The sequence below is a fragment of the Serratia quinivorans genome, from assembly GCF_946227985.1.
In the GTDB taxonomy this organism is placed as follows: domain Bacteria; phylum Pseudomonadota; class Gammaproteobacteria; order Enterobacterales; family Enterobacteriaceae; genus Serratia; species Serratia quinivorans_A.
Genome location: NZ_CAMKGL010000007.1, coordinates 113287 through 222849 on the forward strand (window position 1 = coordinate 113287; position 109563 = coordinate 222849).

Consider the following 109563-nt stretch of genomic DNA (forward strand, 5'->3'; position numbering starts at 1 on the left):
AGGCCTGATTATCGACTCCTACCATTATTGTATTAATGATGAAAACTTCAGACAGAAGAAAAAAACGCAGTTGTAAAAATGGTTAGGCTGAATGCCTTTCACATTGTACAGCCGTGTGTTCTCAACAAAAATTTCTTCATGATCTTTACATAATCCTTAAGCTTTCATCACGTTAGCGGTGGAATGTAAGCAAAGATCATCGGGGATGAAAAGGTCGTGAAAAGCGACTTTCTCATGTGTCGGGTGCGGGGTAGGTTAAAACCCAATCCCGGCAAATGAGGTCAATAACATGAAAAATACCGTCAAAGTACTGGCACTGCCTTTTCTGGCTGGTGTGACGCTGTTCAGCGTCAGTGCACTTTCCGCTCCGGCTCCGGCCGATAAAAATGCCCCACCGCCGCCTGAGCAAGGCTTCCGTCTGCCGCCGTTCCCTGGTGGGCATATGCCTAAACCGGGCTTCTGCCACGGGGGCGAGCTATTTTGCGCGACTTCCGCCAGTGATAATCCGACTGAAACCATCAATAAGCTAACGTCGGTGATCCCGGCCAGTAGTGCCAAACATTATGAGGTGCGTATCTCCGTTGTGGCATTACCGGATAACCCTCCGGCCCCGCCTGCGCCTTAAGCGAGCCTGCTGGTACTGAGGGGGAAAGCGCGTTAGTCTGGTGGCAACCCTCAGGAGGCAGAATGAATCGGCCAGGACTCCCCCCTTATCTGCAGCCCGGTGATCGGGTGTTGTTATTCGATGGCGAATGTAACCTGTGTCACGGGCTGGTGAGATTTTTGATCCGTGCCGATCGTCACGGCAGGATCCTGTTAGCCACGGTGCAATCCGTGGAAGGGCAGGCAATTCTGCGCTGGCTGGCGTTACCCACCGATCGTTTTGACTCCATTGTTTATCTGGAGCGCGGCCAGCATTGGCTGCGTTCGGCGGCGTTTTTTCAGGCACTGCAACAGCTTGGCTGGCCATTTCGCCTGCTGGCATTGGCACGCTTTCTGCCGCAGCGGCTGGCGGATGCGTTTTACGATGCGGTGGCGCGTAACCGCTATCGGCTGTTTGGGCGCAACGACGGCACCACCTTGCCTGGGCTGAGCCTGCCGGAGCGCTATCTGCATCGCCGTGGTGAATAAATCCGCCGAGCTTTACGCTTATTACTCTTTAATCGATTGAAATATGAGCATTCCGTTCCGGCCCTTATAATGGAACCTCCAGCCAGTCGGGAAAGAGTATGGAAATCAGTGAAGAAGAGCACATCCGCCGTTTAAGTCAGGAAAAGAATATGATGGGGAATACGGAGAAGTGGATGCCGGGCTACCTTGCGTCCCATGATATATCATTGGTGATGAGTGATATCACTATGTAAGTTTGCTGAATAGATATGTCACGACCTATTGAATTTTAGGGTTATGAATAACGTTGCTGGTTATTGGTTTTTTATTGATAAATCATATTGCTAGAGGGGGTTTTGTTCGGGGTATACCTATAAAGAAATTCAAATAGTAAAGGGTATTGGACATCGTACAAAACTCATTAAGGATATTGGGATAAGCCTCTGCTAAATTGTTTCTGGTATCGCTGCCAGGAGATGAAGTATGGGATGCCAGCACGCGGTAAAGGAAAGTAAGCGGGAGTGACAACATTTGGGTGAACTCCCGTATATAACCCGTAATCATGTGATTACATACTTTTTAAAAGGAATGGAGCTTAAGGATGAGTAAACGGAATGAAATAATCGACGGTTCACAGGCGGCAACCGCCAGAGGTGGGCTGATCTATACGGAAGTGCTGGGTTGGGTTGATCTTGGTCATGCGAGAGGGGATGACGTCAGAATATTGAAGAACAAAATAGCGCACGGCGAGGCAATGAGAGCTGAACGCTACGATGTTACTTATGCCCAGTCTATGGTTTCCCCAAAACAGATCATTCGAGTAGGCAAGTTCATCACGTGGCGGATCCGGAAGGGCCGCCTGTATCACGAACGTAAAAGCATTGCTTTGGCAATGATGATGGCGTTAGCCAGCCTCTGTTGTTTCCGGACCCTGAACGATTCCCCAACGCTAGGCCACGCTTAGGCCAACTGCCTGACTTTATGAAGACTCTCCAACCCTACAACGATTGGAAGTCCGGAAACGTTGCTATTGCGACCATGGATGGCTCTTTCATACAAAACGGGAAGAGAAGGGATCTGATTGTATGAGAAAGCCATTTAAAATCGCTCTTGCCGTCGTTGTTATCATCATGGCCGCGTTTGCTTACTTATGGCCAACGATACGAATGGAACTGGCTGGCAGCGCGCACTACACCGAACAGGATAAAAAGGAGTATGAATATTATACGCCTGACATTCTGAAGAACATTCCGCGAATATCGGACTGGTATGAATTCGATTTTTATAACGTGGCGGGTCCAGGTTCACTTGTATATTCGGTAACGTTTCACGGTACAACTGAGACCAGCAAGGTTAGCGCTTACCTTACTTCTCTTGACTACATTAAGCAAAACACCTGTTCAGTCGAGGGGGAGTGTTGGCGCGGAAATGATCCGGCAGAAACTGTGACCGTTGGCGTTGTGCCAAAAATCAATGCGGTGATGGTGCAAGTCGATAATTCACCGCAGTTCTAACCCCTTGAAGTCTCTGACTGAAAACTTTTTGCGGAAGCTGTCGTCCTCGCTCGCCAGTCCATTTCTCCAAGAAAAAAGGAGCTGAAGATTAATGCCGATCGTTTAAGGATCAGTTGAACTATCCTGTGGTTGGTGTAAAGGGTTTCAAGGCATGACTGGAGCCCTTTTTATGCATCTTTCAGGCTCTTGGCATTATCAACATGACTTCCCCTGAAAAGATTCAGACGCTGACCGATCTGCTTTCCCCTGACCTCATTCAGCAGGCTTTTTCCCTGACCGATACCCTGACTCTCAGAAAACGTAAACTCCCTCTTGAATCCATGGGTTGGCTGGTCATCGGAATGGCGCTTTATAGCAATCGCCCTCTGTCCCAAATCGTGAATTTAATGGGCATAGTTGATCGGACGGGGCACCCGTTCACCGCCCCCAGTTCCGTTATCCAGCGGCGTAAAACGCTCGCTGAAGACCCGATGAAAGCCCTGTTTAAACTCACCGCAGATTACTGGCATCAGGAAGCACGCCAATCTGGTGCGGTATCAAATGGTAAGAATGGCATTCCATCTGAAAGGGGATTATCTGCCGTATCAGTTGAGCTTCAGCGGGACAATAAATGAGATTTTCAGGTTATTGATAGGATTACCATTATGTTCACCGGAGGCTGTGCCTGGGCATCTGAAGCATTTTTATGAGTTTGTGGAGAGTCTGGTGTTACCAGGGCGAAGGGAACGCAGTGATCCCCGGGAACTGAAATCATTTAAACGAAAATACCCTATAAAAATCAATGCCGGCCACCTTGAGTGACTGGCATTAAGCTGAAGGTCCTTTTTCAGATTGGCGAGCTCAGTTTTTGCCGTGCTCTCTGCCGGAGCGCTATCTGCATCGCCGTGGTGAATAAATCCGCCGAGCTTTACGCTTCTTTACTCTTTAATCGATTGAAATATCAGCATTCCGGCCCCATATAATGGAACGTTCAGCCAATCGGGAGAGAGTATGGGAATCAGTGAAGAAGAGCACATCCGCCGTTTAAGTCAGGAAAAGAATACGATGGGGAATACGGCGAAATGGGTAGCGATTGTCTCTGCCATTTATTTTATCATGATGGTGTTTTACGGCCATCCGATTGGTGTACTGACCCTATCCGGGCTGATTTTTATCGTATCCACCACCACCTGGCTGAAGAAACGTCAGAAGGTGAAGTCCTACCGCCGGGAACTGGCGAAAATCAACGATGAACCCCCGTCTCAGCAGCCCTGATAGTCGCTGCGCGTGATGCTGTATACCAGGCTGGGTGTCTCACCGGGCACGTCATCGAGGGTATCCACCAGACGTAAACCTGCTTTTTCCAGCACGCGGCACGAGGCCAGGTTTTTTTCACGAACAATCGCAGAAATTTCTGCCAGCCGCAGCTGTTCGAAACCATATTCCAACGAGGCTTGCGCCAGTTCCGTAGCCAATCCACGGCCCCAAACCTGTGTGTCAAACCGATAGCCCAAATTCACCGTACGTTGAGCCCCCAGCGGCCGCCAGGAAATCCCGCCAAATCCAATAATCCACTCCGGCCGTTCATGCAGCGCAATCGCCCAGGAACCATAGCCATGCTGCCGCCAGTTCTCGATCCTTTCCGACAGCGCCTGTTGTGCCAACTGCTCACTGGCAACAGGCCCGGCGGGGTTAAAGCGTTGAGTTTCCGGATCGCCAAAAATAGCGTAAAAGCGGGCAACATCGTCGGCTACCGGCGGACGCATCAGTAAACGGGCGCTAACAAAAGGGGGGATAGAAGGTATTTGCGGCATGGCTTCTCGTCACTAGCGGTCATTGGCAAGGGTTAACTGTAGACCAGGATGCGGGAAACAAGAAACATTACCCCCCTCCCCAGGCGGAGAGGGGGCTGCATCAGATAAACGAATCGTCGTCGCTGTAGTCGTCATCAGAGAAGTCGGTGTTATCGTCGTTTTGATAATCCGCGTTCTGGAAGCCGTTGTCCTGATTGAGGAAGCGACTATCGCCACCGTTGAAGGTGTCGAGGTTGTTGGAGGCGTCGAAATTGCTCATCGCGCTGTCATCCACCGGCGCTGCCGGGGTCTCATCGATAATGTTCACAATTTCTTGCGGTTGCGAATGACGGAACATGCCGGTCAGCATATCGGCCAATACCACCCCGCCCGCCACGCCAGCAGCGGTCTGCAACGCCCCACTGAGGAACCCACCGGCACGTGAAGTTGCCGCCTGTTGTGGCTGGCTGTAAGCGGGTTGCTGCTGCTGCGGAGCATAGCCCGGTTGCGGCTGATTGTTCCATGCTGCGTTATTTTGTTGTTGCGCCTGATACTGCTCGCGTGGGCTTGGCGTGCTGCGGTTACCGCCGCCGAACAGCCCGGCCAGAAAACCGCCGCTGCTTGGCTGGCTGGCGTTATTTTGCTGCTGTTGGGCAAGTTGGCCCTCCAGATCTTTCACCCGCTGATCCAACTGTTTGAGCGCTGCTTCCTGAATGATCATCGCCTGCGCCATGTAATAGGGCGCGGAAGGCTGTTCACGGATGTGCTGATTGATTTGCTGCTCTGCCTGGAGATCCCTCTGGCCCGTCTTGGTCTCGGCTTCTTTCAAGCGGCCAAACAGACCATCGATAAGACGTTGTTCTTCGGATTGCATAGGATTACCTCAAGGAGATGAATAACGTTACTGGATGATGGATATCATCGGTAGCTATCACCCTAGCGCGTTTATATGAACCAATAAATAAATGGCAGGTAAACCTGTTTATGAATTTGTTACCAGTTACGGCAGAGGGATCAGCATCACCAGCTTCAACCCGCTATTTTCCGCCGGATTAAACGTCAGTTGCCGATAGCGCAACGCCCCCTGTTGCAAGTGGGTAAACACGCGCTCGCCTCCTTCTCGTGCCAGCACGTCCTGCTGTTTCCACCAGTGGTTAAAAGCCTCACTGTTGTGCGTCATGTTACGCACGAAAGCACGCATTTCTTCGGTGTTCTGATGATGACTGGTTTCGGCCCGAAACTCGGCGACCACGCGGCGCGCACGGTCATCCCAGTCGCTGACCAGGGTTTTGGCCAACGGATGGAAAAACATAAAGTGCAGCAGGTTGGGGGTACCGGCCTGGCCCAGCCAACCGCTGAACAGGCTTTCCGCCTGCGGGTTCCAGGCAACGACATTCCAGGTGATATCCAGCAGGTAGCAGGGCACCGTCACCTGGTGAACGCTTTGCAACACGGCGCTGTTAGCCGTTTCCTGATGTTGCTCCTGTTCGGGATCGGCCACTCGTGCCAGGGTAAACAGGTAGTGACGTTCGGCTGGCCCCAACCGTAGCGCTTTGGCGATGCGGGCCAGCGTATGGGGGGATATGGAAACGTCGCGCCCCTGTTCGATCCAGGTATACCAGGTGGCGCTGATACCGCTGATTTGGGCCAGCTCTTCACGGCGCAGGCCGCTGGTACGACGGCGTGGGGCGCTGGGTAAACCCAACATTTCCGGTGTGATGCGTTCCCGGTGCGCACGCAGGAAAGCCCCCAAGGCTTTAGGGCCGGATAAGGCTTCTGATTGCATAGACTGGTACCTCATGATACTAGGATAACTGCTTATATTGTACCCGTATAATAAGCCGATTATAGTCATTAAAAGCCATCCGGCACAGGCGCAAGCCATACAATAAAGGGAGCATCTATGAGCATCAGCAATAGCCATAAAAATGCGGTCGACCGCCAGTTTGGTGAGCAGGCCAGCGCCTATTTGACCAGCGCAGTGCATGCACAGGGAAAGGATTTACAGCGGCTGGCACGATTGTTGGAACCTCATGCCAACGCCAAATTACTGGATCTGGGTTGTGGCGCGGGTCATGCCAGCTTTACCGCGGCAGCCAACGTGGCGCAGGTGGTGGCCTATGATTTATCGGCGCAGATGCTGGCTGTAGTAAGCCAGGCAGCGCGGGATAAAGGCTTCAACAACATTCAGGTGCAGCAGGGCGTGGCAGAATCGCTGCCGTTTGACGATGCCAGCTTTGATGTGGTGATCAGCCGTTACTCGGCGCACCACTGGCATGACGTCGGCCAGGCGCTGCGCGAAGTTCGGCGGGTATTGAAACCGGGCGGCAAGGCTGTCTTTATGGATGTGGTTGCACCGGGGCATCCACTGTTGGATATCTATCTGCAAACCGTAGAGGTACTGCGTGATACTTCACATGTGCGCAATTACGCACCAGGTGAATGGCTGAGTCTGCTGACAGAGTCTGGATTGTTGGTTCGGGAGGTGACGTCGGATCGGCTTTATCTGGAGTTCAGCAGTTGGGTGGAGCGGATGCGTACGCCAGAGCATTTCGTCACTGCGATTCGCGCGTTGCAACAGGGACTCTCTGAAGATGTGCTGCAGCATTTTGCCGTCAAGCCGGACGGTTCATTCACCAGCGACATCATGATGTTTGAGGTTGTCAGAGGCTAAATAATTCAGGGCAGCCGATATACCTTTCATTTTCCCGATGGCAATCGGAAATTTATGGGATATAGCGGCTGCCCTGACAGACTATTACCGGGCAGAAATTACTTCTTGTCTTCCAGCAGGCAGCGATAAATCAGACCGCCAATAACACCACCCACTAATGGCACCAGCCAGAATACCCAAAGCTGTTGCAATGCCCAGGTTCCCTGGAATATTGCCACGCCGGTACTGCGCGCCGGGTTAACGGAAGTATTGGTTACCGGAATACTGATCAGGTGAATCAGGGTTAACGTCAAACCAATGGCCAACGGAGCAAAGCCCGCAGGCGCACGTTTATCTGTTACACCATGAATAACGATCAGGAAGAATGCGGTCAGTACCAATTCAATTACGATAGCGGACTGCAGAGAATAGCCGCCCGGTGAGTGTTCACCGTAACCGTTGGAAGCAAAGTCGCCGCCGGTAGCGTCAAAACCTGCCTTGCCGCTGGCGATCAAATACAACACCGCTGCTGCTGCGATCCCGCCAATAACCTGAGCAATCACATAGGGGATCACGTCTTTAGCGGCGAAACGGCCGCCGGCAAACAGTCCCACGGTAATTGCCGGGTTAAAGTGCCCGCCAGAAATATGGCCCACGGCATAAGCCATGGTGACCACGGTCAAACCAAAAGCGAGCGCTACACCAAGAAAACCAATACCCAGCTGTGGAAATGCTGCTGCTAATACTGCGCTACCACAACCACCGAACACCAACCAAAATGTGCCAAAAAATTCGGCAAAAAGTCGCTTCGACATAGACTCTATCCTACGGAAAATACTAACGGGCGTTAGCACTAAAAACTATAGAACACCTTTTCCAATTAATGCAGGTTTCTATCAGGATTATTCTTAATGCACCTTGAATAACGGCAGGTATTAAATCCCCGTAAATTAACTTTGTCTATGCGAATGCGGCTATATATGTGGTATTACAGTGCGTTTGCTGATTTTTTTATCGCTGTTATAAGAATTTACCCTAAGCTTAAGCGATATAGGTATTTCTGGCGAAAAATAGCTACGGTTAAATTCGATTTCTCATATGATTTTTCCATTGGGTTTATCAGAGTTAATTGTTAATTCCTATTTGCTATATTTAATTTTGACGACAATTCAGGGTATTAGCTCTGTCTTGTCATCAAACCGTCATGCAGGAGCAATACCTTAGCAAGCTGCCAACGTCATCCCCTTAACTCTGAGCCATAATCATGAAAATAAAATCGGTTTCGCTGTTAATCAGTTCGTTGTTTCCTCTGTTTTCTTATGCTGCCACCGACGTTGAGGTGGCGCGTTATGTGGTCAGCTTCCCCGGCGGCGAGCATGTGAGCTATCAAGGCGCATTCGCCAGGAATTTCCCTCAAGGGTTGCCTGTAGGTATTGGTTCGGGCCTGGTATTCAATGGCCGTGATGGCCAGGATCTGCTGCTGACTACCCTGACCGATCGTGGCCCCAATGCCGACGCACCCGCGGTGGGTGAACAGGAAGCGAAAATTTTTGCCAACCCGGAGTTTGTTCCGTTGTTGATGGATATTCGCGTCGGTGGCGGCAAGGCCGTTGCCGGCAATTCACGCCCGCTGCATGACCAGCAAGGGCCGATCAGTGGCTTGCCGCTGCCGGCGGGTCTGATTGGTTCAACCAACGAAGTGGCGCTGAGCGATACGCTGAAAACCTTGCAGGGCGATCGGCGCGGGCTGGATACCGAAGGTATCACTGCGGACGGCAAGGGCGGTTACTGGTTGTGTGACGAATACGGCCCGTTCCTCATCCATATCGACAGCCAGGGAAAAATCCTCGCCAAATACGGCCCAACGCCGGAGCAGGGCGAGCAGGCAGTGGCCGGTGGGTTGCCAAGTATCATCAAGTGGCGCCAGCCGAATCGCGGCTTTGAGGGCATCACCCGGATGCCGGACGGACGGATTTTAGCAGCAGTACAGAGCACGCTCGACGTTGAAGGTAAAAGCAAGAACAAGGCGCAGTTCACCCGGCTGGTCAGTTTTGATCCCGCCAGCGGTAAAACGGCGATGTACGGTTACCCGATCGATATAGACAGCTATAAAAAGGCTAAAGACGCCAAGGTCGGCGACATTGTGGCGGTTGATGACCAGCATATCCTGTTGGTTGAGCAGGGCAGTGACAAAGATAAGCAGATGATCAACAAGATCTATCTGGTTGATCTCAGCCAGGCAACCGACCTGACGGCTTTTGACGGCAAGGGCAAGGCGTTGGAATTTGACGATGCAAAAGATCTCGCTAAACGTGGCGTGAAGCTGGCCCAGAAGCGAGAAGTGGTGGATCTGCGTAAATTGGGCTGGCGGCAGGAGAAAGTAGAAGGTTTGTCGTTGATCGACGATCGCACATTAGCCGTCATCAACGATAATGACTTTGGCCTGCAGGCCAAGCTGGTGGACGCGCAGCCGAAGGCCAAGAAAATCGGCGATTATCAGTTGGATCAACAGGGCAAGCTGAGCCTGGACGGCAAAATCGTGCCGACCCGTATCGAATTGCAGCCGCTGGAAAAACCGGAGTCGCTCAGCGAACTCTGGGTATTAACGTTGCCGCAATCGCTGAAGTAAACACCTGGACAGGGGGCATGGCCCCCTGTTTCCTTCCTTATATGATAGCGTCGCGGCTAGCCTGCGATGCTCTGCCACGCGAGATGCTCTCCCACACTGCTACTGCCACCATAATCAACGTGGTCAGGCCGTTCACCATCAATAAATCGGTGAGATACGCAATCGGTGCCAGCACCGCCAGCGCGATCAGCCCCAGCAAATGCGACAGCGGGAAACGGCGATACACCAGTCGCTTGTACAGCGCATTGGCGAGCAGATAAATCGCCGGGCCCAGCAGTAGCACCGCTGCCGTTACGTTATTGATGTGACCGTCAGGGTGGGCGATCACCAGTTCATTGGCAACGGCGCAGACGATGATCGCACCCACCAGTACCACATGGACATAATGGAAATAGGCACCCAACTGGCCAGGATTTTCTGCCTGACTGATGGCATGGCTGCCGGCTTTGCTGCTGGTATCGAAATAAACCCACCACATTGCCAGACTGCCGAGAAAGGCCACCAGCGACGCAATCAGCACCGGCGCTGTCCAGGACTCCATTTCGCTGAGGGTGGAGCCGGTGATCAGAATGGTTTCCCCCAGCGCCACGATCACGAACAGTTGGCAGCGTTCTGCCAGGTGATGGCCTTCAATCGTCCACTCGCTGCTGCTGTCGGAGCGGCCAAGCACCGGTAAGCGAAAACCGAACATCGGCGAAACGTATTCACACAGGACCGCCACGGCCCACAGCAGCAGTCGATGGTTGCCCTCCGTCAGGCCGCCGAGGATCCAGAAAATTGCCGAGATGCACATCCAGCCGAGAATGCGGCGGAAGTTTTGTTTTAGCGGATGCTGGGCCGGTAACAGATTCAGAACGACCAGTGATCGGCCAACCTGGATTGCCACGTAAAATAGTGCGAACGTCAGTCCTCGTTCACCAAATGCCTGCGGCAGCGCGGATGAGGCGAACAACCCCAACAGCATGATGGCGAACAGCAGGATGCGAATAGGGCGAGTATCCGGGTTAAACCAGTTAGTGACCCAGGCAGTGTATTGCCATGCCAACCAGACTGCGAACCATAACAACAGGGTTTCCAGCGCACCGGTTAACGTCAGGTGATGGAGCAGGTAGTGGGAAAGTTGGGTAACGGCAAAAACGTAGATCAGATCGAACAACAGTTCCGAGAACGAAACCGAGGCACCGTGGCCATCGCGTACACGTAGTAAGGTTTGTGACATAGAGAGTCCTTCCAAAATGATAACCTTCAGCAATAGCGTAGTTCAGCCGCCTGGCTATGGATGATAAATCTTAAAAACGAGGTTTTTATCTTTCTATGACCAAACAGACTTTTCATTGTCATCCGTCGGGGGTATTGTTGGCCTACCCTCTAGGAACAATCTCCGGCAAGACATATCCGCACGCACCTTCTCCTTATTTTCGTCACAATGATTGATGTTCTTTACATTGCATTACGTCCATTTTCACTGCCTGGCAGATAATTAACTCCACTGATACGACAAAATAAACAAAAACACCTGGAGTTAATCATGAAACTATTAACAGGCATTGCAGCAGTTCTGTTGGCGGCCGCCTCGTTCTCTTCATTTGCAGCGCCGCTGTCATCGGTAAAACAGGTCAACACTGAGCAAGCCAGTGGCCTGCAGAGCCTTGGCGTGGTATCGGTTTCCGGCGTCAGTGGTTCACCGGCTGATGCGGTTCACGCGCTGAAAGAAAAAGCTCAGGCGGATGGGGCCAGCCATCTGCGTATTATTGGGCTGGACACCCCGGGGGATTCCAGCAACTGGCGTGGTAATGCGGAAATATACCGCTAATAATCCGGCAATAAATACAATTCGGCCACTTTAATAGGTGGCCGATAAAATAAACGGTTGTGGATAATAATCTGACCGGTAAGGCCATTCCTGGCTTACCCGATGATCATTACCACAACCGTTTTTTTTGCCTGCAGTCAGTCGCATTTTATTACAACTGTGTCGGTGGTTTTAGGAAACATGTTAATGAATACTTAAGGAATTGAGTTCAGATTGGTGGCTACTCAACCTAAGGAGGCCCCAATGTTAAATGCGACACGGCTGCAACTGAAGAACCACTTTTCCTATCTCCAGCAGTTTATGGCTTCGCCACGCACCATTGGTACTCTGGCGCCTTCTTCTCCCTGGTTGTGCCAGGCGATGCTCAATCAGATTGAATGGACAGGGGCACTGTCGATCGCGGAATTGGGTGCGGCGGATGGCGTATTGACCAAGCGTATACTGGGACGCATGCGGGCCGATGCTTCGCTGGAGGCTTTTGAAATTCAATCAAATTTTGTTCATCAGTTGCGGAAAATCGACGATCGCCGCCTGCAGGTGATGGACCGTTCGGCAGAAAAGATGGCTCGTGATTATGACGTGGTGTTCTCCTGCCTGCCGCTGCTGTCAATTCCGCTTAAAATCAGCATTCGTATTTTACAGCAGGCACAGCAGTGCTTGCGTGCAAACAACGGGACATTGGTGTTGTTTCAGTACAGCCACCTTTCGGAAAAGTTGCTGTCCCGCTACTTCCACTGGAAACGGTTGCGAGTGGTGCGTAACTTCCCGCCGGCGTTGGTGTACGTCTGTACACCACGTTAACTAAAGCCTTTTCTCCATCACCACCACCTGGCCATCATATTGTTGCCGACGTTCGATAGTTTGCCAGCCCCAACCCGTATATAGCGACTCTGATTTATCGGTAATCAGGTGCAATACGGGATGGTTGCGTTGGCGTGCCAGTTGGACGATGGCGGCTTCCAGGCGCTGTGCAATGCCCTGACGGCGATGGTCAGGATGAACAAACACCCCAGCCAGCCAGGGGGAAAGGTCCATCCGGTGATGATCGTCACTCGGCCACAGGCTGGCCATGCCCAGCGGGCGTCCGTCCTCAAGCATCAACAAGGTCGTGTAGTCTTCACTCGGTTGCGCGCACTGGGCAAAGCGTTGACGCGTGCGTTCCAGAGAACCGCCGCGTTGCGAACCCCATTGACCAAAGGCCCATGCGGCACAAACGTCGCTAAACTCTGGACATTCGGTCAGTGGGATAATCTGTTGAGTCATCTCTGTCCCTCCTGAGAGTTATCGGCCAATCTGGCTCACCCGCCATCGGATTGTCGACCGCTTTTTTAACTTAATAAAACCGTATTTATAGCGGTTTTGCACGCATCAGTGACGAAACTGCGTAATTCAGCGGATTTGACGCCTTCTTTGCCTGTTGTGATTGAAAGTGCTAATGAGAGTGATTATCATGCGCGCATATTTTGGCTAATCCGGCTCATTGATGCGCAACTCCCTCCTTTTTCTGCTGCTTTCCCTGCTGCTCGGCTTCTTTGGCGTTCAGGCAAAAATGGTCACTGACATTACGGGTCGTCAGGTTGAGGTGCCGGACAATCCGCAGCGTATCGTGCTGGGCGAGAGCCGCATGCTGTATACCCTGGCGCTGCTCGAGCCGGGAAACCCCGCCCAACGCATCGTTGGCTGGCCGGAAGACATGGCGCGTTTCGATGCGCAAAGCTGGCAACTCTACACGCAGAAATTTCCGCAGATCAAAGCGATTCCCTCTATCAGCAAGGGTAATTTCCGCCAGGTAAATATTGAAAACCTGATCCGCTTAAAGCCGGACTTAGTGATCCTCGCACGCTATGCGCGGGAAGAGGGTGACAGTGATTTATTGCTGAGTGCGTTGAGCAAGGCCGGAATTGCGGTGATCTACGTCGATTTACGGGTTGATCTGCTGCATAACACCGTACCTAGCGTGCGCCTGTTGGGCGAAGTGCTTAACCGCCAAGCGCGCGCAGAGCAGTTCATCAACTTCTATCAACAGCATATGGCGGTGATCCAGCAGCGGCTGGCCGGCTACCAGGGGCCGAAACCCAAGGTGATGTTGCATCTGCACCTTGGGCGGCGCGAAACCTGCTGCACCACGGCGGCCCATGGCAACCTCGGTGATTTACTGGCTTTTGCCGGCGGCGATAATATTGCCAACGCCAGCATCAAAGGCGTCTACGGTGAGCTGAATCCGGAAACCATTCTGACCGCCAATCCCGACATCTATATCGCCACCGGCATGGCCGGGCCGCAGGGCAAGCATTTTTCCGATCTGCGCCTTGGGCCGCGGGTCACCCAGCAGGAAGCCGATGAGAGCTTTAGCCGGGTGATGCAAAAACAGCCAATGCTCGCCAACCTGAAAGCCATAAAAAATCACCAGGCCTGGAGTCTCTGGCACAACTTCTATCTCAGCCCCTATCACGTGGTGGCGGTTGAGATGTTCGCCAAAACCTTCTATCCGGATCTGTTTGCAGACATCAACCCGCAGCAGACCTTTAAGCAGTTATATCAACAATTTTTGCCGTTACCTTTTTCAGGGACCTATTGGAGTCAGTTAAATAATGAATAACACCCAACGTGGCTGGTGGTATGCACTGCCTCTGGCGGCCTGTGCATCGGCACCGGCGATCGGTGCCGACAAAACCACGGAGAAGAGTGAAACCCTGGTGGTGGTCGGGCAAAAACAGACCGATGGCGTGCAAAGCTATCAGCCGTTGACCAGTGTGACCGGCACCCGCACCGAAACCAGCCTGTTGAACGTGCCGCAGGCTATCGACGTTGTGCCGCAGCAGGTGATTAGCGATCAGGCGGTCAGCAGCCTGGATGAAGCGCTGTATAACGTCAGTGGCATCACCCAGGCGAATACGTTGGGGGGGACTCAGGACGCGGTGATGAAACGTGGCTTTGGTGATAACCGCGATGGCTCAATTCTGCGCGACGGCGTGCGTTCGGTGCAGGCGCGCAACTTTACTCCAACCACCGAACGGGTTGAAGTGCTGAAAGGCCCGGCCTCGATGTTGTACGGCATGGGTGAACCGGGCGGGATGATCAATATGATCACCAAAAAGCCGCAGTTGCAGCAGCACACCCATGTGGAAGGCTGGGGCAGCAGCTTCAAGGGCGGTGGCGGCCAGTTGGACGTTACCGGGCCGTTGGGGACTTCAGGTTTCGCCTATCGGATGATTGTCGATCACGACGAGACCGACTACTGGCGCAACTTCGGCCGCGACCGTCAGACGGTGATCGCACCGTCACTGATGTGGTACGGCGAGAGCACCACGGTGCGTGTTGCCTACGAGCATATGGAGTATTTGGTGCCCTTCGATCGCGGTACCATCATCGATTCACGTACCGGCAAACCGGTGAATACGCCGCGCGATCGCCGCTTCGACGAAAGCTATAACGCCACGCGTGGCGATCAGGACAGCGTTACCCTGCAGGTTGATCAAGTGTTGAACGAGAGCTGGAAAAGCTCACTGACCTACGCCTACAGCCGCAACAGCTACAGCGACAACCAGGCACGTGCGCTGGCTTCGGATCCTGAAACTGGCGTTTTGTCGCGCCAGGCCGATTCCACCGCCCATGCCGTCAGCCATGCCAACGCGGTGCAACTGACGCTTAATGGTGACGTCGACTGGGGTAGCATTAATCACCAGATGCTGTTCGGCTTTGATTTTGAAGATAATCGCACCTACCGCGGCGATATGATCCGCGGCAAGAAGAACAGCGATTTCAATATCTACCATCCTGTTTACGGCCAGATGCCCACTTCGAACGCCGTCAGTGCTAAAGACAGCGATCAGCGTGAAAACCTCACCAGCTACGGCTGGTTTATGCAGGACTCCGTCCAGCTGACCGATAAATGGCTGGTGATGGGCGGGCTGCGTTACGACGCCTTTGACGTGTTTGCCGGCAAAGGGCGGCCGTTTGTGACCAATACCGACAGCGCCGACGGCAAACTGGTGCCCCGTGTCGGGATGGTCTACAAGCTGACGCCGTATGTGTCGCTGTACAGCAGCTATACCGAGTCTTTCAAACCAAACTCTTCTATCGCCAGCCAGATTGGTTCGTTACCGCCGGAACAGGGCAAGGCCTGGGAACTGGGCAGCAAGGTTGAATTGCCTAACGGTGTCACCGGTACTTTAGCCTTGTTCGATATTACCAAACGCAACGTGATGGTCAGCGAACTGGTGAATGGCGAAACCGTTACCCGCACCGCCGGGCGCGTGCGCTCGCAGGGGGTGGAGCTGGATGTTGCAGGCAATATTACCGACTCGCTGAGCCTGATCGGTTCTTATGCCTATACCGATGCGCGGGTGGTGGATGATCCTGACAACAAGGGCAAGGAAATGACCAACGTGGCACGCCACACGGCTTCACTGTTCCTGACGCAGGATTTGGGTTCCCCAGGGCTATACAGCGGAGACAACCTGCGCATGGGAGCCGGTGCGCGTTATGTGGGCCGCCGCCCGGGTGATGCTGCCAACAGTTTTAATCTCGATAACTACACCGTCGCGGATGCCTTTGCCGCTTACACCATGCCGGTCAATGGCTACCGGGTGAAATGGCAGTTGAACGTGAAGAATTTGTTCGACAAAACCTATTATCCTTCCAGCGGTGGCAATTTGCGTGTGGCGGTGGGGGAACCACGTGAAGTGGTTCTGCGTGCCAGCGTCGACTTCTAATTTGGCGGGTTGGGAGGCAAGTCCGGCGGTGGGTATCTGCCGCCGGGTAAATCTGGTTAAATAGCCGGCCTGTTGTTAAGGAGAATCCGATGAGCCTGAAAATCCGTTTGGCACAACTGCAGGATATTGCTCAACTTATCGCCGTTGAACGGTCGGCTGCGCAGTTATTTCATCAACAACCGGCATGGGCTTTTATTGCCGAAGGCCCGGTGATGGATGCACCGCAGCATACTGATTTTATTCAGCGGCGGCAGGAATGGCTGGCGGAAAGCACCGCGGGTGAGGTAGCCGGGTTTATCGCGGTGAAGGTGCAACAGCAGGATTGGCATATCGCCGAACTGTCGGTTGCCGCCAACTGGCAACGTCAGGGCATTGGACGTCGGTTGATTGCTGAGATCGCAATACAGGCCAGGTTGCAGGGCGCGCAGCGCCTGACGCTGACCACCTTTATCGATGTGCCCTGGAATGCACCTTATTACCAACGGCTCGGATTCCGGCCGATATCCCCTGAGCGGCTCAGCGCATCATTGAGCTCTCGGTTGGCGCAAGAGGCGGCAGAGGGCTTTGCCGTCGGCAGTCGCTGTGCCATGGAATTTACACTGTCGTAAATATTGAAATACAGGATGATGGCGGTATGATGCAGCAACCACGCCATCGCAGGATCAGCACGCCGGGTTCTGGCGAGCAAATGCACTCAAGTCACCGTATAAGGGACAACCCGTAATGACACAAACCATTTTCATGGTAGGCGCGCGCGGAGCCGGTAAAACCACGGTGGGTAGCGCACTGGCGCTGGCGCTGGGCTATCAATTCATCGATACCGATCTGTTTATGCAGCAGACCACGCAGATGAGCGTGGCGGAAATGGTCGAACAAGAAGGCTGGCTGGGATTTCGTCGCCGTGAAAGCATTGCTCTGCAAACCGTCACTCAACCGTCAACTGTAGTTGCCACTGGTGGTGGTGCGATCCTGGCGGAAGAGAACCGCCGCTTTATGCGTCAGCATGGCAAGGTCATTTACCTGCGTTCACCCGCCGAAGTGTTGGCACAGCGGCTGGAAGAGTACCCGCAAGATACACAGCGCCCTACGCTGACCGGCCGTCCGATTGCCGAAGAAATGCTGGAGGTGCTGGCCGCGCGTGAAGCGCTGTATCAGGAGGCCGCTCACTACGTGATGGACGGCACCGGTGGCCCGCAACAGGTGGTTGAGCAGATCCTCGCGGCCCTGCAGCGGGAAACGGTAAAATAAGGTCTCTCTTGGGGCACCGTCAATTGCGCCTGACGGCTGCCTCGTTTTTCTCTCGAAAATGAGTCTCGCGCTGAACAAAATACAATCCCGGTGTGGTGCCAAAACGCTGACGGAAAGCGGCAATGTAGGCACTGACATTGTCATAACCGCAGTCGCCGGCAATCTGATTGACGGCTTCACCGCGTGATAGCGGCTCCAGCGAACGGATCACCCGGGCTTGCTGGCGCCAGCGGGCGAAAGTCACGCCGGTTTCGCTGATGAAATGCCGGCTCAGGGTGCGGACGCTCAGCCCGGCCCAGGCGGCCCATTCACTCTGGCTGCGTTCGCTGGCCGGCTCATTGAGTAGCGCACGGGCGATTTTCAGCAGTCGTGCGTCCTGTGGCAGAGGCAGTTGCAACGGAGTACTTTCCTGCGCGCACATCTCATCGAGCAATACCTGTAGAAGCCGCCGTTGCGGCGCGTTCAGCCTTTGGCCTGCGAATTGTGCAAGGCGTTCCACCAACGCCAAAATCAACGCGGAAGCCGTGCTCAAATGGGGGTGTTTCGGCAGATCTGCACATAGGGATCCAGGCAGATACAGGCTCCAGCCGGCGACGTTGCCACAGGCCAATGCCTGGTGCGCACAGTTCGCTGGTAGCCAGCCGATACTGCCGGCGGTCATTGCCCATTGTTGCTCCTGAGTTTCCAGCGCAATCATGCCGTGGGTTAATAAATAGAGCTGTCCGCGGGTATGTTGATGCCAGGGCGTTAAGTGCTTTTTTTCATGCCACAGTCGCTCACTTTGCAGGATCATCTTGATTGGCCGATTTACCGTATTGAATGTCCAGTTGCGGTTATTATGCCACCCTTAGTCTCATCTATGATCTCCTCAACGTTTAATTTTGGAGATAAAAAATGAGCCAGCAAACCCCAACCACCCTGGTGCTCGAGGCCCTGCAACGGGTCGTCGCGTCACCACAACACCAGCCGCTGCTGATCGCTGAGTTTTTCAGTGAAGATTACCTCCAGCAGGTGGACGGCAACACGCTGGATTATGCCCATTTTATGCAGCATATGGCGTTACTGAAACAACTCACCCGCAGCATGACGCTGGAAATAGTCGCCGTGGCCGGGCAGGGGGATTGCGTACTGACCCACCACCAGGTTCGGGTGGAAAAGCGTGACGGAGGCCGCAGCCTGGTCAAGGTGTTGGCACATTTCACCGTGCGTGACGGCAAGATCTGCGCCTGCGATGAGCTGACGCAGCTGCTGGAAGGCGAACGCGGCGATCGCGATTTGGGGTCGCGCGTGTCGGTATAAATACCGCTGCTATACTTAACCTTGTGGAATCACACGGGAGATCAGCATGCGCGAAAATGACCGACCTGGCTATCCAAGAACCGCCCGAGTGGTCGCCGTTGACCGGGGCGATCCAAGCTTGCATATGCACCGTTTTGAGGTGCGCACCGATGACATTGAGCCCAATACGCTACTCAGTGAGCATCCTACCGAGCAGGAAGCGCTCGATGCCAAACATCGCTATGAAGATCCTGCGCTGGAAGATTAAATAATATCCCTCTGAAACCGGCATCAGGCCGGTTTCTTTATTCATTCCGCTTACTGCTTTAATTAGCTCACTCGAGAACGATAAATTAGCATGACATGCTGGTTTATACCGCCATGCTCGAATAACCGCGTGGTAATTGGCCTGTTTTATCAGCATTAGCCGTTGCATTTAATTTAGCGAAGCATCATCCGCTGCTATTAATGGGCGGAATAAAAAACAAACTGCTTGACGATAAGTTGTACGAGTTTTAGTTTCTAATTATCAAACAGGAACTGAGTTCCATATAGTGGAACAAGGCGTGCGATGACAACTCTGGAAAATGCTGCTGCGGTATTAAAGTTATTTTCACAACAGCGAATGATGCACGGCCAGGCCGGTATTTCATTCAGTGATGTGGTGAGTCAATTGGCGCTGCCAAAAAGCACGGCCTCTCGCCTGTTACAGACCATGGAAAATGAGGGCATGCTGGAGCGCGATCCTGACAGCAAGCTGTATAAAATCGGTCGTTTGCTGCTATCGGTCTCCAGCCACTATCTGTCGACGCCGTTGGTCGACAGCGTGGCGGCCAGTATGGTGCAGCTCAGTCAACAGACTAACTGCACGGGGTATGTTTCAGTGCTGGAAGCGCAGGAAATTATGGTGATGCGCATGTTCCCCGGTCGCCATTTCCTCCAGGTGGTGACGCCGGCGGGCAGCCGCTCACCGGTGGCGGAAACCTCGGTAGGCCGGGCGATACTGGCGCGTGACAGTGATGAGCAGGTGATAGCGCGTTTTGCCGCAGGCTACCGTGCGGCTTCACCCAACGCTCCGCAAACGCTGAAGGCATTGTTGAGCAAGCTGGCACAGGTTCGGCAGCAGGGCTGGTCTCTGGCACGTAACGAGACGCTGCAGGGCATCAGTTCGCTGGCGACATCGGTGACCAACAAACACCGCAATGAGACGGTCGGTCTGTGTTTGTCTTTTCCTACGCAGGCGGAAGAACAGCCATTTTCACCCGGTGTGCTGGAAGCATTAATGACAGTATCCCGGCAATTGGCGGAAAAACTCGGTGATGATTATTGGCAACAGATCAAATAACACACCGGAACAATCCTCCAGTAACTGATAATTAACGAAAACCAACGCCAGGGAATTTCTTAATTATCTATCTTGGATTTATGGGCAATAAAGACTTAACGGCACTCACAGTTCCAATATTCGGAACTGTGAGTGCCGCCTCATGCCGAAATTAACGTTGCCAGACGCCAGGGAATATTCAGGGAAATTAAAACTATGAAACCAAATAGCAGCATAAATCCTTTGAAAGATATCGGTACTCTGCTGGTGATGGTGCTGCTGTCCATCGTTGGCGCGATTATCGGCGTGCAGCTGATCACCACGCTGGGCGTGACGCCCAATACGTCGATTATTGGCGCGTTGCTCGCCATGCTGTTGGCGCGCATTCCGCTGCAAATGTTCCAGCGCTACCGCTCGGTACATACGCAAAACCTGGCGCAAACGGTGATCTCTTCCGCCACCTTTGGCGCGGCCAACTCGCTGCTGATGCCAATTGCCGTGCCTTATGTGATGGGGCAACCGCAGCTGATCCTGCCGATGTTTTGCGGGGTGGCGGCCGCGATGTTGCTCGACGCCTACCTGCTGTATCGCATGTTTGACACCAAAATCTTTCCCGCGGCCAATGCCTGGCCACCGGGTGTCGCGGCGGCGGAAGCCATTAAGGCCGGTGACCGGGGCGGTAAACAAGCCTGGCTGCTGGTGGTGGGCGTGGCGGTAGGCATCGCCGGTTCGATGCTTAAAATCCCGATGGCGGCGTTCGGCACCGCGTTTATCGGCAATATCTGGGCATTGGGCATGTTTGGTGTCGGCCTGTTGCTGCGAGCCTACGCGGAACCCATGGCAGGCTTTGATATCAATGCACATTTCATTCCTCACGGGGTGATGGTCGGGGCCGGGCTGGTGGCATTGATCCAGGTGGTTCAGGTGATCCGCAGCAAGCGTGCGGATACCGGTGGTTATAGCCAGGCCGACAGTGAAGTGCGCAAGGCGCTGGGGTTGGGCGCGGTGGGCTATATCGTTATTGCCGCGCTGCTGGCGTTGGCCGGCGGGCTGTACAGCGAGATGTCGCTGGGCATGCTGGTGCTGTTTGTGATTTACGCCGCCTTTGCCGCCTTTGTGCATGAACTGATCGTCGGCATCGCCGCGATGCACTCCGGCTGGTTCCCGGCCTTTGCGGTGGCGCTGATTACGTTGATTATCGGCATCCTGATTGGCTTCCCGCCGCTGGCGCTGTGCGTGCTGACCGGGTTTACCGCCGCTACCGGCCCGGCGTTTGCCGATATGGGCTTTGATCTGAAAGCCGGCTTCATTCTGCGCGGCTACGGCAAAGATCTGCAGCAGGAGCTGCTGGGGCGCCGCATTCAGCTATTTGCCGCGCTGATCGCCTTTGTCATCGCCATTCCGGTGGTGTACTTCGCTTATACCAGCTACTTCCTGCAGGACCTGATCCCGCCGGTGGCGCGGGTGTACGCCAAAACCATCGAGGCGGGTGCGCAGCCGGGCATTGCCTACAGCCTGCTTATCTGGGCGGTCCCCGGTGCCATCGTGCAGTTGATTGGCGGGCCCAAGCGTCAACTCGGCGTGCTATTGGCCACCGGTCTGCTAATCAACAACGCGTTGGCAGGTTGGGCAGTGATCGTCGGTATCGCGCTGCGCATCCTGATTATTCGCCGTTGGGGTGACAAGGGGCGCACGCCGATGGAGATCATGGCGGCCGGTTTTATCGCCGGTGACGCGCTGTACAGCTTCTTCAATTCCATTTTTTCCAGCAAAGGGAAATAACCCACCCGGTTAAATTGTGAGGTCAGCCAATTATGAGTTTGCAACAGACGCTGCAGGTTTTTGAATTAATTGATAGTGCTTATGTGAACGGTCAGCAGGTGGTCGATTTATTCACGTCCTATCCCGGCATCCGCGCCAGCACGCTGCGTGCCAGTGGGCCGAAGGGGGCGACCGACTTCGTGCGCATTGAGATCCCCGGCAGCACCGGTAAAAGTCAGGGTGGGGATGCGCCGACGTTGGGCATTATCGGCCGCTTGGGCGGTATTGGTGCGCGGCCAACGCGTATTGGCCTGGTGTCCGACGGCGACGGAGCGATAGCCGCGATTGCCAGTGCGCTGAAGCTGGCGGAAATGCAGCGCAAGGGCGATGTGCTGGCGGGCGATGTGATCATCACCACCCATATTTGTCCTGATGCGCCAACCCGTCCGCACGACCCGGTCGACTTTATGGATTCGCCGATCGACGACGTGACGATGAACGATAATGAAGTGGTGCCGGAGGCCGATGCGATTTTGTCCATCGACACCACCAAGGGCAACCGCATCATCAACCACAAAGGCTATGCGTTGTCACCGACGGTGAAAGAAGGTTACATCCTGCGGGTGGCGGAAGATCTGCTGCGGATTATGGAGATGACCAGCGGCCGCCCGGCGGTGACCTTCCCGATCACCACCCAGGACATTACGCCGTACGGCAATGGGGTACACCATCTGAACAGTATTTTGCAGCCCTCCACCGCAACCTCTGCGCCAGTGGTTGGTGTGGCAATCTGCACCGAGTCAGTAGTACCGGGTTGCGGAACCGGCGCCAGCCATGAAGTGGATATTGCGCTAACCGTCAAGTTTGCGGTTGAAGTGGCAAAAGAGTTTGGCCGCGGTAGCTGTGATTTTTATCAGGCCGATGAATACGCACAGTTGCTGGCGCTGTACGGCAGCCTGAGTCACCTGCAAAAAAGGAAATAACCGAATGAATGCCTCATTTGCCACGCTGACTATCGGTCAGGCACCGCGCAGCGACATTATGCCGTTGCTGTCTGCTTATCTGCCTGCGGAGCAGGTGAGGCATGTCGGGTTGCTGGACGGGCTGAATGCCAGCCAGATTGACGAGCGTTATACACCGCAGGCTGGAGAGAAGGTGTTGGTTTCACGCCTGCTGGACGGCACACAGGTGAGATTGGCGGCCTCGCGGGTCGAAATGGGGTTGCAGCAGAAAATCAATGGGCTGGAAGCGGAGGGCTGTGAGGTGATCCTGCTGTTGTGCACCGGCGAGTTTGGCCAGTTGCATGCACAACAGGCGCTGTTGCTGGAGCCGGACCGCATTATTCCACCGTTGATTTCTGCCATTGTCAGCCAACATCGGGTCGGCATTGTGGTGCCGGTGGCGGAGCAAATCAGCCAGCAGGCGAGCAAATGGCAGTTGCTGGCGACGCCCCCCTGTTTTGCCGTCGCCAGCCCTTATTTGGCGGATGACGCGGTGCTGGAGTTGGCCGCATGCGAGTTACAGCGGCAGGGCGCGCAGGTGGTGGTGCTCGACTGCATTGGTTATCACCGGCAGCATCGTGATTTCCTGCAGGCGCGGCTTGAAATACCGGTGCTGTTGTCCAATGCGCTGGTGGCCAAGCTGGCCGCTGAGCTAATTGACTGATTAAAAAGCCAATAAAATCTTATATGGCGGTCTGTCGGGGGCGGCGCTGCGTGCTTTTGGGCGTGGGCCCAGAACGGCAGGCTGAAGGTCAACCGCTTGGCAGCGTTTTACTCTGCGCCACGATCGCATTTCGCGAGAAAAACCAGTGACAGATCAACCTCAATCCCCCAATATGGATTTCCCATAAAGTTGATTACGCGGGTGACAGTTATGCTGAAAGTGAACGAGTATTTTGCTGGAAAAGTGAAGTCTATCGGTTTTGATAGTAGCAGCATCGGTCTTACCAGCGTCGGTGTTATGGAAGAGGGTGAATACACCTTCAGCACTGCCCAGCCGGAAGAAATGACCGTGATTACCGGAGCGTTGAAAGTGCTGCTGCCGGGCTCGCCTGACTGGCAGGTGTTTACGCCAGGGGAGAAATTCTTCGTACCGGCCCACAGTGAGTTCAACCTGCAAGTGGCCGACGCAACCGCCTATCTGTGCCGTTATTTAAGTAAGTAACCCATAGCCTTCTTACTTGAAGCTGCAGCGTTGTTGGCTGCGTGCGCTCACCCCAGTCACTTACTTGAGTAAGCTCCTGGGGATTCCCGCACTTGCCGCCTAGCTGCAACTCCAATTAATTTGGGTATGCTATCTGTGTTGCAAAGCTACTCATGTGGAACAAAGGCGCAGCGATTTGCGCCTTTGTGTACTTAGCGCTGAGCTTCGCCACCCAGGGCTTCGATGGTGTTTTTGATTAACGCCGCCAGCTCGCTGGTCATCAGGATAAAGTCGGCGTCAAAACGCTGGGCGAAGTCGTCACGATCGATATCGTCGTTCTGCTCGCGCAGCGTATCGGCGAACTTCAAACGCTTCAGCGAACCGTCGTCTGCCAGCACCAGTTGAATGCGCTCCTGCCAGTCCACCGCCAGCTTGGTCACCAACTTGCCGGCTTCGATATGTACCGCAATCTCATCGCTGATCAGGTTCTGTTTCTTGCAACGGATCACGCCGCCGTCTTCCAAAATCGCCTTCAGCTCCGCTTCGTCCTGAATGATAAAGCCGGCCGGCAGTTCGCCGGAACGCACCCACTCGGTCAGCGTCAGTTCGATCGGGCTTTCCATGGTCAAGGGCACTACCGGCAGTGAACCCAGGCTCTTGCGCAGCAGCGCCAGAGTGTCTTCCGCGCGTTTGGCGCTGGCGGCATCAACCATAATCAGGTCGTTAACCGTGTCGATCCACATAAAAGTCTGGTTAAAGCGGCTGAAGGCGCGCGGCAACAGGCTGTGCAGCACTTCGTCTTTCAGCGCGTCTTTCTCGGTTTTCTTCAGCTTACGGTGCTGCTCACCTTCCAGGCGTTCAATTTTGGCCTGCAGCTCTTGTTTGATGACCGGCGACGGCAGGATTTTTTCTTCCTTGCGCGCGCAGATAACGATTTGGCCGTTAACCGCGTGTGTCAGTGACTCGCTGTGGGAACCCATCGGAGAAACCCAGCCGGTTTTCGCCATGTCCTGGCTGCCGCACGGGGTGAAAGCAAAAGCGCTGAGTTGTTTTTCCATTTCATCCGCGTTTAACGCCACTTCGCGGCTCAAACGGTAAACCATCAAATTCTTAAACCACAGCATAATGTTATCCCTGGCTGGGCGTGCGTCTGGCACGCTTATTCATCAAAAGCAGGGCGGCATAATAACGAATCAGGGGCGAAAAATCGCCTCATTCCCTCCGAATTGCGTCAGCGGCCGCGTTTGAGCGGCATGCCCGTTGCAGCGCCAACGCCAGTTGCCGCTGGCTGAAAGGCTTGCGCAGCAGTTCAACGTTGGGCAGTGTGTCTTCGTGGTGGCGGCGTATATCCTGACCGCTGATCAGCAGCGCGGTAATGCGCGGATTAATCTCCCGCGCCAGCCCAATCACCTGCACGCCGTCCAGTTCACCCGGCAGCATCAGATCGCTAATCAATACCCCAATATCCGGCGTCTGGCGCAACAATGCCAACGCCTCATTGCTGTCTGCGCAGTCCAGCGTCAGGTAACCGAGCTGATGCAGGTGTTCGCACAGCGTATGGCGCACGTCATTTTCATCTTCCAGCACCAACACCAGGCTGTCGGTGCCGTCGCTTTCTTCGAGCGGCAGGGGCGGTGCTTGCGTGATTGCCGGTGCCGGGGCGCGCGGCAGTTGCAGACGCACCAGAGTGCCTTTGCCCGGTGCGGTTTCAATCTGCACCCGGCCGCCTGACTGGCGGACAAAGCCGTAAACCATCGACAGCCCCAGCCCGCTGCCGCTGCCCACTGGCTTGGTGGTGAAGAAAGGTTCGAACACCTGCGCTTTCACTTCCTCCGACATGCCGCAGCCGGTGTCGATCACCTCCAGCGCCACCATGTCCTGTTTCTTGCCACCGCTGCGCACCACGCGTTGGTTGTAGATACGGATCTTGACCACGCCGCTGCGGCCTTCCATCGCATCCCGGGCGTTGACCACCAGGTTGATCAGCGCGTTTTCCAACTGATTGGCATCAACCCACGCCGGCCAGCCGGGCCGCTGAGTCTCAATGCTTAGCGACAACGTCGTGGGCAGTGAATGACGCAGCAACTCCTGCAGGTTTTCTACCAGCGTCTGTAGCGTGATGGCCTGCGGATGCAACGCCTGTTTACGCGAAAATGCCAGCAGCCGCTGGGTAAGCTGTGCACCGCGTTCGGCGGCCTTCAGCGCCCGGGCAATACGCTGTTCGGTTTGGGCGTCCTGAGTCTGTTGGGTGGTCAGTTCCAGGCTGCCGATAATCACCGCCAGCAGGTTGTTAAAATCATGCGCCAGGCCGCCGGTGAGCTGACCGACCGCCTTCATTTTCTGGCTGTGCAGCAGCGCCTCTTCCAGCGCTTTGCGCTCGGTGCGTTCCAATACCACGTTAACTACGCCGCGATTGGGCACCGGACTGAAGCGCAGCTCGACGGTGCGGCCGTCGCTCAGGCGCAGTTCCTGCGGCTGCGGCAGTTCACTGGACAGGTTGGCCAGCACCGCTTCCCAGCGCTGACCCGCCGGGGGCGTCACGTGTTGCAGCAGTTCACGGTAGTGTTGGCCCCGGTGCAACTGGTGTTCGTTTAGCCCCAGCAGCAGCGGATATTGCGGGTTCCATACCACCAGTTGGCCGTCGTTATCAAACAGGGCAAAGCCGTCGCGCATTGCCAAAAAGGTAGTTTCCAGCTGGGTGCTTTTCTCTTTCAGCAGGCGAGAAGTTTGCTCCAGCGAGGCGGTATTGCGTGCAAAGACGTTGAATGCCCGCGCCAAATCGCCCAGTTCGTCACGGCGCTGCAGTGCCGGTACGCTGACCTCACGTTCGCCGCGCGCCAGCCGCGTCATGGCACCGGCGATTGCCGTCAGGTTCGATCCCAGATTACGGTAGATATACCACCCGGCGAAGCCGGTAATCACCAGCGCCAGCAGCGCGAACAGGCCGATAAACCAGCTGATGGAGCTGAGCTCGCGATGGGTTTGATGGGTGCGCAGCTCCGACTCGTCCGCCACCTTCTGTACGTAGAGATTGATGTCGTCATTGAGCATCGCCACCAACGCCTTGATATGGTAGGTATAATAGGCCAGGGCCAGATCGCTTTGCTCCAGCTCCAGCGTTTCGGGCAGCAGGCGCTGCTCGCTGTCGCGAAACTGCCGCATTTTCTCGTCGACCAGGGCATCCGGGCTGTGCTGCGGCCAGTAGGCCATCACGCTGTCGAGTTGCTGGGCGGCGGCCTTGGGCGTCGGGGTTTGAATGGCGATTGCCAGCAGCCGGTCGATCTGGCTCAGCAGCGGCAGCGAGGGCGGGTTCAGATTGTTACGCTGGTTGAGGTCGGCAATATGCCGCAGCGTGCTCTGCGCCTGATACAGCCCACTGAGCAGGATATTGCGTTGCAGATGCCGTGCGTGACCGAGATCCAGCATGCGGGTCACGCTGGTTTCCAACGCGTTGCTGCGGCTGATGATGCGTTGAACCAGCTCCGGCTCGCTATGCGCTAGCGGAGCGGCCGCCAGTCGGCCCAGAGAGGCCTGCAGCGCCAGCTGGGTTTGCTTCAGCCGGGCTGACTCGCTCTGATATTCCAGCGCCCCCACCACCTGCGATAGCCGAATGGCGGCGGTCGCCACATTTGAGGTATCCCGGCTCAGCGCCATGCTGCCGTTCATCTCATTTAGCGTTTGCGCCTGAACTTGTTCCTGCAGCTTGCCCGCATGGTTAAAGCCGACGATCGCCACGCCGCTGACCATCAGCGTCACCGCCACCACCAACAGGTTGAACATCAGCAGGCGCCCACGTGCACCGGCAAGGAAAGGCAGTCTGCGCATTGGATCCCCCGTAACTGACTGTCCGCATTATAAATCCTCGTCCCATTAACAATATGACAAAGATGAACGAGCGCTGACATTTTGCATTTATTTATGCGTGGTTTACTGCACTCAATCCGAACCGCAACCCGAGGTATGACGATGAGCGCGACCCCGATTCTGGAAATGCACAACATCGCCAAGAGTTTTGGTCAGTTTTACGCGCTGAAGGGCGTCAACCTGACGGTTTATCGCGGTGAGATCCACGCGTTGATGGGTGAGAACGGCGCGGGTAAAAGCACCTTAATGAAAATATTGGCCGGCGCTTATATCGCCAGCAGCGGGGAAATTTTTATCGATGGGCAGCCGTTTGCCATTAAAGGGCCAAAAGATGCCCTGGCAGCGGGTATCACGCTGATTTACCAGGAAATGAATTTGGCACCGAATCTGACGGTGGCGGAGAACATTTTTCTGGGCAGCGAGATCCAGCGCGGCGGCCTGGTGAAGCGCCAGCAGATGTTGCTGGAAGCACAGAAAGTCATCGATCGTTTGGGCGCGCAGTTCAGCGCCGGCGATCGGGTAATGAAATTAACCATTGCCGAACAGCAGCAGGTGGAAATCGCCCGCGCGTTGCACCGCAACAGCCGCATCCTGGTGATGGACGAACCGACGGCGGCGCTCTCTTCGCGTGAGACGCATCGGCTGTTTGAATTGATCAAACGTCTGCGCGATGAGGGGATGGCGATCATTTACATCAGCCACCGTATGGCGGAGGTCTACGAGCTGTCGGATCGCGTTAGCGTGCTGCGCGACGGCCAGTACGTCGGCAGCCTGATGCGCGACAAACTGTCTGCCAGCGAGTTGGTGCGCATGATGGTGGGCCGCCCACTGAGCGATTTGTTCAACAAGGAACAGGGTATTGCGGTGGGCGAACCGCGCCTGACGCTGCATGGCCTGACCGACGGCAAGAAAGTAAAACCGGTCAGCCTGCAGGTGCGTGCCGGTGAGATCGTCGGCCTTGCCGGGCTGGTGGGCGCCGGCCGTTCCGAGCTGGCGCAGCTGATTTTCGGCGTGCGCAAGTCCAGCGGTGGTACGGTGGAAATTGACGGTAAACCGGTCAATATCCATTCACCGCGTGACGCTATTGCGCTGGGCATTGGTTTTCTCACCGAAAACCGCAAAGAGCAGGGCCTGTTTCTCGATCTGGCAGCGCATGAAAATATCGTTATGGCGACGCTGGAACGTGACGGCCGTTATGGCCTGCTGAATCGGCGTAAGGCGCAGCGTATTTCCAGCGACGCCATCGGCCTGCTGAATATCCGCGTGCCGCATGCTCAGGTACGGGCCGGCGGGCTGTCCGGCGGCAACCAACAAAAGCTGCTGATCTCACGCTGGGTGGCGATCGGCCCGCGCATTCTGATCCTCGATGAACCGACACGCGGCGTTGACGTGGGCGCCAAAAGCGAAATTTACCGCATTATGAGCCAGATGGCGCAGCAGGGAGTGGCGATCCTGATGATCTCCAGTGAACTGCCCGAGGTGGTTGGCATGAGTGACCGGGTTTATGTGATGCACGAAGGCAGTATTGCCGGGGAATTGAGCGGCGCAGAGATCAGCCAGGAGAGCATCATGACGCTGGCCACCGGCGTCGAACCCGTCCTGGAGGCGGCCAGCCATGAATAATTCTATCCCTACGCTCAAGGAGCCTGTCATGACTTCGAACCCGCTGCCACCGGCCGCAAAAAATCCCACGCTGAAACGGGCATTATTGGGCGATATGATGCAAACCGTCGGCATCTTGCCGATCTTGATCCTGATCGTCGCCGTTTTCGGCTTTGTCGCACCCAATTTCTTTACCGACGCCAACCTGCTGAATATTGCCCGGCAGGCGTCGATTAACATTGTGCTGGCGGCGGGTATGACCTTCATCATCCTGACCGGCGGTATCGATCTTTCTGTCGGCTCGATGCTGGGTACCACGGCGGTGGTGGCGATGGCGGTTTCACTGATGCCGGGCCTGTCCGGGCTGTCGATCCCGCTGGCGCTGCTGGCCGGTTTGGGCATGGGGCTGTTTAACGGTTTTCTGGTGGCCTACGCCGGTTTGCCACCCTTTATTGTCACGCTGGGGACCTATACCGCACTGCGCGGCGCGGCTTATCTGCTGGCCGACGGCACCACCATCATCAATTCCGATATCAGTTTTGAATGGATCGGCAACTCTTATCTGGGGCCGATCCCCTGGCTGGTGATTATCGCCTTTGCCGTAATTGCACTGTGCTGGTTCATTCTGCGCCGAACTACGCTGGGGGTTCATATCTACGCCGTGGGCGGCAACATGCAGGCGGCACGCCTGACCGGGATCAAAGTTGGCGCGGTGCTGCTGTTCGTCTACGGCATGAGCGGCTTGCTGTCAGGGCTGGGGGGGATAATGAGTGCCTCACGGCTGTACAGCGCCAACGGCAACCTCGGCATGGGCTATGAGCTGGATGCGATTGCCGCGGTGATCCTCGGCGGCACCAGCTTTGTCGGCGGCATTGGCACCATTACCGGCACGCTGGTGGGGGCGCTGATTATCGCCACCCTGAACAACGGCATGACGCTGATGGGCGTCTCTTATTTCTGGCAGTTGGTGATCAAGGGGGCGGTGATCATCATAGCTGTGCTGATAGATAAGTACCGCACCCGCAATTACCAGCACTAGCTTACCCGTCGTCTTTCAAGCCGCAGCGTTGTTACCTGCACTAGCCCACCCCAGTTACTTAACTTTAGTAAGCGCCTGGGGATGAACTAGCTGGGCGCCTAGCTGCAACTTGAAATTCATAGGGTAAGGTTGAGTGATAAAGAAAGGTTGGCGCCCACCGGGGCAGGTTTTTCGTAGATCGGAAAATAATGAGGAAAACACTATGCGTTTCAAGCCATTGATTACCGCTTTGCTGGTTACTGCCGCGCTCGGCAGTGCCTCGTTGGTGCAGGCAAAAGAGTTGAAATCGATTGGGGTGACGGTGGGCGATTTGGCCAACCCGTTCTTTGTCCAGATCACCAAGGGTGCAGAAATGAAGGCGCGTGAGTTGGCCGGCGATAAGGTCAACGTGACGCTGGTGTCGAGTGGTTACGATCTTGGCCAACAGGTGGCGCAGATCGATAACTTTATCGCCGCCAAGGTCGATATGATCATCCTGAACGCCGCAGATTCCAAGGGTATCGGCCCGGCGGTAAAACGCGCCAAGGATGCCGGTATCGTGGTGGTGGCGGTTGACGTGGCGGCCGAAGGTGCCGATGCCACCATCACCTCGGATAACACCCAGGCCGGTGCCATGGCCTGTAAATACATCAGCGACCGCCTGAAAGAGAAAGGCAACGTGGTGATCATCAACGGGCCACCGGTGTCTGCGGTACAAAACCGGGTCGAAGGCTGCATGACCGAACTGAAGAAACACCCGGAGATCAAGCTGCTGTCCTATAACCAAAACGCCAAGGGCAGCCGTGAAGGTGGGCTGGAGGTCATGACCGCGCTGTTGGCGGCCAATCCGAAGATCGACGGCGTATTTGCAATTAACGATCCTACGGCGATCGGCGCCGATCTGGCCGCCAAACAGGCGCAGCGCAGCGAGTTCTTTATCGTAGGCGTGGATGGATCGCCGGACGGTGAAGAGGCGCTTAAGCGCGGCGGAAAATCGCTGTTTGTCGCGACGCCGGCGCAGGATCCTCAGGTGATGGCGGCCAAGGCGGTCGAGATCGGTTATGACATTCTGCAGGGTAAACCTGCGCCAACCGCTCCGGTGCTGATCCCGGTAACCATGATCGATAAAAACAATATCGGCAGCTACAAAGGCTGGACGGTGAAATAACCTGTTATCAGCGGGGCCTGCCAGATTGGGCCCCTCATTTCGTTATCGCTTCCGGAGGCACCATGAACCGTTCCGCCGTGAACCAAATCCTGCAGCAAACCCAGCACTTTTTTGCCCGTTTCGACGTCCAGCTGCCGCCCTTTGCCCATTTTAGCCCTGCGGTCTGGCAGCAGCTCGAAAGTCAGTCGTGGCAGGAGGTGTTTGACCTGAAACTGGGTTGGGACGTCACGGCGTTCGGCGATGATGATTTCGCCCACAAGGGGCTAACGCTGTTTACCCTGCGCAACGGTTCACCCGGCGGTAAACCTTATGCCAAAGGCTATGCGGAGAAAATCATGCATTGCCGCGAAGCTCAGGTGACGCCGATGCATTTCCACTGGCGTAAGCGGGAAGACATTATCAACCGTGGTGGCGGCAACCTGATTGTAGAACTGCACAACGCAGACCCTCGGGAAGGGCTGGCCGAAACCGCCGTGACCGTAACGCTGGATGGCTGCCGACAGACTCACGCCGCCGGTTCGCGTTTGCGCCTGGCGCCGGGAGAAAGCATCTGTCTCACGCCGGGTATCTATCACAGTTTCTGGGGCGAAGAGGGCTTCGGAGACGTTTTGGTAGGGGAAGTCTCGACGGTAAACGATGACGATAACGACAACCGTTTTCTGCAGCCGCTCAGCCGCTATAGCCAGATTGAAGAGGACCAGCCGCCGCAGTGGTTGCTGTGTCACGAATACTTGCGCTTTATCGCTTAAGGAGAACCAGCATGGCATTGATTTCATTGGCGCAGGGGTTAGCGCAGGCTCGTCAACACGGCTATGCGCTGGGCGCATTCAACGTGCTCGACAGCCACTTCCTGCGTGCGTTGTTCGCTGCGGCGCAGGCGGCGCGATCGCCGTTTATTATCAATATTGCCGAAGTGCACTTTAAGTACGTCTCGCTGGAGTCCCTGGTGGCGGCGATTAAAAGTGAAGTGGCGCAGCACGATATTCCGGTGGTGTTGAATCTGGATCATGGTCTGCATTTCGAGGCGGTGGTGCAGGCGTTGCGGCTGGGATTCAGCTCGGTGATGTTCGACGGTTCCGGCCTGAGCTACGAAGAGAACGTGCGTCAGACGCAGGAGGTGGTACGCATGTGCCATGCGGTCGGCGTATCGGTTGAGGCTGAGCTGGGTGCGGTCGGCGGTGACGAAGGCGGCGCGCTGTACGGCGAGGCCGACAGCAATAAATTTACCGACCCGCAGCGGGCGCGCGAATTTGTCGAATTAACCGGCATTGATGCGCTGGCGGTGGCGATTGGCAATGCGCACGGCAAATATAAAGGTGAGCCGAAGCTCGATTTTGAACGGCTGGCGGCTATCCAGCAGCAGGCGGGGATCCCGCTGGTGCTGCACGGCGGTTCCGGTATCAGCGATGCCGATTTCAAACGCGCGATCGGCCTGGGCATTCACAAAATCAATTTCTATACCGGCATGTCGCAGGCGGCACTGGGGGCGGTTGAACAGCGCATCACGCAGCGCCACGCGATTTACGATGAATTTGCCGAAGTGCTGCTGGCGGTGGAGCAGTCGATCAGCGAAGTGGTGCAACAGCAAATGCATATTTTCGGCAGCGCCGGGCGGTTGTGATGACCCGGCGTGGCATTGTTTCGGCCGGCAACATGCTGGTGGATCACGTGCATCAAATTGCGCACTGGCCGCAGCCGGGCTGGCTGGTTGAGATTGAACACAGCCAGCGCGCTACCGGTGGCGCACCGCTCAATGTGCTGCTGACGCTGGCACGCATGGAGACCGGGTTACCGCTGGCGGCGCTCGGGTTGATTGGCTGCGACGCCGACGGTGACTATATCCTGCAGATGCTGGCGCAGCACCGGGTCGACAGTGGCCTGGTCAGACGTAGCGAAGCGGCGATGACCGCCATGTCGCAGGTGATGACCGAGCCGGGCGGCCAACGGACGTTTTTTCACGCGCCGGGGGCCAACCGGCAGTTGGATCTGGCCGATTTCGATGAACTGCACAGCGAGCATAAAATTTTCCATCTGGGGTATCTGCTACTGCTCGACAGTCTGGATCGCCCGGACGAAGAGTTTGGCACCCGCAGCGCCCGCTTGTTGGCGCAAATGCAGCATCGTGGTTATCAAACTTCATTGGATTTGGTGTCGCGCCAGGGCGATCCACGCTATCGGCCGCTGGTGCTGCCGGCGCTGCGCTGGCTGGATTATCTGGTGATTAACGAGCTGGAGGCCGGTGAGTTTACCGGGCTGGCATTGCGTGCGGCCAATGGTACGGTGCAACCGCAGTTGATGGCCGAGGCCGCAAAACAGCTATTGCTGGCCGGCGTGCGGCGGCGAGTGGTGATCCACTGCCCGGAAGGTGCATATGGACTGGAGCAAGGCGGTGAAGCGCGCTGGCAACCGTCGTGGCAGGTCGGCGAAACGGAGATCGTCGGCAGCGTCGGTGCCGGGGATGCCTTCTGCGCCGGGGTGCTGTATGCCAGCCATGAAAGTTGGCCTTTGGCAGAGACGCTGCAATTGGCGCATGCCTGTGCGCGGTTCAATCTCCTGTGCGCCAACGCGATCGATGGCGCACGCCCCTTGTCGGAACTGCAGGATTATATCAGGCGGCAGCTACCGGCTGGCTGACGTCAGCGGCGAAAACATAGCCCAGCCCGCGAATGGTGCGGATCAACTCGGGCTGATGGGGGTTGATCTCGATCTTGCGTCGCAGACGCATGATCAGCACGTCGATAGTGCGATCGAATACCTCCAGGGTTTCGCTGTGGGTCAGTTCAAGCAGGCGATCGCGGGTCAGTACTTTGCGCGCGTGCTGTACCAGCGCCAGTAACAGGCCGTATTCGCCCTGGGTCAGATCGACCGGTTGTCGCTGCGGGTTGTGTAAGGTGCAGCGAACAGTATCCAGGCACCAGCCGTTGAACTGCCAGCCTTCGGGTTTGTTCCGGCCGGCGGTGGCCGGCTCCAGCGCCAGCGCACCGGTACGGCGTAACACCGCCTTGGCGCGGGCGACCACCACGCGTGGATTAAAGGGTTTGGCAATGTAGTCGTCGGCCCCCATTTCCAGACCGACCACCACGTCGGACTCGGAGCCCAGGCCGGTCAACATCACGACCGGCAGATCCGGGCGCAAACGGTGGATCTGCTGCAACACCAGCAGACCGTTGGTGTCCGGCAGGATCAGATCAAGCAGCACCAGAGCAATATCCGGCTGCTGGTTGAGTAGCGTCAGCGCCTCACTGCCCCGGTGGCAGGCATGCACGGTAAACACGTGCTCATTGAGGACGTCGCAGAGCAGGTCACAAATGGCAGGATCGTCGTCGACGATCAATACGGCAGGTTTCATCGCTGCTCTCCGGATTTTAGGATGCGGAAAATGTTATCAACAAGTTAACTGCAGTGTACCCGATGACTAATTAATAAGCGGTAGCCGGTGTGAGTCTGATGCGGAAATTGCCATCACCGTCACACTCGGCGCTGATTGAGTGATCCCGGCAACTGAATATATTAGGCTGTGGCAACGTTGTTGTGCATTGAGGAGAAAAATCGTGCGCATTGGTATCGACCTGGGTGGCACCAAAATTGAAGTGATCGCGTTGGCCAACGATGGGCAGGAACTGTTCCGCCATCGCATCGCTACGCCGCGTCATGACTATCAGCAAACGCTGGATGCGATCACCGGTCTGGTGAAATTGGCAGAAGAAAATACCGGCCAGCAAGGCTCGGTCGGCGTCGGCATTCCCGGCACGCTGTCGCCCTATACCGGGCTGGTCAAAAACGCCAACTCGGTTTGGCTCAACGGCCAACCGCTGGATAAAGACCTCTCAGCGATGCTGGCCCGTGAAGTGCGTATTGCCAACGATGCCAACTGCCTGGCAGTGTCGGAAGCCACCGATGGCGCTGCGGCCGGCAAGCAAACCGTGTTTGCGGTGATTATTGGTACCGGTTGTGGCGCCGGAGTGGCGATCAACGGCCAGGCGCACTCGGGGGGGAACGGCATCTCTGGCGAGTGGGGCCATAACCCGCTGCCGTGGCTGGATGATGACGAGCTGCGTTTTCGGGCAGAGGTTCCCTGTTACTGCGGTAAGCAGGGGTGTATTGAAACCTTTATCTCCGGTACCGGCTTTGCCACCGACTATGCTCGCCTGAGCGGTAATCCGCTAAAAGGTCATGAAATCATGACGTTGGTGGCACAGGGCGACACTCTGGCAGAGCAGGCCATCAGCCGTTACGAGCTGCGGCTGGCGAAATCGCTGGCGCACGTGATCAATATTTTTGATCCGGACGTCGTAGTGCTGGGCGGGGGGATGAGCAACGTGGATCGTCTGTATCAGCACGTACCGCAGTTGGTGAAATCCTGGGTGTTCGGTGGCGAATGCGAAACCCCGATCCGCAAGGCGGTTCACGGCGACTCCAGCGGGGTGCGCGGCGCGGCCTGGCTGTGGCCGCAACTTTAATTACCGTTGCAAAAAAGCGCGGGCCTGCTCGCGCTTTAATCAATTTTCTGTACAAAAACTGGACTCCCCTCTATGCTTTAGCTAACTTAGCTAAGGAGATCGCGTATGCCTATTCAGGCCAATATGCACGAAGCCAAATCCAACCTGAGCCAACTGGCGGATAAAGCCGCACAGGGAGAGACCGTGATTATAGCGAAAGCAGGGAAGCCTTATGTTCAGCTGATGGCCATCAAGGGGCAAACCCGCAAGCCGGGTGCTGCCAGGGGCCAATTCACCGTACCGGACAATTTTAATGATGGCGATGCAGACATCACCGCGCTGTTTGAGGGCGACGAGTGAAACGTCTGCTGCTGGATACCCATGCGCTGTTGTGGTGGCTGATAGACGATCCCAGCCTGGGGGAGAACGCCAGAAGGCAGATCGCCGATCCCGGCAACGTGGTGTATGTCAGCGCGGCCAGCATTTGGGAGATTTCGATTAAGCGTGCGCTGGGCAAGCTGACGCTGCCGGAGGACATTTTTGAGGTGATTGAGGCCGAAGATTTTCTGTCTTTGCCGATGGCAGCCTTTCACGGTCAGCAGGCGGGCCAGTTGCCGCCGCATCATCAGGATCCTTTTGATCGCATGCTGATCGCTCAGGCGCAGGCCGAAGGGCTGACGTTAGTTTCCGCCGACGCCGCTTTTCCGCAGTATGGCATCCGGGTGTTTGACGCCCGGCGCTAAAGCGGGTTAACCCTGGGGTTCACTAGGCACCGGCTCCCTTTCGCCGGTGCTACTACCCGCTTTCTCAGTCAGAGCAGGGTTATTCCAGCCGGAACTGTGGTTCCAGCCGGCTGATGCCAAGCCCGTTGACCTTTTTCACCTTAATTTGTACCGGGATCCGTTCTTTCATGGCTTCCACGTGGCTGATCACGCCAATGGTTTTCCCGGAGGCGTTCAGGCTGTCGAGCGCATCCAGCGCGGTATCCAAAGTTTCCGCATCCAGCGTGCCAAAGCCTTCGTCGAGGAACAGCGAGTCGATACTGGTCTTGTGGCTGACCAAATCGGACAGCGCCAGTGCCAGCGCCAGGCTCACCAGGAAGCTTTCACCGCCGGACAGGGTGCGGGTATCGCGCAACGCGTCCGCCTGCCAGGTATCCACCACCTGCAGTTCCAGCGCGTCGCTGGTTTTACGTTGCAACAAATAGCGCCCGTGCAGCCGCCCCAACTGGTTATTGGCCAGATACACCAGGTGATCGAGCGTCAGCCCCTGAGCAAACTTACGGAATTTGTCGCCCTCTTTGGAGCCAATGAGCTGATTGAGATAGCTCCAGTCGTCGTACTGGCTCTGACTCTGGCTGATTTGCTCAAACAGCGACTGCTGATTGATGCGGCGGGCAGTATCGCTTTCTAATTGATTGCGTACTTCGCCCTGGCGTAGCTGCAAGGTTTTTAACTGCTGCGCCAGCGTTGCCATACTCTGGTTCAGGGCCTGGGGATCGGCCTGCTCCTCATCCAGCCCTTCGGGACGCTGCTGCAAATGCTGCTTCAGGCTGTCTGTGGCCTGGGCCAGCAGGGCGCTGGCTTCAACCTGGCGTTGTTGCAGCTGTTCTTTGCGCTGTTGCAGCTGTCGGCGCTGGTCGTCATCCAACAGCGCGGCGCTGAAGCCGGCTTCGTCGCTGAATTCACTGGCGGCCAACGCCTGTTGCCACGTTTGCTCCGCCTGTTGCAGCCGCTCGGTCTGTTGCAGTTGTTGCTGTTGTAACCCGGCCAACTGGCCACTTAGCCGATCCCGTTGCTCTTGTGCCTTCTGCCATTGCTCGGCCGCTTGCCGGCTGGCTTGCTCGCAGGCCGTCTGCCGGGCGCGTAACTGTTCACGTACCTGGGTGATTTGCTGTTCACCAAACAGGGCTAGCCGCTGCGAACGTTGCTCGCCAAGGGCCTGTTCGCCATCCTGCCACTGTTGCTGCAGCCGCTGCTGTTGCAACTGGGCCTCTGCGTGGTTTTTCTCCAGCAGGATGTAACGCTCGTCCAGCCGCGCTTTCTCTTGTTGCGCCTGCTGCTGTTGCGTTTGCAGTGCGGCCAATTGGTCTTTGGCCTGCTGCACGGCGTGCGATGCCTGTTCGTGTTGCAGCAGGGCGGCCTGACCCTGACGTTCTTCGTTGTCGCAGGCGTTCAGCCACTGGCTCAGGCGGTCGGCGTCTTGCAGGGTAAAGTCAAATGCCAGCGGTGTACTGAGGGTTTGCCACTGCTGCAGGTGAGTAGCCAGCTGTTGCTCGTCTTGCGTGATGAGCTGTTGTTGGCGCTGTTGCTGTTCTTTCAGGCTTTCGCAACGGGTGCGCAGTTCGGTGCCCTGAGTATACAAAGCTTCGGTTGTGGCGCGCATCTGGGCCAGGCGCAATGCGGTTTCAGAAGGTTTTACCGCCTGATACTGCTCAATGGCCGGGTGGTTGCAGGAGCCGCACAGCGGACAGGGTTCACCGGTTTGCAGGCGGGCGCGCTCGGCTTCCAGGCTGACAATGCGTTGTTCCAGCTCGAGGGCTTTTTCCACGTCTGTCTGGTGGGCTTTTTGCTGCTTATACTGTTGCCGCGTCTCTTCGAGCTGTTTTTCATGTTCGCCGAGTTGCGTCTGGCGGGCGGCAAACTCCCTGCGCTGCTGCGCCAGACGTTCGCTGACCTGGTTAAACAGCGAAGACAGGGTAAATAACTGCTGGCGTACCGGGCGTAGCTCGGTCAGCTCGGTTTGACGCTGGCGCAGTGCCATCAGGGGCGAGTGGGTTTCCAGCGTATTTTGTTGTTGCTGTTGCGCCGTCAGCGCGGCGGTGAGGCCGTTAAGTTTTTCCTGATGCTGCCCGGCCTGTGCGGTCAACTGGGTTCGCTGAACCTCGAGTTGTTCCAGCGCTGTTTTTTGCTGGGCATACTGCTGTGTGGCGCTATCGCACGCCAGTTGCAGCTCGGCCTGCGTTTTCTGTAACTGGGCAATCTGGTTATCGAGCGGGACGACTTGCTCGTCAATCAGCTGCTGTTGCGCCTGCTGGTGTTCAACATGTGTCTGCAGTTGCGCACGGGCTTGATCCACCGCCTGTTGCAACGGCGCCATCTGGGCTAACTGTTGCTCCTGCTGTTGTGTTAATTGGCTTATCTGCTGTTGTAGCGTCTGTTGATCGTTGCGGCAGCGGTTACGTTCGTTAAGCAAGGGCCGCAGTTTTTCTGCCGGTTCGCTGCGCGCCAACAGCTGCAGTTGCGGTTCGGCCGCCGCCTGTTCCTGCTGTGCCGCGTTCAGTTGACGTTGGTATTCCTGTTGTTTTTGTTGTGTTTGTTGCCACTGTTGTAACCAGTTCAGCGCCTGCTGCTGCTGGCGGGCCTGTTCGCCAAGGGTATTTTCCTGGGTTCCCAGCTCAATTAATTGGTTTTCAAGCTGCTGACGCTGTTCGTCATTGAGCAGTTCAATGCCGCTGGCGCGTTGATGCAGCGCATCCAAATCGGTCTTGGCCTGCTTATGCTGTTCGAAAACCCGCTCGGAAAGCTGGCCGTAGATCTCGGTGCCGGTCAGCTCTTCCAGCAGTTCGGCGCGGTCATTGGCATCGGCATTGAGGAAGGCGGCGAACTGCCCCTGGGATAACATCATCGATTTTGTGAAGCGGCCGAAGTCCAGCCCGGTGATCGCGGCGGTCATATCCAGCTTGTCGCGCACCTTGTCCGCCAGAATTTTTCCGTCCTCACGCAATGCCAGCTCGACTTTTGGGGCCTGCAGGTTACCGTCCGGAGCATTTTTGGCACGGCGCTGGCTCCAGAAGGCGCGGTAGCCGACCCCTTTAACTTCAAATTCGACCTCAGCCAGCGATTCGGCGGTGTGGCGCGTCATCAGTTCGTTCTGGCTCGGCGTGACGTTTAGGCGCGGCGTCTGGTGGTACAGCGCCAGACAGATGGCGTCCAGCAGGGTGGTTTTTCCCGCGCCGGTAGGCCCGGTGATGGCGAATAACCCATTACTGGCAAAAGGCTCGGCGGTAAAGTCGATTTTCCATTCACCCTGCAGTGAGTTGAGGTTTTTTAATCTCAGGCTGAGGATTTTCATTAGCTCGGCTCCTGGTCGTTGTGCCGCACGGACTCGACTACCTGCTGGAACATTTGGCCCATTCGTTGCCGACGTTCTTCGGCCATTTCAGGCTCCTGTGCCAGCCGCCGTTCGAACACCTCGTTGACGCTCAGTTCGTTGAGCGTTTCCTTGTCCTGCTGTTCAACGGCCTGGCGCCGCTGTTCTTTGCTGCGGCGCAGCAGCACCACTTCTACCGGCAGTTGATCGGCCAGCAACTGGATACGGCGCTGAATGTCGCTAAGGTAGTCCTGCGTTGCCACTTCAATGTCTAACCACACCGGTAGTTCACCCTGATATTCGCCGAACTGCTGCAATTGTTGCTCGATCTGCGCCAAATCACCCTTGATAAGCTGCATCGGTTGAAAGCTGGGGATCTCCAGCGCAGTGACCTGTTGCAGAGCGCCCGCGCTGAAATCCACCATAAACACGCTTTTGGCTTTGCCCAACTCGTCAAAACTGAGTGGGATTGGCGAGCCGCTGTAGCGAATATGTTCGGATTTGGCGACGTTCTGCGCGCGGTGAATATGTCCCAACGCGATGTAGTCGGCGGGTGGGAAGGCCTGCGCCGGGAAGGCGTCCAGCGTGCCAATGTAGATATCGCGCACCGAATCGGAGGTGGTGACACCCACGGTGGTCAGATGGCCGGTGGCAATAATCGGCAGTGGCAAGCCCAGGGAATCACGACGCGTACAGGCCGCCTGATATAGCCTTTGATAATGGTCGGCGATAGCCTCTTGCAGCGCCTGCTGTTTTTGCACCCCGGACTCGCCGGCGCGGCTGATGAGCAGATCGCGTGGGCGCAGGAAAGGGATGGCGCAAAGTACCGCACCCGGCTGACCGTCGCGCTGATTCAACACCAAAATTTGTTGTTCGGTTTCGCTCTGCGCGTTGGCAATCACGGTGGTATTCAGGCAGGAAAGCAATTCACGCGATTCATTCAAAGTGGCCACGGAGTCATGGTTGCCACCCAGTACCACCAACTGGCAGCCGGTGCGTTGCAGTTCCACCACGAAACGGTTATACAGCTCGCGGGCATAACTTGGCGGCGAGCCGGTATCGAACAGATCCCCGGCGACGATCAGCGCATCCACCTGCTGTTGTTCGATTTGCTCAATCAGCCAGCGCAGAAAAGCCTGATGTTCGGCGGCGCGGCTTTTGGTGAAAAAATACTGGCCAAGATGCCAGTCAGAGGTGTGGATCAGGCGCATGACACTCCCGGGGCGATAGGGTAATGGCTGGGATTATAAAGGGAATATGATGTTTCTGTATTATTAGAAATAATCGCTATGCTTACTGCCTATAACAGCCTTCTTTTTTCATGGCTATTTATTTCATAAATCTGTCACAAAACTGACGCATAATGGCGCCCGCAATCAACTGTGATCGCTAACACATTGGCAGGATTGACGATGGCAAGACGCATACTGGTGGTGGAAGACGAAGCGCCGATCCGTGAGATGGTGTGCTTTGTGTTGGAACAGAATGGTTACCAACCGTTGGAAGCTGAGGATTATGACAGCGCAGTGACGCGCCTGTCTGAGCCGTTCCCTGATTTAGTGTTGCTCGACTGGATGTTACCCGGGGGTTCCGGCATTCAGTTTATTAAACATATGAAGCGTGAAGCGATGACCCGCGATATTCCGGTGATGATGCTGACCGCACGCGGTGAAGAAGAAGACCGTGTCCGTGGGCTGGAAGTCGGCGCGGATGATTACATCACCAAACCTTTCTCGCCGAAAGAGCTGGTGGCGCGCATCAAGGCGGTAATGCGCCGCATTTCACCGATGGCGGTGGAAGAAGTAATTGAAATGCAAGGGCTGAGCCTGGATCCTTCTTCACACCGGGTGATGGCCAACGAGCAGGCGCTGGATATGGGGCCGACCGAGTTCAAATTGCTGCACTTCTTTATGACTCATCCAGAGCGTGTTTATAGCCGCGAACAGTTGCTTAATCACGTCTGGGGCACTAACGTTTATGTGGAAGACCGCACCGTTGACGTGCATATCCGTCGGCTCCGTAAGGCGTTAGAGACCAGTGGTCATGACAAAATGGTTCAAACCGTTCGGGGCACCGGCTACCGATTCTCAACGCGCTACTGATCGCGACGCGCTGGAGAATATGCCGTGCTAGAACGTCTATCCTGGAAGAGGCTGGCCCTGGAGCTGGCCCTTTTCTGCCTGCCTGCCTTACTGCTGGGGCTGATTTTCGGTTATCTGCCCTGGTTGCTGCTGGCCTCCGTGCTGGCGGCGCTGGTATGGAATTTCTACAACCAACTCAAACTTTCCCACTGGCTGTGGGTTGATCGCAGCATGACGCCGCCACCTGGGCGCTGGAGCTGGGAACCGCTGTTTTACGGCCTGTATCAGATGCAGCAGCGTAATCGCCGTCGTCGGCGTGAACTGGCGCTGTTGATCAAACGCTTCCGCAGCGGCGCGGAATCGCTGCCCGATGCGGTGGTGATGACCACCGTCGAAGGCAATATCTTCTGGTGTAACGGTTTGGCGCAGCATCTGCTGGGTTTCCGCTGGCCGGAAGACAATGGTCAGCACATCCTTAACCTGCTGCGTTATCCGGAGTTCAGTCACTATCTGCAACAGCAGGAGTTCACCCGGCCGTTGACGCTGCAGTTGAACAATGAGCACTACGTCGAATTCCGCGTGATGCCTTATTCCGAAGGGCAATTACTGATGGTGGCGCGTGACGTCACCCAAATGCGCCAGCTGGAAGGCGCGCGACGCAACTTCTTCGCCAACGTCAGCCACGAGCTGCGTACCCCGCTCACGGTGTTGCAGGGCTATCTGGAGATGATGAGCGACGAAGAGCTGGATGGCTCGCTGCGCGGCAAAGCGCTGGGCACCATGCAAGAGCAGACCCGGCGTATGGATGGGCTGGTCAAACAGCTGCTGACGCTGTCGCGGATTGAGGCGGCGCCTAACGTCGATATGAACGAACGGGTTGATATCCCGCTGATGTTGCGAGTGTTGCAACGCGAAGCGCAGTCGCTGAGCGGCGGTAACCATGAGATTAGCTTCCGGGTGAACGAACAGCTCAAGGTGTTCGGCAACGACGACCAACTGCGCAGCGCGGTATCAAACCTGGTGTACAACGCCGTCAATCACACGCCAAAGGGCACCAATATTGAGGTAAGCTGGCAACAAACGCCAAACGGTGCGCAGTTCCAGGTTAGTGATAATGGGCCGGGCATCGCCGCCGAGCATATTCCGCGCCTGACCGAACGTTTCTATCGCGTCGACAAGGCCCGTTCACGCCAGACCGGCGGCAGTGGGCTGGGGCTGGCGATCGTCAAGCATGCGCTCAGCCACCATGACGCGCGGCTGGAGATCCTCAGTGAGCAGGGCATTGGCACCCGGTTCATCTTTACCTTGCCTAACCGGTTGATTGTTCCCGCAGCTTTGTCAGAGAATGCGGTGAAAAATTAACGCGCGAGAGACTGGTATGATCCGAATGACCCGAGGGCTGTTGCTTTGCCTGGCGCTGCTGGCGAGCCGTGGCGCGTTAGCGCAGCCGGACGGCATGTTGTCCGGCAACCTGTCGAGCGTCGGTTCCGATACGCTGGCGAATCTGATGGTGCTGTGGGCACAGGACTTCAGCCAGCATTATCCCAACGTTAATTTGCAGATCCAGGCCGCGGGCTCCTCAACTGCGCCAACCGCTTTGGCTGCGGGGGCCGCGCAGCTGGGGCCGATGAGCCGACCAATGAAGGCGGCGGAGGTATCGGCATTCGAACATCGCTATGGCTATGCGCCGCTGGCAGTGCCGGTCGCCGTCGATGCGCTGGTGGTGCTGGTCCATCAGGACAACCCGCTACGCGGTCTTAACTTGCAGCAGCTTGACCGAATTTTCTCCGCTACCCTGCGCTGTGGCGAAAACCAGCCGGTGACGCGCTGGGGTGAACTGGGGTTGAGCGGCGATTGGCAGCAGCGTGCGCTGCAACGCTTTGGGCGTAATTCGGCATCCGGCACTTACGGCTATTTCAAACTGCGTGCGCTGTGTGGCGGTGACTTTATGCCACGGGTCAATGAACTGCCCGGTTCTGCCTCGGTGGTGCAGGCGGTGGCCGGTTCGCTGAACAGTATCGGTTACGCCAGCATTGGTTTTCGCGCCAGCGGCGTGCGGCTGTTGCCGCTGGCGGAGTCCGGCGAGAAATACGTCATTCCCAACGATGTCAATGTGCGCAACGGTAGCTACCCGCTGTCGCGCTATCTGTATATTTACATTAACAAAGCACCCAACCAGCCGTTGGAGCCGCTGACCGCCGCATTTCTCGATCGCGTACTGTCTGACACTGGACAAAACCTGGTGAACCATGACGGCTATTTGCCGCTGCCTTCTGCTACTTTACAGAAAACCCGCCAGGCGTTGGGTCTGCAATAAATTTCCCTCGGGGCGTTGATTCGCCCTCAACATGAATTTTTCTCACTACCGATGAAATTTCTTCTATTGCTGCCCGGCAGTCGGTATGACAGCATGCTCTTTATCTTTTTTAGACGTCTGGATGTCCATAATAACCTGGCGTAATAATTCAAACTGTCAATTACTGAGGTAAAGGTCCGATCTTTTACCTGCTACCGGGAGTCATAATATGTGCGATTGCAACCATGCTTTTCACGCTGACGTTGTCGGCAGTCTGTTGCGCCCCGCAGCGCTGAAAACTGCTCGCCAACAGTTTCAGCAAGGCGAGATTGATGCTACTGAGCTGCGGGCGGTTGAGGATGAGCAGATCCGTCTGGCGGTGGCCAAACAGCAAGAGCTCGGCCTGGCGGTGGTGACTGACGGCGAATTCCGCCGGGCGTGGTGGCACTTTGATTTTCTGGAAGGGCTGGACGGCGTGGAAGGTTATGACGCGGAACAGGGGATCCAGTTCAACGGCGTGCAAACCCGGGCGCGCAGCATCAAGGTGGTCGGTAAGCTGGGGTTTAACCCACAGCATCCGATGCTGGCTGATTTCCGCTTCCTGAAGGCGATCGCCGGTGATACGGTGCCAAAAATGACCATTCCAAGCCCGAGCGTGCTGCACTTTCGCGGCGGGCGCAAGGCCATCGACAGTCAGGTCTACCCGGATCTGAACGCCTATTTCAACGATCTGGCCCAAACCTATCGCGATGCGATCAAGGCATTTTATGATGCCGGTTGCCGCTACCTGCAGCTGGATGACACCGTCTGGGCCTATCTGTGTTCAGACGATCAACGCCGGCAGATCCGCGAGCGCGGAGAGGATCCGGATCGCCTGGCGCGTATTTATGCCGATGTGTTGAATGCGGCGATCGCCGACAAGCCGGACGATCTGACCATTGGGTTGCACGTTTGCCGCGGCAACTTCCGTTCCACCTGGATCTCCGAGGGGGGTTATGAGCCGGTGGCGGAAATCCTGTTCGGTCAGGTGAATATCGACGCTTTCTTCCTGGAGTATGACAATGAACGTTCTGGCGGGTTTGAACCGCTGCGTTTTATCAAGCCGGGTAAACAGCAGGTGGTGCTGGGGCTGATCACCACCAAAAACGGCGAACTGGAGAACCCTGACCAGGTGAAACAACGTCTTGAGGAGGCCGCGCAGTTTGTCGACCACAGCCAACTTTGCCTCAGTACCCAGTGCGGTTTTGCCTCGACCGAAGAGGGCAACAGCCTGAGTGAATCACAGCAGTGGAATAAACTGCAAAGCGTGGTGAATATCGCCCGGCAGGTTTGGTAACGGCGAAAAACGCGTTCAGACCGCGCGAAAACTGGCTGTTTATTGGCGTTTTCGCGCGGTGTTTTGCCATAGTCTTCACGTTTTGTGAATGGGTTGCTCAAAAATGATACAAATCATGTATTGTATATTTATTGATAGCCACTATGATCGACTGGTGTGTAACCATTATCTGGTCTATAACTCTGCTTTTTGTCATGCGCCTTGCCTTTCAACGCTATAAACGTTTAACTTAGCCCTCGTTGTCGGACTAAACCTCCATTTATAACTCCTAAAACACTGCCCATCATCATGAGTGGTCACTTTCGAATAAGGACAAAACGCCGGACGTTATGCGTTTTCTGCTCTTATTGGTCTCGCGATGAAATGGCAAGCCGGCAACCGGGTGGGGCATAACGCCACCACGTATCGGGCACTTTTTTTCATTTGAACAGGCAACACGACATCGTATGAGTCATCGTTTAACGTCAAAAGATATTATCGCATTGGGTTTTATGACCTTTGCCTTATTCGTCGGCGCCGGGAATATCATTTTCCCGCCGATGGTCGGTTTACAGTCCGGTGAGCACGTCTGGACTGCAGCTATCGGCTTCCTGATCACTGCCGTCGGTCTACCGGTGATGACGGTGATCGCGCTGGCTCGTGTCGGTGGCGGCATTGATGCCCTGAGCACGCCAATTGGGCGTCGCGCCGGCCTGCTGCTGGCGACCGTCTGCTATCTGGCCGTCGGCCCGCTATTCGCCACCCCGCGTACCGCGACCGTCTCCTTTGAAGTGGGCATTGCACCGCTGACCGGTGACGGCACCATGCCGCTGTTTATTTACAGCCTGGTGTATTTCGCGCTGGTGATCGGCATCTCTCTGTATCCGGGCCGCTTGCTCGATACCGTCGGCCACGTACTGGCACCGCTGAAAATTGTTGCGCTGGGCGCGCTGGGTATTGCCGCGCTGGCCTGGCCTGCGGGCACGCCAATTCCGGCGACCGAGGTCTATCAGAACGTTCCATTCTCTACCGGCTTTGTTAACGGCTATCTGACCATGGATACGCTGGGCGCGCTGGTCTTCGGCATCGTCATCGTTAACGCCGCGCGTTCCCGTGGTGTGAAGGATGCCAAATTGCTGACGCGTTACACCATTCTGGCGGGCCTGATCGCCGGTGTCGGTTTGACGCTGGTTTACCTGAGCCTGTTCAAGCTGGGTTCCGGCAGTGGTGTGCTGGTACCGGACGCCACCAACGGCGCGGTGATCCTGCATGCTTACGTACAGAACACCTTCGGTGGGTTGGGCAGCTTCTTCCTGGCCGCGCTGATCTTTATCGCCTGTATGGTGACTGCGGTTGGCCTGACCTGCGCCTGTGCCGAGTTCTTTGCCCAATACCTGCCGTTCTCTTACAAGACGCTGGTGTTCATTTTGGGTCTGTTCTCGATGCTGGTTTCCAACCTGGGACTGAGCCATCTGATCCAGATCTCTATCCCGGTACTGACCGCGATTTATCCGCCGTGTATCGTGCTGGTGGTGCTGAGTTTCACTCAGCGCTGGTGGAACAGCGCACCGCGTATCATCGCGCCGGTGATGTTAGTCAGCCTGTTGTTTGGTATCCTTGACGCGGTGAAAGCGTCCACCTTCCAGCATTTCCTGCCGGAGTGGACCAATCACCTGCCATTGGCTGATCAGGGACTGGCATGGTTGCCGCCGTCGCTGCTGATGCTGGTGCTGGTCGCAATTTATGACCGGGTTTGTACGCGCTCTGAAGTGACCGCGCACTCCTAATTCCCCGGCTAAATTTTGGGCCACGGACTTGTCCGTGGCTTTTTTACGTTTAAAAACCACGGGTTATCTTCATGCAACAACAGTCACCCGCCGCTCCTGCGGCCAATAAGCTGAAACGCGGTCTCAGTACGCGTCACATTCGCTTTATGGCGTTGGGCTCGGCTATCGGCACCGGTCTGTTCTACGGTTCGGCGGACGCCATTAAAATGGCCGGCCCGAGCGTTTTGCTGGCCTACCTGATTGGCGGTATTGTCGCCTTTATCATCATGCGCGCGCTGGGCGAGATGTCGGTCAACAACCCGCAGGCCAGCTCGTTTTCACGCTATGCGCAGGATTACCTTGGCCCGATGGCCGGATATATTACCGGCTGGACTTACTGTTTTGAAATCCTGATTGTCGCGATTGCCGACGTGACGGCGTTCGGTATCTATATGGGGATTTGGTTCCCAGAGGTGCCGCACTGGATTTGGGTGCTGAGCGTGGTGCTGGTGATTGGCGCCATCAACCTGATGAGCGTGAAGGTATTCGGTGAGCTGGAGTTTTGGTTCTCGTTCTTCAAAGTGGCTACTATCATCATCATGATTGCTGCCGGTATCGGCATCATCATCTGGGGGATTGGTAACGGCGGGCAGCCGACCGGTATCCATAATCTGTGGTCTAACGGCGGCTTCTTCAGTAACGGGTTTATCGGCATGATCCTGTCGCTGCAGTTGGTGATGTTTGCCTACGGCGGCATCGAAATTATCGGTATTACCGCCGGTGAAGCCAAAGATCCGAAAAGCTCGATTCCCAAGGCCATCAACTCGGTGCCGTGGCGTATTCTGGTGTTCTACGTCGGTACGCTGTTTGTCATCATGTCGATCTACCCGTGGAACCAGGTGGGCACCAATGGCAGCCCATTCGTGCTGACTTTCCAGCACATGGGGATTACCGTGGCGGCAGGTATCCTTAACTTTGTGGTGATCACCGCATCATTGTCTGCGATTAACAGCGACGTGTTTGGCGTTGGCCGCATGTTGCACGGCATGGCTGAGCAGGGCCACGCGCCGAAGATCTTCAGCAAGGTATCCAAACGCGGTATTCCGTGGGTCACGGTGGTGGTGATGATGCTGGCGCTGTTGCTGGCGGTATATCTCAACTACATCATGCCGGAAAACGTGTTCCTGGTGATTGCCTCCCTGGCGACCTTCGCAACCGTGTGGGTGTGGATCATGATCCTGTTCTCACAGATTGCCTTCCGTCGTAGCCTGAGCAAAGAGCAGGTGAAAAACCTGGCCTTCCCGCTGCGCGGCGGTGTATTTACCTCGGTGGTGGCGATCATCTTCCTGGTGTTTATCATCGGCCTGATTGGTTACTTCCCAACGACCCGCGTATCGCTGTATGCCGGTCTGGTATGGGTCGTGGTACTGCTGGCGGGCTACTACTTCAAGCTCAACCACCAGAAGAAACTGGCGGTGCTGGCGCAGCAGCAGGATTGAAAATAAAAACACCGGCCATGTGCCGGTGTTTTTTTAAGGGTGTTCCTCAGGTTCGTCGTCACCGGAGGAGCGCGCTTCGATACGCAGGCTGCTGTCGTTCAGCCGTTCTTCCTTCCCTTCTCCTGCTGCGCGCGCCAGCATCTCGCGGATATCCTGCATATTGCTGCTCAGGGCGCTCAGTGCCGGCTGCAAGGTCCGACTCATATGGCTTTCGTCCAGCGAAGCGCTGTGCAGGCAGCCAATAAACAGCAGCGTTGCCAGCAGGGTAAATAGCCGGTGGCGTAGTGGTTTCAGCAATCCTCTTTTCCTTCAGCGGGCGTTAATCAATGCATTAACGCTGGTTTTATGCCGAAAGAAAAGCGGACTGAGACATCCGTTGCTCCTGGGTTGAGAGTCATTTCCGGCAGAAACAGTTACGTCAGCCTGCGTCAGGAAATGTCTGCCGCCTGCCGCAAAGGGTTTAGCATGCTGCGCATGTCGTTGCCGGTCGGCGTTTGATGTACCCGCAGATCGAACTCGTTAATTACCGCCAAGATATGGTCAAAGATATCCGACTGAATGCTTTCGTATTCCGCCCAGACCGTGGTGTTGGTGAAGGCGTAAATCTCCAGCGGCAAGCCCTCTGGCAGCGGTGCCAACTGGCGTACCATCAGCGTCATATTCTGATGAATGCCGGGGTGGGCGCGTAGATAGGCCACCAGGTAAGCGCGCAGCGTGCCCAGATTAGTCAGGCGGCGGCCGTTGAGCGGTGAACTGAGATCTACGCCAGTCTGCTGATTATGCTGGCTCAATTCCTGCGTTTTATCATTCAGATAACGTTGTAGCAGCGGATTGCGGTTCAGCCGCTGTTGTTCTTCATCCGACAAGAAATGGACGCTGGTGGTATCGATATTGATGCTGCGCTTAATGCGGCGTCCACCGGATTCCGACATTGAACGCCAGTTTTTAAAGGAGTCGGAAATCAGCGCGTAGGTTGGGATGGTGGTGACGGTATTATCCCAGTTACGCACTTTTACCGTGGTCAGGCCGATGTCGGTGACCGCGCCGTCCGCGCCGTACTTCGGCATCTCCAGCCAGTCGCCAATGGTCAGCATATCGTTGGCTGAAAGCTGAATACCGGCCACCAGGCCGAGGATCGGGTCTTTAAACACCAACATCAGCACGGCGGTCATCGCCCCCAGGCCGCTGAGTAGCAGCAATGGCGATTTACCCATCAGCAAGGAGACGATCATGATGCCAATCAGGATGGCGGCTACCAGCTTCAGCCCCTGGAAAATACCGCGCAACGGCAGCTGGTTTGAAATTGGGCTTTGGCGCAGCATCGCCAACAGCGTATCCAGCAGGGAAAACAACGACAGCAGGGCGAAGCCCATGATCCACACCTGGGCGGCGGTGACGATAACCGCCTGCGTCTGACCACCGGCGTGTAACCACAGCACGGCCTGCAGATTAATGATCACCCCCTGCAATAACAACGCCATACGCTGGAACAGCTTGTACTGGGTGATTGCCTGTTGCCATACGCGCTGCGATTGCTGGCCACGGCGCTGGACAGCCTTCAGCACTACGCGGTGCAGCACCAGATGGATCACCACCGAAATCAGGACGATCAGCCCCAGCACCATCAGCAGAGACATCACCCCACTAAATTCCAGCCCGAACTTCTCCAGCCACAGGGTTATCTGTTGTTGCATTGCCGCTCCTTTAAAAAATGTGCAAAAAATATCCAATAGACTCAAAACACGTTAGCCTAATGGCTACGGGCCGTAATGTGCGTCTTTTTACCCTTTTTTACATAGGGTTGCCGTTGACCGACTATCTCCACCCCCCGGCTCCTCCCCGAGTTAACCGGCCAGAGAGGAGGGGGACTGGCACTCAACGTGGCATTGTTCGTGGCATTGAATAACGTCGTCGATTTCGTTTTGTACAGCAGGAGGAAAGTCATGCTTAACGCCTGGCATCAACCGGTCCCGCCCTTCGTGGTGAAGAAGGGGCAGCGCCTGGATATCACGCTGTGGTTACAGGGTGATGATTTGCCCGAACGGGTATTTTTACGAGCCGAACCGGATAATGAAGAATGGCTGCTGATCATGAAAGCTCAGCAGGCGGAGGGTTTGCACCGCTATCAGGCCAGTTTGACGCTCAATGAAGGTGAGCCAACCCGTCGTTACTGTTTCAAACTGGTTTGGGCCGATCGTCAGCAGTGGTTCGGGCCTCGGGGCTGGTCGTTGATACCGCCGGGGCAGTTGACACAGTTTGCGGTCGACGTGCCCGATAGCAGCCCGGCATGGGTGGCGGATCAGATTTTTTATCAAATTTTCCCCGATCGCTTTGCCGGCAGCGGGGGGGAACACGGCATTCAGAGCGGCAGTTATCGTCATCATGCGGCCGGTTGTGATGTGGTGCGCCAGGATTGGCAATATCCGCTGGAAGACCGGCACGCTGCGTCCACTTTCTATGGTGGTGACCTGGACGGCATCAACCAAAAGCTGCCTTATTTACAGAAACTGGGGGTGACGGCGCTGTATTTAAACCCGATTTTCACCGCGCCGAGCGTGCATAAATACGATACCGAAGATTATTACCAGGTCGATCCCTACCTCGGCGGTAACGCCGCCCTGCAACGTTTGCGAGTGAGCACTCACAAGGTAGGGATGAAACTGGTGCTGGACGGGGTGTTTAACCATACCGGTGATTCGCATCCATGGTTTGATCGCCATCAGCAAGGTGAGAACGGCGCTTGCCATCACCCTGATTCTCCCTATCGCAGCTGGTTTAATTTCTACCCCGATGGCCGGGCGCTCGACTGGAAGGGTAACGCCAGCCTGCCGAAGCTCAATTTCGCTGAGCCGCAGGTGGCCGAGGCGATTTATCGTGGTGAGGGTAGCGTGGTACGCCATTGGCTGCGGCCGCCGTACAGCATTGATGGCTGGCGGCTGGACGTGGTGCATATGCTGGGTGAGAACGGGGGGGCTAGCGGTAACTTGCAGCATTTGGCGGGTATTTATCAGGCGGTTAAACAGGAAAGTCCGCAGGCCTATGTACTGGGCGAGCATTTTGGCGACGCGCGTCGTTGGCTGCATGCCGGGGTGGAAGATGCCGCGATGAACTATATGGGCTTTGCCCTGCCGGTTCGGGGGTTCCTCGCCGGGCTGGACGTGGCGCACCACCCGGTGCAGATGGACGCGGCGGACTGTGCCCAGTGGATGGACGACTACCGGGCCGGGTTACCGCACGGCCGCCAGTTGATTCAGTTCAACCAGCTCGACAGCCATGACACTGCACGTTTTCTGACGCTATTACAGGGCAATCAGGCACGGATGCGCATGGCGGCGGTGTGGCTGATGAGCTGGATTGGTGTGCCTTGCCTGTATTATGGCGATGAGATTGGCCTGGATGGCGCTAATGATCCGTTTTGCCGTAAGCCTTTCCCGTGGGACGAGAACCAGTGGGACCAGAACTTGTTAGCCCTGTGCCAGCGTATGGCGGCACTGCGTAAGCAGAGCCTGGCGCTGCGCCGTGGGGGTTGTCAGGTACTGCACGCCGCCGGTGAAACACTGGCGTTTGTGCGCATCTATCAGCAGGAGCAGGTGCTGGTGGCGTTACAGCGTGGCGGGAGCGGCAAAGTGACGTTGCCGCACAGCCCGCTGCTGGCGGCAGGCCAATGGCAACGGTGGGAAGGGCATGGTGAGTTGAATAATGAGCTGAGCGCGATCTCGCTGCAATTAGGCGAGGAGTCCGTGACGCTGTGGCGACGAGTCGGTTAGTTCTGTAAAGGGGCCGGCATACCGGCCCCTTTATGGGTTAGTGGGTGTTCACATCCCCCAGTCAGATCAATAGCCTGCGGCAGAACCGGCCGGGCGACGAACGTCGTTGGCACCGTACAGGTAGCCTTCGCGCACCTTGCCGGAAACGGCGGAGTCGTTACCGGAGTTGGCCGGGCTGACGCCAGCCGCACCTGGCAGACCGACCAGAATCAATTCAGCGGCGCCCCATGGCGTTTGCTCGACCATTTTGTAACCCATGCCGCTGAGGATTTTCAGCGTATCGGCAGAAACTCCGCGCTGTTCGTAATAAACCTCATCCGGTAACCATTGATGATGGATACGCGGTGCATCGACGGCCTCCTGTGGTGCCATACCGTGGTCGATCACGTTCAGCGCAGTCTGCAGTGTGATAGTTATGATGCGCGATCCCCCCGGCGAACCGAGTACCATAAAGATTTTATTGTCCTTGGTCACCAGCGTCGGGCTCATTGACGATAGTGGGCGCTTACCGGGGGCAATGCTGTTGGCAGTGCCTTGCACCAGCCCATAGAGGTTTTTCTCCCCGACCTTGACGGTAAAGTCGTCCATTTCATCGTTGAGGAAGAAGCCGGTGCCTGGCGCAATCACCACCGCGCCAAAGCGACCGTTGACAGTATAGGTGGTGGAAACCGCGTTACCCTGATGATCGACAATCGAATAATGGGTGGTTTCCGGTTTTTCGTGGGGTTCCATACCGGGCTGCACGTTCTCCGACGGCGTGGCCTTGTCCGCGACGATTTTCTTGCGGATTTCCTCGGCATAGCTTTTGCTGACCAATCTGTCGATCGGATTCTTGATGAACTCTGGGTCACCGAGGTAAGTATTACGGTCCATATAGGCGTGGCGCATAGCTTCGGTCATGGTGTGAATGGCTGCCGCCGAGTTAAAGCCCATGCTTTTCAGGTCGTAGCCTTCGACCACGTTAAGAATTTCGCACAATGTGACGCCGCCGGAGCTTGGCGGGGGAGCAGAAACAAATTTATAGCCGCGATAGCTACAGGTAATCGGCGGGGTTTCGGTGACTTTGTAGTTGGCGAAGTCGGCCGCCGTCAGAATACCGCCCCCCTGTTTGGCCGCGGCCTCGACCGCCTGCGGAATTTTGCCTTTATAGAAGGCGTCCGGGCCTTCTTTGGCGATGGCCGCCAGCGTATTGGCCAGGTCGCTCTGCACCAGGCGATCGCCCGGCTGTAGCGGCGTACCGTCGGGACGCAGGAAAATCCGGGCGGATTCCGCATCCTGTTTAAAACGTGCGGTGGTGGTATCGAGAATATCGGTATCGGCACGGGTCAGCACAAAGCCCTCGCGCGCCAGTTTGATTGCCGGGGCCATCACCTGCTCGCGGCTCAATTTGCCGTATTTCTTACGTGCGGTTTCCATGCCCAGCACGGTACCCGGCACGCCTGCGGCCAGATAGCCGTACAGGCTGGCGCCTTTCTTCACGTTGCCGTCGGCATCCAGATACATATTGGCGCTGGCCGCTGCCGGTGCGGTTTCGCGGAAGTTGATAAAGGTATCGGTGCCATCGGCCAGGTGCACCGTCATAAAGCCGCCGCCGCCGATGTTACCGCAGCACGGGTTGACCACCGCCTGCGCATAACCCACGGCTACGGCCGCATCAATCGCATTGCCGCCCAGCTTCAGGATATCCACGCCGACCTGTGAGGCCAGATGTTGCGATGTCACCACCATGCCGTTTTTGGCTTCAACCGCCGGATTGGAGGCGGCATACAGGCTGCTGCTGACCAGCAGCGCCGCCATGGTCAGCGGCTTGCTCCATTTTTGTAAAAACATAGTTTACCCTGTCAGTTTTCTTATTGTGTTTGGCTTGCCCCTCCGGTCGTGCAAAGAGCGGGCCAGCGTTATTGATACTAGCCAGAGTTAAGGGATTGTGCGGAAAATAGCCAGGGAAATGTGAGCGGAAACAAGCAAATGAAGCACACAATGGGGGCGATGTGCCCTAAAAAAGGGCAAAAAAAACCGGCCGCGAGGGCCGGTTGATACAGGTGCAGGCTGAAATTACAGCTTGGAAGCGTTCTCGGACAGGTATTTAGCCACGCCATCCGGAGATGCGCCCATACCTGCTTTGCCTTTTTCCCACTGAGCCGGGCACACTTCGCCGTGTTGCTCGTGGAATTGCAGCGCGTCAACGGTACGGATCATTTCGTCGATGTTACGGCCGATTGGCAGGTCGTTAACAACCTGAGCACGAACCACACCGTCTTTGTCGATCAGGAAAGAACCACGCAGGGCAACGCCTGCTTCTGGGTGCTCGATGCCATAAGCTTTCTGAATTTCACGCTTAATGTCAGCAACCATTGCGTATTTCACTTCCCCGATACCGCCATTCTCGACAGGGGTTTTACGCCATGCGTTGTGGACAAATTCTGAGTCGAATGAAACGCCAACCACTTCAACGCCACGCTTCTGGAATTCTTCATAGCGGTGATCGAAAGCGATCAGCTCAGAAGGACATACGAAGGTGAAGTCCATCGGCCAGAAGAACAGCACGGCTGGTTTGCCGTTCAGGTGCTTCTTGAAGTTGAAGTTTTCTACGATTTCGCCATTGCCGAGTACGGCAGCAGCGGTGAAGTCAGGGGCTTGACGAGTTACCAGGACCATAATTACTCCTGTAATAGGTGTTAAGGGGTTGATGTAAAAGCAAGGGCCAGTATAGGGGCCACGACTTGGTGAAGAAAGGGTAAAAGACCAATCAATGAGATAGCTTTCACCTATCAAAGTCGGTGATTAAATTTAGCAGTCTTTAAAAATAACCTTTTCCCATAAAAGGGCAAGGCTTAAAAAGCAATTTCTTGTAAAGCATCGCATTTTCAACGGCTTTGGCTTGACCTTACAGCTGCTTGTCTTTGGCCTGCTGCATCATCTGTGGGTAAAACTGCCAGAATTGTGTTTCAAGCTGATGATAGTTGCGCTCCACGTCGGCGAAGGAGCCGGCCAGTGCGGCCAGGCGCGGACGACGGCTGGCCATGCCTGCCAGCACCTTACCGATAAACGGCAGTTCGGCGTAGCGCTCCAGCCAGCGTTCCGGCCATAAATAGCCGTTCAGATTCTGAAAGCGTGGCGGCGTCAGCGGCAAATGCGGCAGGATTTGGCTCTGGGCCTGCTGGGTAAAACCCTGCAGGCTGAGGGACGGTTCCAGCTGTTGCCAGTGACGTGCCAGGAAGTGATCCCATACCACGTCGAGCGTAATGGGGGCCACGCGCCGGTGTTCTTCCGAGAAATAGGCGCGGCAGGCTCTTACCTGCGGCAGGCTGTCGGTCAGCACATCGACGCGACGGTGCATCATAATGCCGGCCACCACGGCGGGATCGTACTCGCCTGCAGGGTTGCCGCGCACGAAGTCGGCCAACAGATTACCCAGCAACGAGCTTTCCGCCAGTGAGGCTAAATGGAGATGAGCGAGAAAATTCATTCGGCAACTATAACGCAACTCATGCAAATCCTCCTTATTTCTTGCCGCTGACCGCCCGCAGCTTTAGACTAGGCCGCCTGTTTTTTATGACCAACATACCCGTCGCCTTTCAAGCCGCAGTGTTGTTGGCTGCACTTGCCCACTCCGGTCACTTACTCAAGTAAGCTCCTGGATATGGGCAAGCTGGCCGCCTAACTGCAACTTGAAATTCATAGGGTATATACAATTGAAGAAGTGAATAGCCATGCGCGTCGCCGATTTTTCGTTTGAACTTCCCGAGTCCCTGATTGCCCACTATCCCCAGCCTGAACGCAGCGGTTGCCGTTTGCTGCAGTTGGACGGGCCGAGCGGGGAGCTTAAGCATGGCGTATTCACCGATTTGCTGGATAACCTGGAAGCCGGCGATCTGCTGGTGTTCAACAATACCCGAGTGATCCCGGCACGCATGTTTGGCCGCAAGGTCAGCGGCGGCAAGATTGAAGTCCTGGTCGAGCGCGTGCTGGACGACCATCGGGTGTTGGCACACGTTCGCGCCTCCAAGGCCCCCAAGCCGGGTACCGATTTGCTGCTGGGTGACGACGAAAGCATCGCTGCCACTATGGTTGCGCGCCACGATACGCTGTTCGAACTGCGCTTCAACGACGAGCGGGATGTATTCACTATCCTTAATGCCGTCGGCCATATGCCGCTGCCGCCGTATATCGATCGTCCGGACGAAGACGCCGACCGTGAGCTTTATCAGACGGTCTACAGCGAAAAGCCGGGCGCGGTAGCTGCACCGACCGCCGGGCTGCACTTCGACGAGCCGCTGTTGGCTGCACTGCGCGAGAAAGGCATTGAGATGGCGTTTGTCACCCTGCACGTGGGCGCGGGCACCTTCCAGCCAGTGAGGGTGGAAACCATCGAAGAGCACGTCATGCATGCCGAATACGCAGAGGTGCCGCAGGAGGTGGTTGACGCCGTATTAGCCTGCAAAGCGCGCGGCAAGCGTGTGGTGGCCGTCGGTACCACTTCGGTACGTTCGCTGGAGAGCGCAGCCAACGCCAGCAAAGAGGCATTAATTGCGCCGTTCTTCGACGACACCAGCATCTTTATCTTCCCGGGTTACCACTACCAGGTGGTTGACGCACTGGTGACCAATTTCCACCTGCCAGAGTCGACGCTGATTATGCTGGTTTCTGCCTTTGCCGGTTATAAAAACACCATGCATGCCTATCAGCAGGCGGTGGCCGAGCAGTACCGTTTCTTCAGCTACGGCGATGCGATGTTCATCAGCCGTAACCCGCAGGCGGAGCAAGAGTCCGTCGGCGAATAAATTCCCTGAGTCGCGCATCTGGCGTGGCTCGATGTTAATCACGCCAGACTGTTTCTCTGGCGCTGGAGGCTTTGTGAAGTACGAATTAGACACAACCGATGGCCGCGCTCGTCGTGGCCGCCTGATCTTTGAACGTGGCGTGGTGGAAACCCCAGCCTTTATGCCGGTCGGCACCTACGGCACGGTAAAGGGCATGACGCCGGAAGAAGTGAAAGACACCGGTGCGCAGATCCTGCTGGGTAACACCTTCCACCTGTGGCTGCGCCCAGGGCAGGAGATCATGAAGCTGCATGGCGATCTGCATGATTTCATGCAGTGGCATGGCCCGATCCTCACCGATTCCGGCGGCTTCCAGGTGTTCAGCCTGGGCGCGATGCGCAAAATTAAAGAAGAAGGCGTACATTTCCGTAACCCGATTAACGGCGATAAAGTCTTCCTCAGCCCGGAAAAATCGATGGAAATCCAGTATGACCTGGGTTCCGACATCGTGATGATCTTTGATGAATGTACGCCGTACCCGGCAGACTGGGACTATGCCAAGAGCTCGATGGAAATGTCTCTGCGCTGGGCGCAGCGCAGCCGTCAGCGTTTTGACGAACTGAATAACAAGAACGCCTTATTCGGCATTATTCAGGGCGGTGTTTACGAAGATTTACGTGATGTATCAGTAAAAGGGCTGGTGGATATCGGTTTTGATGGTTACGCTGTGGGCGGTTTGGCAGTCGGTGAGCCAAAAGAGGATATGCATCGCATTCTCGAACATGTTTGCCCGCAAATTCCGGAAGATAAGCCACGTTACCTGATGGGCGTTGGCAAACCGGAAGATCTGGTAGAAGGCGTGCGTCGCGGTATCGATATGTTCGACTGCGTGATGCCAACGCGTAATGCCCGTAACGGCCATCTGTTCGTGACTGACGGTGTGGTAAAAATCCGTAATGCCAAGCACAAGGATGATACTTCTCCGCTGGATAAAGACTGTGATTGCTACACGTGTCGCAATTACAGCCGCGCCTACTTGCATCATCTCGATCGTTGCAACGAAATACTGGGTGCCCGATTGAACACCATTCATAACCTGCGCCACTACCAACGCCTGATGGCGGGTTTACGCGAGGCCATTGAACAGGGTAAATTAGAGCTGTTTGTTGCGGATTTCTACGGTCGGATCGGTAAACCGGTTCCACCTTTAAACGCTTGAATTAATAATTGATAACTTAATGAGGGAATTTCAATGAGCTTTTTCATTTCTGACGCCGTCGCATCCGCAGGAGCTCCGTCTCAGGGAAGCCCGTACTCTCTGATCATTATGCTGGTAGTTTTTGGCCTGATTTTCTATTTCATGATCCTGCGCCCACAGCAGAAACGCGCTAAAGAGCATAAGAAACTGATGGACTCGATCGGCAAGGGTGATGAAGTGCTGACCACCGGTGGCCTGATCGGTCGCGTGACCAAAGTGGCTGACACCGGCATCATCGCTATTGCGCTGAACGACACCACGGAAGTGATGATCAAGCGTGACTTCGTGGCGGCCGTTCTGCCGAAAGGTACCATGAAGGCCCTGTAATTTTGTTTTCCCGAAGGGAATTGCCGTGCTAAACCGTTATCCTTTGTGGAAGTATCTGATGCTGATCGTAGTGATCATCATCGGTCTGCTTTATGCGCTTCCCAACCTCTATGGTGAGGATCCGGCTGTACAGATCACTGGCGCGCGCGGTGTCGCCGCCAGTGAAACTACGCTGGACCAAGTCCGTACCGTATTAGAAAAAGACAAGATCGCGAGCAAGTCGATTGCGCTGGAAAATGGCGCCATCCTGGCTCGCTTTAGCAATCCTGATATTCAGCTGCGCGCCCGTGAAGCCTTGATGGCTGAGCTGGGCGACAAGTTCGTGGTGGCACTGAACCTGGCCCCGGCAACGCCGGCCTGGTTGGCCATGCTGGGCGCCGAACCGATGAAGCTCGGTCTGGACCTGCGTGGCGGTGTGCACTTCCTGATGGAAGTGGACATGGACACTGCGCTGAGCAAGCTGCAGGAACAGACCATGGATACCCTGCGCAGCGAGCTGCGTGAAAAGGGCATTCCTTATGCGTCTATCCGCAAGCTGGACAACAACGGCGTGGAAGTGCGTTTCCGTGACGATGCTGCCCGCGATCAGGCCATCAGCTACCTTGGCCCGCGCCAACGTGACATGGTGTTCTCTGCCAACGGCACCAATACTCTGAAAGCCAACCTGACTGATGCCCGCCTGAGCGAAGCGCGTGAGTATGCGGTGCAGCAGAACATCACTATCCTGCGTAACCGTGTTAACCAGCTCGGCGTTGCCGAACCGCTGGTTCAACGTCAGGGTTCTGACCGCATCGTGGTCGAACTGCCGGGTATTCAGGACACCGCTCGCGCCAAAGAGATCCTGGGTGCGACTGCGACACTGGAATTCCGTCTGGTTAACACCAACGCGGATGCCACTGCGGCAGCCAACGGCCGCGTGCCGGGTGACTCCGAGGTAAAAGACACCCGCGAAGGCCAGCCGGTTGTGCTGTACAAGCGCGTGATCCTGACCGGTGACCACATCACCGATTCCACCTCCAGCACTGACGAATACAACCAGCCGCAGGTTAATATCTCGCTGGACAGTGCCGGCGGCACCGCTATGTCCAACTTCACCAAGGACAATATCGGCAAGCCGATGGCGACCCTGTTTGTGGAGTACAAGGACAGCGGCAAGAAAGACGCTAACGGCCGTGCAGTCTTGGTGAAACAGGAAGAAGTGATCAACGTAGCGAACATTCAGTCGCGTCTGGGCAACAGCTTCCGTATTACCGGTATCGGCAACCCGAACGAAGCACGCCAGCTTTCGCTGTTGCTGCGTGCCGGTGCGCTGATTGCGCCTATCCAGATCGTTGAAGAGCGTACAATCGGTCCGACCCTGGGACAACAGAACATCACCCAGGGTCTGGAAGCCTGCTTGTGGGGCCTGGTGGCATCCATCGTGTTTATGGTGGTTTGGTACCGTAAGTTCGGCATGATAGCTACCACGGCGCTGGTCGCCAACCTGGTGCTGATTGTTGGTGTAATGTCCCTGTTGCCGGGGGCGACGCTGACCATGCCGGGTATTGCCGGTATCGTGCTGACGCTGGCGGTGGCGGTCGACGCCAACGTACTGATCAATGAACGTATCAAGGAAGAGCTGAAGAACGGACGTTCCGTTCAGCAGGCGATCCATGAGGGCTATAAAGGCGCGTTCTCCAGTATCGTTGATGCCAACATCACCACCCTGATCACCGCGATTATTCTGTACGCAGTGGGCACCGGTTCGATTAAAGGCTTTGCGATTACCACCGCAATCGGTGTGGCGACGTCCATGTTCACCGCGATTGTCGGTACCCGTGCCATCGTCAACCTGCTTTACGGCGGCAAACGCATTAACAAGCTGTCTATCTGAGGAGTGCGTTGTGGCACAGGATTATACTGTTGAACAACTCAACTACGGCCGTAAAGTCTATGACTTTATGCGCTGGGATTACGTGGCCTTCGGCATCTCGCTGGTGCTGCTGATCGCGTCAATCGCCATTATGTCGGTGCGTGGTTTTAACTGGGGTCTGGATTTCACCGGCGGTACCGTCATTGAAATCAGCCTAGAACAACCGGCCAACCTCGATCTGATGCGCGATACGCTGGAAAAAGCCGGGTTCCAGGACCCGGTTATTCAGAACTTTGGCAGCAGCCGTGACGTGATGGTGCGTATGCCACCGGCGATCGGCACCGCAGGCCAGGAACTGGGTAACAAAGTCATCAGCGTGATTAACGACTCGGTCGATAAAAACGCCACGGTGAAGAGGATTGAGTTCGTCGGCCCGAGTGTGGGCACCGAACTGGCGCAAAACGGCGGCATGGCGCTGCTGGTAGCGCTGATCTGTATTCTGATTTACGTCGGTTTCCGCTTCGAATGGCGCCTGGCGCTGGGGGCGGTTATTGCGTTGGCGCACGACGTGGTCATCACTCTGGGCGTGCTGTCGTTGTTCCGTATCGAGATTGACCTGACCATCGTCGCATCATTGATGTCGGTTATCGGTTACTCGTTGAACGACAGCATCGTGGTTTCCGACCGTATTCGTGAGAACTTCCGCAAGATCCGCCGCGGGACGCCTTACGAAATCATGAACGTGTCGTTGACCCAGACGCTGAGCCGTACCTTGATGACTTCCGGTACCACCCTGATGGTGGTTCTGATGCTGTACATCTTCGGCGGCGCGATGCTGCACGGCTTCTCTCTGGCTATGCTGATTGGTGTGTCTATCGGTACCATATCTTCTATCTACGTGGCGTCCGCGCTGGCGTTGAAACTGGGTATGAAACGCGAACACATGCTGCAGCAGAAAGTGGAAAAAGAGGGCGCAGATCAGCCTTCGATTATGCCGTGATTCACGGTATTTTCAGCGAAGTGAAAAAGAGCGCCGGTTGGCGCTCTTTTTTTTGCCTGGTGGCTCAATGTTGCTGGAGCACCGCCGGTTGGGTGGTTGGGACAACGCTATGCAGTCGTATAAAACCCAGTTGGTCGGGTGTTAGGCCACTGAAACGTAACTCAAAAGTATGCTCTGTTTTAGGCAGCAGTGAGTCTTGACTGGCAATAGGTTGCGAAAGTGAATCAGCCGTCAGGGGTTTTCCGGTGACGGGATCCAACTGGCCCCATTGCACCACCGCGTTGAACGCCGGCAGCGACGCCTGCGAAAGCGTGCGGACGTGCAATAAGGCTTGGGTGCCGTTGGCCTCGGTTTTTACGTGGCTGAGTGACACGCTCAACTCGCCGAGGCTGCTGTGCAGACGGGCGCCGTTATTGGCCGCCGGCAGCAGATAGACGCCGCTGGTGGAGTTCTTGTTCAACTGGTTTTGCTGTTCCAGCGCCGTGGCCTGGTTAGTCAGGGTGGTTAATTGCTGATTTAGCTCAACCACCTGATTATGCAGCTTGGGCACTTCGCGAGTTTGCGCGCAGCCTGCCAACAGCACCAGTGTGCTGAGCAGGAAAATCTTGGGGTAACGGGTTGTCATCGCGGGGATTTCCTATTCAACTTCTTCCTGTTATCAGCTTAGTCCGCCTGGTGGGGAAAGTCATGTTGATTGCCCTTCCGGGGCGTGATTCAGAGGGGAGCGCTGCAACAAATAGCCGACGGCCTTTGTTGTAACCGTACTTCGGGGTAAACTGTTCTTAACTATGAAAACGTTTATCAGGACGTGTTATGCATTGCCCTTTCTGCGCCGCCGTTGATACCAAAGTCATTGATTCCCGCCTGGTGGGTGATGGTTCGCAGGTGCGCCGTCGCCGCCAATGTTTGGTTTGTAATGAACGCTTCACCACCTTTGAAGTGGCTGAGCTGGTGATGCCACGGGTAATCAAAAGCGATGAGGTGCGTGAGCCATTCAACGAAGACAAGCTGCGTCGCGGCATGCTGAAGGCGCTGGAAAAACGCCCGGTCAGCTCTGACGACGTGGAGAACGCGATCAACCACATCAAATCCCAGCTGCGCGCCACTGGCGAGCGTGAAGTCCCGACCAAACTGGTCGGTAACCTGGTGATGGACGCGCTGAAAAAGTTGGATAAAGTGGCCTATATTCGCTTTGCCTCGGTTTACCGCAGTTTTGAAGATATCCGCGAATTCGGCGAAGAGATCGCCCGTCTGCAGGACTAAAGGGGCTTTGATGCATAACGACGAGTTTTATATGGCTCGCGCCTTTGAGCTGGCGCGACTGGGGCGTTTTACTACTGCCCCGAATCCCAATGTCGGCTGCGTTATCGTGCGCGACGGTGAAATCGTCGGTGAGGGTTACCATCTGCGCGCCGGTGAACCGCATGCGGAAGTCCATGCGCTGCGCATGGCGGGCGAAAAGGCGCGTGGTGCCACCGCTTATGTCACGCTGGAACCCTGTAGCCACCATGGCCGTACGCCGCCCTGTGCCGATGCGCTGGTCGCTGCCGGCGTAGCTCGTGTAGTTGCGGCGATGCAGGATCCTAACCCCGAGGTCGCAGGTCGCGGGCTGTACAAACTGCAGCAGGCGGGGTTGGATGTACGGCATGGTTTGATGTTGGCGGAGGCCGAAGCGGTGAATCTGGGCTTCCTCAAGCGGATGCGCACCGGCTTCCCTTATGTGCAACTGAAGCTGGGGGCCTCGCTCGATGGCCGCACCGCGATGGCTTCCGGCGAAAGCCAATGGATCACCTCACCGCAGGCGCGCCAGGATGTTCAGCGTCTGCGGGCGCAAAGCGCCGCTATTCTCAGCACCAGTGCCACCGTGTTGGCTGACGATCCGTCACTGACGGTGCGCTGGGATGAGCTGGACGCCGAGACTCAAAGCATTTACCCGCGTGACAACCTGCGTCAACCGTTACGCATTATTCTGGATAGCCAAAATCGCGTCACCCCACAGCATCGGGTGGTACAACAGCCGGGGCAGACCTGGCTGGCGCGTCTGCAGCCGGATGGGCAAATTTGGCCGCAGGATGTCGAGCAACTGACCTTCCCGGCGCACGGCGGTGGCGTTGATCTGGTGGTGATGATGATGCAACTGGCGAAACGCCAGGTGAATTCCATCTGGGTCGAGGCCGGCGCGCAGTTGGCCGGTGCCTTGTTGCAGGCCGGGCTGGTCGATGAGCTCATTTTGTACATCGCGCCAAAACTGTTGGGTGATAATGGCCGCGGTTTGTGCCATTTGCCAGGTCTTGAACACCTGACCGATGCACCAGAATTCGTCTTTAGCGAAGTGCGGCAAATCGGCCCTGATTTGCGGCTGCGGCTGAAAGCAAAATACTGATTTTAAAACCTGCGTGCCGGGTCGGCTGTCGTTTTACAAAACCGCCCGCGCAGGCAGATAAAGAATGTGATAGAATCCGCCCCCCTGCGGGGTATTGAACCCATTTTTAAGGAAAGCCCATGAAAGTTATCGAAGGTGTTGTTGCTACTCCAAATGCCCGTGTGGCGATTGCAATTGCACGTTTTAACAATTTCATCAATGACAGCCTGCTGCAAGGTGCTATCGACGCACTCAAGCGCATTGGCCAGGTTGCTGACGACAACATCACCGTTGTCTGGGTCCCGGGCGCTTACGAGTTGCCGCTGACTGCACGCGTGCTGGCTAACACCGGCAAATACGATGCAGTGATCGCACTGGGCACCGTTATCCGTGGGGGCACCGCGCACTTCGAATATGTCGCGGGCGAAGCCAGCTCCGGCCTGGGCAGTGTTTCTCTGAACACTGAAATCCCGGTTGCCTTTGGCGTGCTGACGACCGAAAGCATCGAACAGGCTATCGAGCGTGCTGGCACCAAAGCGGGCAACAAAGGCGCTGAAGCGGCTCTGACCGCACTTGAAATGATTAATGTTATCAAAGCTATTAAAGCCTGAATTTAGTTAAGGGGAATTCCGTGAAACCTGCTGCTCGTCGCCGCGCTCGTGAGTGCGCTGTTCAAGCGCTTTACTCTTGGCAGTTGTCTAAAAATGACATTGCCGATGTTGAACACCAGTTCCTGTCGGAGCAAGATGTCAAAGATGTAGACATCGTCTATTTTCGGGAGCTGCTGTCCGGCGTGGCGGTGAATGCAGGTCTGCTGGATAGCCTGATGGCACCTGTCCTGTCGCGTCAGCTCGAGGAGCTGGGCCAGGTAGAAAGAGCCGTTCTGCGTATTGCGCTGTATGAGCTGAAAATGCGTGAGGATGTGCCTTACAAGGTGGCGATCAACGAGGCGATCGAGCTGGCGAAAACCTTCGGCGCTGAAGACAGCCACAAGTTTGTGAATGGCGTGCTGGATAAAGTGGCACCAAGCATTCGCAAGAAAAAATAAAAAATTAAGGCCGGTATCCCCGGCCTTAATTTCTTCTATTGGAATATCGACCATGGCATGTGGCGAATTTGACCTCATTGCCCGCTATTTTGACCGGTTTAAGAGTCTGCGCCGGGATGTACAGTTGGGCATTGGAGATGACTGCGCACTTCTGACAGTGGCAGAAAAACAGCTTTTGGCCGTCAGTACCGACACTCTCGTTTCGGGCGTTCACTTCCTGGCGGATATCGATCCCGCCGATCTCGGCTACAAAGCACTGGCAGTTAACCTGAGCGACCTGGCAGCCATGGGCGCCGATCCTGCCTGGCTTTCACTGGCGTTAACCCTGCCTGAGGTGAATGAACCCTGGCTGAAGGCGTTCAGCGATAGCCTGTTCGAACAACTTAATTATTACGGTATGCAGTTGATTGGCGGCGATACCACACGTGGCCCGTTAAGCATGACGTTAACCATTCACGGCCTGATCCCGGCCGGGCGGGCATTGACCCGCAGCGGTGCGCGTATCGGCGACTGGATCTACACCACAGGTACGCTGGGTGACAGCGCCGCCGGTCTGGCTGTGCTGCAGGAACGCTTGCAGGTAGCGGACGCCGAGGCACGCAATTACCTGATTGGCCGTCATCTGCGGCCTCAGCCACGGGTATTGCAGGGGCAGGCACTGCGCGATCTGGCCAGTTCGGCGATTGATATTTCCGACGGCCTGATTTCTGACCTGAAACATGTGCTGAAAGCCTCCGAGTGCGGTGCGCGCATCAATCTCGATGAGCTGCCGCTGTCGCAGGCGTTAAGCAGCCAAACGGATGCCGATCAGGCACTGCGTTGGGCGTTGACCGGCGGTGAAGATTACGAGCTTTGCTTCACCGTACCGGAAATCAACCGTGGTGCACTGGAGGTGGCGTTAAGCCATCTGGGCGCTGACTATACCTGTATTGGTCAGATTGGCCCGCTTTCCGAAGGCATCAGGTTCTACCGCAGCGATGAAGTGGTGGAACTACCTTGGCATGGCTTCGATCATTTCAGCGAAGGGCAGGCGTAACATGGATGAAGCTAAACGCCGTTTGCGGATGAGCAATCCGTGGCACCTGCTGGCCACCGGTTTTGGTAGCGGTTTGTCGCCGGTCATGCCGGGCACCATGGGTTCACTGGCGGCAATCCCATTCTGGCTGTTGTTGATCCAACTGCCATGGCAACTGTATTCGCTGTTGGTGATGTTCAGCATTTGTATTGGCGTCTACCTGTGCCATCAGACCGCCAAAGATATGAAGGTGCACGACCACGGCAGCATCGTCTGGGACGAGTTTGTCGGTATGTGGATCACGTTGATGGCATTGCCGGTCAACGACTGGCAGTGGGTCGCGGCAGGTTTCGTGATTTTCCGTATTTTGGATATCTGGAAGCCATGGCCGATCCGCTGGTTTGATCGTAATGTGCACGGCGGCATGGGGATCATGGTCGACGATATCGTCGCCGGGGTCCTTTCCGCCGGTATTATCTACCTGATTGGCCACCACTGGCCGCTTGGGTTGTTCTGATTTTGAGGGCGCAGTTCAATGCTGCGCCCTTGAACCCTCCTGGTTATTCAAATCCTGTCACGTGGTGCGGTACGTAGGCCGTTTCCAGCTCGGCAATCTCCTCCGCCGTTAGCTCGAGATCGACGGCGGCAATGGCGTCTTCCAGATGGTCATGGCGTGATGCACCGATAATCGGCGCGCTAACGACAGGCTTGCTCAATAGCCACGCCAGTGCGATTTGCGCACGCGTCACACCACGCTCTTCGGCAATACTGGCCACGCGTTCGGCAATGATGGCGTCGATGCCCTCGGTTTCATCGTACAGATTCTTACCGACCTGATCGGACACCAGACGTGCCGTAGTTTCCCCCCAGGGGCGGGTTAAGCGGCCCCGCGCCAACGGGCTCCACGGCAGTACTGCAATGCCTTCGGCAGCGCACAGCGGCAACATCTCACGTTCTTCTTCACGCTGGATCAGGTTGTATTGGTTCTGCATGCTGACGAAGCGCGTCCAGCCGTGCAGATCGGCGGTGTACAGTGCCTTGGCAAACTGCCAGGCGTACATTGACGATGCGCCGATATAGCGTGCCTTACCGGCTTTCACCACATCGTGCAGCGACTCGAGCGTTTCTTCCAGCGGCGTTTCATAATCCCAACGATGGATCTGCAACAGATCAACGTAGTCGGTGCCTAGTCGCTTCAGGCTGTCGTCGATGGATTGCATGATTTTGGCGCGCGACAGGCCGCGTTCCAGGTTGCTCAGGGGGAAATAGACTTTGGTGGCGATCACCACCTGGTCACGGCGGGCATAATCGCGCAGTGCCTGGCCGACGATCTCCTCACTGCTGCCGTCTGAGTAGCTGTTGGCGGTGTCAAAGAAGTTGATGCCGGCATCCAGCGCCTGTTTCAGCAGCGGTCGGCTGCTTTCCTCCGGTAACGTCCAGGCATGGTTGCCACGGCTGGGTTCACCGTAGGTCATGCAGCCCAGACAGATACGTGAGACGTTCAGGTCGGTGTTACCCAGTTTCAGATACTTCATGCTTGCCTCCCGGTATCAGCACAGAACTTTAACTGTAGCGGATTTTCGGGTGACAGAAATAAAAACGCCCCCGCAAAGCGGAGGCGTCGATCCATCGGGCGTGACGATTATTGCGCCAGCCAGACCTCAATTTGCCGCTGGATGCCGGCGGGGTCCAGACCCAGATCGACACGGACTTCTTCCTGACTCCCCTGGGAGACAAAGAAGTCCGGCAGGCCAATATTCAGCACCGGTACCATTCGGCGCTTGGCCATCAGCAACTCGTTCACGCCGCTGCCGGCCCCCCCCATAATGGCGTTTTCTTCCAGCGTGACCAGTGCGTCGTGGCTGGCTGCCAGTTCCAGTATCAGCTGTTCGTCCAGTGGCTTCACAAAGCGCATATCCACCAGCGTCGCGTTGAGCGTTTCCGCTACCTGCGCGGCTTCCGGCAGCAGTGTGCCAAAATTCAGGATTGCCAGCTTCTCACCTTCACGGCGGACAACGCCTTTGCCGATCGGCAGAGAGTTGAGAGGTTCCAGTGGTGCACCGGTACCATTGCCACGCGGATAACGCACGGCGCTTGGGCCTTCGTTATAGTGATAGCCGGTGTACAGCATTTGGCGGCACTCGTTTTCATCACTTGGCGTCATGATCACCATGGTTGGAATGCAACGCATGAATGACAGATCAAAGGCTCCCTGGTGAGTCTGGCCGTCGGCACCGACAATACCGCCGCGATCGATGGCAAACATTACCGGCAGCTTTTGGATGGCGACGTCATGGATCAACTGATCGTAAGCACGCTGCAGGAAGGTGGAATAAATCGCTACCACCGGCTTATAGCCGCCAATGGCCAAACCGGCGGCGAAGGTCACCGCATGCTGTTCGGCAATCGCCACGTCAAAATATTGCTGCGGATAGTCGCGAGAGAACTGCACCATGCCCGAACCTTCACGCATAGCCGGGGTGATGGCCATCAGCGAACTGTCTTTGGCTGCGGTCTCACACAGCCAGTCGCCAAAAACTTTTGAATAGGTCGGCAGGCCGCCGGCACTTTTCGGCAGGGTACCGCTGGCCGGATCGAATTTTGGCACCGCGTGGAAGCTGATCGGGTCTTTTTCCGCCGGGGCGTAACCACGGCCTTTTTTGGTCATGATGTGCAGCAGTTGCGGGCCTTTTAGGTCACGCATGTTTTTCAGTGTGGCAACCAGCCCCTGGACATCGTGGCCGTCAACCGGGCCGATATAGTTAAAGCCCAGTTCTTCGAACAGCGTGCCCGGTACCACCATGCCTTTCAGGTGTTCTTCGGTGCGCTTGACCAACTCTTTAATGGGCGGCAGGCCGGACAGCACTTTTTTACCGCCTTCACGTAGAGTGGAGTAGAGCTTGCCGGACAGCAGCTGCGCCAGATGGTTGTTCAGCGCGCCGACGTTTTCCGAAATCGACATTTCGTTATCGTTCAGCACCACCAGCATATCCGGATCGATATCACCGGCGTGGTTCATGGCTTCAAACGCCATGCCGGCAGTGATCGCGCCATCGCCGATCACGCAGACCGTACGGCGATTTTTGCCTTCACGCGCAGCGGCTACTGCCATGCCGAGACCCGCACTGATCGAGGTAGAGGAATGACCGACCGACAGTACGTCGTATTCACTTTCTGCCCGCCACGGGAATGGGTGCAGGCCATTTTTCTGGCGAATGGTGGCGATTTTATCGCGGCGACCGGTCAGAATCTTATGCGGGTAAGCCTGGTGGCCAACGTCCCATACCAGATGATCGAAGGGGGTTTGGTACACATAGTGTAATGCCACCGTCAGTTCGACGGTACCCAGCCCGGAGGCAAAGTGGCCGCTGGAGCGGCTGACGCTGTCCAGCAGGTATTGCCGAAGTTCGTCACACAGCTTCGGTAGGCTCTCTTTTGGCAGCGAACGGAGTTCATCCGGATTTTCCGCTAGCGCCAAGGTCGGGTATTTGGCTATATCAAGACTCATTCGATACTCATATCAGAGGAGTTAACGTCACACGTTAATTGTCGCGTTCAATAATGAAGCTGGCTAACGCTCGCAATGGCGCTGTGTTATAAGATTGTGCTGCCAAAGTGTCTAATGCAGCTAAAGCTTCCTGATAGAGATCCCACGCTTTTGCTTTCGCGCTGTCAAGCCCGAGCAAAGCTGGATAGGTGCTCTTTCCGTGTTGCTGGTCCGCCCCCTGGCGTTTACCGATTTTTTCGGTTTCGCCGACCACGTCCAAAATATCATCCTGTACCTGGAACGCCAGACCAATCGCGGCGGCGTAGCGATCAAGCTGCACCAGTGCGGCACGGCCAGGCTCACCGGCGGCTAACGCCCCAAGGCGAACGGCTGCGCGAATCAATGCGCCGGTTTTGTGACGATGGATTTGCTCCAGCGCTTCCAAACCAATTTGCCGGTCTTCGGCTTCCAGATCCAAGGACTGGCCGCCACACATACCGGCAACGCCGCTGGCGGTTGCCAGTTCGGAAACCATCGCCAGCCGGTCGCGCAGTGCCACGTCGGGCATGTCTGCATCGGCCAGAATGGAAAATGCCAGCGTTTGCAGTGCATCGCCGGCCAAAATGGCGTTGGCCTCACCAAATTTGATGTGGCAGGTCGGCTGACCGCGACGCAGGTCGTCGTCATCCATTGCCGGCAGATCGTCATGGATCAAAGAATAGGCGTGAATGCATTCTACCGCAGCGGCGGGCGCATCCAAATTATTCAGTGATACGCCAAACATCTGTCCGGTGGTGTACACCAGGAACGGACGCAGGCGTTTACCGCCCAGCAGCGCGCCGTGGCGCATTGCCGCCACCATGTTGCCATCATTGAACGGCAGCGGCGCGATAAAATTTAGCAGCGTGCGGTCGGCCCGTTGGCGTAAAACCTGCAACTGGTCAGAAAAAGCGGTCTGTTGGACAGTCTCGGACATGATGATTACTCGGCATCCGGTGTGAAAGGCGTCAGCGTCGCATCATCGGCGCTGTCGTTAAGCAAAATTTGTACGCGTTGCTCCGCCTGCTGCAGTTTCTGCTGGCCCTGGCGTGCCAACTGTACGCCGCGTTCGAACTCATTGAGCGCGTCTTCCAGCGGTAATTCACCCGATTCCAAACGCGTGACGATGCTTTCCAACTCGCTGAGGGAGCTTTCAAAGCTGACGCTTTGCTCTGTACTGTCTGATTGTGCAGGTTTTTTTGGCATAATCTTCTTTTTACATCATCATGTGAACAGTGGCGCCAGAGCCTATATTAGCGAATCTTGATTGGCAAATCATGGCGCACATGTGTGGTTTTGTGCACCGAGCCCCACCAGATAGTGGTATACTCAGCGCCGCAAATGCGATTGATAAAACATTCGGCAGCTCCGTTGGTTTTATCAATCGCATATACATTGTAAATCCTTTTCCCTCGTAATTCTGACAATAAAGACCGCCATGAAGTTTATCATTAAATTGTTCCCGGAAATCACCATCAAGAGCCAATCTGTGCGCTTGCGCTTTATCAAGATCCTCTCGACCAGTATTCGCAACGTCCTGAAGCAGTATGATGAAACACTGGCGGTTGTCCGTCACTGGGATCATATCGAAGTTCGCGCCAAAGATGAAAACCAGCGGCCGGTGATTGCCGACGCGCTGACGCGCATTCCCGGTATCCACCATATTCTGGAAGTGGAAGACCGTGACTATACCGATATCCACCATATTTTCGAGCAGACGCTGGAAGCCTACCGCGAGCAACTGGAAGGCAAGACCTTCTGCGTGCGCGTTAAGCGCCGCGGCAAGCAGGACTTCAATTCGCAGGACGTGGAGCGTTACGTCGGTGGCGGTCTGAACCAGCATATTGAAAGCGCGCGCGTTAAGCTGTCGCATCCGCAGGTGACGGTCAACCTGGAAATCGAAGACGACAAGCTGATGCTGGTGAAAGCCCGCCGTGAAGGCATCGGCGGCTACCCGGTAGGCACTCAGGAAGACGTACTTTCGCTGATTTCCGGTGGTTTCGACTCGGGTGTTTCCAGCTATATGCTGATGCGCCGTGGTTGCCGTGTACATTATTGCTTCTTCAATCTGGGCGGCGCTGCGCATGAAATTGGCGTGCGCCAGGTAGCTCATTACCTGTGGAACCGCTTTGCCAGTTCGCACAAGGTGCGTTTTATCGCCATCGATTTTGAACCTGTGGTTGGCGAGATCCTGGAAAAGGTCGAAGACGGCCAGATGGGCGTGGTGCTCAAGCGCATGATGGTGCGTGCCGCTTCGCAGATTGCCGAACGTTATGGTGTGCAGGCACTGGTGACCGGTGAAGCGCTGGGACAGGTATCCAGCCAGACGCTGACTAACCTGCGCCTGATCGACAACGCGTCCGATACGCTGATCCTGCGTCCGCTGATCTCCCACGATAAAGAGCACATCATCAAAGTGGCGCGCGAGATTGGTACCGAGGACTTCGCCAAGACCATGCCGGAGTACTGCGGTGTGATCTCGAAAAGCCCAACGGTGAAGGCGATTAAAGCCAAGATCGAAGAAGAAGAAGGGCACTTTGACTTCAGCATTCTTGACCGTGTGGTTAGCGAAGCCAAGAACGTGGATATTCGCACCATCGCCGAGCAGACTCAGGAGCAGGTTACCGAAGTCGAAACCGTGGCGGAGTTCGATGCTGACCAGGTGATACTGGATATTCGTTCTAACGACGAGCAGGAAGACAAACCGCTGAAGCTGGAACAGGTTGAGGTGAAACCGCTGCCGTTCTACAAGCTCAGCACCCAGTTTGGCGATTTGGATCAGAGCAAAACCTACCTGCTGTACTGTGAGCGTGGCGTAATGAGCCGCCTGCAGGCGTTATATTTGCTGGAGCAGGGCTTCACCAACGTGAAGGTCTACCGTCCATAATCCACTTCATACTTGAAGCTGCAACTGTGTTGGCTGCGTGCACTCACCCCGGTCACTTACTCAAGTAAGCTCCCGGGGATTCCCGTACTGGCCGCCTTGTTGCAACTCCAATTATTTTGCGGATTTTATACTTTTTTCAGAACTGGGTATTTAATCGCGGAAATCGTACATTCCCGGTATCAATACCAACTGAGCGGCGATCTCCGCCGCTTTGGTTTTCCCCAGCAGCAAATCAATCAGCTTCAGCGCAAACTCCATTGAGGTTCCCGGCCCCTGGCTGGTGAGCAGGTTAACGCGCGGATCGAATACCACACGTTTTTCTATCCATTTGTCGGCCGGGATCTGTTCTTTCAGCCCCGGGAAGCCGGTCATATTGCCGATGGGGAACAGCTCGTGGTGTTGCAGCACCAGCGCCGGTGCTGCGCAGATGGCGGCGACGATATTGCCCTGCAGGTGCATCTGACGCACTTTCTCCACCAGCAGCGGGCTGTCGCGGAAGCACTCGGCACCTTTCAGGCCACCGGGCAGCACGATAGCGTCGAAAGGCTCGTCCACAATCGACACCAGCGGCGCATCGGCCAGCAGTTTTACCCCGCGTGAACAGACGATAGTCAGATTGCCATCGCCAGCTACGCTGGCGGTGGTCACTTTAACGCCCGCCCGCACCAGCAAATCTATCGTGGTGACGGCTTCGATTTCTTCGCTACCAGGTGCCAGGCAGACCAGCGCCGATACGCTCATATTCATTTTCCTTTCGCTTAATCAATTCAAACAGGCGTGCGTTCTCTGGCAGAGTCACGCCGTAGCTACGCGCGCGGCGCAGCAGGTAACCGGTAATGTAGTCGATTTCGGTGTGTCGCTGGGTGCGGATATCCTGCAGCATCGAAGAGACATTGTCCGCGGTGCTTTGGATCACCTCCATGACATACTGCTGCAAGCCCTCGCATGAGGTGTGGTAGCCCTCCATTTCCATTACGCTGGAGACCTCGCGGCAGATAAGCTTGATTTGTTCGGGATAGCGTTGCAGATCGCCATTACGGCAATTATACAGCGCCGTTAGCGGGTTAATCACGCAGTTGACCGCCAGCTTGCGCCAGTTCGCCGAGGCGATATTATTGTGCCAGGCGACGTCAGGCAGGGCCTGGTGCAGCACTTCTGCCAGGTGGCTCAGTGATTGCGCCGCCGGTGAGGTCGGGCCGATATGGGTGATGCCGCCGGCGACATGGATAATAGTGCTGCCATCATGGCGTGCCGCATGGGTGGTGGTGCCCTGCAATATCGGTTGGTTGTTCGCCGGCAGTTCGTCCTGGGTGCCCATGCCGTTATGCAGCAGCAGGATGGCGCAGCGTGGGTTCAACTTTGGCAGCAGCGTGCTGACCGCGCTGGAGACCTGCCAGGCTTTCAAGGTGACCAGCAGCAGTTCGCTCTGGGCTAAATGTTCGGGGTCGTTGGTGGGTAAATTACGGTTGAACGAAGCGCCTTCCGGCTCAATCACGTTCACTGCGCAGAAGGGTTGTGGCACCCGTAGCCATCCCTGTACATCGTGACCCTGCCGATAAAGCCGGGAGAGCCACAGTTGTCCGAGCGCGCCGCAACCAAGAATAGTTATTTTCATCCGGACTCCTTGGGGTAACGGGAATATCGCTCAATGACTGTCTTATAATTATAGACTTTTCTGCTGTTCGGCAGCTTATCCGCCGCCAGCTTCAGCAGATTTTGCCTGAGGCGCTAAAGCGGTTATTATGCTCGGCATCGAAATCGCCTAACGTATTAGGCTCTCATTCAGGAGGAAGAAGTATGCCATCTTTCGACATTGTTTCCGAAATTGATATGCAGGAAGTGCGTAACGCCGTCGAGAACGCCACGCGCGATCTGGGCACCCGTTGGGATTTCCGCAACGTGCCGGCCAGCTTTGAGCTGAACGAAAAAGACGAAAGCATTAAAGTCGCCAGCGAGTCTGATTTCCAGGTGCAGCAGTTGCTCGATATTCTGCGTGAAAAACTCAGTAAACGTAGCATTGAAGGCAGCGCACTCGAGATCCCGGAAGAAATGACACACAGCGGTAAAACCTACAGTGTGGATGCCAAGCTGAAGCAGGGGATTGAAAGCGCCCAGGCGAAGAAACTCGTCAAGCTGATCAAAGACAGCAAGCTGAAGGTCCAGGTACAAATTCAGGGCGATGAAGTGCGGGTGACCGGCAAATCACGCGACGATCTGCAGGGCGTGATGGCGCTGGTGCGCGGTGCCGATCTCGGACAGCCGTTCCAGTTCAAAAACTTCCGCGATTAAGGTTTTTGCGAAGGTGGCGATCTTGAAGGGCCAGCTTGCTGGCCCTTGAGTTAGATGACAAAGTTGTCTTTGAGCCCGAGATACTCGGGCCTAGCGCACCGAGGGGCACTCCGGCGGGCAAGCCGCTACGACCCCTTCGGCACGCTCTCCCTAATAATGGGCTTTGTCAGCCGTCTGAAGGGCCAGCTTGCTGGCCCTTTTCTTTACAGTGAATTCACCAGCGCTTCCAATTGGACTCGGTTGGTTTGTTTGGTATCGACCTTCACGTAGGCGCTGCGCTCTTCCGGCACCACTATCGCTTCCGCCACGCCCGGTTGGGCTTTCAGGCGGCTTTCCAGTGCCGAATCCTTCACGGCCAGTTCCGACAGCGTAATACGCAGGCTGCTGACGTAAGGCGGTTCTTGCATGGTGCTGCTGACCAAAAACCAGATTGCCGCCAACACCGCCCCGGCGATAAACACCAGGCCCGCACCCTGCAGGCCATACAGCAAGCCACCCAGGCTGCCGCCGATCGCCACGCCGATAAACTGGCTGGTGGAGTAAACCCCCATCGCCGTACCCTTGTAACCGGCCGGAGACTCTTTGCTGATCAGCGAAGGCAGGATCGCTTCCATGACGTTAAACGCCATAAAGAACAGCTGCACGCCGGCAATGATGCCCCACAGGTGCGCGCCGGACAGCCACAGCAGCACTTCCGCACAGAACAACACCGCTACGCACCCCATAAAGACCTGCTTCATGCGGCGCTTCTTCTCGGCATAAATGATAAATGGCACTACGGCGGCAAAAGAAACCAGCATGGTGACCAGGTAGACAATCCAGTGTTGGCTCGCTGCCAGCCCGGCTTTTTCCATCGCCAGTGGCAGCGCCACGAAGCTGGACATCAGCAGGATATGCAGACACATGATGCCGAAGTTGAGCTTCAACAGCCGGGAGTTGCTCAGCACCTTGCTGAAGCTGCCGCGTACGATGCTCGATTCCCGGTTCAGCACGTGGTGGCTGGCGGAAGGGACCACTGCCAGAGTGATTACGATGCCGGCCAATGCCAGCACGGCAATCATCCAAAACAGCGCATGCAGGCCAAAGGCGTGGGTGACGATTGGGCCAACCACCATCGCAATAGCGAAGGTAATACCAAAGCTGACGCCGATAAACGCCATTGCCTTGGTGCGATTCTGTTCCCGGGTTAGGTCTGACAGCAGAGCCATCACTGCGGCGGCGATAGCGCCGGAGCCCTGCAACGCCCGGCCGAGGATCACCCCCCAAATGGAGTCGGTCGCGGCGGCAATGACACTGCCCAGCGCAAAGATCAGTAGCCCGCCGACAATCAGCGGTTTGCGGCCGATACGATCGGAGATCAGGCCGAAGGGGATCTGAAACACCGCCTGCGCCAGGCCATAAATACCGATGGCGATACCGATCAGCGTTTCGCTGGCGCCGTTCAACGCCATACCGTAGGTGGTCAGTACCGGCAACACCATAAACATGCCCAGCATACGCAGTGAGAATACCGTGCCTAATCCCCAGGTCGCTCGTCGTTCCAGCGGGGTCATTGCATTATCGCTCATTAAAACCTCATTAAAAGCCATTCCGTCAGGCTATCGGTGATAACGCCTGAGGGGATAGCTTCTGTGAAAGAAGCGTCATTTTAGTGTGAAGGGCAGGGGGGGTAAATCTAATGTTGTTTAGCAGATATTACAGTTCGTCGGCTTTTTGGCGAGACAAATAAAATGGGCCGCGAAAGCGGCCCATTCACAGACGATTTGGCTTACCAGACGTACGTCATCAACGCTTCCGGCGCGGCCGTCGCGCTGAAGTCGATAGACATCATTACGCTCAGCGAAGTGATGGCAACAATCGAGAACACAAACAGCTTGCGTGCCCAAACGCTGTCATTTTCGGTTTTGTAACCACGCAGTGCCATGCCCAGCCACCATACGCTCACCGCCGCAGCGACGATCAGGTATTTGTAGCCGGCGTAGCCGCCCAGGGTCAACATCAGGGTGGCAATCATAAACGCCACAATGTAGACCGTGATGTGGTTCTTCGCCACCGAAATGCCTTTCACTACCGGCAGGACCGGAATGTTGGCTGCCTGGTAATCTTTAAAGCGGAAGATGGCAATCGCATAGGAATGCGGCATCTGCCACAGGCTAAAGATAGCCAGCAGGATCAACGCGCCGGCATCGAACTCGTTGGTGACTGCGCAATAACCGATAACCGGTGGCGCAGCGCCCGACAGGCTGCCGATCAGCGTGCCGTATACCGAGTGGCGCTTCATGTACAGGCTATAAACGCCGACATAAACCACAAAGCCCATTACCGCCAGCCACATGGCCAGTGGATTGGCACCGATATACAGCAACGCAAAGCCCGCAATACCCAGAGCGGTAGCATAAACCAGGCTTACACTCGGCGCGATCAGGCCCTTAACCAGCACCCGATTCTTCGTTCTCTCCATTTTCTTGTCGATGTCGCGGTCAATGTAGTTGTTAAATACACAGCCCGAAGCGACAACCAACGAGACCCCCACCAGGGTGGCGAGAAACAGGGGATAGTCGATGCTCCCTTTAGAGGCGAGCAGGAATCCCCCGACGACAGAAATTAAATTGCCGAAAATAATTCCTGGTTTAGTTACTTGCAGGTATTGCTTAATCATCACGTCCAGCTCTGCTCTTAATCGACCATCATATTGATGTTGAGGTTGTACATAATCCAGAGTGAACCCACAACAACGATACCGATGATCATAGCGGTGAACAGCAATGCCACCAGGTTCCAGCGCTCTTCCGATGAGGTATTCATGTGCAGGAAGTAAATCAGGTGAACAACCACCTGAATCACCGCCATGCCGACTACAACCGCCAGGATAGTGGAGTGAGAGGCCGTGCCGCTCATCACCATCGCAAATGGAATCACCGTCAGGATGATCGACAGAATAAAGCCGATCAGATAGGTCTTAACGCTACCGTGGCTTGCGCCGCCGTGAGAAGTTTCATGGGATGAATGACTCATGACATAACCCCCAGCAGGTAAACAACGGTAAATACGCAGATCCAAACCACGTCCAGGAAGTGCCAGAACAGGCTCAGACACATCAGACGGGTCTTGTTGGTTGACGTCAGGCCGCGCTTGCTGACCTGAATCATCATGATAACGATCCAAACCAGGCCGGTAGACACGTGCAGACCGTGGGTAGCAACCAGTGCGAAGAAGCCTGACAGGAACGCACTGCGATCCGGGCCATAGCCTTCAACGATCAGGTGATGGAACTCATAGATTTCCATCGCTACGAAGCCCAGACCAAACAGGAAGGTCAGGAACAGCCAGGTATTAACGCTGCCAACCTTGCCTTTGTTCATGCCGATCATCGCCATACCGTAGGTGATGGAGCTGAACAGCAGCAGGAAGGTCTCAACCAGAACAAACTTCAGATCGAAGATGTCTTTGCCAGAGGGACCGCCAGCGGTCCCGTTCACCAGTACTGCATAAGTCGCGAACAAGCTCGCAAACAAAATACAGTCGCTCATCAGGTAGATCCAGAATCCGAAGACTTTGGTCTCTCCTGCGTCGTGGTGCCCATGTTCTGCATGGGCTGCGTCATGGTTAGTCAGAGTATCAGTTGACATGTTTCACGCCTGCTTTGCTGATTTGTTCATAGTGTTGGTTTTCAATGCGCTCGATTTCATCAACCTGCACATAGTAATCAACATCTTCATCGAAGCTCTTGGCAATCCAGGTCACGATCATACCTACGAAGGCAGCGATCGCCATCCACCAGATGTCCCAGATCATCGCGAAACCAAATACCAGGCTGAAGCCAGCAATAATCACACCGGCACCGGTATTTTTCGGCATATGAATCGGTTCGTATTTCGCCGGTTTCTTATAAGCGTTGCCTTTTTCTTTCATGTCCCAGAATTCATCACGGTCATGAATCTGCGGCACTACGGCAAAGTTATAGAACGGCGGTGGAGACGAAGTGGACCACTCCAGTGTACGAGCACCCCATGGGTCACCGGTCAGGTCACGGTTCTGCTCACGGTCACGCACACTGACGTAGATCTGAATCAGTTGGCACAGGATACCGCAGGCAATCAGAGCTGCGCCGCACGCCGCTACCAGCAGCAGTGGGTGGAACTCTGGGTTGATGTTCTGGCTGATACGACGAGTCATACCCATAAAGCCCAGAGCATACAGTGGCATAAAGGCCACAAAGAAACCGATGATCCAGAACCAGAACGCACGGATACCCCAGGTCTCGTTCAGCGTAAAGCCGAAGGATTTAGGGAACCAGTAGGTCAGGCCGGCGAAGCAACCGAATACCACACCACCGATAATCACGTTATGGAAGTGGGCAATCAGGAACAGACTGTTGTGCAGCACGAAGTTCGCGCCCGGTACTGCCAGCAGAACGCCGGTCATCCCACCAACGGAGAAGGTGATGATGAAGCCGATGGTCCACAGCATTGCGGAGTTGAGCTGAATGCGGCCCTGGTACATGGTGAACAGCCAGTTGAAGATTTTCACCCCGGTAGGGATGGAAATGATCATGGTGGCGATACCGAAGAAGGCGTTAACGTTCGCGCCGGACCCCATGGTAAAGAAGTGGTGCAGCCATACGATGAACGACAGAACGGTAATCGCGATGGTTGCCCATACCAGTGAGGTATAGCCGAACAGGCGTTTTCTTGAGAAGGTCGCGGTGACTTCAGAGAACACACCAAACACTGGCAGAACCAGGATATACACCTCTGGGTGACCCCAGGCCCAAATCAGGTTGATGTACATCATCATGTTGCCGCCCATATCGTTGGTAAAGAAATGGAAGCCCAGGTAGCGATCCAGGGTCAGCAACGCGATGGTAACAGTCAGAATTGGGAAAGAAACGATGATCAGGACGTTAGTACACAGCGCCGCCCAGGTGAACACCGGCATCTTCATCAGAGGCATGCCAGGAGCACGCATCTTCATGATGGTGGCGAAGAAGTTCACACCGGTCAACAGGGTACCCAGACCGGAAATCTGCAGACTCCAGATCCAGTAATCGACCCCGACGCCAGGACTGTATTCCTTACCCGACAGCGGCGGATACGCCAGCCAACCGGTCTGCGCAAACTCACCCACACCCAGAGAGATGTTGATCAGGACGACACCCACCACGAAGAACCAGAAGCTCAGGGAGTTCAGGAACGGGAAGGCAACGTCGCGCGCACCGATTTGCAAGGGTACAACCACGTTCATCAGGCCGACCACGAAAGGCATCGCCATGAAGAAGATCATGATTACGCCGTGGGCGGTAAAGATCTGGTCGTAGTGGTGCGGCGGCAGGAATCCGGCCTCACCGGCGGACGCAAGCGCCTGCTGGCTACGCATCATGATGGCATCGGCAAAACCACGCAGCAACATAACCATTGCCACGATGATGTACATGATACCAATTTTTTTATGGTCGACCGAAGTCAGCCAATCGCTCCATAGCCATTTCCACTTGCCGAAATAGGTTATCAGCGCCAGCAGAGCCAGACCCCCGATAACAATTGCAGCAACGGTGACCATGATGATCGGTTCGTGGTACGGAACCGCATCAATCGTTAATTTTCCCAACATCAGTTATTCCTCGGCTCCGGCGTGAGCAGCATGTTCACCCATGTCCATACCCTGGCTCATGTCCATACCTTCGTGCGTGGTAGCGCCCTTGTGCATGTTCATATCGCCCATAAATTTGCCAATAGTTTCTTTGAACAAATTCGGTTTGACACTGGAGAAGTACTCAACCGGGTTGTTTTCACTCGGCTCTGCCAGTTTGTTAAAGTCGCTGGTGGCGTTAAGGTTAGTCGGCGATGCTTTCACCTTGGCAACCCACTGATCGAAGTCGCCTTCGGTTGGGGTGACAATGGCGGTGAACTTCATGCCGGAGAACCCGCGACCGCTGAAGCTGCTGGAAATACCGTCGTATTTGCCTGCTTCATTGCCGATCAGGTGCAGTTTGGTCTGCATCCCGGCCATCGCATAAATCTGCCCACCTAACTGAGGGATAAAGAACGAGTTCATTACCGAGTTAGAGGTGATTTTGAATTCAACTGGAACGTCTTTCGGGAAAGCCAGTTCATTAACCGTTGCGATGCCTTGTTCCGGGTAGATAAACAGCCATTTCCAGTCGAGCGACACCACTTCGATCGTCATCGGCTTCTTGTCAGTGACAATTGGCTTGAACGGATCGAGTTCGTGGGTAGTCTTCCAGGTAATGGTGCCAAGGATGGCGATGATAATGATAGGAATGGTCCAGACGACCGCTTCGATTTTGTTGGAATGTGACCAGTTCGGACTGTATTTGGCATCTTTGTTGGAAGCACGGTACTTCCAGGCAAAGGCGAACGCCATAAAGATGACTGGTATCACCACGATCAGCATTAATGCGATTGCAGTGATAATCAGTGTCCGTTGCTCAACACCAATTGCTCCTTTGGGATTCATCAATACCATATTGCAACCACTGAGCATTACAGTGGAGGCAATTAATGACAACATCCCAATACTTTTATTGTATTTCTTAAGTCTCATCTAACGACCTCAATTACAAAGGCTCTATTGTCGTTTCATGTGTGCGGGCATTTTACGGGAAGGTTGCAGTACTGTAAACATGCTTAAGGGAGTGTCAGCGCCTTGTTGACACTTTCTGTTAAGGGGGTCACAGATGTCACGTTGCGTGACAATTTACTAATGGCAACAAAGCGTTGGCACGCTGAATCGTGCCGGGCAATTCGTATGTTAAGGAAAACTAAAGGTATGATGAATCCAGCAGGTAAAAACGCTTTTTTGAAATACGAATGAAAGGTTTATTTAATGTAAAATAATTGTGTATTAAAGGTGAATTTAATTTTATTTCCCGAGCGCCACACTCGGATAAAAAAATAATTCGGACGGGAATTATATTTTTTAACTAAATAAATACATCACACTGATGCATTTTTGCCGACCGGTGTTACCACCGGCCGACGATATCAGGCCAACCGGGTACGCCGCAACGCCAGATAGTCCAACAGGCTGCCCATCGCAATTCCCACCAGGCTCAGCGCGGCGCCCATCTGCAGCAACCGATCGGCCAGACCTGGCAAGGCGCTCCAGTCGAGTGCGTTGGTGATAAGCAGAATCAACCACAGTCCCAGCAATGAGCAACCCAGGGTCAGCATGCGCAACGCCCAACGGTAAAACTGACGGAATTCGGTGCGTGGCATGAAGTTATCCGTGCGCTGGGTATATTCCAGCGTCTGTCGACACAGGCGCAGCAGCAACAGACCGGGCAGGGCAGCGACAATCGAGAATAAATAGAACAACGGCCAGCCGTGCGCTTCGACAAACCAACCGGCAATTGGGCCAACATAGACGCGGCCGACGGCGGATAATGCCGACAGCAGGGCAAACTGGGTCGCGGAAAATGATTTGTTGCACAGCGTCATCAGCAGCGCGACGAAGGCGGCGGTGCCCATGCCGCCGCACAGGTTTTCCAGGAAGATAGCGCTACCCATCGTCATGATGTTTTTATCGGTAACCGCTAATATCCAGTAACCGAGGTTGGAGACCGCCTGCAGGATGCCGAACAGCATCAGGGCGCGGAACAGGCTGAGACGTTGCATCAGCACGCCGCCAAACAGTGCCCCGACGATAGTGGCGAACAGGCCGAGAGTTTTGTTCACCAGCCCAACTTCCCCGGCATCGAACCCTACGCCTCGGATCAGGAAGGTGGTGCTCAGGCTGCCGGCAAAGGCATCGCCCATTTTGTACATCACGATCAGCAGTAAAATCAGCCAGGCATTGTTACGCGCGAAGAAATCACGCAGCGGGGCGACTACCGCCTGTTCCATGGTGCGTGGAGCCGGAATGCTGTTGTCCGGTTCCGGTGCCAGCAAAGTAGCGGCGATGCCGATCAGCATCAGTCCAGCCATCAGCCAGTAGGTTGACTGCCAACCGAAGTAACGATCCGCCAGCCACAACGCCAGCCCGCCGGACACCAGCATCGCCAAGCGGTAACCCAGAACCGAAACGGCGGCACCGGCGCCGCGTTCTTCAGCGCTCAGCAGATCGGTTTTATAGGCATCGAAAACAATATCCTGCGACGCAGAACAGAACGCCACCAAAACAGCCAATGCTGCGAGCCACCACAGATGCTGTGCCGGTTGCATAAAGCCCATCGCCACAATTGACACTACCAGCAGCACCTGGCTGATCAGTAGCCAGCCGCGTCGGCGGCCGAGGAATGGCGGGGTATAGCGGTCCATAAAGGGCGACCACAGGAATTTGAACACATAGGCCTGACCGACCAGCGAAAAAATGCCGATGGTTTTCAGATCGATGCCTTCGACGGTCATCCAGGCTTGCAGCGTGCCGGAGGTCAGCGCCAGTGGCAGACCCGAGGCAAAGCCCAGCAGCAGCAGGATAGCGGAGTTACGCTGGGTGAAGAGATTCAGATAGTGTTTCGACATGAGTTCCCTGTCTGCACCGCCCAATTATCCGGGCGGTGCAAGGCGTTCGCGGATTAACGCGCGTTTTGCTTGATAAAGTCGTTGACGCTGGTGTCCTGCGCCATATCGGCAATAACGTCACCCAGCACGCTATTGACCGCGTTAGTGATTTTATCGTTGGTTGCCGTGAAGGCACCCTGGACGTTATAAGTTGAGCGGTAGTTTTTCACCTGTTTATTGCCGTTTTTCGCCTGAGCGATAATCGAGATATCGGCCTTGGTGGTGATGTTGTAGCGCAGGTTGCCTTCGGAGACGTCTGCGTACAGATTATTCACCACGATTTGCAGATCAACGGCACCGTCGGCACCGATCATATAGCCGCGTGCGCCCATTTGTTTTTCTAACACTTCTTGCAGCAAGAAACGCAGGTCGCGTGATGGCGTCAGGGTCACCAACTGGCCGTCGCGGTTGACTTTGGCCAGGGCCTGATCTTTACGCTGGTCCGCGCCGTTAATGCTGATGGTGATGCCTTGCAGGGTCGGATCCTGCTGCGGCAGTACGATCTTTGGAGTTACGTTCAGGGTGTTGCTGCTGGTAGCACAGCCGGCCAGCAGCAGTGCGGCCAACAGTGGAAGGCAAAGTTTCTTTAACATAGTTACTGTCTCATTCACGATGGATTTTAAGCTGCCCAATATAGCGAGGCTGGTTTGAGCAAGCTTTCTGTAATAATCAGAGCGGGATAGCCAACAACAAATTGTCGACATCATAGCATCGCCGCCGGCCGGAGGAAGCGCAGAACGCACCGGAGTGACAAATTTTTACCTGCCGTTGATAAAAACATGCTTTTTTGACCGTCTCAATAAGAAAAACCTCAAGCGGCGACGGATGTTGGCCGTTTTTTGTCCGCAAAGAAGAGAAATTTACCTGCGCAATGGTCTAAAAGGGGAGAAAGAGGCTAATATTGAAATAGATGGGGACGGTCCTCTGCCGGTGTAGTAAGGAGATCCTATGATTCGCGAGCAAATAGAAGCAAAGTTAAGGGCGGCATTTGAGCCCGCGTATCTGGAAGTCGTTGATGAAAGCTATCGTCATAACGTTCCGGCGGGCTCAGAAAGTCATTTCAAGGTGGTGTTGGTCAGCGATCGCTTCGTCGGCGAACGTTTCCTGACGCGGCATCGCTCGATTTACGGCGTCCTGTCGGAAGAGTTATCTGATGGTGTACATGCGCTGGCGTTGCACACTTATACCCTGAAAGAGTGGGAAGGGCTGCAGGATACCGTGCCGGCCTCCCCCCCTTGTCGAGGTGCCGGAACCTTGGCCTGACGGCTAAATTTGCGGTATCAGTGGAACTTTGACCACGATTTGGGGTATTACTACAGACGAATTTTGGAACGGCCTGCGGGCCGTTTCTGTTTTTGACGACGACACAGCGGATGCGCAATGCAGCCAAGGCCGGGTCGGCTTCGGCGGCCTTTTGGCGATCAAATCGACAAAAGTGTGAGTTTTAGCGCGCCGCCGCTGCCTTGCTTTCCTCGACTCGCTCCGCTTGCGCCGCTATAATGTCGCGTCTTATTTTTCCGGAATGGTTTCGGGACACTTCTGTCATCAGGAAACTCGGTTCTGTAATGTAGCCGTCCTGGTTCTTCGAACGGAGTTGACCGAGCACTGTGATTTTTTTGAGGTAACAAGATGCAAGTTTCAGTAGAAACCACTCAAGGCCTTGGGCGCCGTCTCTCTATTACTGTACCCGCTGATACAATCAAGCAGGCTATTAAAAAAGAGCTGATCAACGCTGCAAAAAGCGTTCGTATCGATGGCTTCCGTAAGGGCCATGTACCAATGAACATCGTTGAGCAACGTTATGGCGCTTCCGTTCGTCAAGACGTACTGGGCGATGCGATGCAACGCAGCTTCGTTGATGCGATCATCAAAGAAAAGATCAATCCGGCTGGCGCACCAAACTACGTGCCAGGCGAGTACAAAGAAGGTGAAGACTTCACTTTCGCCGTTGAGTTCGAAGTGTATCCGGAAGTTGAGCTGAAAGGCCTGGACGGCATCGAAGTTGAGAAGCCGGTGGTTGAAGTTAACGACGCTGACGTTGACACCATGCTGGACACCCTGCGCAAGCAGCAGGCGACCTGGAAAGAAACCGATCGCGCAGCTCAGGCTGAAGACCGTGTGACCGTTGACTTCTCTGGTTCTATCGACGGTGAAGAGTTCGAAGGCGGCAAAGCCTCTGACTTCGTACTGGCCATGGGCCAGGGCCGCATGATCCCAGGCTTCGAAGAAGGTCTGGTCGGTCATAAAGCCGGTGAAGAGTTCACCATCGACGTTAACTTCCCGGAAGATTACCACGCTGAAAATCTGAAGGGCAAAGCGGCTAAGTTCGCTATCGTTCTGAAGAAAGTAGAAGAGCGTGAACTGCCAGAGCTGACTGAAGAATTCATCAAACGTTTCGGCGTGGCTGATGGTTCTACTGAAGGCCTGCGTGCTGAAGTGCGTAAAAACATGGAGCGCGAGCTGAAAGGCGCTGTGCGTAACCGCATCAAGACTCAGGCAATCGACGGTCTGGTCAGCGCTAACGAAATCGACGTTCCTGCTGCGCTGATCGACGGCGAAGTTGACGTTCTGCGCCGTCAGGCTGCACAGCGTTTCGGCGGCAACGAGAAGCAAGCGCTGGAACTGCCACGCGAACTGTTCGAAGAGCAGGCCAAGCGTCGCGTAGTTGTCGGTCTGCTGCTGGGCGAAGTGATCAGCACCAACGATCTGAAAGCTGACGAAGAGCGCGTTAAAACGCTGATCGAAGAAATGGCTTCCGCTTACGAAGATCCAAGTGAAGTTGTTGAGTTCTACAGCAAAAACAAAGAGCTGATGAACAACATGCGCAACGTTGCTCTGGAAGAACAAGCGGTTGAAGCCCTGCTGGCAAAAGCGAAAGTGACTGAGAAAGCCACTACCTTCAGCGAGCTGATGAACCAGACTCAACAGGCGTAATGTCTGTACGCCAGAGCGCAACTTGTTGCGCTCTCAGGGCCGGCTTGCTGGCTCTGGCGTTAAAAAAGCCCGTAACCTTCGGTTGCGGGCTTTTCTTTTTGCCACGTTGCTGATTAATCTCAGGTTAAGCGTGACAATATGCACTATATTTACACTGTTGATCTTGGCACAGTCTGGCATGATGGTTATCACCTGTAGCCAGGGTGTGTAGGATAACCGCTAAAAATACTCTGCCGGGCTTGAAATTCTGACTGTGGCCCCAATCTGTAAAAAGTATATGTATACCCTATAGCTTTCAAGTTGCAGCTAGGCGCCCAACTCGCTCATCCCCAGGCGCTTAATCGAGTAAGTAACTGGGGTGAGCAAGTGCAGGTAACAACGCTGTGACTTGAAAGATGACGGGTATAGGCTGTTTGCCAGAGTGCGCGGGATAAGAAAAACCGTCGGGTACGTGTGGCGTGGGTCGAATGCTTGAGCATAGTCATCATGACCGTTCTCAAGTAGAATCGGTGTAATAGGGTGTAACCCTGGCCGCCAAGGCAATTTCTATTAGGAGACGGTAATGTCATACAGTGGCGAACGAGATCAATTTGCACCTAACATGGCCCTGGTGCCGATGGTGGTAGAGCAGACTTCACGCGGGGAGCGTTCTTACGACATCTATTCCCGCCTGCTGAAAGAGCGCATTATTTTCCTGACCGGCCAGGTCGAAGATCACATGGCCAACCTGATTGTGGCGCAGATGCTGTTCCTCGAAGCAGAAAGCCCGGAAAAAGACATTTTCCTCTACATCAACTCCCCGGGGGGCGTGATCACTGCTGGCATGTCAATCTATGACACCATGAAGTTCATCAAGCCGGACGTCAGCACCATTTGTATGGGCCAGGCGTGCTCGATGGGCTCCTTCCTGCTGACTGCGGGTGCCAAGGGAAAACGTTTCTGTCTGCCTAATTCACGCGTGATGATCCACCAACCGCTGGGCGGCTATCAGGGCCAGGCGACGGATATCGAAATCCATGCGCGTGAAATCCTGAAGGTGAAGGCGCGCATGAATGAGCTGATGGCAGAACACACCGGCCAGACACTGGAGCAGATCGAACGCGATACCGAGCGCGATCGCTTTATGACCGCGGAAGAAGCGGTAGAATACGGTCTGGTTGACGGCATTCTGACGCACCGCAAGTAACACCACGCGGCTGGCGAGGTAATTGTGCGAGCCGATAGACTATAGTAATCAGAGCGGGCGTGGCTCGCTCTGGTGAGCATTATCGGCATTCCCGGTATGAATTCGGGGCGCACGGCCGCCGTGATTTTCCTGCGGGACAAAGACTAAAGAAGAGGTTTACTGATGACAGATAAGCGCAAAGACGGTTCAGGAAAGCTGCTGTACTGCTCTTTCTGCGGCAAAAGCCAGCATGAAGTGCGTAAGCTGATTGCCGGTCCGTCAGTGTATATCTGCGATGAATGTGTTGACCTGTGTAACGACATTATTCGCGAAGAGATTAAAGAAGTTTCACCGCATCGTGAGCGCAGCGCGCTGCCGACGCCGCACGAGATCCGCCACCACCTGGATGATTATGTCATCGGTCAGGAACCGGCGAAGAAAGTGCTGGCGGTAGCGGTGTATAACCACTACAAACGTCTGCGCAACGGCGATACCAGCAACGGTATCGAGTTGGGCAAAAGCAACATTCTGCTGATTGGTCCTACCGGTAGCGGTAAAACCTTGCTGGCGGAAACGCTGGCACGCTTCCTGGATGTGCCTTTCACCATGGCCGATGCCACCACGCTGACCGAAGCCGGTTATGTGGGTGAGGACGTGGAGAATATTATCCAGAAACTGCTGCAGAAATGTGACTACGACGTGCAGAAAGCCCAGCGCGGCATCGTCTACATCGATGAAATCGATAAGATTTCTCGTAAGTCAGACAATCCGTCCATTACCCGTGACGTTTCGGGTGAGGGCGTGCAGCAGGCGCTGTTGAAGCTGATCGAAGGCACTATTGCTGCCGTTCCCCCTCAGGGTGGCCGCAAGCATCCGCAGCAGGAGTTCCTGCAGGTTGATACCTCGAAAATCCTGTTTATCTGTGGCGGCGCATTTGCCGGCCTGGATAAAGTGATCGGTCAGCGCGTTAATACCGGTTCCGGTATTGGTTTTGGCGCCACCGTAAAGGGCGAGTCTGAGAAGGCGACCGAAGGCGAACTGCTGCTGCAGGCTGAACCGGAAGATCTGATCAAGTTTGGCCTGATCCCTGAGTTCATTGGCCGTCTGCCGGTCGTGGCCACGCTGAGTGAGCTGAGCGAAGATGCGCTGATCCAGATCCTGAAAGAGCCGAAAAATGCCCTGACCAAACAGTATCAGGCATTGTTCAATCTGGAAGGTGTGGAGCTGGAGTTCCGTGAAGAAGCACTGAACGCCATCGCCAGAAAGGCGATGAAACGCAAAACCGGCGCACGTGGCCTGCGTTCTATCGTGGAAGCTGCGCTGCTGGACACCATGTATGACCTGCCTTCAATGGAAAGCGTCGACAAAGTGGTGATCGACGAGTCGGTTATCGCCGGTCAGTCCAAACCGCTGCTGATTTACGGCAAACCGGAAGCACAGGCTTCAGGCGAATAATTAGCCAGTCAAACCAGAAAGTTAATGTCAAAATGGGGGATTTTATCCCCCATTTTTATTTCCTGCATTCTTGCCGTTGAATGTAAGAGATTCATCCCCATATACTCATTAACCAGATTTTATGAAACGTTTGATGCTTGCGTCTCATGAGATTCCCCCTCAACCTGGCGGAAGTTAAACTTAAGAGAGAGCTCTATGAACCCTGAGCGTTCCGAACGCATTGAAATCCCCGTGTTGCCGTTGCGCGACGTGGTGGTTTATCCGCACATGGTGATCCCGTTATTTGTTGGCCGGGAAAAATCGATTCGGTGCCTCGAAGCAGCAATGGATCACGATAAAAAGATCATGCTGGTGGCACAGAAAGAGGCCTCAACGGATGAACCTGGCATTAATGATTTATTCTCAGTCGGCACCGTAGCGTCGATCCTGCAAATGCTGAAATTGCCTGATGGCACGGTAAAAGTGCTGGTCGAAGGCCTGCAGCGGGCGCGTATTACTACGCTTTCCGACAGCGGCGAGCATTTTGCTGCCCAGGCAGAATATCTTGAGTCACCCGCGATTGACGAGCGTGAACAAGAAGTGCTGGTTCGCACTGCAATCAATCAGTTTGAAGGCTACATCAAACTGAACAAGAAAATTCCACCGGAGGTGCTGACGTCATTGAACAGCATCGACGATGCTGCGCGCCTGGCGGATACCATCGCTGCGCACATGCCGCTGAAGCTCAGTGACAAGCAGTCGGTACTGGAGATGTTCGATATCACCGAGCGTCTTGAATACCTGATGGCGATGATGGAATCGGAAATCGACCTGCTGCAGGTTGAGAAACGCATCCGTAATCGCGTCAAAAAACAGATGGAAAAAAGTCAGCGCGAGTACTATCTGAATGAGCAGATGAAGGCGATTCAGAAAGAACTGGGCGAGATGGACGATGCGCCGGACGAGCATGAAGCGCTGAAGCGCAAGATCGAAGCGGCGAAAATGCCGAAAGACGCGCGTGAAAAAACCGAAGCGGAACTGCAAAAGCTGAAAATGATGTCGCCAATGTCTGCGGAAGCAACCGTGGTACGCGGCTACATCGATTGGATGCTGCAGGTGCCGTGGAATGCACGCAGCAAGGTTAAAAAAGACCTGCTCAAGGCGCAGGAAGTGCTCGATATTGATCACTACGGCCTGGAGCGCGTCAAGGACCGTATCCTTGAGTATCTCGCAGTACAGAGCCGCGTAAGCAAAATCAAAGGGCCGATCCTGTGCCTGGTAGGGCCTCCTGGCGTGGGTAAAACCTCGTTGGGGCAGTCGATCGCTAAAGCGACCGGACGCCAGTACGTGCGTATGGCGTTGGGTGGCGTGCGTGACGAAGCGGAAATCCGCGGTCACCGTCGCACCTATATCGGTTCCATGCCGGGCAAACTGATCCAGAAAATGGCCAAGGTTGGGGTGAAAAACCCGCTGTTCCTGCTCGATGAGATCGACAAGATGTCTTCCGACATGCGTGGCGATCCAGCCTCTGCACTGCTTGAGGTGCTGGATCCGGAACAGAACGTGGCGTTTAACGATCACTATCTGGAAGTGGATTACGATCTGTCCGACGTGATGTTCGTGGCGACCTCGAACTCGATGAACATTCCTGCGCCGTTGCTGGATCGTATGGAAGTGATCCGCCTGTCTGGCTATACCGAGGACGAGAAGCTTAATATTGCCAAGCAGCATCTGTTGCCGAAGCAGCTTGAGCGTAACGCCCTGAAGAAAGGTGAGTTGACGGTCGACGACAGCGCCATTACCGGCATTATTCGCTTCTACACCCGCGAAGCCGGGGTGCGTAGCCTGGAGCGTGAAATCTCCAAGCTGTGCCGTAAAGCGGTGAAAACGCTGCTGATGGACAAAAAGCTCAAGCATATCGAGATCAACGGCGACAACCTGAAGGATTACCTGGGCGTACAGCGTGTCGACTACGGCCGCGCGGATACCGAAAACCGGGTGGGCGAGGTTACCGGTCTGGCGTGGACGGAAGTGGGTGGCGATCTGCTGACCATTGAAACCGCCTGCGTACCGGGCAAAGGCAAGCTGACCTACACCGGCTCGCTCGGTGAAGTGATGCAGGAATCTATCCAGGCTGCACTGACCGTGGTGCGTGCGCGCGCGGATAAATTGGGTATCAACCCTGATTTTTACGAAAAGCGCGATATCCACGTGCACGTACCGGAAGGCGCGACACCTAAGGATGGCCCAAGCGCCGGTATTGCGATGTGTACCGCGCTGGTTTCCTGCCTGACGGGCAACCCGGTTCGTGCCGATGTGGCGATGACCGGCGAGATCACGCTGCGTGGCCAGGTTCTGCCGATTGGTGGCCTGAAAGAGAAGCTGCTGGCGGCGCATCGCGGCGGTATCAAAACCGTGCTGATCCCTTATGAGAATAAGCGCGATCTGGAAGAGATCCCGGCCAATGTTATCGCCGATCTGGATATTCATCCGGTGCAACGAATTGATGAAGTTTTGGACCTTGCGTTGCTCAATCCGGCCTTCGGCGCACTGCCGGTAGCGGCAAAATAGTGATGTATCGCAAAATCCATTGATAAAACTTATGCTGGCAAGTCATTTCGGACTTGCCAGTCTTTTTTTGTACCGCTAAGTTAGACAGCTGTCGGCCCGCGTTTTGTCACGCTTCGGTGGCTTGCCAAGGCACGATGGGATTGATATAACAGCTGCGCTGTCGCAACCGTAGGGATTTTTCGGTGCGACGATTGAATTCTAGAGGGGATGATAGAGTGAATAAGTCACAACTGATCGACAAAATTGCCGCAGGTGCTGATATTTCCAAAGCGGCAGCTGGACGTGCTTTAGATGCAGTGATTGCATCTGTTACTGACTCCTTGAAGGAAGGGGATGACGTGGCCCTGGTGGGTTTCGGTTCCTTCACCGTGCGTGAACGTTCGGCCCGTACCGGTCGTAACCCGCAAACCGGTAAAGAGATCAAAATCGCGGCAGCCAAAGTTCCGGCCTTCCGTGCAGGGAAAGCGCTGAAAGACGCAGTAAACTGATTGTTTGCGTCTAACCGTTTAGCGTTACAGGGCTTTGTAATAAACAATCACCTGACGCAACGGTGCTGGTAAGGTAAGATATAAGGCGCATCAGATTGATGCGCTTTTTTTATTTTTGTCGCAGGGAACGCGCCTGCGCAAGGGTGTTTTTAATCCACATCACAGCGGAGTGTTGTCACACTATGATGGACAATTTACGCGCGGCAGCTAATAACGTCGTGCTCAAAATCATCCTGGCCCTGATCATCTTGTCATTTATTTTGACCGGGGTGGGTAACTACCTGATCGGCGGTTCCGGCGATTATGCAGCGAAAGTAAATGGTCAGGTGATCGAGCGCGCTCAGCTGGAACAGGCTTTCCAAAGCGAACGCAGCCGCATGCAGCAACAGCTGGGTGACCAGTTCTCTGCGCTGGCGGGTAACGAAGGTTATATGCAGCAGATGCGCCATCAGGCGTTGTCTCAGTTGATCGACAACATGCTGCTGGACCAATATGCCAAGAAATTAGGCCTGAGCGTCAGCGACGATCAGGTAAAGGACGCCATCCGCAAGGCGCCTTACTTCCAGACTAACGGTCAGTTCGATAACGCTAAATATCTCGATCTGATTAGCCGCATGGGTTACACCGCCGATAACTTTGCTCAATCAATGCGTCAGCAGCTGGTTAACCAGCAGGTGATCCAGGCCTTTGGCGGTTCGGGCTTTATTCTGCCTGCCGAAGCTCAGGATATGACGGCACTGGTGCTGCAACAGCGCGATGTTCGTCTGGCTACGCTGGATCTGAAAGCATTGCAGGCCAAGCAGACCGTGACCGACGACGAGCTGAAAGACTACTACAGCCAAAACAAGAACAGCTTTATTGCGCCAGAACAGGTCAAAGTAAGCTACATCCCAATGGACGCCGCTGCTATGCAAGACAAGGTGACGGTAACCGACGCGGATATCAGCGCCTATTACGACCAGCACAAAAGCAGCTACGGCCAGCCTGAACGCAAGAACTACAGTGTGATCCAGTTGAAAACCGAGGCGGAAGCCAACGCGGTACTGGATGAACTGAAGAAAGGCGGCGATTTTGCCACCCTGGCGAAAGACAAATCCACCGACATCATTTCACGCCGCACCGGCGGTGAACTGGGTTGGCTGGAGCCGGACACCACTGCAGACGAACTCAAGCAGGCTAACCTGACCGAAAAAGGCCAGCTTTCCGGCGCCGTGAAGTCTTCAGTAGGTTATCTGGTGATCCGTCTGAACGACATCGAGCCGGAAAAAGTGAAACCCTTGAGCGAAGTGCATGACGCTATCGCCAAGCAGGTTAAGCAGGAGAAAGCGGTAGACGCTTATTACGCGTTGCAACAGAAGGTGAGTGAAGCTGCTACCAGCGATAACGAGTCTCTGGCATCGGCCGAAGAGGCCGCAGGCGTGAAAGCGGTACAAACTGACTGGTTTACCCGCGACAACATCCCGGCAGTGCTGAACTTCAAACCGGTCATTCAGTCGATTTTCGACGGTTCCCTGATTGGTGAAGGTGGCTCTCCGGGCAGCAACTCCGACGTGATCAACGTTGATGGCGACCGTGCCTTCGTGATCCGCGTGTCTGGCCACAAGCCAGAGGGCATCGAACCGTTCGACCAGGTGAAAGATCGCGTGGCAGAACTGGTCAAGCGCAACAAAGCGGAACAGGAAGCCAAACTGCAGGGCGAGAAACTGCTGGTTGAGCTGAAACAGGGCAAGGGCGACGAGGCGATGAAAGCCGCCGATCTCCGCTTTGGCAGCGTGCAGAAGATGGCGCGTGCGCCGGAAGACAGCCAACTGGTGCAGAGCGTGTTCGCACTGCCGCATCCGCAGGAAGGCAAGCCGGTCTATGGTATGTCGCAAGACCGCCAGGACAACGTGGTACTGATTGCGCTGGATGCCGTGAAGCCAGGCACCTTGTCGGCGGAAGAAATGAAAACCTTCGTCAGTAAAATGGAAGAAGGTGCAACTGGCGTGTCCTTTGACTCTCTGCTGGCCAGCCTGCGCAAAGAAGCCAAAATCACCATGGGTGCCGCTGAGCAGCAGCAACCTCAGTAAAGCGCCGCAGTTTTCTGCAACGCAATGCAATCCTCAAAGGCCGCTTTCGCGGCCTTTTCCATATCTGAAATCCGCCAATTGCTGAAGTTTCCTCGCTGCGGCAAGGTGAGCTTGCTGTTAAACACAAGGAGGACACAGCATGCAACTTACAGAAAAAAAAGCGGTAAATGAGAGTGGTTTTAGCGTCAAAGCCTTGCTGACCGTAGCACTGCTCTGCCTGACCGGGCCATCATTGGCCGCGGAAGAAAAAGCGGTTACCGGGCAACCGGTGCTCTCCGTGCCGGCGGCTAATGCCGGGCAGGGCGCAGAAGCCGCGGTGGCTGCCAATGATGAGGCATCAGTCAGTATCAATCAGGCCGATGCCGAACAACTGGCCAGTATACTTAAAGGCGTTGGATTGAAAAAAGCGGAGAGCATTGTGCGCTACCGCGAGCAAAATGGCCCCTTTACGCAGATTGAGCAGCTTCAGGAAGTACCGGGCATTGGGCCTGCACTGTTTGAAAGGAATCGTGCGCGGCTCAAAATGTGATTTAGATCACGGCTGCGTGGCAAAGTGATAATGCAGCCCTTTTTCCTCTGCTACATTTTACAGGTCTTACCAGTTTGGCACTTTGACCAAATGGGTGAAGGAGTCGCTTGCGGCTCCTTCTTTCTGTAATCATCAGGCAGGAGCGGTTGTTACCTATGCACCAGACCTTTATCAAAGTCCGTGGTTATCATCTTGATGTTTATCAGCACGTGAACAACGCTCGCTATCTGGAGTTCCTGGAGGAGGCGCGATGGGATTGGCTGGAGAACCAGGAAGGCTTCCGCTGGATGACGGAAAACAACATCGCCTTTATTGTGGTGAACATCAACATTAACTATCGCACCCCTGCGGTATTGGGCGACAAGTTACGCATTGACAGCCAGATGGTACAACTAAACGGCAAAAGCGGCGTGTTGAGCCAGAAGGTATTTCAGGATGCCACGGGGGCTCCGGTGGCGGATGCGCTGCTGACCTTCGTTTGTGTCGATCTGAAAACCCAGCGAGCATTGCCGATTGAGGGGCAACTACGTGAACACCTGCAGGTGCTCACGCCGCTTGAAGATAGGTAAAGCAACGAGCGGCAAGCCGTGCCGCCGTTATTCAATCAGACCAGCCCGGTCTTTTGCTTCAGGCTCGCCATCACTTCGGCCTTGTTGATTTGGTACTGCTTCAGCCCGTTGGCGCGCAGATGGCAGGCCGCACATTCACCGCAGCCATTGCCTTTGATGCCGTTGTAGCAGGTCAGGGTATCCTGCTGCACCAGTTCCAGCTGATGGTAGTAATCTGCCAGTGCCCAGGTTTCTGCCTTGTTCAGCCACATCAAAGGCGTTTCAAAGCGGATATCGCGGGCGATGCCCAGCACTATCGCCTGGTTCAGCGCTTTGACAAACTCATCGCGGCAGTCTGGGTAGCCGGAGAAGTCGGTTTCACACACGCCGGTGATTACCGCTTCAGCTTCGACCTGATAGGCATAAATCGCCGCCAGCGTCAGGAATAGAATGTTGCGGCCCTGCACAAAGGTGCTCGGTAATCCATTGCTCTGCGAGCTGTCGTAGGCGGGAACCGGAATGTTGTCACGGGTAAGGCTGCTGATCGCCAGCTCATTGAGCAGGCCTACGTCCAGCAGCTTATGCGCCTTGGCCCCCAGGGCCAAAGACAGTTCCTGAGCTACCTCAATCTCGGCGCGATGGCGCTGGCCGTAATCGAAGGTGACGCAGTGAACTTCATCATACTGTTTCAATGCCTGAATCAAGCAGGTCGTGGAATCTTGTCCACCGCTGAAAACGACAACCGCGCGCTTCATAAAATAACCTCAATTTATTGCTGAGACCCTACCCGATACACATTCGGGCGGTAAGATAAAAATGCGTTGCGGCAGCAATGGTAGCAGAAATGGTGGCATACCGCAGGATCGGGCAAATTCAGTCGGTGGATGGAGGCGTGGTATTTTTCACCGGCGGCGGTAGCCAGGCCTGGCAGAAATCGAACCAACCGTGGGCCGTCAGGGTGACGCCATGAATGCGCGGCGGCGCGCTGATTTGATACTGATAGTGAAACAACGGAGTGATGATCGCTGCCGCCATAAGCTGCTGATAATAGTCTTTCAATTGCTGGTAACGTGCTTGCTGCGCCGGGAGCTGCTGGATCTGCTGCAGCGTGTGTTGCTGGTGCCGCCAGCGAGCCTCGGGCAGGATACCGCGCCACAGCGTATCTTGCCGTAGCCAGCTTTCCAGCGTGGCCTCCGGTGACTCTCCAATCAGGTTATCCGCCAGCAGCAGGTCGGCCTGTTCGATTTGTTCGGCGCTTTGCCAGCGTTTACCTGCGTAGTAGCGCAATTCCAGCTCGCAGCCGTGTCGCGCCAACAGTTGCTGCAAGGCCACTGTGACCGTCTCCAGTTCTACCGGGGGCCGATACAGCAGCGTCAATTTAGCGGGCAGGGCAATATCCTCGTCAGCCTGATGCTGTGGAATTGACCAGCCGGGCAGCATCTCGCGACTGGGGGTGATGACGCTGTTGGGCACCGGCAGATTGGCCAACAGGCCGGATTGCTGGATCAGCATCAGCAGTTTTTTTCCCTGAGCCTCGCTGAGCACGCCGTGTTTCAAATTCACCGCCAGATAGCACCAACCCAGACTCATGCTCCTCTGTACCGGCCGCGCCAATGCCATTTCTTCCTGCTGACCGAGGGTAATGCGTACCGGATGCTGGCAACTGGTATAAGCATCACCGGTGTTCAGCTCGGGTGTGATCCAATACTCGATGCTCTCAAGAAAAGGATGCTGCAAATGGTAAAACGGGTGTTGCTCCAGCCTGACCAGGTGCGGTTGGTTTAGCGTCAGTTTAAACGGGCCGGCTCCCATGCCCGAAGCCTCTGGATGGGTCAGCAAACAAGGCAACTCCGCCAGCCGGTGCGCCAGCCAGTAGTCCGGACACTGTAAATCCAACTGCAGGCACAGCGCATGGGGCAGGCTGATAGTGGCAACGTTGGCCAGGCTCGGTTGGCTGCGTGGATGTTGCTGCAGTTTTTCCAGCGTTTGCAGCAGTTGCTGGCCGGTCAGCGGCTCACCGTTGTGCCAGCGCAGTTGGCTGCGAAGAAAGAATTGCCAGCGCAGGCCGTCATGGCTGATTTGCCAATGGTGGGCCAGGTCGGATTGTGGCTCGGGATTACCGGTAATAAATCGCGTCAGGCCGGCATGCAGAGTGGCGACCAAATGCTGTTCGGCGCGGCCGGTCAGGGTCAGCGGATCCAGCGATTCGAGCGTGCGGTAGTAGGGGATACGCAGCGTTGGGCTGCCGGCCTGCCATTGACCACCAAGATGTGGACTGAGCAGTTCCTGTAAATGTTGTGGATCCAACTGCGCCATTTCCAGCGCCCCCTGATGATCGCCATCCTTCAGCAACCTTTGAAGATGGGCAGCACGTAGCTCATCCGGCGTTTTCAGGCAGTGCAGATGCGCACGTTTACCGCGTCCGGGCTGGGACTGCCAGCTCAGCCAGCCCTGATCCTGCAGTTGTTGCACCAGCGTGCGGGCGTGGCGTTCGCTGCAATAGAACATCGCCGCCAGCTCGCCGACGGTAATGGCGACCGGCGTGCCACCGAGCTGCTGGTACAGGCGTTGATACTGGCTGAGGCGGTGGTTCAGGCGTATGATGTAAATCCGGAACAGTTTTCCAGAATTGTTCACTATTACTTCCGTAAATACCATCCCATACTGCAGGGACTGTAATCGCGTTCACATTCACGAGGTTTTTATGTATCGCCTGGCGGCTTTTGATATGGATGGCACTTTGTTGACACCGGATCACCGGGTCGGGCCGGAGACTCTGGCGGTGCTAAAACAACTGCTTGAACGTGAGATGGTGGTGACTTTCGCCACCGGGCGCCACTACCTTGATGCGCAGCCGATCATGGCGCAGTTAGGTCTGCAGGGGTATCTGATTACCGGTAACGGCACGCGGGTCTATGACAACCGGGGGCAGCAACTGCAGGCTACCGATTTGCCGGCCGATATTGCCGAAGAGGTGCTGCATACCCATTGGCATACCGACGCCAGCATGCACGTCTTCCGTGATGAAGGCTGGATGACCGAGTTTGCGCTACCGCAGGAAATGTTGCAGGCCCACCACCTGAGCGGCTTCCATTATCAGCTTACCGAACTGCGGCGTTTACCGGCGTTCGGCAACAGCAAGGTGTGTTTTGTTGGGCCGCATGAGGAACTGCTAAAACTTCAGGTGCAGCTGCGCCAGCACTTTGCTGCGCGGGTCGATCTCTGTTTCTCAGCCTATGAATGCCTGGAAGTCTTGCCACTGGGCTGCAACAAGGGCTCGGCGCTGGATATGCTGAGCCGCCATCTGGGGCTGAAGATGGCGGACTGTATGGCGTTTGGTGATGCGATGAACGACAAGGAAATGCTGGCGACGGTAGGGCACGGGGTGGTGATGGGCAATGCCCTGCCGCAGCTGAAGTCGCTATTGCCACAGCTACAGGTTATCGGACACTGCGAACGGCAGGCGGTGGCCCACTATTTGCAACATTGGCTGCGTTCGCCCTACCTCACCTATTCCCCCGAATTATGAGGCTTTATTGGCAGCCAGCCGGGTAGACTTACCCGGCTTTTTTTCGTCTGATCCTGCTGATTACAAATCTGCCAACTGTGCCAGATAGGGCGTCAGGTCACCGATATTGTTACTGATCCATTCCGGGTTGTAATAGGTGTCGAGGTAACGCTCACCGCTGTCGCACAGCAGGGTGACAATCGAACCCTGCTCGCCGTTTTCCCGCATTTGCTTCGCCAGCTGCAGCGCACCCCACACGTTGGTACCGGTGGATGCCCCAACCTTGCGTCCGAGCACCGTTTCCAGCCAGTGGATAGTGGCGACGCTGGCGGCATCCGGCACGCGGATCATGCTGTCGACCACCGACGGAATAAAGGAGGGCTCGGCGCGTGGGCGGCCAATGCCCTCGATACGACTGCCGCAACTGCCGATAAGGGTACGGTCACGCTGGTGGAAGCAATCATAGAACACCGAGTTTTCCGGATCGACCACCGTCAGGCGGGTGTCATGCCCCTGATAGCGGATATAGCGGCCCAGCGTCGCGGAGGTGCCGCCGGTACCGGCGCTCATCACGATATGTTTGGGTACCGGGAAAGGTTCGCGTTCCATCTGGCGGAAGATGCTGTCGGCGATGTTGTTGTTGCCGCGCCAGTCGGTGGCCCGTTCAGCGTAGGTGAACTGATCCATATAGTGGCCGTTCAGTTCTTTCGCCAACTGCTCGGAGACGGCGTAAATCTGCGCCGCGTGGTCGACGAAGTGACAGCGACCGCCGTAGAACGCGATCTGCTCAACCTTGCGGCGTGCGGTACAGGAAGGCATGACGGCAATAAACGGCAGGCCAATCAGCCGGGCGAAGTAAGCTTCGGATACCGCCGTACTGCCGGAGGAGGCCTCGATAATCGTGGTGTTTTCGGTGATCCAGCCGTTACACAGACCATACAAAAATAGTGAACGCGCCAGCCGGTGCTTCAGGCTGCCGGTCGGGTGAGTGCTTTCATCTTTCAGGTACAGGCAGATACCGGGAAATTCCGGCAGGTTCAGGCGGATCAGGTGGGTATCGGCGGAGCGTTGAAAATCCGCTTCTATTTCACCAATAGCATATTTTACCCAAGAATTTGTCATCATCTGGCCTCAGAATAGGGGGCTTGTTTGTTGCATAATATAGCCTGCCGCGGGGAAAAAAAGATTGCCATTTTTCCTGTTTAATCGCCTAATGAGAGAAAAATATTCTCCGAGTTGACGAAATGTTAGATAAAACAGACCGTAAATTACTGTGCATGCTGCAACAGGACTGTACGCAACCGCTGCAGGTGCTGGCCGACGCGGTCAATCTGACGTCAACACCCTGCTGGAAAAGGCTCAAGCGGCTGGAAGAAGAAGGGTATATCCGTGGACGAGTCGCGCTGCTGGATAACGAAAAGCTTGGGCTTGGCCTGACGGCATTTGTGCTGATCAAAACTCAGCAGCACAGCAGCGAGTGGTATCAACAGTTCGTGCAACTGACAAAGCAGATGCCGGAGGTGCTGGCCTTCTATCGCATGGCGGGAGAGTACGATTACCTGATGCAGGTGGAAGTGGCGGACATGAAAAGTTACGACAGCTTTTACAAGCGTCTGGTGAACGGCGTGCCGGGGCTGATCGACGTCACTTCCAGCTTCGCGATGGAAAAAATCAAATACACCACCGCACTGCCGGTTCCTGAGTGAAAAGTTCACCAAATTGGCAAAGTAACGGTGGTATCCTACTCTGCTGAGGCAGAACGAGAGAAAAAACCATTACATCCTGGAATAAAACTGCGTGAGACTATTTGCTCAAATCGGCTGGTATTTCCGCCGCGAGTGGCGCCGCTACCTCGGGGCGGTGGTGCTGCTGATCATCATTGCCATACTGCAACTGTTACCGCCCAAGCTGGTGGGGATCATTGTGGATGGCGTCACCGAAAAACAGATGTCCGGCGGCGTATTAATGGCATGGCTGGGGCTGATGCTCGGCACTGCCGTGGTGGTCTACCTGCTGCGCTATGTTTGGCGGGTGCTGCTGTTTGGTGCGTCCTATCAGCTTGCCGTGGAGCTGCGTGAAAACTTCTACCGCCAGCTTAGTCGTCAGAACCCGGCCTTCTATCTGCGCCACCGCACCGGCGATCTGATGGCGCGCGCTACCAATGATGTCGACCGGGTGGTTTTCGCCGCCGGTGAAGGGGTGCTGACGCTGGTAGATTCGCTGGTGATGGGCTTGGCAGTGCTGGTGGTGATGAGTACCCAAATTAGCTGGCAGCTTACCCTGTTGTCGCTGATCCCGATGCCAATCATGGCGATCGTCATCAAGTACTACGGCGACCAGTTGCACCAGCGTTTTAAATCGGCGCAGGCGGCGTTTTCCAGCCTGAACGATCAGGCGCAGGAAAGCATGACCAGCATCCGCATGATCAAGGCGTTCGGCCTGGAAGATCATCAGTCCAACCAGTTTGCCGAAGTGGCCGCCCAGACCGGCGCCAAAAATATGCACGTTGCGCGGGTGGATGCCCGTTTCGATCCGACGATTTATATCGCCATCGGTACCGCCAATCTGCTGGCTATCGGCGGCGGCAGCTGGATGGTGGTGAACGGTACTCTGACGCTGGGCCAACTGACCAGCTTTGTGATGTACCTCGGCCTGATGATTTGGCCAATGTTGGCGCTGGCCTGGATGTTCAACATCGTTGAACGCGGCAGCGCGGCCTATAGCCGTATCCGCAGCCTGCTGGATGAAGCGCCGGCAGTGACGGACGGCGATCGGGCGTTGCCGGCTGGGCGTGGCAATCTGGCAATCGACATTCGCGCATTTCATTATCCGGGCAATACCCACCCGGCGCTGCATGATGTGGTGCTGAAGCTGGAGCCGGGGCAAATGCTCGGCCTGTGCGGCCCGACCGGTGCCGGTAAATCGACGCTGCTGTCACTGATCCAGCGTCAATTTGATGTTGATGACGGCCAGATAAGCTATCAGGGGTTGCCGTTGACCCAGGTGAAACTCGATGATTGGCGCTCGCGCCTGTCCGTAGTCAGCCAGACACCGTTTTTGTTCTCTGACAGCGTGGCGAACAATATCGCGCTCGGCAATCCGGGGGCGACGCAGGAACAGATTGAGCGTGCGGCCCGCCTGGCCAGCGTGCATGAGGATATTCTGCGCTTGCCGCAAGGCTATGAAACCGAGGTGGGTGAGCGTGGCGTGATGCTTTCCGGTGGCCAGAAACAACGTATTTCCATCGCTCGCGCCCTGTTGCTGGACGCGGAAATCCTGATCCTCGACGACGCGTTGTCGGCGGTAGATGGCCGTACCGAACACCAGATCCTGCATAACCTGCGCAGTTGGGGGCAAAACCGCACGGTAATTATCAGCGCACACCGGCTTTCGGCGTTGACCGAAGCCAGCGAAATTCTGGTGATCCAGCACGGCGGTGTGGCACAGCGTGGGCAGCATGCATCGCTGGCGGCTCAACCCGGCTGGTATCGCGATATGTATCGCTATCAGCAACTGGAGGCGGCATTGGATGAGGCCCCGGAAAGCGGCGAGGAGATACTAGCCAATGAATAAGATGCAAAAGCTGTGGCCGACGCTGAAACGGTTGCTGGCTTATGGATCGCCGTATCGCAAACCGCTGGGCCTGGCGGTGTTGATGCTGTGGGTCGCGGCGGCGGCGGAAGTCGCCGGGCCGATCCTGGTCAGCTACTTTATCGATAACTACGTTGCCAAGGGGCAGTTGCCGCTGACTATCGTCTGCGGGCTGGCGGCGGCCTATATCCTGCTGGAGCTGCTGGCGGCAGCGCTGCACTATTTCCAGGCGTTGTTGTTTAACCAGGCGGCGGTCGGGGTAGTCCAACGGCTGCGAACGGACGTGATGGACGCTGCACTGCGCCAACCGCTGAGCGCTTTTGATACTCAGCCGGTCGGGCAGTTGATCTCACGGGTGACCAATGACACCGAGGTGATCAAAGATCTGTATGTGATGGTGGTGTCTACGGTGCTGAAAAGCGCTGCGCTGATTGGCGCTATGCTGGTGGCCATGTTCAGCCTCGACTGGCGCATGGCGCTGGTGGCTATCTGCATCTTCCCGGCGGTATTTGTGGTGATGGGCATTTACCAATACTACAGCATCCCTATTGTACGCCGGGTGCGGAGCTATCTGGCGGACATCAACGACGGCTTTAACGAAGTGATTAACGGCATGGGCGTGATCCAGCAGTTCCGCCAGCAGATCCGCTTCGGGGAGCGCATGAGCGCTGCCAGCCGTTCCCACTATACCGCGCGTATGCAGACGTTACGCCTGGACGGTTTCCTGCTGCGACCATTGCTCAGCCTGTTTTCGGCGCTGGTGTTGTGCGGCCTGCTGATGCTGTTCGGCTTCAGTGGGGAGGGGGCGATCGGCGTTGGTGTGCTGTATGCCTTTATCAACTATCTGGGGCGTCTGAATGAGCCGTTGATAGAGTTGACCTCACAACAGTCGATTTTGCAGCAGGCGGTGGTGGCCGGTGAGCGTATTTTCGAACTGATGGATCGTAGCCAGCAGAGCTACGGTACGGACAATCGTCCGCTGGAGAGCGGCCGTATCGATATTGACGACCTGAGTTTTTCCTACCGGGATGACAAGAAGGTACTGCAGCATATTTCGCTGTCGGTGCCTTCACGCGGCTTCGTGGCGCTGGTCGGTCATACCGGCAGCGGCAAGAGCACGCTGGCTAACCTGCTGATGGGCTATTACCCGGTCGATCAGGGGGAAGTGCGTCTCGACGGACGTCCTCTGTCCAGCCTTTCACACTCGACCCTGCGTCAAGGCATCGCTATGGTGCAGCAGGATCCGGTGGTGATCGCCGAATCGGTACTGGCCAACGTGACTCTGGGGCGCAATATCAGTGAAGAGGCGGTTTGGCAGGCATTGGAAAGGGTGCAACTGGCTGAGTTGGTTCGCTCTTTCCCTGAAGGCATTCATACCCGGTTGGGCGAGCAGGGTAATAACCTGTCGGTGGGCCAGAAGCAGCTATTGGCGATGGGCAGGGTGCTGGTGCAGGCACCGCAGATCCTGATCCTCGATGAAGCCACCGCCAATATTGACTCGGGTACGGAACAGGCGATTCAGCGGGCGCTGAGTTTGATCCGCGAGCACACCACGCTGGTGGTGATCGCTCACCGTTTGTCGACCATTGTTGATGCCGACTCGATTCTGGTGTTGCACCGCGGCCATGCCGTCGAGCAGGGGAATCATCAGCAACTGCTGGCGCAGCAGGGCCGTTACTACCAGATGTATCAACTGCAACTGGTTGGCGAAGAGCTGGCAGCCGCCAACCGCGAAGAAACACAAACTGCATGATCTCTGAGGCCGCTTTAGCGGCCTGAGTTAGATGACTAAGTTGTCTTTGAACCCGAGATACCCGGGCCTAGCGCACCGAGGGGCCATTATGGGACACATCCCTGTGTCCCACCCTACGGGCCGACTGGAAGTCGTTCCAATTTGTTCCCGGCAAATTGGTCGGCGGACAAGCCGCTACGACCCCTTCGGCACGCTCTCCCTAATAACTTGCTTTGTCAGTAGTCTGGGGCCGCTTTTGCGGCCTCTTTCTTTTCCCGCCACGCACCACAAACAGGCATCGCTGCGTTTTAAATCCCTTTCTCTGCACTTTTACGACGCGTCACGCACCAAAGTGGTGCGCAATATTTAATCAACTCCCTATGCGTTAGCCTGCCATAGGCTAGCGGCGTTGCTTTACGCCCCAGCCTGGTCGGTTAATTTGCTGAATTAGCGTACCAATCCATTTATGGCATAGCCTTTGCTTTATAAGACAGGTACCAGGGGTGAGTTTGGGCTTAATTCGTGGAGGGGCAATATGAAGCTGGTGACCGTGGTGATTAAACCATTCAAGCTGGAGGACGTGCGTGAAGCCCTATCCTCTGTGGGTATTCAGGGGCTGACCGTAAGCGAGGTAAAAGGCTTTGGTCGCCAGAAGGGGCATGCTGAGCTCTATCGTGGAGCCGAATACAGCGTCAACTTCTTACCTAAGGTAAAAATCGACATCGCTATCGCTGACGATCAGTTAGATGAAGTGGTCGATGTTATCAGTAAAGCGGCCTACACCGGCAAAATCGGTGATGGCAAAATTTTCGTTGCCGAATTGCAACGTGTCATTCGCATTCGCACCGGCGAAACAGACGAAGCAGCACTGTAGTCATTGGCTCAGTAAAGTAATGGGGATGGATTGATAATGAAAAAACTTTTATCCATGTTGGGCCTGAGTACGTTAACCATGGTTCCTTCTTTGGCACTGGCCGCTCCGGCGGTCGCAGACAAGGCGGATAACGCCTTCATGATGATTTGCACCGCTTTGGTGCTGTTCATGACCCTGCCGGGTGTCGCTTTATTTTACGGTGGTTTGCTGCGTTCCAAAAACGTGCTCTCCATGTTGACCCAGGTCACCGTCACCTTTGCCTTGGTGTGCGTGCTGTGGGTGCTTTATGGTTACAGCCTGGCCTTCAGCGAAGGTAACGCCTTCTTCGGCGGTTTCCAGACGGCGATGCTGAAAGGCATTGGCATCGACAGCGTCACCGGGACCTTTAGCCAGATGATCCACGTGGCGTTCCAGTGTTCGTTCGCCTGTATTACCGTTGCGCTGGTGGTGGGGGGCTTTGCCGAGCGTATCCGCTTTTCTGCGGTGGTGATCTTCGCGGCCATCTGGTTCACCATTTCTTACCTGCCGATTGCCCACATGGTGTGGGGCGGTGGCTTCCTGGCCACTGACGGCGCGCTGGACTTTGCCGGCGGTACTGTTGTGCACATCAACGCCGCCAGTGCCGGTCTGGTTGGTGCTTATCTGCTGGGCAAGCGTGCCGGTTTCGGTAAGGAAGCTTTCAAGCCGCACAACCTGCCAATGGTGTTTACCGGGGCTTCCATCCTGTACATCGGCTGGTTCGGCTTTAACGCCGGTTCTGCCAGCGCGGCTAACGGCATTGCGGCCCTGGCGTTCCTGAATACCGTGGTGGCCACTGCCGGCGCGATCCTCTCCTGGACCTTTGCCGAGTGGATTGTTCGTGGCAAGCCTTCCCTGTTGGGCGCCTGTTCCGGCATGATCGCCGGGCTGGTGGCCATCACGCCGGCTGCGGGTACCGTGGGCGTTGGCGGGGCGTTGATTATCGGCCTGATTGGCGGTATTGCCGGCCTGTGGGGCGTGGTCACGCTGAAGAAATGGCTGAAGGTAGATGATACCTGCGACGTGTTCGGTGTGCATGGCGTGTGCGGTATCGTCGGTTGCCTGCTGACCGGGGTATTCACCTCGGCCTCACTGGGCGGCACCGGCTACGCGGAAGGCGTCACCATGGGCCATCAGGTGTGGATCCAGTTGTTGAGCGTGGTGATCACGCTGGTGTGGTCTGGCGTGGCGGCCTTTATCGCCTTTAAAGTGGCTGGGGCCATCGTTGGGCTACGCGTCCCGGAAGAGCAGGAACGCGAAGGTCTGGACGTCAACAGCCATGGCGAGAGTGCCTATAACCAATAAGCCTTGAAGAAGGGCAGTGCGCTAAATAATTCGAAAAATAATGATGATAGAAAGGGCGATGGAGACATCGCCCTTTTTCTTTGGCTGGCGTTTAGGCTTCGCGCTGGCGGATCACGCCTTCCTGTACCGTGGTGGCAACCAATACGCCGTCACGGGTATAGAATTGACCGCGTACAAATCCACGGGCGCCGGAGGCGGAAGTGCTTTCCACCACGTACAGCAGCCAGTCATCCATGCGGAACGGGCGGTGGAACCACATTGAGTGATCGATGGTGGCTACCTGCATGCCCGGCTCCAGGAAACCGACGCCGTGTGGCTGCAGCGCCGTCGGCAGGAAGTTGAAGTCGGACGCATAACCCAGCAGGTACTGATGGATGCGCAGGTCGTCCGGCATGGTGCCGTTGGCGCGGAACCATACGTAGCGGTGCGGATCTTCCACACTGCCTTTCAGCGGGTTGTGGAATTTGACCGGACGCATCTCAATCGGTTTCTGGCCGATAAATTTCTCACGCACCTTGTCCGGCAGCATATGCGACAGCTTTTGGGCAATCTCTGACTCAGACATCAGCCCTTCTGGCGGTGGCACATCGGGCATGGTGTTCTGGTGTTCAAAGCCTTCTTCCGGACTTTGGAAGGAGGCGGTCATGTAGAAAATCGGTTTACCGTGCTGAATGGCACTGACGCGGCGGGCGCTGAAACTGTTGCCGTCGCGCAGAATTTCCACGTCATAAATGATGGGTTTACTGCTGTCGCCCGGACGCAGGAAATAGCTGTGGAACGAGTGGACGCTGCGCTCGGCAGGCACCGTTTGCTTGGCTGCATACAGTGCCTGGCCCACCACCTGGCCACCGAAGACCTGGCGTAACCCCAGATCTTCACTTTGGCCGCGGAACAGCCCTTCTTCAATTTTCTCCAGATCCAACAGGTCGAGGAGGTTTTGCAGTGCCTGGCTCATAAAATTACTACCCTTTTAATAATCATTTTGCGCAGTGTGCGGAATATCACGGTAAGACGTCAATATATTGCGTTATGGCACAGAGAAAATTGACTGAATGCTGAGCGTTATTAGAAGGCTAAGTGATTAATAGGCAGGACTAAATGGATTTTTCAGTGTTTTGTGCTAAGTTTAATAGGTGCGGTGGTGAAAGCCACCAACATGTTGATAATAAAAAAGGAGAGCGATCCATGAAACTCTGGCAAATCGTAGGTGGAGCAGCAGCATTGACCATCACCCTGGCGGGCTGCGCCCAAAAGAGTGCGAATGTGCCTGTACCAACAGCGGGAAACCCGGCGATTGCGCAAACGCAGATTCAGGGCCCGGCGGTGACTGGCTCGGTTAACATTCGCCAGCGCATCGCGCTGCCGCCGGATGCGGTACTGACCGTCACGCTCTCTGATGCCTCGTTGGCGGATGCACCGTCTAAAGTTATTGCCCAGCGTGCGGTTCGCACCGAGGGTAAACAGGCACCGTTTAATTTTGTCCTGCCGTACAATCCGGCCGATATTCAGCCTAATGCACGCATCATCCTGAGTGCGGCAATTACGGTAAATGGGCGGATGACCTTTATTACCGATACTATCCAGGAAGTGGTAAATCGTAACGGCACCCGTGCAGACCTGGTAATGGTCCCGGTGCAGGGCGTTGCGGTTCAGGCAGCCCCGGCAACCATGCCGTAAGCCAGCAGCACTGAAACAGTAAATCATCAACAGCCTTTGCGCTCCGGCCAAAGGCTGTTTTGTTATTACCAGCGCCAGCCGTAAACTAACAGGTCAACCGTGCTGTGCGTGCCAAAGATAATCCCCTCTTCAAGCAACGCCTGTCGCTGGCGCTGGAAGTCTTCTCCCTGCTGTGAAATTTGGCCGTGCCGGTTTATCACCCGATGCCAGGGCAGGCTGCTGCCTTCAGGCAGGCGCCTTAATACGCCGCCGACCTGGCGTGCGGCGCGTGGTGAACCGGCCAACCGCGCCACTTCACCATAGGTCGTGACCTTGCCATAGGGAATCGCGGCTATTACGTGGAACACGCGTTGACTGAATGAGGCATCTTCTGGCTCCATTTCTGTTTTCCTGCTGCGGCAAAAACCAAGGGTGAAAGTGTGCCACAGTCGGTGTGGGTAAGAAAACAGCGGTTGGTCCCGGTTGGCTTGCTATTTGGCTGGCCATCACCGATAATGCCCACCGCTTCAGAGTACAGAAGCCGTCAATGGGGGCCCTGTTGGTTCTCCCGCAACACTAACTTGTGAACTCGGTCAGATCCGGAAGGAAGCAGCCGTAGCAGGTGACGTGTGTGCCGGGATGTAGCTGGCAGGGCCTCCACCAATTTGTATCTAAGTACTTAATAAGTAATCATTAAAGTACTGAAATCCCGCCTCCATAGCCTTAGTGGTACAAAAAATGTGTATCACCAGTAGGCTTCACGATGTCTCTTATGCTCTCCCGTCATGGGATCTGGTATTACCGTAAAGTTAACGTTTTACCCTGTGGTAAACGCCGTGAGTTTCGTCGTTCGTTAGGTACTCGTTCAAAGACTGAAGCGACAAAGCGATCGTTACGCTTTGCAGATCGCCCTTGGCTGATTACTGAAACTGTCAGTCCTACAATCGGTATGAGCCAAACCCCTCAATCAGAATTGCCATTCCAAGAGCTAAAATTACAGGCTGTACAGTATGTAGAGTTTAAAAGCCTTGAAGTTTGCGAGAGGGAAGCCGCTTCTATCAAACGCTGTATTAGCAAGTACTTTAACTTTACTGATCAAGTTCTTAAGCGTAGTAGGGCTGCTGAATTTATTCGCGGGCTAGATGTCGCCATTCCAACGAAGAACAAATATGTTAAGAAAATCAGCGGATTTTTCCGATGGCTGAAACATCGTACTGACTATGATTTTCAAAACCCTTTTGAAGGATTGCTCCAGAAGGATCGTGAGCCAGTATCCCAAAAGCGAGAGGCATATACAGATTTTCAGATTAAACATCTTGAGAATGGGTGAATAGACCCGGGTTTTATAGACACTTTTTTGCCTCATAATAGAGGCTTAATGAAGGAGTGTTTATGTCAGCCAAAAATTTCACTGAAGAATTCA

The 109563-nt window shown here is 55.5% G+C and carries 104 protein-coding genes, 1 other RNA gene and 2 pseudogenes (1 of these 107 only partly in view); 70 read left to right on the plus strand and 37 right to left on the minus strand.

The window, feature by feature from the left end:
- From OCH02_RS17665 to OCH02_RS17700, 8 genes and pseudogenes are all read left to right on the plus strand, one after another.
- A protein-coding gene (locus tag OCH02_RS17665) for a type I restriction endonuclease (protein WP_261432405.1) crosses the window boundary here: on the plus strand, nt 1-76 show its end. 1094 nt of this gene lie to the left of the window's left edge; the window shows 76 of its 1170 coding nt (coding positions 1095-1170); its start codon lies beyond the left edge, outside the window; the stop codon is at nt 74-76.
- Between the two features lie 213 nt (nt 77-289).
- Complete coding sequence (locus tag OCH02_RS17670; protein WP_261432322.1) at nt 290-625, plus strand: hypothetical protein; 336 nt, start codon at nt 290-292, stop codon at nt 623-625.
- Nucleotides 626-687: 62 nt separating this feature from the next.
- Complete coding sequence (locus OCH02_RS17675) at nt 688-1131, plus strand: thiol-disulfide oxidoreductase DCC family protein (protein WP_261432324.1); 444 nt, start codon at nt 688-690, stop codon at nt 1129-1131.
- A gap of 98 nt (nt 1132-1229) precedes the next feature.
- A complete protein-coding gene (locus tag OCH02_RS17680) occupies nt 1230-1364 on the plus strand; it encodes a hypothetical protein (RefSeq protein ID WP_261432325.1) in 135 nt (44 codons plus the stop codon).
- Nucleotides 1365-1711: 347 nt separating this feature from the next.
- Nucleotides 1712-2199, plus strand: a pseudogene (locus tag OCH02_RS17685) (hypothetical protein).
- Nucleotides 2196-2624 (plus strand): hypothetical protein, encoded by a 429-nt coding sequence (locus OCH02_RS17690; RefSeq protein ID WP_261432326.1) that lies wholly within the window; start codon nt 2196-2198, stop codon nt 2622-2624. The pseudogene OCH02_RS17685 and the gene OCH02_RS17690 overlap by 4 nt, the downstream one beginning before the upstream one ends.
- Before the next feature lie 200 nt (nt 2625-2824).
- Nucleotides 2825-3425, plus strand: a pseudogene (locus OCH02_RS17695) (transposase domain-containing protein).
- A 189-nt stretch (nt 3426-3614) separates the two neighbouring features.
- A complete protein-coding gene (locus tag OCH02_RS17700) occupies nt 3615-3878 on the plus strand; it encodes an ABC transporter ATP-binding protein (RefSeq protein ID WP_261432327.1) in 264 nt (87 codons plus the stop codon).
- Here the strand turns inward: OCH02_RS17700 and OCH02_RS17705 are convergent.
- The 3 genes from OCH02_RS17705 to OCH02_RS17715 form a co-directional block, all read right to left on the minus strand.
- Nucleotides 3866-4417, minus strand: a complete 552-nt coding sequence (locus tag OCH02_RS17705; RefSeq protein WP_261432328.1) for a GNAT family N-acetyltransferase — start codon at nt 4415-4417, stop codon at nt 3866-3868. The two genes, OCH02_RS17700 and OCH02_RS17705, sit on opposite strands and share 13 nt — an antisense overlap.
- 100 nt (nt 4418-4517) lie before the next feature.
- Entirely contained in the window at nt 4518-5270 is a 753-nt protein-coding gene (locus tag OCH02_RS17710; protein WP_261432329.1) for a DUF2076 domain-containing protein, read from the minus strand.
- 126 nt (nt 5271-5396) lie between these two features.
- Nucleotides 5397-6182, minus strand: coding sequence for a helix-turn-helix transcriptional regulator (locus OCH02_RS17715; RefSeq protein WP_261432330.1), 786 nt, complete (start codon nt 6180-6182; stop codon nt 5397-5399).
- A 117-nt stretch (nt 6183-6299) separates the two neighbouring features.
- On the opposite strand from OCH02_RS17715, the gene OCH02_RS17720 reads away from it, so the two are divergent.
- A complete protein-coding gene (locus tag OCH02_RS17720) occupies nt 6300-7070 on the plus strand; it encodes a class I SAM-dependent methyltransferase (RefSeq protein ID WP_261432331.1) in 771 nt (256 codons plus the stop codon).
- Nucleotides 7071-7168: 98 nt separating this feature from the next.
- Here the strand turns inward: OCH02_RS17720 and aqpZ are convergent, their stop codons facing one another.
- Entirely contained in the window at nt 7169-7864 is a 696-nt protein-coding gene (gene aqpZ / locus OCH02_RS17725) for an aquaporin Z (RefSeq protein ID WP_261432332.1), read from the minus strand.
- Between the two features lie 449 nt (nt 7865-8313).
- Between aqpZ and OCH02_RS17730 the strand changes: the two genes are divergently transcribed.
- Nucleotides 8314-9678: an esterase-like activity of phytase family protein gene (locus tag OCH02_RS17730; RefSeq protein ID WP_261432334.1), complete on the plus strand. Its 1365-nt coding sequence runs from the start codon at nt 8314-8316 to the stop codon at nt 9676-9678.
- A gap of 37 nt (nt 9679-9715) precedes the next feature.
- Here the strand turns inward: OCH02_RS17730 and OCH02_RS17735 are convergent, their stop codons facing one another.
- Complete coding sequence (locus tag OCH02_RS17735) at nt 9716-10897, minus strand: low temperature requirement protein A (protein ID WP_261432335.1); 1182 nt, start codon at nt 10895-10897, stop codon at nt 9716-9718.
- Between the two features lie 309 nt (nt 10898-11206).
- Between OCH02_RS17735 and OCH02_RS17740 the strand changes: the two genes are divergently transcribed.
- A complete protein-coding gene (locus OCH02_RS17740) occupies nt 11207-11491 on the plus strand; it encodes a DUF1471 domain-containing protein (protein ID WP_261432336.1) in 285 nt (94 codons plus the stop codon).
- A gap of 243 nt (nt 11492-11734) precedes the next feature.
- A complete protein-coding gene (locus OCH02_RS17745; protein WP_261432337.1) occupies nt 11735-12292 on the plus strand; it encodes a class I SAM-dependent methyltransferase in 558 nt (185 codons plus the stop codon).
- On the opposite strand, the gene OCH02_RS17750 is transcribed toward OCH02_RS17745, so the two are convergent.
- A complete protein-coding gene (locus OCH02_RS17750; protein WP_261432338.1) occupies nt 12293-12754 on the minus strand; it encodes a GNAT family N-acetyltransferase in 462 nt (153 codons plus the stop codon).
- A 220-nt stretch (nt 12755-12974) separates the two neighbouring features.
- Here OCH02_RS17750 and OCH02_RS17755 point away from each other — a divergent pair, with 220 nt between their 5' ends.
- The 4 genes from OCH02_RS17755 to aroL all read left to right on the plus strand — a co-directional run bounded on the left by OCH02_RS17755 (nt 12975) and on the right by aroL (nt 17454).
- On the plus strand, nt 12975-14090 hold the full coding sequence (locus OCH02_RS17755; RefSeq protein WP_261432339.1) for an ABC transporter substrate-binding protein: 1116 nt from the start codon (nt 12975-12977) through the stop codon (nt 14088-14090).
- Nucleotides 14083-16206, plus strand: coding sequence for a TonB-dependent siderophore receptor (locus OCH02_RS17760; RefSeq protein ID WP_261432340.1), 2124 nt, complete (start codon nt 14083-14085; stop codon nt 16204-16206). The genes OCH02_RS17755 and OCH02_RS17760 overlap by 8 nt, the downstream gene beginning before the upstream one ends.
- Nucleotides 16207-16295: 89 nt before the next feature.
- Entirely contained in the window at nt 16296-16814 is a 519-nt protein-coding gene (locus OCH02_RS17765) for a GNAT family N-acetyltransferase (RefSeq protein ID WP_261432341.1), read from the plus strand.
- A 115-nt stretch (nt 16815-16929) separates the two neighbouring features.
- Entirely contained in the window at nt 16930-17454 is a 525-nt protein-coding gene (gene aroL, locus OCH02_RS17770) for a shikimate kinase AroL (RefSeq protein ID WP_261432342.1), read from the plus strand.
- 19 nt (nt 17455-17473) lie between these two features.
- Here aroL and OCH02_RS17775 read toward each other — a convergent pair whose 3' ends face one another.
- Nucleotides 17474-18247: an AraC family transcriptional regulator gene (locus tag OCH02_RS17775; protein WP_261432344.1), complete on the minus strand. Its 774-nt coding sequence runs from the start codon at nt 18245-18247 to the stop codon at nt 17474-17476.
- Nucleotides 18248-18348: 101 nt separating this feature from the next.
- Here OCH02_RS17775 and OCH02_RS17780 point away from each other — a divergent pair, with 101 nt between their 5' ends.
- From OCH02_RS17780 to ppnP, 7 genes are all read left to right on the plus strand, one after another.
- Nucleotides 18349-18753 (plus strand): nuclear transport factor 2 family protein, encoded by a 405-nt coding sequence (locus tag OCH02_RS17780; RefSeq protein ID WP_261432345.1) that lies wholly within the window; start codon nt 18349-18351, stop codon nt 18751-18753.
- A 46-nt stretch (nt 18754-18799) separates the two neighbouring features.
- Nucleotides 18800-19000, plus strand: coding sequence for a YaiA family protein (locus OCH02_RS17785; RefSeq protein ID WP_037423273.1), 201 nt, complete (start codon nt 18800-18802; stop codon nt 18998-19000).
- A 303-nt stretch (nt 19001-19303) separates the two neighbouring features.
- Nucleotides 19304-20077, plus strand: a complete 774-nt coding sequence (locus tag OCH02_RS17790) for an IclR family transcriptional regulator (RefSeq protein WP_261432346.1) — start codon at nt 19304-19306, stop codon at nt 20075-20077.
- A gap of 195 nt (nt 20078-20272) precedes the next feature.
- Nucleotides 20273-21838, plus strand: a complete 1566-nt coding sequence (locus tag OCH02_RS17795) for an OPT/YSL family transporter (RefSeq protein ID WP_261432348.1) — start codon at nt 20273-20275, stop codon at nt 21836-21838.
- A gap of 32 nt (nt 21839-21870) precedes the next feature.
- Entirely contained in the window at nt 21871-22800 is a 930-nt protein-coding gene (locus tag OCH02_RS17800) for a DUF1177 domain-containing protein (protein WP_261432349.1), read from the plus strand.
- A 4-nt stretch (nt 22801-22804) separates the two neighbouring features.
- Complete coding sequence (locus OCH02_RS17805; RefSeq protein ID WP_261432350.1) at nt 22805-23482, plus strand: AroM family protein; 678 nt, start codon at nt 22805-22807, stop codon at nt 23480-23482.
- Nucleotides 23483-23692: 210 nt separating this feature from the next.
- A complete protein-coding gene (gene ppnP, locus OCH02_RS17810; protein WP_037426875.1) occupies nt 23693-23983 on the plus strand; it encodes a pyrimidine/purine nucleoside phosphorylase in 291 nt (96 codons plus the stop codon).
- A gap of 191 nt (nt 23984-24174) precedes the next feature.
- On the opposite strand, the gene rdgC is transcribed toward ppnP, so the two are convergent.
- Nucleotides 24175-25086: a recombination-associated protein RdgC gene (gene rdgC / locus OCH02_RS17815; protein WP_012005468.1), complete on the minus strand. Its 912-nt coding sequence runs from the start codon at nt 25084-25086 to the stop codon at nt 24175-24177.
- A gap of 88 nt (nt 25087-25174) precedes the next feature.
- Nucleotides 25175-27787, minus strand: coding sequence for an ATP-binding protein (locus tag OCH02_RS17820; protein ID WP_261432351.1), 2613 nt, complete (start codon nt 27785-27787; stop codon nt 25175-25177).
- Between the two features lie 141 nt (nt 27788-27928).
- Between OCH02_RS17820 and OCH02_RS17825 the strand changes: the two genes are divergently transcribed.
- From OCH02_RS17825 to OCH02_RS17850, 6 genes are all read left to right on the plus strand, one after another.
- Nucleotides 27929-29449 (plus strand): sugar ABC transporter ATP-binding protein, encoded by a 1521-nt coding sequence (locus tag OCH02_RS17825; protein WP_261432352.1) that lies wholly within the window; start codon nt 27929-27931, stop codon nt 29447-29449.
- A gap of 28 nt (nt 29450-29477) precedes the next feature.
- Nucleotides 29478-30467 carry an ABC transporter permease subunit gene (locus OCH02_RS17830; protein WP_174353344.1) on the plus strand — a complete coding sequence of 330 codons (990 nt, stop codon included), beginning with the start codon at nt 29478-29480 and terminating at the stop codon, nt 30465-30467.
- Between the two features lie 202 nt (nt 30468-30669).
- Entirely contained in the window at nt 30670-31614 is a 945-nt protein-coding gene (locus tag OCH02_RS17835; RefSeq protein WP_135315348.1) for an ABC transporter substrate-binding protein, read from the plus strand.
- Nucleotides 31615-31676: 62 nt separating this feature from the next.
- Complete coding sequence (locus OCH02_RS17840) at nt 31677-32363, plus strand: D-lyxose/D-mannose family sugar isomerase (RefSeq protein ID WP_261432353.1); 687 nt, start codon at nt 31677-31679, stop codon at nt 32361-32363.
- 11 nt (nt 32364-32374) lie between these two features.
- Nucleotides 32375-33235, plus strand: coding sequence for a ketose 1,6-bisphosphate aldolase (locus tag OCH02_RS17845; RefSeq protein ID WP_012005474.1), 861 nt, complete (start codon nt 32375-32377; stop codon nt 33233-33235).
- Nucleotides 33232-34248 carry a carbohydrate kinase family protein gene (locus tag OCH02_RS17850; RefSeq protein WP_261432354.1) on the plus strand — a complete coding sequence of 339 codons (1017 nt, stop codon included), beginning with the start codon at nt 33232-33234 and terminating at the stop codon, nt 34246-34248. The genes OCH02_RS17845 and OCH02_RS17850 overlap by 4 nt, the downstream gene beginning before the upstream one ends.
- Here the strand turns inward: OCH02_RS17850 and OCH02_RS17855 are convergent.
- Nucleotides 34223-34963: a response regulator gene (locus tag OCH02_RS17855; protein WP_261432355.1), complete on the minus strand. Its 741-nt coding sequence runs from the start codon at nt 34961-34963 to the stop codon at nt 34223-34225. The two genes, OCH02_RS17850 and OCH02_RS17855, sit on opposite strands and share 26 nt — an antisense overlap.
- Before the next feature lie 202 nt (nt 34964-35165).
- On the opposite strand from OCH02_RS17855, the gene mak reads away from it, so the two are divergent.
- The 3 genes from mak (at nt 35166) to OCH02_RS17870 (ending at nt 36796) form a co-directional block, all read left to right on the plus strand.
- Nucleotides 35166-36074, plus strand: a complete 909-nt coding sequence (gene mak, locus OCH02_RS17860) for a fructokinase (RefSeq protein WP_261432356.1) — start codon at nt 35166-35168, stop codon at nt 36072-36074.
- Nucleotides 36075-36179: 105 nt separating this feature from the next.
- Nucleotides 36180-36413, plus strand: a complete 234-nt coding sequence (locus tag OCH02_RS17865; RefSeq protein ID WP_261432357.1) for a type II toxin-antitoxin system Phd/YefM family antitoxin — start codon at nt 36180-36182, stop codon at nt 36411-36413.
- A complete protein-coding gene (locus tag OCH02_RS17870; protein WP_261432358.1) occupies nt 36410-36796 on the plus strand; it encodes a type II toxin-antitoxin system VapC family toxin in 387 nt (128 codons plus the stop codon). The genes OCH02_RS17865 and OCH02_RS17870 overlap by 4 nt, the downstream gene beginning before the upstream one ends.
- Nucleotides 36797-36875: 79 nt before the next feature.
- On the opposite strand, the gene sbcC is transcribed toward OCH02_RS17870, so the two are convergent.
- Nucleotides 36876-40127: an exonuclease subunit SbcC gene (sbcC, locus tag OCH02_RS17875; protein WP_261432359.1), complete on the minus strand. Its 3252-nt coding sequence runs from the start codon at nt 40125-40127 to the stop codon at nt 36876-36878.
- Nucleotides 40127-41356 (minus strand): exonuclease subunit SbcD, encoded by a 1230-nt coding sequence (gene sbcD / locus OCH02_RS17880; protein WP_261432360.1) that lies wholly within the window; start codon nt 41354-41356, stop codon nt 40127-40129. The genes sbcC and sbcD overlap by 1 nt, the downstream gene beginning before the upstream one ends.
- 201 nt (nt 41357-41557) lie before the next feature.
- Between sbcD and phoB the strand changes: the two genes are divergently transcribed.
- From phoB to proY, 6 genes are all read left to right on the plus strand, one after another.
- Complete coding sequence (gene phoB / locus OCH02_RS17885) at nt 41558-42247, plus strand: phosphate response regulator transcription factor PhoB (protein WP_012005482.1); 690 nt, start codon at nt 41558-41560, stop codon at nt 42245-42247.
- Between the two features lie 24 nt (nt 42248-42271).
- The gene (gene phoR, locus OCH02_RS17890) at nt 42272-43588 is read left to right on the plus strand and encodes a phosphate regulon sensor histidine kinase PhoR (RefSeq protein WP_174353334.1); all 1317 of its coding nucleotides are present in this window, start codon (nt 42272-42274) and stop codon (nt 43586-43588) included.
- A 16-nt stretch (nt 43589-43604) separates the two neighbouring features.
- Nucleotides 43605-44543 carry a PstS family phosphate ABC transporter substrate-binding protein gene (locus OCH02_RS17895; protein ID WP_261432361.1) on the plus strand — a complete coding sequence of 313 codons (939 nt, stop codon included), beginning with the start codon at nt 43605-43607 and terminating at the stop codon, nt 44541-44543.
- Between the two features lie 208 nt (nt 44544-44751).
- Nucleotides 44752-45858 carry a cobalamin-independent methionine synthase II family protein gene (locus OCH02_RS17900; RefSeq protein WP_261432362.1) on the plus strand — a complete coding sequence of 369 codons (1107 nt, stop codon included), beginning with the start codon at nt 44752-44754 and terminating at the stop codon, nt 45856-45858.
- Nucleotides 45859-46304: 446 nt separating this feature from the next.
- On the plus strand, nt 46305-47624 hold the full coding sequence (gene brnQ / locus OCH02_RS17905; RefSeq protein ID WP_261432364.1) for a branched-chain amino acid transport system II carrier protein: 1320 nt from the start codon (nt 46305-46307) through the stop codon (nt 47622-47624).
- 71 nt (nt 47625-47695) lie between these two features.
- Nucleotides 47696-49102 carry a proline-specific permease ProY gene (proY, locus tag OCH02_RS17910; RefSeq protein ID WP_012005487.1) on the plus strand — a complete coding sequence of 469 codons (1407 nt, stop codon included), beginning with the start codon at nt 47696-47698 and terminating at the stop codon, nt 49100-49102.
- 33 nt (nt 49103-49135) lie between these two features.
- Here proY and OCH02_RS17915 read toward each other — a convergent pair whose 3' ends face one another.
- Together OCH02_RS17915 and OCH02_RS17920 are read right to left on the minus strand one after the other, a co-directional pair.
- Nucleotides 49136-49399, minus strand: coding sequence for a hypothetical protein (locus OCH02_RS17915; protein WP_261432366.1), 264 nt, complete (start codon nt 49397-49399; stop codon nt 49136-49138).
- A 131-nt stretch (nt 49400-49530) separates the two neighbouring features.
- Nucleotides 49531-50796, minus strand: a complete 1266-nt coding sequence (locus tag OCH02_RS17920) for a mechanosensitive ion channel family protein (protein WP_261432368.1) — start codon at nt 50794-50796, stop codon at nt 49531-49533.
- Nucleotides 50797-51045: 249 nt separating this feature from the next.
- On the opposite strand from OCH02_RS17920, the gene malZ reads away from it, so the two are divergent.
- Nucleotides 51046-52869, plus strand: a complete 1824-nt coding sequence (gene malZ / locus OCH02_RS17925) for a maltodextrin glucosidase (RefSeq protein WP_261432369.1) — start codon at nt 51046-51048, stop codon at nt 52867-52869.
- Between the two features lie 66 nt (nt 52870-52935).
- On the opposite strand, the gene ggt is transcribed toward malZ, so the two are convergent.
- The 3 genes from ggt to OCH02_RS17940 form a co-directional block, all read right to left on the minus strand.
- The gene (ggt, locus tag OCH02_RS17930) at nt 52936-54699 is read right to left on the minus strand and encodes a gamma-glutamyltransferase (RefSeq protein ID WP_261432371.1); all 1764 of its coding nucleotides are present in this window, start codon (nt 54697-54699) and stop codon (nt 52936-52938) included.
- 225 nt (nt 54700-54924) lie between these two features.
- Nucleotides 54925-55527, minus strand: a complete 603-nt coding sequence (locus OCH02_RS17935; protein WP_020825459.1) for a peroxiredoxin C — start codon at nt 55525-55527, stop codon at nt 54925-54927.
- Between the two features lie 229 nt (nt 55528-55756).
- Entirely contained in the window at nt 55757-56338 is a 582-nt protein-coding gene (locus tag OCH02_RS17940) for an ACP phosphodiesterase (protein WP_261432372.1), read from the minus strand.
- Nucleotides 56339-56582: 244 nt separating this feature from the next.
- On the opposite strand from OCH02_RS17940, the gene queA reads away from it, so the two are divergent.
- The 5 genes from queA (at nt 56583) to secF (ending at nt 62069) form a co-directional block, all read left to right on the plus strand.
- On the plus strand, nt 56583-57653 hold the full coding sequence (gene queA / locus OCH02_RS17945; RefSeq protein WP_135315368.1) for a tRNA preQ1(34) S-adenosylmethionine ribosyltransferase-isomerase QueA: 1071 nt from the start codon (nt 56583-56585) through the stop codon (nt 57651-57653).
- A gap of 73 nt (nt 57654-57726) precedes the next feature.
- Nucleotides 57727-58851: a tRNA guanosine(34) transglycosylase Tgt gene (gene tgt / locus OCH02_RS17950; protein ID WP_261432373.1), complete on the plus strand. Its 1125-nt coding sequence runs from the start codon at nt 57727-57729 to the stop codon at nt 58849-58851.
- 33 nt (nt 58852-58884) lie between these two features.
- A complete protein-coding gene (gene yajC / locus OCH02_RS17955) occupies nt 58885-59217 on the plus strand; it encodes a preprotein translocase subunit YajC (protein WP_012005503.1) in 333 nt (110 codons plus the stop codon).
- Nucleotides 59218-59242: 25 nt separating this feature from the next.
- Nucleotides 59243-61090 (plus strand): protein translocase subunit SecD, encoded by a 1848-nt coding sequence (gene secD, locus OCH02_RS17960; protein ID WP_129935981.1) that lies wholly within the window; start codon nt 59243-59245, stop codon nt 61088-61090.
- A gap of 10 nt (nt 61091-61100) precedes the next feature.
- Nucleotides 61101-62069 (plus strand): protein translocase subunit SecF, encoded by a 969-nt coding sequence (secF, locus tag OCH02_RS17965; protein ID WP_135315371.1) that lies wholly within the window; start codon nt 61101-61103, stop codon nt 62067-62069.
- Nucleotides 62070-62133: 64 nt separating this feature from the next.
- On the opposite strand, the gene OCH02_RS17970 is transcribed toward secF, so the two are convergent.
- Nucleotides 62134-62694, minus strand: coding sequence for a DUF3251 domain-containing protein (locus OCH02_RS17970; RefSeq protein ID WP_261432374.1), 561 nt, complete (start codon nt 62692-62694; stop codon nt 62134-62136).
- A 188-nt stretch (nt 62695-62882) separates the two neighbouring features.
- Between OCH02_RS17970 and nrdR the strand changes: the two genes are divergently transcribed.
- From nrdR to pgpA, 6 genes are all read left to right on the plus strand, one after another.
- Nucleotides 62883-63332, plus strand: a complete 450-nt coding sequence (gene nrdR / locus OCH02_RS17975) for a transcriptional regulator NrdR (RefSeq protein WP_004949256.1) — start codon at nt 62883-62885, stop codon at nt 63330-63332.
- 10 nt (nt 63333-63342) lie between these two features.
- Nucleotides 63343-64452: a bifunctional diaminohydroxyphosphoribosylaminopyrimidine deaminase/5-amino-6-(5-phosphoribosylamino)uracil reductase RibD gene (ribD, locus tag OCH02_RS17980; protein WP_261432375.1), complete on the plus strand. Its 1110-nt coding sequence runs from the start codon at nt 63343-63345 to the stop codon at nt 64450-64452.
- A 119-nt stretch (nt 64453-64571) separates the two neighbouring features.
- On the plus strand, nt 64572-65042 hold the full coding sequence (ribE, locus tag OCH02_RS17985; protein ID WP_012005513.1) for a 6,7-dimethyl-8-ribityllumazine synthase: 471 nt from the start codon (nt 64572-64574) through the stop codon (nt 65040-65042).
- 20 nt (nt 65043-65062) lie between these two features.
- A complete protein-coding gene (nusB, locus tag OCH02_RS17990; protein WP_012005514.1) occupies nt 65063-65479 on the plus strand; it encodes a transcription antitermination factor NusB in 417 nt (138 codons plus the stop codon).
- Nucleotides 65480-65531: 52 nt separating this feature from the next.
- The gene (gene thiL, locus OCH02_RS17995) at nt 65532-66515 is read left to right on the plus strand and encodes a thiamine-phosphate kinase (RefSeq protein WP_261432376.1); all 984 of its coding nucleotides are present in this window, start codon (nt 65532-65534) and stop codon (nt 66513-66515) included.
- Nucleotides 66481-67011 (plus strand): phosphatidylglycerophosphatase A, encoded by a 531-nt coding sequence (gene pgpA, locus OCH02_RS18000; RefSeq protein WP_261432377.1) that lies wholly within the window; start codon nt 66481-66483, stop codon nt 67009-67011. The genes thiL and pgpA overlap by 35 nt, the downstream gene beginning before the upstream one ends.
- A gap of 43 nt (nt 67012-67054) precedes the next feature.
- Here pgpA and OCH02_RS18005 read toward each other — a convergent pair whose 3' ends face one another.
- From OCH02_RS18005 to xseB, 4 genes are all read right to left on the minus strand, one after another.
- Nucleotides 67055-68029: an aldo/keto reductase gene (locus OCH02_RS18005; protein WP_261432378.1), complete on the minus strand. Its 975-nt coding sequence runs from the start codon at nt 68027-68029 to the stop codon at nt 67055-67057.
- A gap of 107 nt (nt 68030-68136) precedes the next feature.
- Nucleotides 68137-70002: a 1-deoxy-D-xylulose-5-phosphate synthase gene (gene dxs, locus OCH02_RS18010; protein ID WP_261432380.1), complete on the minus strand. Its 1866-nt coding sequence runs from the start codon at nt 70000-70002 to the stop codon at nt 68137-68139.
- A 34-nt stretch (nt 70003-70036) separates the two neighbouring features.
- A complete protein-coding gene (gene ispA, locus OCH02_RS18015) occupies nt 70037-70957 on the minus strand; it encodes a (2E,6E)-farnesyl diphosphate synthase (protein WP_261432381.1) in 921 nt (306 codons plus the stop codon).
- Nucleotides 70958-70962: 5 nt separating this feature from the next.
- Nucleotides 70963-71226, minus strand: coding sequence for an exodeoxyribonuclease VII small subunit (gene xseB / locus OCH02_RS18020; RefSeq protein WP_261432382.1), 264 nt, complete (start codon nt 71224-71226; stop codon nt 70963-70965).
- 232 nt (nt 71227-71458) lie between these two features.
- Between xseB and thiI the strand changes: the two genes are divergently transcribed.
- On the plus strand, nt 71459-72907 hold the full coding sequence (thiI, locus tag OCH02_RS18025) for a tRNA uracil 4-sulfurtransferase ThiI (RefSeq protein ID WP_261432383.1): 1449 nt from the start codon (nt 71459-71461) through the stop codon (nt 72905-72907).
- 150 nt (nt 72908-73057) lie between these two features.
- Here the strand turns inward: thiI and yajL are convergent, their stop codons facing one another.
- Nucleotides 73058-73648: a protein deglycase YajL gene (gene yajL / locus OCH02_RS18030; protein WP_261432384.1), complete on the minus strand. Its 591-nt coding sequence runs from the start codon at nt 73646-73648 to the stop codon at nt 73058-73060.
- A complete protein-coding gene (panE, locus tag OCH02_RS18035; protein WP_261432385.1) occupies nt 73611-74522 on the minus strand; it encodes a 2-dehydropantoate 2-reductase in 912 nt (303 codons plus the stop codon). Before panE ends, yajL begins: the two co-directional genes overlap by 38 nt.
- 182 nt (nt 74523-74704) lie before the next feature.
- On the opposite strand from panE, the gene OCH02_RS18040 reads away from it, so the two are divergent.
- A complete protein-coding gene (locus OCH02_RS18040; protein WP_012005524.1) occupies nt 74705-75196 on the plus strand; it encodes a YajQ family cyclic di-GMP-binding protein in 492 nt (163 codons plus the stop codon).
- A gap of 203 nt (nt 75197-75399) precedes the next feature.
- Here OCH02_RS18040 and OCH02_RS18045 read toward each other — a convergent pair whose 3' ends face one another.
- The 8 genes from OCH02_RS18045 to OCH02_RS18080 form a co-directional block, all read right to left on the minus strand.
- Nucleotides 75400-76764, minus strand: a complete 1365-nt coding sequence (locus OCH02_RS18045) for an MFS transporter (RefSeq protein ID WP_261432386.1) — start codon at nt 76762-76764, stop codon at nt 75400-75402.
- Between the two features lie 200 nt (nt 76765-76964).
- On the minus strand, nt 76965-77855 hold the full coding sequence (gene cyoE, locus OCH02_RS18050; protein WP_012005526.1) for a heme o synthase: 891 nt from the start codon (nt 77853-77855) through the stop codon (nt 76965-76967).
- A 17-nt stretch (nt 77856-77872) separates the two neighbouring features.
- Nucleotides 77873-78211: a cytochrome o ubiquinol oxidase subunit IV gene (locus OCH02_RS18055; RefSeq protein ID WP_012005527.1), complete on the minus strand. Its 339-nt coding sequence runs from the start codon at nt 78209-78211 to the stop codon at nt 77873-77875.
- Entirely contained in the window at nt 78208-78825 is a 618-nt protein-coding gene (locus tag OCH02_RS18060) for a cytochrome o ubiquinol oxidase subunit III (protein WP_135315383.1), read from the minus strand. The genes OCH02_RS18055 and OCH02_RS18060 overlap by 4 nt, the downstream gene beginning before the upstream one ends.
- Nucleotides 78815-80806, minus strand: coding sequence for a cytochrome o ubiquinol oxidase subunit I (gene cyoB, locus OCH02_RS18065; RefSeq protein WP_130379479.1), 1992 nt, complete (start codon nt 80804-80806; stop codon nt 78815-78817). Before cyoB ends, OCH02_RS18060 begins: the two co-directional genes overlap by 11 nt.
- Nucleotides 80807-80809: 3 nt before the next feature.
- Entirely contained in the window at nt 80810-81760 is a 951-nt protein-coding gene (cyoA, locus tag OCH02_RS18070) for a cytochrome o ubiquinol oxidase subunit II (RefSeq protein ID WP_026142235.1), read from the minus strand.
- 440 nt (nt 81761-82200) lie between these two features.
- Nucleotides 82201-83679: a muropeptide MFS transporter AmpG gene (gene ampG, locus OCH02_RS18075; RefSeq protein WP_261432387.1), complete on the minus strand. Its 1479-nt coding sequence runs from the start codon at nt 83677-83679 to the stop codon at nt 82201-82203.
- Nucleotides 83680-83732: 53 nt separating this feature from the next.
- Entirely contained in the window at nt 83733-84311 is a 579-nt protein-coding gene (locus OCH02_RS18080) for a lipoprotein (protein ID WP_261432388.1), read from the minus strand.
- A 355-nt stretch (nt 84312-84666) separates the two neighbouring features.
- Between OCH02_RS18080 and bolA the strand changes: the two genes are divergently transcribed.
- The 9 genes from bolA to OCH02_RS18125 all read left to right on the plus strand — a co-directional run bounded on the left by bolA (nt 84667) and on the right by OCH02_RS18125 (nt 95477).
- Nucleotides 84667-84981: a transcriptional regulator BolA gene (gene bolA, locus OCH02_RS18085; RefSeq protein ID WP_012005533.1), complete on the plus strand. Its 315-nt coding sequence runs from the start codon at nt 84667-84669 to the stop codon at nt 84979-84981.
- 366 nt (nt 84982-85347) lie between these two features.
- A complete protein-coding gene (gene tig, locus OCH02_RS18090) occupies nt 85348-86652 on the plus strand; it encodes a trigger factor (protein WP_017891835.1) in 1305 nt (434 codons plus the stop codon).
- Nucleotides 86653-87214: 562 nt separating this feature from the next.
- Nucleotides 87215-87838, plus strand: a complete 624-nt coding sequence (gene clpP, locus OCH02_RS18095) for an ATP-dependent Clp endopeptidase proteolytic subunit ClpP (protein ID WP_012005535.1) — start codon at nt 87215-87217, stop codon at nt 87836-87838.
- A 162-nt stretch (nt 87839-88000) separates the two neighbouring features.
- Entirely contained in the window at nt 88001-89272 is a 1272-nt protein-coding gene (clpX, locus tag OCH02_RS18100) for an ATP-dependent protease ATP-binding subunit ClpX (RefSeq protein ID WP_135315387.1), read from the plus strand.
- 195 nt (nt 89273-89467) lie between these two features.
- Nucleotides 89468-91822 (plus strand): endopeptidase La, encoded by a 2355-nt coding sequence (gene lon, locus OCH02_RS18105; protein ID WP_135315388.1) that lies wholly within the window; start codon nt 89468-89470, stop codon nt 91820-91822.
- Between the two features lie 215 nt (nt 91823-92037).
- On the plus strand, nt 92038-92310 hold the full coding sequence (gene hupB / locus OCH02_RS18110) for a nucleoid-associated protein HU-beta (protein WP_017891836.1): 273 nt from the start codon (nt 92038-92040) through the stop codon (nt 92308-92310).
- Between the two features lie 182 nt (nt 92311-92492).
- Nucleotides 92493-94379 (plus strand): peptidylprolyl isomerase, encoded by a 1887-nt coding sequence (ppiD, locus tag OCH02_RS18115; RefSeq protein ID WP_261432389.1) that lies wholly within the window; start codon nt 92493-92495, stop codon nt 94377-94379.
- 139 nt (nt 94380-94518) lie between these two features.
- On the plus strand, nt 94519-94908 hold the full coding sequence (locus tag OCH02_RS18120) for a ComEA family DNA-binding protein (protein WP_261432390.1): 390 nt from the start codon (nt 94519-94521) through the stop codon (nt 94906-94908).
- Nucleotides 94909-95063: 155 nt separating this feature from the next.
- Nucleotides 95064-95477, plus strand: coding sequence for an acyl-CoA thioesterase (locus OCH02_RS18125; protein ID WP_261432391.1), 414 nt, complete (start codon nt 95064-95066; stop codon nt 95475-95477).
- A gap of 35 nt (nt 95478-95512) precedes the next feature.
- Here the strand turns inward: OCH02_RS18125 and queC are convergent, their stop codons facing one another.
- Together queC and OCH02_RS18135 are read right to left on the minus strand one after the other, a co-directional pair.
- Entirely contained in the window at nt 95513-96211 is a 699-nt protein-coding gene (gene queC, locus OCH02_RS18130) for a 7-cyano-7-deazaguanine synthase QueC (RefSeq protein ID WP_261432392.1), read from the minus strand.
- A gap of 118 nt (nt 96212-96329) precedes the next feature.
- On the minus strand, nt 96330-98057 hold the full coding sequence (locus tag OCH02_RS18135) for an SgrR family transcriptional regulator (RefSeq protein ID WP_261432406.1): 1728 nt from the start codon (nt 98055-98057) through the stop codon (nt 96330-96332).
- A gap of 103 nt (nt 98058-98160) precedes the next feature.
- On the opposite strand from OCH02_RS18135, the gene cof reads away from it, so the two are divergent.
- Nucleotides 98161-98985 carry an HMP-PP phosphatase gene (gene cof, locus OCH02_RS18140; protein ID WP_261432393.1) on the plus strand — a complete coding sequence of 275 codons (825 nt, stop codon included), beginning with the start codon at nt 98161-98163 and terminating at the stop codon, nt 98983-98985.
- Nucleotides 98986-99045: 60 nt separating this feature from the next.
- Here cof and OCH02_RS18145 read toward each other — a convergent pair whose 3' ends face one another.
- Nucleotides 99046-100086: a PLP-dependent cysteine synthase family protein gene (locus OCH02_RS18145; RefSeq protein WP_261432407.1), complete on the minus strand. Its 1041-nt coding sequence runs from the start codon at nt 100084-100086 to the stop codon at nt 99046-99048.
- 122 nt (nt 100087-100208) lie between these two features.
- Here OCH02_RS18145 and OCH02_RS18150 point away from each other — a divergent pair, with 122 nt between their 5' ends.
- The 5 genes from OCH02_RS18150 (at nt 100209) to amtB (ending at nt 106484) form a co-directional block, all read left to right on the plus strand.
- Nucleotides 100209-100670, plus strand: coding sequence for an Lrp/AsnC family transcriptional regulator (locus OCH02_RS18150; protein ID WP_012005546.1), 462 nt, complete (start codon nt 100209-100211; stop codon nt 100668-100670).
- A gap of 91 nt (nt 100671-100761) precedes the next feature.
- The gene (locus OCH02_RS18155; protein WP_261432394.1) at nt 100762-102537 is read left to right on the plus strand and encodes a SmdA family multidrug ABC transporter permease/ATP-binding protein; all 1776 of its coding nucleotides are present in this window, start codon (nt 100762-100764) and stop codon (nt 102535-102537) included.
- A complete protein-coding gene (locus OCH02_RS18160; protein ID WP_261432395.1) occupies nt 102530-104308 on the plus strand; it encodes a SmdB family multidrug efflux ABC transporter permease/ATP-binding protein in 1779 nt (592 codons plus the stop codon). Before OCH02_RS18155 ends, OCH02_RS18160 begins: the two co-directional genes overlap by 8 nt.
- A 514-nt stretch (nt 104309-104822) precedes the next feature.
- Nucleotides 104823-105161, plus strand: a complete 339-nt coding sequence (gene glnK / locus OCH02_RS18165; RefSeq protein ID WP_012005549.1) for a P-II family nitrogen regulator — start codon at nt 104823-104825, stop codon at nt 105159-105161.
- Nucleotides 105162-105197: 36 nt separating this feature from the next.
- A complete protein-coding gene (amtB, locus tag OCH02_RS18170) occupies nt 105198-106484 on the plus strand; it encodes an ammonium transporter AmtB (RefSeq protein ID WP_261432396.1) in 1287 nt (428 codons plus the stop codon).
- Nucleotides 106485-106575: 91 nt separating this feature from the next.
- Here amtB and tesB read toward each other — a convergent pair whose 3' ends face one another.
- The gene (tesB, locus tag OCH02_RS18175; protein WP_174353302.1) at nt 106576-107439 is read right to left on the minus strand and encodes an acyl-CoA thioesterase II; all 864 of its coding nucleotides are present in this window, start codon (nt 107437-107439) and stop codon (nt 106576-106578) included.
- A gap of 230 nt (nt 107440-107669) precedes the next feature.
- Between tesB and OCH02_RS18180 the strand changes: the two genes are divergently transcribed.
- Nucleotides 107670-108161 carry a YbaY family lipoprotein gene (locus tag OCH02_RS18180; protein WP_261432397.1) on the plus strand — a complete coding sequence of 164 codons (492 nt, stop codon included), beginning with the start codon at nt 107670-107672 and terminating at the stop codon, nt 108159-108161.
- Nucleotides 108162-108226: 65 nt separating this feature from the next.
- Here the strand turns inward: OCH02_RS18180 and OCH02_RS18185 are convergent, their stop codons facing one another.
- The gene (locus OCH02_RS18185) at nt 108227-108541 is read right to left on the minus strand and encodes an MGMT family protein (protein WP_012005553.1); all 315 of its coding nucleotides are present in this window, start codon (nt 108539-108541) and stop codon (nt 108227-108229) included.
- A gap of 156 nt (nt 108542-108697) precedes the next feature.
- Between OCH02_RS18185 and ffs the strand changes: the two genes are divergently transcribed.
- Together ffs and OCH02_RS18195 are read left to right on the plus strand one after the other, a co-directional pair.
- Nucleotides 108698-108794: signal recognition particle sRNA small type (ffs, locus tag OCH02_RS18190), an RNA gene on the plus strand.
- Nucleotides 108795-108903: 109 nt separating this feature from the next.
- Complete coding sequence (locus tag OCH02_RS18195) at nt 108904-109470, plus strand: hypothetical protein (RefSeq protein ID WP_261432398.1); 567 nt, start codon at nt 108904-108906, stop codon at nt 109468-109470.
- Nucleotides 109471-109563: the final 93 nt, after the last annotated feature.

Coding starts and splice junctions, on each gene's coding strand:
- OCH02_RS18120 (WP_261432390.1), top strand. CDS start 94,519: ATGCAACTTACAGAAAAAAAAGCGGTAAATGAGAGTGGTTTTAGCGTC.
- OCH02_RS17780 (WP_261432345.1), top strand. CDS start 18,349: ATGAGCCAGCAAACCCCAACCACCCTGGTGCTCGAGGCCCTGCAACGG.
- OCH02_RS18005 (WP_261432378.1), bottom strand. CDS start 68,029: ATGAAGTATCTGAAACTGGGTAACACCGACCTGAACGTCTCACGTATC.
- ggt (WP_261432371.1), bottom strand. CDS start 54,699: ATGTTTTTACAAAAATGGAGCAAGCCGCTGACCATGGCGGCGCTGCTG.
- brnQ (WP_261432364.1), top strand. CDS start 46,305: ATGAGTCATCGTTTAACGTCAAAAGATATTATCGCATTGGGTTTTATG.
- OCH02_RS17830 (WP_174353344.1), top strand. CDS start 29,478: ATGACTTCGAACCCGCTGCCACCGGCCGCAAAAAATCCCACGCTGAAA.
- OCH02_RS17795 (WP_261432348.1), top strand. CDS start 20,273: ATGAAACCAAATAGCAGCATAAATCCTTTGAAAGATATCGGTACTCTG.
- OCH02_RS18045 (WP_261432386.1), bottom strand. CDS start 76,764: ATGAGCGATAATGCAATGACCCCGCTGGAACGACGAGCGACCTGGGGA.
- lon (WP_135315388.1), top strand. CDS start 89,468: ATGAACCCTGAGCGTTCCGAACGCATTGAAATCCCCGTGTTGCCGTTG.
- OCH02_RS17705 (WP_261432328.1), bottom strand. CDS start 4,417: ATGCCGCAAATACCTTCTATCCCCCCTTTTGTTAGCGCCCGTTTACTG.
- OCH02_RS17855 (WP_261432355.1), bottom strand. CDS start 34,963: ATGAAACCTGCCGTATTGATCGTCGACGACGATCCTGCCATTTGTGAC.
- OCH02_RS17715 (WP_261432330.1), bottom strand. CDS start 6,182: ATGCAATCAGAAGCCTTATCCGGCCCTAAAGCCTTGGGGGCTTTCCTG.
- panE (WP_261432385.1), bottom strand. CDS start 74,522: ATGAAAATAACTATTCTTGGTTGCGGCGCGCTCGGACAACTGTGGCTC.
- OCH02_RS18125 (WP_261432391.1), top strand. CDS start 95,064: ATGCACCAGACCTTTATCAAAGTCCGTGGTTATCATCTTGATGTTTAT.
- OCH02_RS18195 (WP_261432398.1), top strand. CDS start 108,904: ATGTCTCTTATGCTCTCCCGTCATGGGATCTGGTATTACCGTAAAGTT.
- OCH02_RS17935 (WP_020825459.1), bottom strand. CDS start 55,527: ATGGTCCTGGTAACTCGTCAAGCCCCTGACTTCACCGCTGCTGCCGTA.
- aroL (WP_261432342.1), top strand. CDS start 16,930: ATGACACAAACCATTTTCATGGTAGGCGCGCGCGGAGCCGGTAAAACC.
- OCH02_RS17775 (WP_261432344.1), bottom strand. CDS start 18,247: ATGATCCTGCAAAGTGAGCGACTGTGGCATGAAAAAAAGCACTTAACG.
- OCH02_RS18080 (WP_261432388.1), bottom strand. CDS start 84,311: ATGTTAAAGAAACTTTGCCTTCCACTGTTGGCCGCACTGCTGCTGGCC.
- yajC (WP_012005503.1), top strand. CDS start 58,885: ATGAGCTTTTTCATTTCTGACGCCGTCGCATCCGCAGGAGCTCCGTCT.
- OCH02_RS18060 (WP_135315383.1), bottom strand. CDS start 78,825: ATGTCAACTGATACTCTGACTAACCATGACGCAGCCCATGCAGAACAT.
- OCH02_RS17750 (WP_261432338.1), bottom strand. CDS start 12,754: ATGACTCAACAGATTATCCCACTGACCGAATGTCCAGAGTTTAGCGAC.
- pgpA (WP_261432377.1), top strand. CDS start 66,481: ATGGCTTCGATCATTTCAGCGAAGGGCAGGCGTAACATGGATGAAGCT.
- OCH02_RS17720 (WP_261432331.1), top strand. CDS start 6,300: ATGAGCATCAGCAATAGCCATAAAAATGCGGTCGACCGCCAGTTTGGT.
- queC (WP_261432392.1), bottom strand. CDS start 96,211: ATGAAGCGCGCGGTTGTCGTTTTCAGCGGTGGACAAGATTCCACGACC.
- OCH02_RS17785 (WP_037423273.1), top strand. CDS start 18,800: ATGCGCGAAAATGACCGACCTGGCTATCCAAGAACCGCCCGAGTGGTC.
- ppnP (WP_037426875.1), top strand. CDS start 23,693: ATGCTGAAAGTGAACGAGTATTTTGCTGGAAAAGTGAAGTCTATCGGT.
- malZ (WP_261432369.1), top strand. CDS start 51,046: ATGCTTAACGCCTGGCATCAACCGGTCCCGCCCTTCGTGGTGAAGAAG.
- OCH02_RS18040 (WP_012005524.1), top strand. CDS start 74,705: ATGCCATCTTTCGACATTGTTTCCGAAATTGATATGCAGGAAGTGCGT.
- OCH02_RS17710 (WP_261432329.1), bottom strand. CDS start 5,270: ATGCAATCCGAAGAACAACGTCTTATCGATGGTCTGTTTGGCCGCTTG.
- OCH02_RS17840 (WP_261432353.1), top strand. CDS start 31,677: ATGAACCGTTCCGCCGTGAACCAAATCCTGCAGCAAACCCAGCACTTT.
- thiI (WP_261432383.1), top strand. CDS start 71,459: ATGAAGTTTATCATTAAATTGTTCCCGGAAATCACCATCAAGAGCCAA.
- OCH02_RS17765 (WP_261432341.1), top strand. CDS start 16,296: ATGAGCCTGAAAATCCGTTTGGCACAACTGCAGGATATTGCTCAACTT.
- OCH02_RS17675 (WP_261432324.1), top strand. CDS start 688: ATGAATCGGCCAGGACTCCCCCCTTATCTGCAGCCCGGTGATCGGGTG.
- OCH02_RS18150 (WP_012005546.1), top strand. CDS start 100,209: ATGTTAGATAAAACAGACCGTAAATTACTGTGCATGCTGCAACAGGAC.
- glnK (WP_012005549.1), top strand. CDS start 104,823: ATGAAGCTGGTGACCGTGGTGATTAAACCATTCAAGCTGGAGGACGTG.
- OCH02_RS17825 (WP_261432352.1), top strand. CDS start 27,929: ATGAGCGCGACCCCGATTCTGGAAATGCACAACATCGCCAAGAGTTTT.
- tig (WP_017891835.1), top strand. CDS start 85,348: ATGCAAGTTTCAGTAGAAACCACTCAAGGCCTTGGGCGCCGTCTCTCT.
- OCH02_RS17970 (WP_261432374.1), bottom strand. CDS start 62,694: ATGACAACCCGTTACCCCAAGATTTTCCTGCTCAGCACACTGGTGCTG.
- OCH02_RS17895 (WP_261432361.1), top strand. CDS start 43,605: ATGATCCGAATGACCCGAGGGCTGTTGCTTTGCCTGGCGCTGCTGGCG.
- OCH02_RS17820 (WP_261432351.1), bottom strand. CDS start 27,787: ATGCGCAGACTGCCTTTCCTTGCCGGTGCACGTGGGCGCCTGCTGATG.
- OCH02_RS17920 (WP_261432368.1), bottom strand. CDS start 50,796: ATGCAACAACAGATAACCCTGTGGCTGGAGAAGTTCGGGCTGGAATTT.
- OCH02_RS18160 (WP_261432395.1), top strand. CDS start 102,530: ATGAATAAGATGCAAAAGCTGTGGCCGACGCTGAAACGGTTGCTGGCT.
- yajL (WP_261432384.1), bottom strand. CDS start 73,648: ATGAGCGTATCGGCGCTGGTCTGCCTGGCACCTGGTAGCGAAGAAATC.
- phoB (WP_012005482.1), top strand. CDS start 41,558: ATGGCAAGACGCATACTGGTGGTGGAAGACGAAGCGCCGATCCGTGAG.
- ppiD (WP_261432389.1), top strand. CDS start 92,493: ATGATGGACAATTTACGCGCGGCAGCTAATAACGTCGTGCTCAAAATC.
- OCH02_RS17805 (WP_261432350.1), top strand. CDS start 22,805: ATGAATGCCTCATTTGCCACGCTGACTATCGGTCAGGCACCGCGCAGC.
- ribE (WP_012005513.1), top strand. CDS start 64,572: ATGAAAGTTATCGAAGGTGTTGTTGCTACTCCAAATGCCCGTGTGGCG.
- OCH02_RS17670 (WP_261432322.1), top strand. CDS start 290: ATGAAAAATACCGTCAAAGTACTGGCACTGCCTTTTCTGGCTGGTGTG.
- OCH02_RS17735 (WP_261432335.1), bottom strand. CDS start 10,897: ATGTCACAAACCTTACTACGTGTACGCGATGGCCACGGTGCCTCGGTT.
- aqpZ (WP_261432332.1), bottom strand. CDS start 7,864: ATGTCGAAGCGACTTTTTGCCGAATTTTTTGGCACATTTTGGTTGGTG.
- OCH02_RS17755 (WP_261432339.1), top strand. CDS start 12,975: ATGCGCAACTCCCTCCTTTTTCTGCTGCTTTCCCTGCTGCTCGGCTTC.
- OCH02_RS17900 (WP_261432362.1), top strand. CDS start 44,752: ATGTGCGATTGCAACCATGCTTTTCACGCTGACGTTGTCGGCAGTCTG.
- OCH02_RS17865 (WP_261432357.1), top strand. CDS start 36,180: ATGCCTATTCAGGCCAATATGCACGAAGCCAAATCCAACCTGAGCCAA.
- OCH02_RS18185 (WP_012005553.1), bottom strand. CDS start 108,541: ATGGAGCCAGAAGATGCCTCATTCAGTCAACGCGTGTTCCACGTAATA.
- OCH02_RS17790 (WP_261432346.1), top strand. CDS start 19,304: ATGACAACTCTGGAAAATGCTGCTGCGGTATTAAAGTTATTTTCACAA.
- queA (WP_135315368.1), top strand. CDS start 56,583: ATGCGCGTCGCCGATTTTTCGTTTGAACTTCCCGAGTCCCTGATTGCC.
- OCH02_RS17800 (WP_261432349.1), top strand. CDS start 21,871: ATGAGTTTGCAACAGACGCTGCAGGTTTTTGAATTAATTGATAGTGCT.
- clpX (WP_135315387.1), top strand. CDS start 88,001: ATGACAGATAAGCGCAAAGACGGTTCAGGAAAGCTGCTGTACTGCTCT.
- OCH02_RS17740 (WP_261432336.1), top strand. CDS start 11,207: ATGAAACTATTAACAGGCATTGCAGCAGTTCTGTTGGCGGCCGCCTCG.
- proY (WP_012005487.1), top strand. CDS start 47,696: ATGCAACAACAGTCACCCGCCGCTCCTGCGGCCAATAAGCTGAAACGC.
- bolA (WP_012005533.1), top strand. CDS start 84,667: ATGATTCGCGAGCAAATAGAAGCAAAGTTAAGGGCGGCATTTGAGCCC.
- nrdR (WP_004949256.1), top strand. CDS start 62,883: ATGCATTGCCCTTTCTGCGCCGCCGTTGATACCAAAGTCATTGATTCC.
- amtB (WP_261432396.1), top strand. CDS start 105,198: ATGAAAAAACTTTTATCCATGTTGGGCCTGAGTACGTTAACCATGGTT.
- tesB (WP_174353302.1), bottom strand. CDS start 107,439: ATGAGCCAGGCACTGCAAAACCTCCTCGACCTGTTGGATCTGGAGAAA.
- OCH02_RS17760 (WP_261432340.1), top strand. CDS start 14,083: ATGAATAACACCCAACGTGGCTGGTGGTATGCACTGCCTCTGGCGGCC.
- rdgC (WP_012005468.1), bottom strand. CDS start 25,086: ATGCTGTGGTTTAAGAATTTGATGGTTTACCGTTTGAGCCGCGAAGTG.
- OCH02_RS18055 (WP_012005527.1), bottom strand. CDS start 78,211: ATGAGTCATTCATCCCATGAAACTTCTCACGGCGGCGCAAGCCACGGT.
- OCH02_RS17835 (WP_135315348.1), top strand. CDS start 30,670: ATGCGTTTCAAGCCATTGATTACCGCTTTGCTGGTTACTGCCGCGCTC.
- OCH02_RS17745 (WP_261432337.1), top strand. CDS start 11,735: ATGTTAAATGCGACACGGCTGCAACTGAAGAACCACTTTTCCTATCTC.
- cyoB (WP_130379479.1), bottom strand. CDS start 80,806: ATGTTGGGAAAATTAACGATTGATGCGGTTCCGTACCACGAACCGATC.
- OCH02_RS18145 (WP_261432407.1), bottom strand. CDS start 100,086: ATGACAAATTCTTGGGTAAAATATGCTATTGGTGAAATAGAAGCGGAT.
- OCH02_RS17730 (WP_261432334.1), top strand. CDS start 8,314: ATGAAAATAAAATCGGTTTCGCTGTTAATCAGTTCGTTGTTTCCTCTG.
- xseB (WP_261432382.1), bottom strand. CDS start 71,226: ATGCCAAAAAAACCTGCACAATCAGACAGTACAGAGCAAAGCGTCAGC.
- thiL (WP_261432376.1), top strand. CDS start 65,532: ATGGCATGTGGCGAATTTGACCTCATTGCCCGCTATTTTGACCGGTTT.
- sbcC (WP_261432359.1), bottom strand. CDS start 40,127: ATGAAAATCCTCAGCCTGAGATTAAAAAACCTCAACTCACTGCAGGGT.
- sbcD (WP_261432360.1), bottom strand. CDS start 41,356: ATGCGCCTGATCCACACCTCTGACTGGCATCTTGGCCAGTATTTTTTC.
- ispA (WP_261432381.1), bottom strand. CDS start 70,957: ATGTCCGAGACTGTCCAACAGACCGCTTTTTCTGACCAGTTGCAGGTT.
- cyoA (WP_026142235.1), bottom strand. CDS start 81,760: ATGAGACTTAAGAAATACAATAAAAGTATTGGGATGTTGTCATTAATT.
- OCH02_RS18180 (WP_261432397.1), top strand. CDS start 107,670: ATGAAACTCTGGCAAATCGTAGGTGGAGCAGCAGCATTGACCATCACC.
- cyoE (WP_012005526.1), bottom strand. CDS start 77,855: ATGATTAAGCAATACCTGCAAGTAACTAAACCAGGAATTATTTTCGGC.
- OCH02_RS17680 (WP_261432325.1), top strand. CDS start 1,230: ATGGAAATCAGTGAAGAAGAGCACATCCGCCGTTTAAGTCAGGAAAAG.
- clpP (WP_012005535.1), top strand. CDS start 87,215: ATGTCATACAGTGGCGAACGAGATCAATTTGCACCTAACATGGCCCTG.
- ribD (WP_261432375.1), top strand. CDS start 63,343: ATGCATAACGACGAGTTTTATATGGCTCGCGCCTTTGAGCTGGCGCGA.
- cof (WP_261432393.1), top strand. CDS start 98,161: ATGTATCGCCTGGCGGCTTTTGATATGGATGGCACTTTGTTGACACCG.
- OCH02_RS17940 (WP_261432372.1), bottom strand. CDS start 56,338: ATGAATTTTCTCGCTCATCTCCATTTAGCCTCACTGGCGGAAAGCTCG.
- dxs (WP_261432380.1), bottom strand. CDS start 70,002: ATGAGTCTTGATATAGCCAAATACCCGACCTTGGCGCTAGCGGAAAAT.
- ampG (WP_261432387.1), bottom strand. CDS start 83,679: ATGTCGAAACACTATCTGAATCTCTTCACCCAGCGTAACTCCGCTATC.
- OCH02_RS17700 (WP_261432327.1), top strand. CDS start 3,615: ATGGGAATCAGTGAAGAAGAGCACATCCGCCGTTTAAGTCAGGAAAAG.
- OCH02_RS17690 (WP_261432326.1), top strand. CDS start 2,196: ATGAGAAAGCCATTTAAAATCGCTCTTGCCGTCGTTGTTATCATCATG.
- OCH02_RS17845 (WP_012005474.1), top strand. CDS start 32,375: ATGGCATTGATTTCATTGGCGCAGGGGTTAGCGCAGGCTCGTCAACAC.